The following is a 114927-nucleotide window of genomic DNA, read 5'->3' on the forward strand; positions in this document are numbered from 1 at the left end:
GGGGAAACGCCCGGACCCATTCCGAACCCGGAAGCTAAGCCCTACAGCGCCAATGGTACTGCACTCGACAGAATGTGGGAGAGTAGGACACCACCGCAACCAACCAACAAGAAGGGGGGCAACCACACTACTGTGGCTGCCCCCCCAACACGCGCACACACACGCAGACGGACAGCGCACAAGCGAACAAACAACGCGCGCGCATACAAACTCAAACACGCCGAACAGCAAAGAAGCAGGACAGACAAAGAAACACAACCCTGCGGACGGGTACTAAACACACGGGGCGAACAAGCCCAAACACACGCGAGCACACGGGCACACGGACAGCGCACAAGCAAACAAACGTGGAGCAAACAACGCACGCGAACAACACACTGTACGGCTGGGCAGCAGTAAACACGCGCAACAACACGAGCAGCGGACAAGCGAAGAATATATGTACGCGGCACAATGAAATAAAACCCTGTGGATAACTTGTCACCCACCAAACCCACGCAATAATATACTTAATATCATCTTTCAGGGATACAATGCTGTGATTGACTTTAATCGCAGACCTTTAATAAACGACGATAAATGCGAATATGCAGAATAGAGGAACACGCCATGGCAGAAAAATTCCAACGACGTTCACGCGATGATGAGCGTGGCGGGTTCCAACGTAAACAATGGCGTGATCGAGAAAATCATTCCTCTCATAATCATGCCGACCATGAGGATCGTAGGTCTTTTAGTCGTGATGATCGTGGGGGGCGTGATTCATTCGCTCGTGGAGATCGTCGTTCTTTTAACCGCGATGATCGAGGTGATCGTCGTTCTTTTAACCGTGATGACCGTGGGGATCGTAGGTCTTTTAGTCGTGATGATCGAGGTGATCGCAGGTCTTTTAACCGTGATGATCGTGGGGGGCGTGATTCATTCGCTCGTGGAGATCGTCGTTCTTTTAACCGTGATGACCGTGGGGATCGCAGAAATTTTGCTTCTACCCGCACAGAGTCACGTAAACCACGGCAACACGATTCACGTCAACAAGGGCCTCAGACAAAAACATGGTCCAGTACAGACCGCTATGAATCACCAGCAGCTCAAGAGCCAGTTATCCCTGCCGGTGTGTCAGCAGATGAACTTGACCATGAGGCATTGCGTGCCCTTGAAACACTTTCCGGTCCTAACCGAGATATAGTGGCACGTTTCCTTGTCATGGCAGGACAGCTCATTGACATTGATCCTGAACTGGCCCACACATATGCAACTGCTGCAGCTGCGCGTGCAGGTCGAGTTGATGTCGTCAGAGAAGCAACTGCCCTCACAGCCTATGCTTCTGGACGATACGAAGAAGCATTACGTGAGGTACGTGCTGTTCGCCGGATGAGAGGTGATAACTCATTACGCGCCATCGAAGTCGACAGTGAGCGCGCACTTGGACGGCCCGAAAAAGCTGTTGAAATCATTGAAGCAACAGATCCGCGTACGCTCGACATGAATGAGCAAGTCGAACTCGTCCTTGTCTCCTCAGGTGCCCGTGCCGATCTTGGTCAATCAGAAGTCGGACTGCTCCTCGTTGACGATGCTTTAACAGCTTTACCTGCTGATGCTGATTCTTTCCTCGTTGCACGTCTGATGTCAGTGAAAGCTGATCGCCTCCGAGAACTAGGGCGAAATGACGAAGCTGACGAAATTGAAGCTGCAATTCCTGATGATGAGAATCCAGATATCATTGATATTGGCCTCATTGCTGATGCGGATGTCGATGACAAACGCAGTACCCTACGTGGCAGTGACACTCCACTATCTGAACTCTTTGACGCAGCTCTTATTGACCTTGATGGGACAGCTTACAGTGGGAAAACAGCAATTCCATACGCTGCTGAAGGTGTGATAGCAGCACGTGCTGTAGGTATGGAAACTGCTTTCGTAACAAATAATGCGGCACGTACACCTGAAGAAGTAGCCAAACACCTGACAGAACTAGGCCACGAAGCTACAACAGACATGGTCATGACATCCTCAATGGATGTTGTTGCTCTTATGTCTGAACACCTTAATGAAGGTGCACGAGTACTTGTTATCGGCTCAGAAGGCCTACGTCAACCCGTGACTCAAGCAGGGTACATCATCGTTGAGAGCGCTGATGAAGAACCAGAAGCAGTCATTCAGGGACTCGATAAAGAAGTCACGTGGGAACGACTCAACGAAGCTGCTTTTGCCATTCAAAAAGGGGCAGCATACTTTGCAACAAACCTTGATAGCTCACTTCCCGTTGAACGCGGTGAAGCCCTAGGCAATGGCGCGCTCGTACGAGCAGTACAACAAGCCACACGAAAGCGTCCCATTGCTGCGGGTAAACCACAACCTGGTATTTATCGGCGAGGCGCTCAACTAGTAGAAAGTAGCAACCCGATCGCAGTTGGTGACCGATTAGAGACTGACATCATGGGTGCAGTCGCTGCAGGAATCCCATCACTCCATGTTCTCACAGGCGTTCATGACGCTCGCGCCGTCATTACAGCGCCTAAAGGTCAAAGGCCTTCTTTCTTGGCTATCGATATGCGCGGCCTCAACGAAACACATCCCATACCAAAACATCACACTGATGGTACATGGACCTGCGGCTACTCACAGATAGCTCGTGCTGACCGCTACGGCAAACTCAGCCTCGATGGGATTGCTCTTGAAGGCCCCGAATACACCGTTACACTTGACTCATACCGAGCACTGGCTGCTGCAGCATGGGAATACGCCAGTGAAGGGCGTGAAGTAACATGCCCGCTTATACACGTGGTACCGAATGATGACCCCAACGGTATTGTCAAAGCTCCTGAACCAGCAGAGGAACCCCTGCAGCCAGAAGGAGAAAGCGACGAAAAATCCACGGGTAAAAACCAGCAAACTACGGAAAAAACACCGACTTTCCTGCCAGGAGAAGAAGAACTAGCAGAACTTCTCGGACCAATTGACAACGCAGAACTTGATGAAATCCTGCGCTTAGATGATGAGGATATGACGGAGTAAACACAATGACAGGGCCACTTCCCGCTCATCCCGAACATCAGGTGAACACTATGGCACAAACAGCGTTACCTGATGTGGAGGACGCGCTGGTCGATTTTGAAGACAAAGCAATCGAAGAACAGTTGCATCTCCTTGAAGAAATCGAGAAGAAACTACGGGTAGCCCTGACAGGGCACGGAGAATAATGTGAAACTCAGAAGGATCGACTCTGAACTTGTCAGGAGAGGCCTCGCACATTCACGGACAAGCGCTCAAGAACTCATACTTGCAGGGCGAGTCCTCGTGGACGGCGAGGAAATACATAAACCTGCACGACAAGTCGATCCTGCTCAAGCGATCGTCATACGCGAATCAGATCAGATCGAATACGCATCACGAGGGGCACATAAACTCGCAGGAGCTCTTGACGCCCTCGGTGAAAAAGGCCCACGTATTGCAGGACGACGCTGTTTAGATGCAGGCGCATCAACAGGTGGCTTCACAGATGTCCTCTTACGTAGGGGGGCCTCCAGCGTTGTTGCCGTTGACGTAGGCTACGGTCAGCTCATATGGCGTCTGCGTACGGATCCGCGCGTAGAAGTACACGACCGCACAAATGTACGCACCTTGCGCGCAGGTGACATTACACCACCACCTTCGCTTATCGTAAGCGACCTTTCTTTTATTTCCCTTACACTCGTGCTCCCCGCACTTGTTGACGTAGCCTCCGATGATGCCGAATTCTTACTCATGGTCAAACCCCAGTTTGAAATTGGGAAAGAACGATTAGGACACGGCGGGGTCGTACGTAACCCTGAACATCACGTCGAAACCGTATGCTCAGTTGCCCAGTGTGCCTTTGACCATGGATTAGGGATCAGCGCTGTTGAAGCATCCCCTCTGCCAGGGCCAGCAGGAAATGTCGAATACTTCATATACATGCATTGTCAGCAAGAAGGCGTAATTACTCGTGAGACACTTAAAACATATGTGAAGCAAGCCGTCCAACGAGGACCGATGGGAAATGCGCGTCCATTATGAGTATTCACCGTGTTCTTTTGATCTACCATGCTGTTCGAGCATGTATCGCCGCTGAGGAAACCGAGAAGCAACTACGACAACGCGGATATGACGTGAGGCGGATTTCCTCAGCTGACAAAATGGCATTGAAACACGCAGCTACACAACCCATATCGGATATTGAGTTCCCGCACTCAAGTGATGCGCACCTATCACAAAAACATAAGCTGTCAGTTACTCCAATACAAGCATCAGGACGTGCCCTTGCCTCTCAAACCACTGATAGCCCTGCACAATTCGACCTTGTTTTAGCTCTTGGTGGGGATGGAACGATACTGTCAGCAGCCGCCTGTGCGCGATACTGGGATATTCCACTTTTAGGACTCAACATGGGGCACATGGGATTCCTCGCAGAAGAATCTCAAGAAAATGTTGCAGACCTCGTTGACCGAATATCTGACGGACACTTCTTAATTGATACACGTATGACTTTAGAAGTAAACGTCTACACTCCAGATGGTCACATCCACCACGATTGGGCCTTAAATGAAGCCGTTCTGACACATACAGACGACACACATCCGGTAGATATGGTCCTAGCAGTAGACGGGCAAGACGTATCAACTTACGGCGCAGACGGCATGATATTAGCAACCCCTACAGGCTCAACCGCCTACTCATTTTCTGCAGGCGGTCCAGTCGTATGGCCAGATACAGAAGCAATCATCATGGCTCCTCTGGCCGCGCACGGGCTTTTTACCCGCCCACTGGTCGTAGGTCCCTCATCACGTATAGAAGTCAGCGTCCTCGAAAGCGCACGAACTGATGCTGTAGTGTGGTGCGATGGCTTACGAGCAATTGCCGCTCCCATAGGAAGCACAATGGCAGTGAGCGTGGGAACACGATCCGTTCACCTCATACGATTGGATGACACTCCCTTTTCTACCCGCCTTGTTCACAAATTCCGCTTACCAGTTCGCGGATGGAGGCACAACGACAACCGAGGAAACAGCCAGTGATTTCAACAATCGACATCCAATCTTTAGGGGTCATTGATGAGGCTCATCTTGAATTTGGTCAAGGACTAACTGTACTGACCGGTGAAACTGGTGCCGGTAAAACGATGATCCTTACCTCGCTGCAACTCCTCTTAGGTACGCGGGCAGACCCCGCTTGGGTACGCGCAGGCGCAGAAAAAGCACAAGTAGATGGATTCTTTGACATTAGCGATGACCTCATACCGCTCATAGAAGAACACGGAGGAACAACTGAGGACCATGAACTGATTGTGTCACGTGCTCTGGCAACGCACGGACGATCACGAGCCTACCTTGGAGGCCGCGCAGTCCCAGCAAGTATCCTCTCTGATGTCATCGGACGATTAGTTACCATTCATGGGCAAGCAGACCAACTCCAATTACGGTCAGCATCAACGCAACGACACACCCTTGACTCATGCGGATCAGCTGAACATCAAAAACTTCTACACGAATACCAACAAGCATGGTCGGCGGCCGTAGCAGCAAAACAACAACTCGACACCGTCAGAGAAAAAACTGACGACATGGGTGCGCGTCAAACCTACTTGAAAGAAGTGACCACCCGTATCGCTGAACTTGATCCCTATGAAGGCGAAGACGAAGATCTGAAACTCGAAGCGGAACGCCTCGCACATATCGAAGACTTACGCACTCACATAACACGTGCGCACACAATGCTGTCAGGGACAACGGATACCCTCGGTATAATTGACATACTGCGTGATGCTGCTAAAGAAATACAACAAGCAGAACGACTAGATACCTCGCTAAGCCCGTATCGTTCACAACTTGAACCCCTCGCTTTAGAACTTGAAGCAGCAGGTGAAGGCTTAGAACGATACCTCACACAGCTTGAAGCGCATCCGCAACGCCTTGCCGAAATACATGAAAGACGTGCAGCGTTGCGTTCCCTGATGAAAGGGAGAGCCAGTGACGTTACAGAGCTACTGCGCTGGCAAGAACAGGCAGTGGCTGAGCTCAAAGCCTTAAATTCTTTGGAAAACGATCCTGAAGTATGCGCCGAAAATTTAGCGAGAGCACAGCAAAAAGTTATTGAATGCGGAAGCCGTTTACGTCGTTCTCGTCATACGCTTGCCCAAGAACTCTCACAGCGCATTACAAATGAACTACACGGCCTTGCCATGCCTGAGGCAGTTTTTTCTATCACCCTCGAAGAAACAAAACCTCAGCCTCACGGTACGGAAGATGTGCGTATGCTCTTGCAGCCTCATCCCTCTGCGCCAGCGCGCCCTCTAGGACAAGGCGCGTCAGGAGGCGAACTATCGCGCGTGATGCTTGCCATTGAAGTAGTCATTGGAACACGTGAAGCTGCACGTACCTACATTTTTGACGAAGTTGACGCAGGTATTGGTGGTCATACAGCAATTGAAGTAGGTGCCCGTTTAGCACGTTTAGCTCAAGGCAGACAAGTAGTTGTTGTTACTCACCTTGCGCAGGTTGCAGCTTATGCCGACACTCATTTGCTAGTAGAGAAAACCGCAGGAACAACGACTGTGCGTTCGCTGAGTGGTCAGGAACGAGTAAGCGAACTGGTACGGATGATGGGTGGAGATCCTCACTCAGAGACGGCACGCCGACATGCTTCAGAAATCTTGCGGCATACCGTGCCAGAATAAGGCAAATGAGTGCTACAGATCGGACTGGACGAAACGAACAGTTACTGGCTGGTCGTGTTCGTGTTGACGAAAAAACTCGCGCATTAGCCGCGCGACTGGAGCCTGGCGATATTGCCGTGATCGACCATCCTGACCTTGATCGTTCAACTGCTGATGCCTTACTGGCTGCTCGTCCTCAAGCAGTTTTGAATGCTGCACCATGCGTCACAGGGCGGCACCAAGTTCTTGGTGCACGCATCCTCACACAAGCTGGCATCATCGTCATTGATGATCTGGGACCTGATGTGATGACGTTGCGTGAAGGTGATGAAATCACAGTTGACCATAACGGACACGTGCAATGTGACGGCCTCACAATTGCAACAGGAACACTGCGAACACACACGTCTTTTAATGACGACATGGATCAGACTGATCGCGTCAATACACAGCTGCTGTCTTTTGTTGCTTCTGTCGAAAACTACCTTGCGCAAGATGGTGACATACTATTTCGTGGGCACGGAATCCCACAGTCGCAAATCGATATTCATGGCAAACCAGTGCTATTAATATCCGACTCGCAAGAAACGCCCGCAGAACTCAAAGCCCTAAAGAAATGGATCCGTGACACTGACCCCGTGGTTGTAGTCGTTGATGCTGGGGCAAAACATGCCAGACGTGCGCATCTCAAGCCGCGTATTGTGATAGGCGATATGGATACTGTTCCTGAAAAGATCTTACGTTCAGGAGCTCAACTTCTTGTACGGCAAGGCCATGATGGAATTGCTCCTGGTCGTGAACGATTAGCACGAATGGGTGTTGCGCATGATGTCATCGAATTTGGCGGATCTGCGCAAGACGCAGCCGTACTATTTCTTTCATACGCAAAACCCACGGTTATTGTCACTGTCGGACAGCATCACAGCGTTGAAGACCTGATTGACCGCGGGCGAGGAGCTATGGCTCCGACATTCTTTACACGCTTGGTTGCGCAAGACCTTATTGTGTCTTCTCGAGCTGTAGCTGCTATGCACCGCCCACGACTGCGCGCTACCAGCATAGTTTTATTGGCTTGCGTCGTTGTATGCACTATGGGTGCTGCTTTAATGACTACTCCGTGGGGGCAAGACATGGCTGCTGTACTTGGTCATTACTTCTCTCATCTTTTCGGATGGTCTTCACCGTCATCTCTGACACCTACTAATTAGAAAGAATCCTGATAAATGGTGAATTTTCGTTACCATGTGGTGTCCCTAATTGCGGTTTTTGCTGCCTTAGCAATTGGGGTAGTTCTGGGCGCAGGGCCGCTGCAAACACGTGTGGCTTCTGTGGCTTCCTCACGTAATGACTCTGCAGCTAACAGCGCGGAAACAGCGCGATTAAAAACTGCTGCTGAAGCTGAAGCAGTAGGTGTGAAATCTATCGCCGCTCAAATCCTCACCGGTAAGTTATCAGATGTAGCGGTTGTGACGGTGGCTCTGCCTGGTGCTTCGTCCGATGATGTCGCGCTGGTTCGTACTCACCTCGAAACTGCCGGAGCTAAAATTGCAGGAGCAGTATCGCTCAGTGACAACTGGGACGCGGATCGGATGGCCACGTACCGGCAAACCCTTGCAACTCCAATTCAATCGCATCTGACATCTTCGCTCGGAACGAATGTGACATCCGATGGAGTCATCGGTGCTGCGATCGTTGAAGTTCTGACATCAAGTGGAGCAGAACGCGATTTAGTGCAAGAAATTCTGACAGATGCAAATACTCCGATTATGTCGATTGACCAACAGTTGGAAACTCCCGCGCAGGCCCTGTTGCTTATAGGCCCCCGTTCGAGCGGAGGAACCGGTTCTGGTGAGGCGCAGGCGGCTGTGTCTGACCGTGCAGTATCAGCGTGGGTAGGTATCGCACAAGCAGTGGCAAAAGCACCCCAGTCAGGTGTTCTACTGGGTGATGCTTCATCTGATTCAGCTATGTTGGCGCAAGTCCGGACATTAGGAGCAGGAATTTCTACAGTCGATTCTGTAGGAACAGCGACCGCGGCTCTATCCGCAGTCCTTGCACTACCTCAAGCAAAAAATGAGTCAGTGGCTTACGGTTCTGCTTTGGGAGCACAACAGGGAATGCCTAAAATTTCCTGAGCCTATGACAAAGTAAACAGGGGGAGGAGGCCTTGCCTGCTTCCTCTGATTCTTTTAGGCGATGAGTGCTGAACGTGAAAGAAACAGTTTTGGCCTTGAAGTGAAAAGAAAGTATGACTGCAACACTTTGTATGGTTTAGTGTCAGGTGACGATAATTTTGATATCTCAAGTGACGATAGTGTCATATTGCTTTGGGCAGAAAGGAAACATCGTCATGAGTGAAAATGCGCTGAAAGATGTTCATGAGAAACGACAGGTTATTGCACGCTCGCATCATTGGGATGGTCGAATAATAAGTGTTGTTGAAGATCATGTGCTTTTGAAAGCAGGAAGCAAGCCAGTCAAACGTGAATATGTCACACATCCTGGTGCTGTCGCTGTTGTGGCTTTGCGTGGTGAAGCAGGCAAAGAAGAAATCCTGATGATTCGCCAGTATCGGCATCCTGTAAAAGCGTTCCTATGGGAAATTCCTGCAGGATTATTGGACTGTGCGGGTGAAACGCCTGTTGAGGCAGCGCAACGTGAATTAGCGGAAGAAACAGATTTAGCAGCGGATCAGTGGAATGTCTTAGTCGAATACTTTAATTCTCCTGGGTGTTCTACAGAATCTGTTCGTATTTTTCTTGCGCAAAATCTTCACACGATACAAACAGGCTATGTGCGCACGGAAGAAGAAGCTGAAGCTGAACTGCGTTGGGTTTTACTTGATGACGCTCTGAGGCAATGCCTTGAAGGAAATATACATAATCCCTCTGCAATAACAGGCATCATGGCAGCTTATGCGGCTCGTTCACGGTGCTGGGCAGATTTACGTGAAGCCAATGCGCAGTGGATGCGATAAATGCTCTTGCGAATTATGCCACCTCACCGAATTTCACAACGCCATTTTGTCGAAAAGGCCGTAGAATTTTGAAAGGTAGTGGATGAAATAGGACGGAGGGCCTAATGGCTGAGCATACTGATGCTTGTACTCGCGAGCAGGTTCTTGACCTTGTCGTTGAAAAAGGCCCCGTCACTGCCTCAGTGATAGCCCGAGTTTTAGGGCTGACCACTGCTGCAGTGCGTCGTCACATTACTATTTTGCTAGATGGTGATGAAATTGCTGAACACGACCCGCGTCATCAAAGTAAACGCGGGAGAGGACGCCCAGCACGTCACTATGTAGCAACTGAGCGTGCACACGAACGCCTGACAGATGCCTACAGTGAAATCGCAGTCAAAGCACTTGGATATTTAGGACAAGTTGGCGGCGAAGAAGCAGTGGAATCCTTTGCTGCTGCGCGTTCACGCGAAATTGAACGACGCTATGCGCCTATCGTTCGAGACGCAGGTAATGACCCACGAGTCCGCGCGCAAGCGCTCGCGGATGCCCTTACACAAGATGGTTACGCGGCGACTGTGCGTGACATTGGCGGCGGCGGTTTCGCCATCCAATTATGCCAAGGGCACTGTCCAATTCAGCAAGTAGCTGGAGATTATCCACAGCTCTGCGATGCAGAAACACAAGCATTTTCACGATTGCTTTCTGTACACGTGCAGCGACTTGCCACACTTGCCGGTGGCGAACACGTGTGTACAACGCATATTCCGGTAAATACTCCGTTGATGCGTTCAAGCGCGAGGACTGTTTTACGTAAGTAAAGCATTCAGGTGCTTAATCCCTGTTATTTTCACGGTTAAAACGAACAAAGAAGGAACACGTATGACGCAGGCAGCGCCACAGACACAAAAAGTCGTGGATCAGCCTATGACTGACGAAGAAATCATCGGATCAATCGGCGCTTACGAATACGGATGGCGCGATAACGATGACTATTCGCAGGGGGCAAAATACGGTATTAACGCGGATGTTGTTCGCGAAATCTCAGACCGTAAAGGCGAAAGCGAATGGATGCGCGAACGCCGCCTGAAGGCTCTTGAAATTTTTGAACGTAAACCCATGCCAACATGGGGACCAGATTTATCTTCCATTAACTTTGATGATTTCAAGTACTACGTCACGCCAACAGATCGCACCGTCGCAAGCTGGGAAGATCTGCCTGACGATATACGTAAAACCTATGATCGCCTCGGAATCCCAGAGGCTGAAAAGAACCGCCTCGTCGCAGGTGTTGCTGCACAATATGAATCCGAAGTTGTGTACCACCAAATTCAAGAAGACCTTGAAAAACAAGGTGTGATCTTCCTAGACACCGATACGGGTCTACGTGAATACCCTGAAATTTTTGAGGAATACTTCGGGCGCTGTATACCCGCAGGTGATAACAAGTTTGCTGCACTTAATACCGCTGCATGGTCGGGTGGCTCATTTGTTTACGTACCACCGGGTGTGCATGTTGATATCCCATTACAAGCATACTTCCGTATCAACACTGAAGCCCTCGGTCAATTTGAACGCACACTGATCATTGCGGACGAAGGCTCTTACGTACACTACGTTGAAGGATGCACCGCACCAATCTATGACGAAAATTCATTGCACTCCGGTGTGATTGAAATTTTCGTGAAAAAAGATGCCCGCGTGCGCTATACAACAATTCAGAACTGGTCAACAAATGTTCTCAACCTCGTGACACAACGAGCCATGGTTGAAGAAGGCGGCACTATGGAATGGGTAGACGGCAACATGGGAGCCGCTATCACCATGAAATATCCAGCTTGCTTCCTGATGGGTGAACACGCACGAGGAGAAACCCTCTCCATTGGTTTCGCAGGACCCGGGCAACACCAAGACACCGGAGCAAAGATGGTGCACATGGCACCGCACACTTCCTCGTCAATCACCTCAAAGTCTGTTTCACGAGGCGGTGGCCGCACTTCCTACCGTGGTCTTGTGCAAGTAAACGCGCGTGCACGCCACTCCAAATCAAATGTGTTATGCGACGCATTACTGGTTGACAAAGTATCGCGCACAGACACATACCCCTACGTTGACGTGCGCACAGACGACGTAGAAATGGGACATGAAGCCACCGTTTCTAAAGTCTCAGAAGATCAATTGTTCTACCTGATGAGCCGTGGCTTAGAAGAATCTGAAGCTATGGCAATGATTGTGCGTGGCTTCGTTGAACCCATTGCGAAAGAACTACCAATGGAATACGCACTTGAACTGAACCGTCTCATCGAATTGCAGATGGAAGGATCCGTCGGCTGATATGACTACAACAAATATCACTGAACGCCCACATTCTCATGGGCTTACCCCTTCTACTATTAACCGTGCTGATCGTTTTGCCACCTTTGATTTGGCTCAAATGCCTATGCCAGCAGGACGAGAAGAGGACTGGCGTTTCACCCCGATGCGTCGCATTGAGAGAATCCTTGATCCTTCGCTCTACAGTGAACAAGATGCCCCTGTGACGGTGAATGCTCCTGAAGGAGTACAGGTAGAAACAGTTGAACGCACAGATAAACGTCTGGGAAGTGTTCTTGCACCAACAGACCGCGCCGCTGCTGTGGCATGGGATCGTTTCAGCACATCAACTGTGATTACTATTCCCAAAGGCATTACTTTGGACACCCCAATCATAGTGACTGTGGATGAACTGGCTGATATCCGTGCGCAACATATTTTTATTGACGCCTGCGAACAATCCCAAGCCACCGTTATTCTTACCCATAGCGGAGGGAATACATCCGCACTTGCGCAAACTGTTGAAATCACAGCAGGAGACGCTTCACAACTGACCGTTGTCAGTGTTCAAGAATGGGATGAGGAAGTCACCCATGCTTCCAGCCATCGTTTAGCGATCGGTCGTGATTCCCGTGTTAAACACATCGTCGTTACTCTGGGCGGCGATCTGGTCCGTGTAAATGCGGAAACAGATTTCCGAGGCCCCGGAGCTGAACTGACAATGCTGGGCCTGTACTTCGTTGATGCAGGACAACATTTAGAACATCGTATTTTTGTGGATCATTCACAACCGAATTGCTACTCGCGAGTGACCTACAAAGGCGCATTGCAAGGGCGCGACGCACATTCAGTATGGATTGGTGACTGCCTCATACGTGAAGCCGCTGATGGGACAGACACATACGAGCTGAACCGCAACCTAGTTTTATCTGAGGGAGCGAAAGCAGACTCTGTGCCAAACCTCGAAATTGAAAACGGTGAAATCGCCGGCGCAGGCCACGCATCAGCGACAGGACGTTTTGACGATGAACAGCTTTTCTATCTGATGAGTCGAGGTATTCCAGAAAAAGAAGCCCGTCGCCTGGTTGTCAGAGGCTTCTTTGCTGAACTTATCGACCAAATCGGTGTGCCTTCCGTACAGGAACATCTGATGACCGCTATTGAGAAAGAACTCGCGCGATCTGCGCAGTAAATCCTGATCCCACTTCATAGACGACGAGCGGAAACCACAATAATTGGTGGTACAAACGCTGAGGAGGAAAAATGTCCACTCTGACAATTAAAGATCTTCACGTCACCGTTGAAACCAGTGACGGCCCGAAAGAAATCCTTAAAGGTGTAAACCTTACTATTCGTTCCGGTGAAATCCACGCCATTATGGGACCGAATGGATCAGGAAAATCCACTCTTGCTTATGCGCTTGCAGGACACCCCGCCTACGAAATCACTTCAGGTGAAGCATGGCTTGACGATCAACTGATTACCGAAATGGGAGTTGACGAACGCGCTCGCGCAGGCCTTTTCTTGGCTATGCAATACCCGGTAGAAGTTGCAGGGGTATCCGTATCAAATTTCCTGCGCTCAGCAAAAACCGCCATTGACGGTGAAGCACCTGCGATCCGTCACTGGATGAAAGATGTCAAGAGCGCAATGGATAATCTGCGTATGGATCCTGCCTTCGCTGAACGTGATGTGAACGTAGGATTCTCAGGCGGTGAAAAGAAGCGTTTAGAAATCCTCCAAATGGAATTGCTGAAACCATCTTTTGCTGTCCTTGATGAAACAGATTCAGGTTTGGATGTCGACGCACTGCGTATCGTATCTGAAGGAGTAAACCGAGTACATGACACAACCCAATGCGGTGTCATGCTGATTACTCACTACACGCGCATCCTGCGTTATATTCGTCCAAGCCACGTGCATGTTTTCGTTAATGGTCGAGTTGCAGCTCAGGGCGGTCCTGAGCTTGCTGACGCCCTCGAAGAAAACGGTTACGACGAATACCTGACACGCTGAGGGTAAAAATTCATGACAGAGGCACTTTCTGCGAGTCCTTTTAACGCTGACGAAATAGAAAAGATTCGTCGAGACTTCCCAATCCTGAAACGTACAGGCAGGGGAGGACGACCAATCGCTTATCTTGATTCTTCAGCGACCTCGCAGAAACCTGCCTGTGTTATAGACGCGGAAGCACAGTTTTATCGTCACTCAAATGCTGCTGTACACCGTGGTACCCACCTACTAGGTGATGAATCCACACAGATTTATGAAGACGGCCGGCACGCACTAGCACATTTCATAGGTGGAGCAAGCGATGAAATCGTGTGGACAAAAAACGCGACAGAAGCTATCAACCTGCTTGCCTTATCAATGGGACATGCCTCAATGGGGCGCGGAGGAGCCCAAGCCGCACCTTTACGAATAGGCGCAGGTGACCGTATTGTTGTCACACGAGCTGAACATCACGCGAACCTTATTCCATGGCAAGAACTGTGTGCCCGTACGGGTGCAGAACTTGCATGGCTCGACCTTACCCCAGATGGACAAATTGACCTCAATACTTTATCCGTCATCACTGAGCGCACTCGTCTGGTCGCTTTCACACATGTATCAAATGTGACAGGAGCGATTTCGCCTATTGACGCTATCATTGCTGCTGCACGTCGTGTGGGCGCCCTTATTATTTTAGATACATGCCAATCAAGTGCCCACATGCCTGTGAATATTGCTGCACTCGATATTGATTGTGCTGTTTTTTCTTCACATAAAATGCTCGGCCCTACAGGGGTAGGTGCTTTATGGGCCAGACGTGAACTGCTTGAAATGATGCCGCCTGTTTTTACAGGAGGCTCCATGATCGCAGGGGTCACGATGACAGAGGCAGAATACATGCCAGCGCCGGAACGTTTTGAAGCAGGCTCGCAACCGGTCGCACAAATTGCTGGATGGACAGCCGCATTAGAATACCTCTCGGGGTGGGGAATGAGCCGCCTTGAAGCACATGAAAAAGTACTCACACAACGTTTACTTGAAGGAATCTCACAGATACCGAATGTGCGTATCCTTGGCCCCTCATCTGCACATGAACGCATAGGTGTTGTGAGTTTTGCGGTGGAAGGTGTGCATCCGCATGATGTGGGGCAAGTCATGGATGCAGAAGATGTTGCTGTGCGAGTAGGACACCATTGCGCTATTCCATTACATACTTTCTTTGGAGTGCGATCCTCAAATCGTGCATCTCTTGGAATCATGACAAATAATGAGGACGTAGATCGTTGCGTAGAGGCGCTCGCTTCGGTGGGTCGTTATTTTGGAGGTGCCCGATGAGTAGTCTTGACCAGTTGTACCAGCAGGTCATTTTGGATCATTCCAAAGAACGACACGGCAGTGGACCTGTAGGTAGTTACGCGGTGCAGTCACATCAGGTAAATCCTACCTGCGGTGATGAAGTCACGTTAGGTGTGACTTTAGATGCTGACCAGCGGATAGGGAGTATTTCGTGGGATGGGGAAGGCTGTTCCATTTCGCAAGCCTCATTGTCGATGCTTTATGACCTTGTACGTGGAAAAAATGCGGATGAAGTAGCTGCTTTATATGCAGCAATGGAAACAATGATGCATTCACGTGGGCGAGGAGTATCAGAAGATATTCTTGACATCTTAGAAGATGCTGCTGCTTTGGAAGGGACATCGCAATTTCCTAACCGCGTAAAATGCGCGCTTTTAGGTTGGTACGCTTTACGTGATGCACTGACTAAACTTGGCACAGATATTGCAGGAGAAAATAAATGAATAATCCAATGGCCCAATCTGAACCAGTGGAGCAGCGCTTTGCTCCTGTGGAATCAGCAGCGACATCCGACGCACAGGTACGTAACATTGAAGGCACAGACATTATTGAAAATGGCAGTGTCAATGGTGAAGATATCCTTGAAGCATTACGTGATGTGATTGACCCTGAACTGGGAATTAACATCGTAGACTTGGGTTTAGTTTACGGGGTTATCGTATCGCCTGAGGACGCAATTACATTGGACATGACCTTGACATCTGCTGCCTGCCCTTTGACGGATGTGATTGAAAGACAAGCACAAATGGTTCTGGCTATTTTCAGTGCAGATGTATCAATTAACTGGGTATGGATGCCAGCATGGGGACCGGATCGTATTACTCCTGATGGGCGCGATCAACTGCGTGCGATTGGCTTTAATGTCTAATTGCTGCTGAAGCCTGACGGCATTTCAGTAGGAGGTAAGGAAGAAAGAATATCTTTTACTTCTTCACCTCAAACACACGCTCATATTGCGCGGATAAAACAACGCTGAAAGTAAAAAGTAAGAGCGGATTATGGACTGCCGCTACTGATGATGAAGTTTTATCCGAGGTCTACCCATAATTGCCGCATCATACCAACTCAAGTATTACACGCAGCATAAAACATGGGGTCATACCCAAAAATATTCACCCCGCTTATTGCATAGGCGCAAAGAGAAACGGGGTGAATACAACAGTCACTCTGTGAAAAGTTCATAAACTATGAACCAGAAGTTGACCTTTTTGCTGTGAAACGGCCAAGCATATCGTCGCGGAAATCCGTGTAACAGTCCTCATCAATTGACTGACGAATCGCATCAACCAGACGCAGAGTAAACCATTCATTGTGAATGGTTGCCAGCGTGTAACACAACAGCTCTTTCGCCTTGAATAAATGGTGAATATACGCACGAGTGTAATGCGTACATGTATAGCAGCCGCAACCATCAACAAGGGGAGAAAAATCGCGTCGGAAACGTGAGTTCGTGATGTTAAAACGACCATGAGGAGCATAAATAGCGGCATTACGAGCCACACGCGAAGGATTCACACAGTCAAAAGTGTCCGCTCCGGCCTCGACCCCACGGAAAAAATCATCAGGCTCAGAGATACCTAACAGATGACGTGGACGATCCTCAGGAAGCTCTGAGCAAACCCATGTCAAGATTTTCCCGAGGTTTTCTTTTTCTAACGCACCACCTAAACCAAAACCATCAAAACGTTGGCCCTCTACCTCCATATCAGCGAGTGTTCGAGCAGCATGGCGACGTAAATCCTCATATTGAGCGCCCTGAACAACACCCCATAACTGCTGATACGGATAAGAAGCACGTTCCTCGGTCAGTCGTTTATGTTCAGCTAAACAACGACGCGCCCACCTGTGAGTACGTTCCAACGACTCCACCTGATATGAGTACGGGTGCAGCAGTGAGGTCAACTCATCAAAAGCAAACATGATGTCTGAACCCAGATGATGTTGAATACGCATAGACACTTCAGGAGTGAAACGATGTTTCGCGCCATCAATATGACTGCGGAAAGTTACAGAATCATCGTCAACAACCGCGCGGGAAGCCTTCACTGCTTGACGATGAATACGTGGATCACCTGTATCAGAAGCGCCAGAAAACTCCTGCGAAAGGACCTTCTTAAAACCTGACCCCAAGGAAAGAACTTGGAAACCACCTGAATCAGTGTATGTCGGGCCAGCCCAATTCATAAAAGAACCAAGGCCGCCCGCCTCGTCAACAAGTTCTGCGCCCGGCTGTAAATACAAGTGATACGCATTCGCTAGGACAGCTTGAGCACCACATGAGCGAATCATTTCAGGAACAAGAGCTTTGACTGTTGCCTTTGTCCCCACCGGAATAAAAGCAGGAGTACGAATAATCCCATGTGCAGTATGGAGTGTCCCTGTTCGTCCGAGCTCGTTTCCCGTGGTTAAACGGGTACGAATATCAAAACCGCGGTCACGAATTGACTCAGGGAAAGAAGATGCAGTGTGCTCCTGAGGAGGCGCAGCAGAAAGCCAATTTTCAATCATGCGGCAAGTACTTCCTGCCCGTAAAGCCCTTCAACACGTCGAATAAAAGCAATGACGCGGTATGTGATCGGCAGAAGAACAACTTCTACAGCTACTTTATACACGTAGCCCGTGATGATGTAGTTCAGGAACTCGTAGCCGGGGATAACTCCGATAAAGGCAATCGTGCAGAAAAGCACAGTGTCTGCTGCCTCACCGACCATTGTAGAACCGATAAGACGCGCCCATAAACGATGCGCACCCCAGCGTTGACGGATCATAACAAGGACAAAAGCGTTAATCAGCTGACCGGCAAGATAGCCAATGACAGAAGCAGCCACAATACGTGGAACAAAGCCGAGAACAGCTTCAAAAGATTCCTGCGCTTCATAGCCCGGACCGATAGGGGAAATCTGGACAAGATAGAAAGAAAGCGAAGCAAGTATAGAAGCCGCAAAGCCCATGATAATGACTCTGCGTGCTCGACCAAAGCCGTAAACCTCAGCTAAGACATCGCCCAAAATATATGTCAAAGGAAAAAGTAATGCGCCACCATCAAAGACAAGGTGAACAGGCCCTGCATCCAATGCGGTTACTTTTGTTGCAGCGATATTAGATATCAGCAAAAAAGCAACAAACATGACAGCAACAATGTCATATACGCGGGGAATACGAAGTGACGGTGAAACAGAAGAATCAGGAAAAGACACAATAAACCTCTATGCGTAGACAAAATGCATATTTAATTCTGCCTGTTGTACGGAAAAAATGCTGATTCTGACACGTGATGAAGGCGTGGCGATATCCACAAAGAAACGGAATAGTAGGAATAACACCAACAGGGAGAGTATTTACTTCCGCACAGAGTGAGCAGAGTAAAATACACGAGTGATTAACGTTCAAGATTTTTCTTTACGCATTGGGCCACGAGAATTAGTGTCACATTTGACTTTTCGTTTAGATAAAGGAATGCGCATTGGTTTAGTTGGTCGAAACGGCGCAGGAAAAACAACGACAATGCGTTTACTTGCAGGTGAACGCGATCATGCTGCTGCTGAATACGATGGACACATCACAAGCAACGGCACAATTGGCTACCTACCTCAAGACACGAGCGTAGGCGACCAAAGCCAACTGGCACGTGAACGTATCACATCAGTGCGCGGTCTTGACAGCATCATTCGACGTATCCGTAAAGCTGAGCATGACATGTCCACCCTCGAAGGGCCTCGTCAAATAAAAGCAATGGAAAAATACGTGCAACTCGATCAAAGTTTTACCCGCGCAGGCGGGTGGGCAGCAAATGCGCAAGCAGCACAAATTGCTCATGCATTAGGTCTACCGGATCGCGTCCTTGACCAGACTCTTGAAACCTTATCAGGCGGGCAGCGGCGACGAGTTGAATTGGCTCGGGTTCTTTTTTCTGAGGCAGATATCCTCCTACTAGATGAACCAACCAATCATTTAGATCATGACTCAATTATGTGGCTACGTAACTGGATGAAAACTTTTCCCGGAGGCATCATGATGATTTCGCATGATGTTAGTCTTTTAGAAGAAACCGTGAATCAGGTTTTTCATTTAGATGCTCAGCGAGCCCAGGTTGATATTTACCATTTGGGCTGGAACGCCTATGTAAAACAACGTGAAGAAGATGAACGCCGTCGCCGTAAAGAACGTGCGCAAGCTGTGAAGAAAGCAGAACAGTTACGTGCGCAAGGTGAAAAAATGCGTGCCAAAGCAACAAAAGCAGTGGCCGCTCAGCAAATGCTTCGCCGCGCAGATGAATTACTTGCTGCAGTTGGGAATGAGCAACATAAAGAAAAAGTTGCACGCCTGCGTTTTCCGCAACCTTTGCCATGCGGCAGGGTGCCTTTAAGTGCGCAGTCACTGTCAAAAACCTACGGCTCTTTAGAAGTATTCATGGGAGTCGATTTGGCGATTGATAAGGGAGCGAAAGTTGTTGTTTTAGGTCTCAATGGTGCAGGTAAAACAACGCTGCTACGTATTCTGGCGGGAATTGAAAAATCTGATACCGGTGAGGTCATCCAAGGGCATGGGCTACGTATCGGATATTACGCTCAAGAACACGACACATTAGATCTGGACGCTACTGTTGAAGAAAATATGTCACGTAGCGCGCCGCAGTTTGATGATACGCATGTGCGTAATGTATTGGGTCAGTTCCTTTTCAGCGGCGACGATGTACATAAGATGACGAATGTGTTGTCTGGCGGTGAAAAGACTCGTCTGGCATTAGCGACACTTGTTGTGTCAGGTGCGAATGTTTTACTGCTTGATGAGCCAACAAATAATCTTGATCCTGCTTCACGTGAAGAAGTGCTCCATGCGTTACGTACGTATGAGGGAGCGGTTATCCTGGTGACGCATGATCCTGGGGCTGTTATTGCTTTACAACCTGAACGAGTGTTAATTCTTCCTGATGCGGATGAAGATTTATGGGATGAATCCTATCTTGATTTGGTGACTTTAACGTGAGTGATTGAACGGTACTGTACGGGGGATTGGAGGGGTATCGAGGCCCTAAACAATGCCTGCGGGAGTGGGTGCATATCAGGGTCGAGATCTAGCTCCCTTTCACACCCTATTATGTAATGCGTGTGGAGGGGCCTACACCTTGCTAGGCACACGGGTAGTACGGATGAAACACTATGCAAAGCATGTGGGGCACCTTGCGTTGAACGAGTACATTCTTATTGATAATGCGCTCAAGTTATGAAAGAACTTTTGAGAAAAATTCCTGTGCGCGAGGGTGTTGCGGATAATCAATCACATCTGAAGGGTTACCCATTTCAATGATGCGTCCTTCATCCATAAAAACAACAGTGTCGGCGACTTCTCGCGCAAAAGCAACCTCATGGGTGACCACCACCATCGTCATTCCTGAAGCCGCGAGATCTTTCATCACTGACAGGACTTCACCTACCAATTCAGGATCAAGCGCCGAGGTTGGCTCATCAAAGAGCATGATATCTGGCTGCATAGCCATCGCGCGAGCAATAGCGACACGCTGCTGTTGGCCGCCAGAGAGCTCAGAAGGAAAATGATGTGCTCGATCAGCAAGATCAACACGCTTTAGCAAATCAAAAGCTTGTTTTTGTGCCTGAACTTTTGACATTTTTCCCACATGAATGGGAGCTTCCATGATATTTTCAAGGGCTGTTTTATGAGGGAATAAATTGAAACGTTGGAACACCATGCCGATACGTGAGCGCTGCTCAGCGATTTTCTTATCTGGCAGATCATGCAAAATTATGTTCCCGTTTTTTTCTTCTTCCCAGTAGCTCAGAAGTTCCCCTTCAATCTCAATACGCCCTGCAGAAATACTTTCAAGCTGATTGAGACACCGCAAAAGTGTGGATTTTCCAGAGCCTGAAGGGCCAAGAATAACGCATACTTCACCGGAAGTAATATCTAAATCTATGCCGCGTAAGACATGGAGATCATCAAAAAATTTGTGGACACCGTTGATGTGAATCATAGGGGTGAAGGTGCTCATGGTGTTACCTCAATGAATGTTGTTTCCGTGTGGACATCAGCAGAAGGGCCACCGATTTTATGTGCGACACGTCGTTCAAAACCTTTTGAGAAATGTCGTTCAATATGGCTTTGCCCCCACATGAGCAGCGTAGTGATGAGCAAATACCATAGGGCAGCTGCGATAAGGAGGGGAACCGGTAGGAATAAAGACTGGCCTTTTGTTCGAGCAACGAAAGTAAGTTCGAGAGTAAAAGGAATAGCAGCAACGAGGGAAGTGGTTTTCAGCATTGAGATGGTTTCGTTACCGATTGGCGGAACGATAACACGCATTGCTTGTGGCAATATGATCCGACGAAAAACCATGCTGCGAGGCATACCTAAAGCTGTTGCTGCTTCCCATTGTCCTTTATCAACTGAAAGAAGACCTGCACGCATGATCTCTGCGAGGTATGCGCCTTCATTGAGCCCCAGGCCAAGGCAAGCCATCCAAATAGGGGTAATAACTGCGGAAGTATCTAAAGTGGTTACTGGTTCTAGGAAAGGAAGCCCAATGGTGATTTGAGGATATAAAACGGGGAGGAGTGACCAGAAAATTAGCTGTGTATAAATAGGTGTTCCACGGAAGAACCAGATATAAAAAGTGGCGACCCAACGCAAAACAGGGTTAATGGACTGACGCATAATTGCCATGGTGATGGCGAGTATGGTGCCTAAAAGCATGGCAACGATCGTGAGGAAAATTGTGTAGGCCACCCCCCACATGATTGACTCTGAGAAAAGCCACTGCCAGACAACATCCCATCGATAATTTGGGTTAGTGATAAGTCCATAGGCAATAACAAGAGCGATAAGTGCGACGATGACCGCTGAAACCCAACGCCCGGGGTGTGGGGCAGGGCGGGGATCAAGTAATGTGATGTTGTCTTTCACCTGTGCCATAAATTCCTCACCAAGAGCTGTGCAGGGCACCCTCAGCGGATGCCCTGCGAGTGATTATTTATTGCTGAACCGGATCCACTTCAGCGTTTGATAAAGCAGCATTCTGAGCGCCGTAGGCGGCAAGAATCTTTGTTAGGTACCCTTTGTCCATAAGGTACTGCATGGCCTTTTGGACAGCTTGCGTCAGCGCCTCATCGTTTTGTGCAACAGCGATTCCTTGGGGGAGAGCTTCGATGACATCACCGACTTGTTCGAGCGCTCCCTGAGAGAGCTCGATGCTGTAACCCACAACTGTTGAGTCTGCGAAAGTGGCGTCATATTGACCGCCAACTACTTTTGTAGCGACATCTGTTTGCAAGTCCAGCGGCATGACCTTGATTTCTTTTTTGCCCTCAGTGACACATTTTTTAGAAAGTTCCTGTGCATATTCATGCTGGAATGTTCCGTTTTGTACACCGATTGTTGAACCGCATACATTCGTAGGATCGAATTTCTTTGGGTTTCCTTTTGCCACAGCGAAGGCAGAGCCTACATTAACGTAAGAAATCATATGAGCCTGCTGGATACGTTCGTCAGTGATAGTGAATGAGGAGGCAGCAACATCGAATTTGGTTCCAAGGGCCGGTAAAATCGTTGGAAATTCAGCGTGTGTTGTTACTCCATCGGAAAGTCCCATGACGCGAGCCAATGCCTTCACGATATCAATATCGTAGCCAACGGGGGTTTGTCCGTCCTCTGCGCGAAACTCGCCGGGCGCATAGTCTGTGGAAGCACCGTTGCGCAGGATATTACGTTCTTTAATCGCTTGAGGAACGAGGGCTGCGATCTCATCAACGGTTGGAATTGTTGAGACATCAAAGGATGCGATCGCAGTTTTAGTATTGCCAGAAGCTGCGGCAGAATCTGACTGCTGTGCAGTTGGAGTTGATTGTGGATCAGAGCATCCAACGAGGGCAAAAGCAGCGGCCGCAATGACGGAAACTGTAGTTAACTTGCGCATGGGATTCACCTCTCACTAATGAACGATGTATATATTATGCAGTTGTATGCATAATTATGCATAAAGGTGTCTCACCATGTGACACTTACCGCCCGCGTAAAGCCCTCCGATTAGGACGTACCTTCGTAGGATCCACACCTTTTGGAATGGGAGCAGTCGTACGTGTTAATGCTGCAAGACGCTGATGAACAGCAGGAACTTCCGTTTTAGTCAGAATATTTTTTAACTTACGCAGAGCCGATTCCAGATCCGCGAGTTTTACTTGCCCATCTTCATGCCCCACTTGAATAAGGTGAATAGGGACATTCTTAACAACACGCTGAGCCTTCTGACGTTCAGTACTTAAAAGTGCGTGCACGCGGGAAGAAGGGCCCTCAGAAATGAAAACAACACCAGGACGACCAACAAGACGCCACACGAGATCTTGATCGCGTGTGATAGCAATTGGCTGTTCTGAAATAATCCACCCGCGACGAATCTGTGAAATAGCAGCGTAAACAGCACCCACAGTCCCATCCACCTGAGCATACATTGCCTTACGAACCAGCCAAGCTAACAATGAAGTAGAAACTAAAAGCGAAGTTGTAATACCCAGCAGTACCCACAAAATGTAAGAGCCATGTGAAAGAGTGGCAATAAGAACGCCTAAAGCAATGATGACAGCAGCAGAACCGCCCATTGCCCATCCGATCCAGGGATATGTGCGTGCAGTGATTGTGTATGCATCGCGTAGGTTATGGAACCAGCGGCGCTTTTTCGGTGTAGGTTGTTTATCGCTCATAATGCACCATTCTATCGATCGTCAGCCTCTATGATGACTGCGGGAAGTACTGTCCACAGGATAGCTGTCATGACTTGCTGAATGCACCTTATATTCACATGATGAGGCCATGAAAATTGGTTCATACGATGTTGGGGCAATTGTGGCGATTAGCCGATCAGGGCCACTGTGGGCAACAAATACCGCAAAAGGCGAGGAAGCGCTGATATGTATGCGCAGCCAAAAAGACTCCCACAATTTACATGAACGGTGGAAACGCTGGCAAAAAGTACAAAATACTCATGTTGTCCGACTTATCGACATTATCCAATGCGATGATGGGCGCGTAGCACTCGTCCAAGAACGACTACGCGGGACACGTCTTGATGTCCTCATGAAAACAGGAGCGCTACGCGAGTCGCTGCAAAGACAGGCATATATTCACGATATATGTGAAGCAGTAAATGCCCTACATCACATGGGTATTGCGCATACTGATCTCAGCCCATCAAATGTGATATGCGTTCCAAACAGGGGAGCAGTCCTCATTGATCTTATAGATGAAGTGCCAGCAAAAGGCGGAACACCTCAATGGTCAGCCGAATGTGCAGGGGGACAAAACGGAGACCAAGAAGCTGTGGAACGAATTGCATACGCATTAGGCCTGCATCGTGATGGTGAAGCGCATTGCGCCTTGCTTTCAAGGGAAAATAGCAAGGAACACCTGAACACTATGAATTCACAGGCACCACGTGCACTCGCTCATCAAAGCGACTTCTCGGATAATTCGCCTTTAACCTTGCGGGCAAAAACACCGCAATTTATCACTAGTGATGAAAAAGAGCGAAGAAAAATAGGAAAAGCAGGCAATGATGCCGCAGATGATGAAGCAATAGCGCGGGTATATCCTCCAGGAAAAGAAATTGATGTACCTCATGAATCAGAAAAAGGAGCATCGTCACGCCCTGTGCGTCACTTTGATTATGTTTTAGATCTGACACGAAACGAAAAAGACATCCTCGACAATATGCGCGCCATCGCATTACGTACCACAACTGTATTTCCGCGTGAAAGACATGTACCGAAAGGGCTGGTACGTTATCGCAAAATGGCAAGGCGGAAAAAGCCTCATGTATCCCATCGTCCGCATATGCTCTTTTCTGGAGTCATCCTTTTGCTTGTTTTGATTGCAGCTATATGGATACACCTGCCACGCGAAGGAAATTTTACGCACGAAACACAAGCGATATCACCCGATATGCGCAATCACAGTGGAAGTACAGAAAATACGAAGCTCCACACATTCCCACCTTTGACACCCGGTAAAAGCCCTAATGAATCTGCGCAAGCACAGGGCGAAGAAAGGAAGAAAGCCCGCTCTATCCACATGAAGAATAATACTCAGGCATCACGCGAAAAAACACGGGGCGGCACTACTTCTCACAGTAATGATGAAAGTCAGGATCTTAAGAGGAAAAACACTGTGGCTCAACCTGATATATGTGATCCCACAGCTGTGAGCGAACAAGTGAATGCTATTTTATCCGTGCGCGATCAGGCCATGAGCCAGTTAAATCCTCAGCTTCTTTCCTCACTTTTAACAGGAGAAGCATGGGAATCAGATAAGAAAATTATTGAGGCATTGCAGCGCTCGCATACGCTCCTTGGAGGCTTCCATACGCAAGGGAGTGCGGTGAGGATTACGCAATGCGCAAGCCAGGAGGTAACACTTCGGCTCCGAGTAAAACAAGACTCCTATCAGCGTTGCGATGATTCTGCATGTTCACAGGTGGCGGCCGAAGAAAAAGAAATGCTTTGGCTGATGACGGGTGAATCTATGCAACTGACTCAAGTCAGAGACATATGAGCGTGAGCTATGGTTTACGTGAGCACGATACATGCATCAATGGTCCGCATATTTTGTGGAAATACCGCTGATTCTTTTGTGGAGCGCTTCTTTTAGGGATCTGAGCCCTTACTTCAATGCTTAGGTGAGGCCGTTATTTTGTGAGAGAAATGAAGGGAGGTACGCAATTGCGTACCTCCCTTCAGCAGAAGTAATACGAAACTTCAGCTAAGTGTTTTGGAGCTCATGAAAGTGAAATCAGAGTCCAAGTTCGGCTTCGAAAGCTCCTTCTTCTAGGCGTTTCTTCACATCCATAAGGAAACGAGAAGCGTCAGCACCATCAACGAGGCGATGATCATATGACAAAGAGACGTACACCATTGAGCGGATCGCAATTGAATCGGCACCGAGAGCGTCTTTGACGACAACTGGGCGCTTAACGATTGTGCCTACACCCATAATCGCGGTTTCCGGCATGTTTAACACAGGAGTATCAAAGAGTGCTCCGCCTGAACCGGTATTCGTGATGGTGAAAGTGGAACCGGAAAGCTCGTCAGCACTTGCTGTGGCGTTGCGTGTACGGGCAGCAAGATCATTAATTGAGCGAGCAATATCAGCCAGTGACTTTTCACCTGCGTTCTTGATGACAGGAACCAGCAAGCCGCGTTCAGTGTCACATGCGATACCCACATGCTCGTGATCGAAGTATGTGACTTCTTTGTCGCGAATAGTTGCGTTGATCTTTGGATGGTACAGCAAAGATTCTGTCGCAGCTTTCACGAAGAAAGGTAAGAATGTGAGCTTGGTGTTTTCTCGTGCAAGGAAGTCATTCTTCGCACGTGCGCGTAAGTGTGCAATCTTTGTTACGTCAACTTCGATGACGGTGGTGAGCTGAGCTGCAGTCTGCAAAGACTCAACCATCCGGCGTGAAATAGTTTGACGTAGGCGCGACATTTTTTCAGTGGTCCCACGCAAAGGTGAAGGTGTGCGTGTTTCGGTGAACGCAGGTGCCGCTGCTACGGGAGCAGAAGTAGCAGTCACCTGAGAAGCAGATGTTGCCGAAGCTGCGACCGCAGCTTCGATGTCTTCGCGGCGAATGCGTCCACCAACGCCGGTACCTGTCACTGTGCTTAAATCAATTCCTGCTTCGCGGGCAAGTTTACGCACGATAGGTGTGACATAGCCGCCACTCATTGATGCTGGTACTGCCGGTGCTGGTGCTGCCGGTGCTGAAGCCGGAGCTAGGGGAGCACCAAAGCCCTGTGGTAGTGCCGTGTCTAAAAGTGTGGGAGCAGGTGCTGGTGCTGCCGGTGCCACAGGAGCAGACGGCATGGGTGTTGGAGCTGGTGCTGCAACTGGTGCGGGGGTAGCAGCCTGAACAGGCACTGGGGTTTGAGCAGTCGGTTCGGCCTCAGAAATAACAGCAACGACTGTTCCTACCTCAACGGTCTCATCTTCTTCAACGAGGATCTGCGCGAGCCATCCTGAAATAGGTGCAGGTACCTCAGAATCTACTTTGTCAGTAGAAACTTCAAGTAGAGGCTCATCAGCTTCGACACGATCGCCCACAGCTTTCAGCCAGGTGGTGACAGTGCCCTCTGAAACAGACTCGCCTAATGCAGGCATCGTGACCTCAACACCTGAGCTTGGAGTCGCTGCAGGAGACGGTGCTGGAATTGCAGATGCAGGAGCTGGCGCTGGTGCTGTAACTGGAGCCGGAGCTTGAACCGCTGGAGTAGGAACGGCGGCTTCAGAAGCATCGCCGATACGAGCAATAACAGTTCCCACTTCCACGGTGTCATCTTCATGCGCAAGGATCTCTAGAAGAACACCTGCAGCAGGAGAGGGAACTTCGGAATCTACCTTATCGGTTGAAACTTCAACGAGCGGTTCGTCAAGGGCAACAGTGTCGCCTACATTTTTTAGCCAAGTGGTGACGGTGCCTTCGGTCACCGACTCGCCCAGTGCGGGCATAGTCACATCAGTTGACATGGTGGTCCTCCTTTGTCGGTTACCGATTCTAGTTGTGTGCGTGTAAAGGCTTGCCAGCAAGCGCTAAGGCAGCTTCACCAATGGATTCATTTTCTGTTGGATGAGCATGTATGAGGGCTGCAAGATCGGCAGGGTATGCTTCCCAGTTCACGATAAGTTCACCTTCACCAACCTGTTCACCAATGCGAGCACCGATAGCGTGGAAACCAACGATTGGTCCATCCTCAACGGAAACTAACTTGATAAAACCTGAGGTTCCTAAAATATTTGACTTACCGTTACCTGCAAGATTGTATTCCACAGATTTAACAGCGTCACCGTATTTTTCACGAGCTTGCTTTTCTGTGAGTCCAACCGAAGCGATCTCTGGTTCACAGAAAGTGACACGCGGAATTCCGGATTCCACGATGGGAACAGGAGTGAGGCCGGCGATCTTTTCAGCCACGAAAATACCTTGCAGGAAACCGCGGTGTGCAAGCTGTAAGCCGGGAACAATATCGCCTACAGCAAAAATGTTCCCTACACCTGTGTGTAAATTATCGTCAACGAGGACGAAACCACGATCTAGGCGGATACCTTGTTCAGCATAGCCAAGACCGTCAGTGACAGGTCCACGTCCAACGGCGACAAGTAAAACATCAGCATCGAAAGTTTTTCCATCTTCCGTGCTCACATGCACACCGAAATCATCTTGCGTGGCGCCTGAAAAACGAGTGTTTGTATGGAAAGCAATTCCACGTTTACGGAATACGCGTTCAAGGTGCTTTGAGACTGCTTCATCTTCATTATTTGCAAGATGAGGCAGTGCTTCAATGATGGTGACTTCAGCCCCGAAGGAACGCCATACGGAAGCAAATTCAAGACCAATAACACCGCCACCCAGGACGACTGCGCGCTGAGGCACCCACTCCATTTGGAGGGCTTGATCCGAAGTGATGATACGACCGTTGATGTCAAGGCCAGGAATAGAGCGTGAGTATGAACCCGTTGCCAAAATAATATGGCGTCCGGTGATGCGGCGACCATCTACCTCAACAGTGTCAGGAGAGACTAAACGACCCCAACCTTGGATGATCTCCACATTGCGTGAAGACAGTAGGCCCTGGAGTCCTTTGAAAAGCTTCGTAATAACTGAGTCGCGATACTTTGCAACGGCAGACATATCAATGCCGTGGAAAGTTGACTGAACGCCAAAGGCAGCGGAGTCTTTCACCGCATCTGCCGTTTCAGCAGCATGTAAATAGGCCTTCGTAGGTATGCAACCGCGGTGTAGACATGTACCGCCTACCTTATCGCCTTCAATAAGGGCTACTTTGAGACCTAATTGAGAGGCGCGTAAAGCTGCTGCATAGCCGCCAGAACCGGCCCCGAGGATGACAACGTCGTATCCGGGCTCGCTCACGTGATCCACTCCTAGATGTCGATTTTTATATGGCTTGAAATACCATCAGGGCCTATTGTCCCACTCTGTAGCTCATATGTCCCACTAGCGAGCGCAATACTGTGGTGGGGATAACCACAAAGTGTGTCGTGGCAGGTGGAAAGGAAATGCTTTTTGCGTCGCTTTGTGTTTTCGCTGTAAGGAACGTTTATGAAAACCTCTGTGTTTTATTGTCATATTCCTGGGTGACGACAGCGGAATATACGCTGCTTTGTTGCGAACTTGCGAAAGGCGGAGATGTGAAAAATTTTCTTGCGTAGGAAAAGAGTCTCTCGCGTAGGATATATCGGGAGATATTGTGAAAGAAAGGTCAAGATGACACAGCCTTCGCCTCTGGAAGAACAAATACATGATAGCCGTCCTCCCGCTTTAGGTATGGGGCGTCTTGTAATGGTGTTGTATTGGTTGTGTGGATTGTGGATTTTCATTGAATCTGTTGCCTTACTTTTCGTGCGGCCAAATGATGCATTTGTTGGGCCGCTATTGGGATCTGTTTTGGCTGGGTTTTTGCAGATAACTGCAGCGGTTGCGATTACCCATAATGGGCGGCGCATGCGCATGATCGGTTGGGTAACAACTTTGATCTGTTTGACTGCCCCAATCATCGTTGGAATTGTTAGCTGGGGGATGCCTGCTTTTTCTGTCATGCGTTCGGCATGGGGACGTTTCGGCGTTGATTATTGGTACCTGCCAATTGTTGTGAATGGGATCGGCATTGTGTGGCTGTGGTTTTCTAATCCGCGACGTATTGTTGAATTGGCAGAGCGTATTGAACGTGTTCCGCTTAGCCATTATGGGAGCGAATGATCCTGCAAAAAAGAGGAATAGCCTCGCGCGCACAAAGTGATCTTTTCAATCGGTGAGCGGAGCCTGTAAAAATCACCCGTGTTTTTAGCTAATTCCCATGAAAGCAACTGCCACTTCACATAATTTTTTACACTGTGACTATCGCGAATATCTATTCCTTGCCATACGCGCTGGCAATGTGTTCCATCTTTTAGGTGAAAAGTAGCTGTCAAAGAATACGAATGAAAACCTGTTTTCTGTGCCTGAGTAGCCCATCCTTGTAGAACTGTATCTACATGACGATGTCTTTTTGGAGGAACGTGTGGAACCATTAGAGCTGCATTGTGCGAATCTGTTAGGTGAGTAGTGTTTTCTGCGCTCTGATTACTCCATGTAATCTGCCCCTTAGGATAAGTAAAAGCTTGCTCATTTTGCGCTTGCTGCGCGTATTTTGAGGGAGGCGAATCTGAGTGATTCAGGAAATCAGAACATCTCAGTGAAATATTTTTATGCTCTAGCGTTTCCTTGAAGAAAAACTCAAAGAAAGAATCAAAACTTTGTCCACTGATGAGGTGGTGGAATAAATGACAAGCAGGTATGCGTGTGCTACTTGTGAGTGTGGGCCATGAAATCATGAAAGTATGACAAGCACGCACATCCAGATTTGCTAGTTTTTGAATGATTTCGCTGGCTTTTTCCTGCCAAGAAGTGGGTAAAAGCGGCAGTAATGCTGTAAGGGGAAGATCTGTACCTTCCGTTCCTCTGAAATTTTCTTCACTAGCTTTTTGATTATGAGCAGCAAGACGAGCATTGATAATACTCGTGCCAATACCTGCATAACAGGGTACATGCGTGTAATTAGTGAGAATCTGACCGATCTGCGCAGCCCATTCTTCTGTATATGCGGATTTAGAAGTACCCGAATCAAGCAGTGCGTATGCCCATCCAACATCTATCCAACGCGCCTGTGGGACAAAAGCTTGTAAACAGTTCATGAGCGTGGAAAAAGTGACTCCAGGCCGCTCGGGATTATCTGATAAGAAAATAGTGTGAGGACATAAATATTGCGCTACAACAATTGGCATATTCATCCGCAAACCTGATCGTTGCGCAATACGATTAACCGTCACAATCAGCCCATCCTTCACAGTGGCAGCAGGGGAGTCTGGAGGAACATCCACACTCACACACTGTGAATTCCAATTGGGAATGTAAACCGCTAGATACTGCATAAAAACTCTCCTTATCGAACATATGTTCTTATAGTAAGAAGGGTCTATATCATCTGCGGTACAGGTGTGCGTATGTCATGATTACAAGAAAAAGATAAGGAGCATTTACATGGATCTCTCTGTGCGCCCACAAGCTATTCATCCAGATATTGCGATTCCTTGCCCTACTTCCTTTAAGCTCACCTCGCCTACCCTCATTGAAGGCGAGTTTTTACCTACGGAGCATACGGCTGACGGTGGAAATATATCCCCTCAGTTACGCTGGGAAAATCCGCCCGTAGGAACTGAAAGTTTCCTCCTGACCTGCTTTGATCCAGACGCTCCGACTCCTTCGGGCTGGTGGCATTGGTGTGTTGTCGATATTGATGCATCTGTGTATGAACTTGTATCCGGTGCAGGAACATCTGACCTTGAACTTGAAGGAGCTGCTTTTCATCTTCGTGCTGACCATGGGGAAGCATCATATTTTGGTGCGGCTCCACCCAAAGGGGACCGGGAGCATCGTTACGTTTTCACCCTTTATGCTCTAGATGTTCCCACGCTTCACGTAGATGATGAAGCAAGTATTGCCATGGCTATTTTCCTTGCAAATGAGCATGTATTAGGGCGAGCGTCTATAACTGTGTTTTATCAGCAAAAATAGTGAGGGCTTCCCTTGTTTTTAAGAGGGTATGACGCATGTCTATTAGTAGGCTTGATATGAGAGAACTGTCGAGGACATGAAACAATGAGTGAGTGCTTCATCTGATTTTTCTTACTCCAGAAATTCCAGGAAACTCTGGCGCGGCTATTCGTCTATGTGCATGTACAGGTGCGATGCTTCACCTTGTTGAGCCTTTAGGATTTGACATGGATGACGCTAAATTACGTCGAGCAGGTCTGGATTATCATGATCTCGCCCATGTGCAAGTGCACCCTGATTTGGACTCAGCTTTTGCAGAAGTGCCTGGTCGAATATGGGCTTTAACTGGACACGTTGACACGATGTACTCTGATGCGCAATTTGCAGATGGTGACGGTTTGCTCTTTGGGAGGGAATCAACAGGTCTGCCATCGGACGCTCTTGCTCATCCACGTATTCACGATGCTTTGCGTATCCATATGCTTCCTGGTTTACGTTCGTTGAATTTAGCTAATTCTGCCTCCATTGTTTTATATGAAGCCTGGCGTCAGCTCGGCTTCCCTGGTGGGGTGTAGGTACGGTTTATGGTTTAGGTGACTGGCATTTGCATGTCATAGCTGCTCCTGTTTGTGCATCTTTTGTGCCGCCTGTTTAGGTTTCTTTATGCTGAAAAATACAGCGGGATCGGATGAAGCTTTGCTTATTTTGTGATCCTGTTGCTGTGTGTTACGGCTTGAGTCACGTATTCGCTAGTGATAGGTGATGACCCATAAAAATAAAAGTGATATGCGTCATAATTTATGGATATTTTCTTTTACGCTCACAAATTGAACGCAGATGTTAGGGGCGCGTGTTTCACTGTTATTAGCTCGAAAAGGAAGGAAGAAAGCTATGCCAGTGAATCCCGAGCTTACGATCAAAGATCTTTCTGCACAAAGTCGTGCACTGTGGGCCAAAACTGCTCGTGATGATGACAGTAGCGCATGGCTGAACCTTCCCCAACATTTAATGGATACAGCCGATGTTGCAGGAATTTTATGGGATGAATGGCTTCCTGCCTCTACTCGCCACACCATCAGTCAACTGTGTTGTTTAACTGAGGAACAAACTCGAAAATTACTGCGCTGGATGGCAGGAACACATGATATAGGAAAAGCAACTAAGTTTTTTCAAGGACAGCTTGAACAGCGCGGAAAACCTGAACAACACATATTCGCTGAACGGGTGCGTGCAGCAGGGTTATCTTTAGATAAATATGACAAGCATCAGAAAGTCCTTCATTCGGTCGCAAGCTATCTGATTCTTGGTGATTGGCTGTTTGAACGTTATGGAGCACCTAGAGGCACGATTGACTCTTTGGTTTATCCTGCTCAAGCTCATCATGGCACCACATCAGATATCGACTCCAACATAATCTCCTTACTTTCACGTGATGTGCGGGAAGGTGAGCATGAACATGAATGGATTGAAATATGGGATGAGCTGTGTGAATTCATGACCGAGTACACACAAGCGCATGATGTGCTCCAATGCATTTTTGATGAAAAATGTAAACTCCGTGTAGAGGCACAAATGCAAATGACGGGTCTAATTATTTGTGCTGACTGGATGGCTTCAAATGCTGATATTTTCCCGCTCATTGGTGGGGCTGAACCATGTTCGCAGTCTGTGCGAGTGAGGGAAGGATATCAAGCTCTTGCACTTACTCGACCATGGGAAGCGCAAGCCCCGCAACTTGAGGAATTGGATACGTACCTGAGAAAGGCATTTTCGTGGCCAAATACTGCGCAGGCACGTCCCGTCCAAAGGGCAACTGCTTCAGTGTGCGAACAGATGCAAGCACCAGGTCTTCTTATTGTTGAAGCACCCACTGGTGAAGGAAAAACAGAAGCTGCTCTTGTTGCGGCTGAAATATGTGCTGCGCGTTGGAATCTGGGCGGTATTTTTCTTGGAGCGCCCACCATGTCCACGTCAAATATGCTGTTCGCGCGAATTAAGCGATGGGCGCAAAGGCGTACAAGTGTAAGTGATCAGGTACTGTCTATGTTTTTAGCTCATTCGAAAGCTGCTCTTAATAATGAATACGAAGAATTACCGCGTCTCTATATTTCTGATGATGAAAGTGTAGAGGAGAGAATCGGTGAAAATATTGTCGCTTCCCAATGGCTTAGTGGGAGAAAGAAAGGGATACTTGCTAATTTTGTTGTAGGAACGGTCGATCAACTACTTTTCATGGCGCTTCGGGCTAAACATGTCATGCTTAGGCACCTTGGTTTCGCAGGTAAGGTCGTTATCATCGATGAAGTACATGCCTATGACGCATATATGTCACAATATTTAGAGCGTGCGCTCACATGGCTGGCTCGTTACCGTGTTCCTGTTATTCTCTTGTCGGCTACCTTACCAATAGGTGTGAAACGTAGACTAGTGACCGCCTATGCGACGGGGTGCGGGAATAAAAGCTTAATCCCATTATCACTTTCCAAAGCCTATCCACTGATTACCGCTTTTTCTTCTCAAGAGTTCATGGAAAAAACGGTGGAAGTTCCGGAAAAGGAAGTGAAAGATCGTTCAGCGAAAATTAAGGTGTCATTCATAGCTGATGAGATTGCTGAACTGATTCAGCAGGTTCTCAAAGTAACTGCTGAAGACGGAGGGTGTGTCCTTGTTCTGTGTAATACTGTGACGCGGGCGCAGGAAACATACATGGCTTTCAGAGATGCTTTGGTAGCGGATAGTAGGCGACATGAAGACGAAGTATGTTTACTTCATGCGAGATTTGCTGCAATAGACCGACTTGAAGCAGAAGAAAAACTTATGACAGAGCTTGGAGCCAAAGCTCATAGGAGCCCCAGACAAGAATCACATGATCTTCCCATAAACGGGGCGGACAGCGGGGAAGTGCGTCCTCGTAGTCGCATCCTTATTGCTACGCAGGTTGCTGAACAATCTCTTGACATTGATGTTGATTTACTTGTGACAGATTTTGCTCCTATTGATTTGTTTTTGCAGCGTGTTGGTCGTTTGCATCGGCATAAGCGGAATGCTGAGGATCGGCCTGCTCAGCTGCAGGTGCCGCAAGTCTGGATACGTGCTCTTAAAGAACCGAAGATAAAAGATCTCAGTGCAAAACATCCAAAGTCTGATTTCTTTGATCGAGCCAGCCTCTATTTGTATGACGAATATACGATGATGCGAAGTTACCATGTACTACTCAAACATTTATCACGTACTGGGGGCATACTTTCTCGTCCTGATGACATACCTGAATTAGTGCATGCAACATATGGTTCTGAATTCCCATGTCCATGCGGAGAAGGATGGTCAGAGCAATGGGCTGAACTTAAAACAGAATCCGAGAAGCAACAGGAGCGCTCAAGGATGCGTGCTAAAACCTTTGCTATACCAGATAAATGCAACAAGTTGCCAGAGGTTTTTGGTTACGATGTGGGGGAGATAGCTCGGAACTCACAAAGCGAAGAACGTGGTTATGCGCAAGTGCGTGACACTGATCCAAGTATTGAAGCTGTACTTATAGTGAAACGTTTAAGTGGATATCAGCCCCTACCGTGGTTATGTGAAGGGGAAAACGAAGCGCTTTCAGCGGTGTATTTACCAGACTGTGAACTACCGCGGCACCTGTCCTATATTTTAGCGACATCCACTGTCAGGCTTCCACGCAGATTTTGTATAGGTGGGACGAAAGGAAGCCCTTTTGATCGGGCACTTGCGGAACTAGAAAAGCATACGCCCCTAGGATGGCAGCACGATCCTTTACTACGTGGCATGGTTGCACTTGAATTAGAAGAAATTGAGGTCTTGAAGGAAGGGGAATCAGTGAAATACTTGCAATGTGAACTGCTTGGCAGGACCTTACGTTATTCACGTGAAGTCGGCCTATATGACGCGACCTCGGAGAATGAGTAAAATAAGGAGGCCTCGATTATCGGGGATGAGCCAGCGTTATTATTGTTTAGAGATCTGGCTTCAGAGTGGTCCCTGAGAACGGGGAGAATCTTGTTATTTTCAGTTGGAATACACATTAAAATAATGCGTTATTATTCTTTGAAAATAATCTACTTGTTGTGTAGACTGAAGGTAGTCAAGCTGATCGCTGCTTCAATCATCGCAGGGGCCTATATCAACTGCGGTCTTTGAGAACTGAATACAATATTTGTTTTTTACTTCTACTTGTTAAGTAAAATTTTTTGAATGATCCCAAAGGAGGGATGAAAAATGATGGAACAGCCCTACTCTTTTTCGCTTATCACAGAGCCTTGGATACAAGTGACCGACGATAAGGAAAAAATTCACCTTGCCTCTTTACGTAATATTTTTGATGGAACTATGCGTATTCGCTGTATCAGCGGAGATAACTCTTTACAAGACTATGCGATTTTCAGGCTACTTCTTGTGATCTTTTGGTGCGCACATCGTCAAAACCCTGACCTACTTAAACTAGGTGATAGTGAGGAGTGGTGGGAAGATCAGTGGGAAAAAATCAAAGGTGAAAGAAAAGACGAAATAGTACTGAATTACTTAGAGCAATGGGCTGATCGTTTTGACCTGTTTCATCCTCTGACCCCATTTATGCAAGTTGCAAACTTGGCTACTACTAAAAAAGATCACAAAGAAATAAAAGAACTTGTACCCGAATATGTCGGAAAACAATTCGCCCTTCGTCAAGGCGTGGCCCTTGAAGCGCTTACCCCAGCTGAAGCGGCGCGCTGGCTCATATGTGCACAGAGCTACGACCCTTCAGGAATTAAGAGTGGTGCTGTAGGTGATCCCAGAGTAAAAGGCGGGAAGGGGTATCCCATTGGTCAAGGATGGACAGGGCTAACGGGAGGGATCCTCATACATGGCGAAAATATGAATGAAAGTTTGCTGCTGAACACTGTGCCGGGAATTATTTTTGACGATGAAGATCTCCCAGTGTGGGAACGTACCCCAGATACAGAAAAAGAACGTGCCGTCTCCATTCCTAAAGGGCCATGCGATCTTTTGACATGGCAAGCCCGTCGTATTCGATTATTTACTGATGAAGGGGGGAAAGAAGTTACTGGAGTGCTTCTATGTAATGGTGATCGTATTCCTGAATCTGGTGCCAATACCTTTCATGATCCAATGACCCCATATCGCTACTCAGCTAATAAATCCACAGCGACCCAAGAAGTTTTTTATCCACGTCCGCACGATGAGGACCTTACGTTATGGCGCAGCTTGGACCCATTGCTCATACGTGAAGGTAAAGATATTGGCATAGAAACAGCTCAAAGCTATGGAAAGAAAAAAGGAAAACCTCCCCGAGCAGCTAAAACTATGGCGGCACTTGCGGATAAACAAAAAAGAGGAGGAGTCCTCTCAGGGAAAAGTATCGACATCCAGCTTATCAGTGCCATATACGGTACACAGGCAGCTTCCCTTGCAAATATTGTCGATCTGCGCCTCAGTTTCCCAGTGGATGCTTTTGCTGAAGAAGAACCACGACTTTTACGTGCCATCGTTCGTGCTGCATACCTGACGCGGACAACTTCTGTTTACTTGGGACAATATGCCGGACAGCTCATACAAGCAGCAGGGGGAGAATATGCTTACCAAAATAATGTTGCTGCTGCCTTCCTTGACTCTATGACACCACCTTTCATGGATTGGATGCGCAACCTAACTGAAGGGTATGAGTCAGTAAATAAATGGAGTCAAAACCTTGAAAATGAAGTGCTTATTCGTAGTGCTGAACTCATCCGACAATCAGGTACTCGTGCATTGATTGGGCGTGATATCAATGAAAATGAGGGAAAAACACGCTTTATAAGTGCAGGTAGCGCTCAATCAACGCTCAAAAATCGACTACGTAAACTTTTACCGCATCATGACAATACTCAGGAGGAAACCCATGGTAACTGAACCTGTCAGCGCAGACACAGGTAAACCCCCCGAAACTACTCGCCAATATCCCACGCTCGCTTTCGTTGTGAGAAAAAGTGTTGAGCGTCTGCAAAGCGATTACTTAAGCGAAAACGAAGCCCGCTGCCCACGAGCTAAAGCGATACTTGCTGAACTGCGACATGGGATATCAACTAAAAGTGGACGATATCTCTTTGCGTGGCAAAGTGCTTTTGAACAGCTATTCGCCGATCGTTTTGACCAAATATTCGGTGAAGAAAAGACCATCAAAGAAAAGAGTTTTCACGATATCACTGCCTCAGAAAAAGCTGCCTATGAAGCGTTAAGTCTATTTGCATGTCATATGCAGTCACGGAAAAAACCTATGCACGCTCAAAACCAAACCATTGCACGTGCAGCAGGCATACTTATGGCTCGACGCGAGTCCGCCTCTTTGAAAGTCAGATTTAATCAAATCCTCAGCAGCCGTACAGATGAAATACGACTGACACACTTACATGGACTTATCTCGCTCCTGCGATCTGAAGAAATCCCCTGTGACTACGGTCAACTTGCAGCAGATCTTGCCGCACTTAGGGACCCGCGAAAAAAAGAGCGAATACTTCTGACATGGGCACGTGACTTCAGCTACGGGCTCAATAGCCATTTACACGATTCACAAGAAACATCTACAACAGAAAACTAGAATTGAAAGGAACAATCATGTCACTAACATTAGATATTCACGCACTTCAAACCCTCCCACCCAGCAATATCAACCGTGATGATACAGGAGCGCCAAAAACAGCTCTCTACGGAGGAGTAATTCGCCATCGTGTGTCATCTCAAGCCTGGAAAAAAGCTATACGTGACGATTTTCGTCATCACTTCAATGCTGAAGACCTTGGGGTACGCTCCAAACGAGTTGTTGATCTACTTGCGCGACACGTCATTGAAATAGCTCCTGACTTTGATCCACAACGTGCTGCTGAACTCGCAAAAGAGCTTTTCACTGCTGCTGGCATCAAGATTAAAGATTCCAAAAAAGCTTCAAAAACAGAAACGCAAACGGACATTGAGCACGGTGAAAGTGAATACTTACTTTTCTTGAGCAATCGTCAGTTGAATGAAGCAGCACGATACATTATTGAACATCCGGATAAAAAACCCTCAAAGAAGGAAGTCGCACAGCTCTTGGATCAATACCATAGCATTGACATTGCCATGTTTGGACGTATGTTAGCTGACGCTGTGGACTTTAATGTTGATGCTTCGGTGCAAGTTGCACATGCTATTGGAGTAAGTGAAACAACGCTTGACTTCGATTACTTCACCGCTGTTGACGATGAAGTACAACGAAACGAAAATGAAGTTGGAGCAGGAATGATCGGAACGGTCCAAATGGCCTCATCCACTCTGTACCGTTTCGCCACAATTGATCTACTCTCATTGCATGAAAACCTCGCGCAAGAACCAAAAACTACGGCACATGCCGCTGTGAGTTTCGTTGAAAGTTTCGTGAAATCACTACCAACTGGAAAACTGAACAGTTTTGCCAACAACACCTTGCCAGATCTTGTCTACATCACCTTACGTGACGATCGTGCGGTGTCACTTGTCCATGCCTTTGAAGAAGCCATTCCCCAAGAACAACAAGATGGAACACGAGGTGTGCGTAAAGCCGCTGCACTTGAACTTGCCAAGGCTGCGCGAGCAATTGAAAGTACTTACGGGATGCCAACTAAAGTGAGTTTCATAGTTGCTCTCGATGATCTTGGGAAAGAATACGAAGGAGCGCAGGCAGTCACCTTCCCAGAACTTCTTGAAACACTGCCAGGAATTCTTACAGCAGAATTGGAAGAACAGTGAGTGAAACACAATCTTCTCTGCTCCTCTTATTTAGAGGCCCCATGCAATCATGGGGAGACGAGTCTCGTTTTGCTACACGTACTTCTCACGCTTACCCTACAAAATCTGGAGTAGTAGGACTACTTGCAGCGGCCCTTGGGCGCAGACGTGAAGATAATATTGACGATCTTTCTCTGTTGCACTTTGGAGTTCGTGTCGATCAACCAGGGAGCCTTATGAAAGACTTCCAAACTGCGACACCAGCAGGAGCGAAAGACCCTCTGCCACTTATCAGCCGGTATTACATTGCGAATGCTGTATTCCTTGTTGCTATCGGTGGGGAGCGTGCTCTGCTTGAAACATTAGAAAAAGCCTTAAAATCGCCACGATTCCCACTCTATCTTGGTCGACGAGCTTGTCCAGCCAATGTTGATCTTGTGATTGGCATAGTCGATCAGGATATTGATACGGCTTTAAGAGAACACGCCGAATGGTATGCGAATACACGACATAAACGCTTACTATCACGCATAGTAGATCTACCGATTTTTCGTGATCCTCTAGCGGACGAAAATACAGCACCTCGGCATCGGCGTCGTGATCTTGCTGTTAGTTTCAATCCGGAACACCGTAAATATTTATGGCGTGAAATTGTAACAGCGAAACCAGTCCGCATGGAAAATCCTGATGGAAATGACGTACTTGATTTCTTTTCAACAGTGGTGACATCATGACAACTTTTACTCAAGTCCTGATAAATCCAGGAAAATATGAAGGACGTAAACTTTTACTTAACCCACAAGCAATGCATGCTAGGGTTCTGCGCTTCTTTCCGCCCGATATGGAAAGTAAAAAAGGAGAACGCGTTCTATGGAGGATTGACTCACAGGAACACAGACATATCCTCTATATCGTTGCTCCTGAAACCCCTGATACCGGTGGTTTTGTTGAACAAGCAGGATGGGAAACCCGGCCCGCACAAAGTGCCGACTATCAACCTTTGTTAGACAAATTGCGTGTAGGGCAGGAATGGCGCTTCCGTTTACGTGCTAATCCAGCGCATCGCGTAGCTTCTGCTGTGCAAGGGCAGAGGGGGAAAGTTCTTCCACATGTAACTGTTACCCAACAAATAGCATGGCTCTGCGCACAAGGAAAAAAGCATGGGTTTCTCATTCCTAACTTTGGGACAAATGATGAAATCCAAGATCTTCAACAGGTGAAGGAAGGCATACCTACGGTAGCGGTGACAGAACGCGGAGATCGAATTTTTGACCATTACAATAAAAATCGACTTGGGAAAGAACAAATTACGCTTCGTCAAGCTCAGTTTGACGGTGCCCTTCGTATTGAAAATGTCGATCTTTTTCGTCACGCACTTGTTAGTGGAATTGGACGAGGTAAAGCCTATGGATGTGGTCTTTTAACCTTGGCTCCTGTATTTTCTAGCGATAAAAATAGGGAGTAGCGTAAGAATGCTGAATGGGATTGGGCCACCTGAACGTCAAGAACTTGCGCGTGTGAGTGATCGTTTTTCATTCCTTTACGCGGAATGCTGCACGGTACACAGGGAAAACAATGCCATCACCTTTCAAGATAGTGAAGGAATAGTGCATGTGCCAGCTGCAAAATTAGCAGCACTCATGCTCGGCCCCGGCACACGTATTACTCATGCAGCAATGCGTGTGCTTGGTGACTGCGGTGTCACGATAGTGTGGTGCGGAGAGAAAGGGATTCGTTACTATGCTCATGGACGTTCCTTATCCCAATCATCGCGCATGGCGGAAATCCAAGCTCATCTTGTAAGCAATCAACGAACACGGCTAGCAGTGGCACGATCTATGTATCGTCTACGTTTTGCTGGTGAAGATGTGAGCACATTGACTATGCATCAGCTTCGTGGGCGCGAAGGCGCGCGCATGAAACGAATCTACAAGGAGAACTCGGAACGTACGGGTGTTCCTTGGGAAGGCCGAGTCTATGACGTCGATAATTACGCAGGAAGCGATCCAATTAATCAAGCGCTGACTTCAACGCATGCATGTCTTTATGGTGTAGTGCATGCAGTTATAGTGAGCCTGGGTTGTGTTCCTAGTCTTGGATTTGTACACAACGGTAAAGATCGAGCTTTTGTTTACGATATTGCAGACCTTTACAAAGCAGATATATCCATACCTTTAGCATTCGACGCAGTTGCGTACGGAGAAAGCGACGTTGAAGGAAACAGTCGCAGATTGTTTCGTGACAAGGCGCATAAATTCAAACTACTCCACCGCATAGTTAAAGATATTGCTGTTCTTTTTGACACTGAAATAGATACAGAGTTTACGCTCGCAGACCTTACATTATGGTCCGAATATGGATACACCAGTGCGGGTCGAAATTATGCGGAAGAAGTAGTGCTCACATGATTACTTTAGTGGTGACAGCGTGTCCAGCTGGATTGCGTGGAGATTTAACGAAATGGCTTCTAGAAATTAGTCCAGGAGTATTCGTAGGAAATGTAAGCGCACGTGTACGTGATTCCTTATGGGAAAGAACCGTAGGACTTTGTAAAGACGGTAGGGCGTTAATGATATTCAATGCGCCGAATGAGCAAGGCTATGACTACCGTGTGCACCTGCATTCATGGGAACCAGTTGATATGGATGGATTGACTTTGATGAAGCGTCCAAATGCGCGTGAAGATTATCAGCGTGCACGTACTGGTTGGAGCAAAGCTAGGGCATATAGGCGAGCTATACGCCGTTGAAATACTGGTGAATCTAAAAATTTAGAATAAGGTGCGAAGGTAACTTTGCAATTAGCGCAGAGAAATGAAAGTCGCACGAAAATAGTATTTTTTGTTGAATAAAAGATGATAAAATAAGGACTTCTTAAGAGTGTTCCCCGCGTAAGCGGGGATGAGCCGAGGTATCCCACTAACAGCAAGAGCCCTATCGAGTGTTCCCCGCGTAAGCGGGGATGAGCCCTATTTTAAGACGCTTGTGTGTGTGGGAACGGCGTGTTCCCCGCGTAAGCGGGGATGAGCCGTCCCCGGCAAGGGGCATTTCTTTGCTGAGCCTGTGTTCCCCGCGTAAGCGGGGATGAGCCCATCAACGCGTGTTCAAAATTTTATGGTTTCTCGTGTTCCCCGCGTAAGCGGGGATGAGCCCTATCATCGTCTCCTTCAGGTGGTGTGGGTGAGGTGTTCCCCGCGTAAGCGGGGATGAGCCCAGCGCGGCCACATCATCAAAACCGAGCACGGCGTGTTCCCCGCGTAAGCGGGGATGAGCCGGTTTCTGCGCTTGTGCGCGTGCGGTGAGCCGTGTGTTCCCCGCGTAAGCGGGGATGAGCCTACTCATCTGGCTTCACTGGCTACCCAAAGCACGTGTTCCCCGCGTAAGCGGGGATGAGCCGACGCTTGTGTGTGGGAACGGCCAGTCTGTTGCGTGTTCCCCGCGTAAGCGGGGATGAGCCGGCGACACGGTAAGCGTTACCGGCACACTCAAAGTGTTCCCCGCGTAAGCGGGGATGAGCCCCTCGATGTTCATGATGACCTTGTGCTCGCGATGTGTTCCCCGCGTAAGCGGGGATGAGCCCTAACACGACGAGGAACCGCAAGGCGAGGCTTGGTGTTCCCCGCGTAAGCGGGGATGAGCCTTCCGGGCTTGGTGATGGCGCGGGCCGCGTCTTGTGTTCCCCGCGTAAGCGGGGATGAGCCTTTCCGCAAGATCGTACCCTTGCGTGTTGTGGGGTGTTCCCCGCGTAAGCGGGGATGAGCCGGACGTTCAAAAAGACATTACCGGGTGGAACATGTGTTCCCCGCGTAAGCGGGGATGAGCCTTCAACGTGACTTTCTGGCTCCTGCCAAAGCCGGTGTTCCCCGCGTAAGCGGGGATGAGCCGCGCTGGCATCCTCAAACATGCTGCCCCCCTCGGTGTTCCCCGCGTAAGCGGGGATGAGCCTACGGCTTTTTCTCGACGCTTGTCAATCAGCTTGTGTTCCCCGCGTAAGCGGGGATGAGCCTACTGCACATACACGCTCACCATGCACAGGCCAGTGTTCCCCGCGTAAGCGGGGATGAGCCCACTACGCGCTGTTCCTGTTCGCTAAAGGCGCGGTGTTCCCCGCGTAAGCGGGGATGAGCCTCATCAACCACTACAACACGCACCAAGTGCGCTGTGTTCCCCGCGTAAGCGGGGATGAGCCTCTCGTCGAACCCGTGGGTACAAAACTTCATCAGTGTTCCCCGCGTAAGCGGGGATGAGCCCAGGTAGAAAATTACAGCGCTTTTGGGTCTACGGTGTTCCCCGCGTAAGCGGGGATGAGCCTTGTTTTTGAAGCCTTTTGAGCTCAAGGTTTTGGTGTTCCCCGCGTAAGCGGGGATGAGCCTGAGCGCCTCCATGCGAGCAAGGCTCGTCGTGGGTGTTCCCCGCGTAAGCGGGGATGAGCCAATATCCAAAAGATTCACAGATGCGCACCTACCGTGTTCCCCGCGTAAGCGGGGATGAGCCTGGAATGTGAACTTGCTAACGTGATACAGTGCAGTGTTCCCCGCGTAAGCGGGGATGAGCCGCGCGGCCCTGCGATCCTCACCGTTACCGTATTGTGTTCCCCGCGTAAGCGGGGATGAGCCCGCGCGTCACTCGCCTGCTCATACTCTCCTAGAGTGTTCCCCGCGTAAGCGGGGATGAGCCTGACCGGGCCGATCTTCCCGAAAACATTAGCGAGTGTTCCCCGCGTAAGCGGGGATGAGCCGCTGAACGACACAAAAAAAGGGGGGGGGTGTTCCCCGCGTAAGCGGGGATGAGCCCTGCCTACCGAGGTAGCAACCGAAATCGTCAAAGTGTTCCCCGCGTAAGCGGGGATGAGCCTGTTATGACCGTATAGAAAAAGCCGGGATTAATGTGTTCCCCGCGTAAGCGGGGATGAGCCGGGTCTAAAAAAGCTTTGCGGTGTCATAGATGAGTGTTCCCCGCGTAAGCGGGGATGAGCCCGTGTTATGCGCGATAGTGACACTCGGGTTCGCGTGTTCCCCGCGTAAGCGGGGATGAGCCTTCCTTGGCTGATGACCTCAGTTGCGACCTTGAGTGTTCCCCGCGTAAGCGGGGATGAGCCGTGGGGCAAGGACTTTCTCGCCGCCACCTTTTTGTGTTCCCCGCGTAAGCGGGGATGAGCCGAGCACGGATGAGGCGGCTGGCGATGAGTGAAAGTGTTCCCCGCGTAAGCGGGGATGAGCCTACTCCGTTCAGGGGAAGATAGCCTACGCCCTAGTGTTCCCCGCGTAAGCGGGGATGAGCCCGTTGGACATGCTATCGCAAACCTTGACGAAGAGTGTTCCCCGCGTAAGCGGGGATGAGCCCTCACAGGAAACACCCGTCGAAAAAAGAAGAAAGTGTTCCCCGCGTAAGCGGGGATGAGCCGAAAACGTTTTGGCTAGGGGTTTTTGAGCGCGCGTGTTCCCCGCGTAAGCGGGGATGAGCCCCGTTATAAGGCGCTTTCGCAGGCCGCGTTTCGGTGTTCCCCGCGTAAGCGGGGATGAGCCTGATGCAACACAATCCGCGCAACACCATAAGGCGTGTTCCCCGCGTAAGCGGGGATGAGCCTTTCCGTCCAGCAGTTTCGCGTGTCATTCCCGTGTGTTCCCCGCGTAAGCGGGGATGAGCCCGGTCCGCGTCCTTTTCTCGGTCGGCCTCTAGTGTGTTCCCCGCGTAAGCGGGGATGAGCCGCGATGGCATCGGCTGAACGTCGCTTAACGCGCGTGTTCCCCGCGTAAGCGGGGATGAGCCTGCTCTCGCTCTTAACGGTTTCGTGAAACCAATGTGTTCCCCGCGTAAGCGGGGATGAGCCCATGGAACACGCCCGGCCTGTACCTCAAATGCCGTGTTCCCCGCGTAAGCGGGGATGAGCCTCGCTAGAAAAACCGGCATATCACAGAGTCGTAGTGTTCCCCGCGTAAGCGGGGATGAGCCCAGCTCTCCCGTGAAACCGGAATTGAGTACGTCGTGTTCCCCGCGTAAGCGGGGATGAGCCTACTCCACCCCGTCGTACGTTGACGAAGTATGGGTGTTCCCCGCGTAAGCGGGGATGAGCCGAGCTACCGCAGTACTCATGTTTTGCACTTCTTGTGTTCCCCGCGTAAGCGGGGATGAGCCTAGGTCGTCACAACCCAACGACCTCGGGTAAACGTGTTCCCCGCGTAAGCGGGGATGAGCCCATCTACCGATGCTGCAACCACCTTTCGACCGAGTGTTCCCCGCGTAAGCGGGGATGAGCCGTGCGGCGCGCAGGGCAGTGACCTCGTTGGTGAGTGTTCCCCGCGTAAGCGGGGATGAGCCTACGTGTCGTTGCGCGATATCCGCTGATATGTGGTGTTCCCCGCGTAAGCGGGGATGAGCCGATTAGCCATATGGCTACAGTAAGCGGTGTTTTGTGTTCCCCGCGTAAGCGGGGATGAGCCGGGGATTCTGATAGTATGGGTCATAAGAAAAATGTGTTCCCCGCGTAAGCGGGGATGAGCCGTTTCATTGATCGACGCGTGTGCTACCTGTGCGGTGTTCCCCGCGTAAGCGGGGATGAGCCGCTGCCGGTCGTATGCGAACGCTACCACAGTCGGTGTTCCCCGCGTAAGCGGGGATGAGCCTGTTTTTCCCATTCATGCCATAGGTCTATATCAGTGTTCCCCGCGTAAGCGGGGATGAGCCTGAGCGCTTCCATGCGAGCAAGGCTCGTCGTGGGTGTTCCCCGCGTAAGCGGGGATGAGCCTTCCTTTAATGAAATTCAGGCCGGTTTCGACAAGTGTTCCCCGCGTAAGCGGGGATGAGCCGCAGCCAAACGCCACCGCATGAAACACGCCCTCGTGTTCCCCGCGTAAGCGGGGATGAGCCTGGCTTTATCCCACGCGACCCGCGCACGCAGTTGTGTTCCCCGCGTAAGCGGGGATGAGCCGTGGCTGCTGAAGATTTGGGGCTAATATGCGTGGTGTTCCCCGCGTAAGCGGGGATGAGCCGTCGCTGAAAAGCAACTACGACAAGGCGGTTGAGTGTTCCCCGCGTAAGCGGGGATGAGCCGAATCCGGTCACCTTATCCCAGATAGCTTTAAGGTGTTCCCCGCGTAAGCGGGGATGAGCCTTCGTACGCTCTTTCGCGGCTTCCCACATACCCGTGTTCCCCGCGTAAGCGGGGATGAGCCCTCGCACGGGCGATCACAAGGCAGCGCACAGGAGTGTTCCCCGCGTAAGCGGGGATGAGCCCCACTGGTACACATCGATCAGTGTTTTCCCACCGTGTTCCCCGCGTAAGCGGGGATGAGCCTGCGTCACACATACGCGCGATAAATTCAGGACTGTGTTCCCCGCGTAAGCGGGGATGAGCCTACAAGACCCTCAGTGAGGGGAATACCTGCTGGGTGTTCCCCGCGTAAGCGGGGATGAGCCGAGTCACACCGATAGCGTCGATCACGTTTTGCGGTGTTCCCCGCGTAAGCGGGGATGAGCCCTCGTACACGTCGAATGGGGGCACGACCCAAGCGCGGCCTGCGCATACAAGCCGTCCTGACCTCGTACACGTCGAATGGGGGCACGACGGTTGTGTGTTCCCCGCGTAAGCGGGGATGAGCCGAAACGCGCGCCTGTTGCTTCCACGCGCAAACGGTGTTCCCCGCGTAAGCGGGGATGAGCCGGACGTGGCCGTTTTTGTCGGTGATGGTACGAAGTGTTCCCCGCGTAAGCGGGGATGAGCCTTTGGGGCACGCAGCGCGACGGCACCACTGTGCGTGTTCCCCGTGTAAGCGGGGATGAGCCGAATTGGGAATCGTCCAAGCTCAGATAAAAAGCGTGTTCCCCGCGTAAGCGGGGATGAGCCCAAAGCCGTGGGCGAGACGGCTTTCCAGTATCTGTGTTCCCCGCGTAAGTGGGGATGAGCCTCTCTGCGTGAGCAGAACACGCCGCGCCAGCAAACCCCGCACACAGGCCCTACCAGTGAGGACACCAGCAGTAAGACAAGTCGCACTCCTGCTACGCCGCAAAGCGCGGATAAGCTAGACAGGATCAAGAGCCTGTACGCTACCTTGGAAATAGCCCTCACGCCAGGCACGGGCGAGGATGCGCCGAACATTGCGCAGCCGCCAATCAGCCTCCTACCCGGCCAAGGCCCCAGACGCGGACCCACACTATAAAGACACAGGCAGAAAGGAAAAGCACGCATGGGACAAGAATCTTGTTCAAAAGAAACGCCGCGTATTTTTTTTGCAGATACTATTCCACTGGCTGTGCCACAGCGCCTAGAGGACTTACGCGGACCTGAAAACGGGTGGCTTGATCTGCCGATCACCGTGTTTTGGGCACCTAACCGTCACTTTCCAATTAACAGTGATTCACAGCGCATAGAAGCATACAAAAATATTCTTGAACGCGGCACAAGACAAGACATATGCGCCTTCATCAATGCCGCACACCTACGTCGCCTCTGGCCTGAACTACACCCCAGCCCCAGAGTAAAACGCCTCTGGGAAACACGCTTCCCCGAACTCACACACCATGAATAACACCCACGCACAACGCGAACTCGCGCGACTCTTACTCACTTACCTCTCGCAATACTCATTTGCTCTAGCAGGCTCACTAGCCGCAAGGGAACATGGACTCATCCACCGGCCAACCCAAGACATTGACCTATTTGCCGCAGCACACACCAACACAAACACGTTTACAAGCGCCATAGCCGAACTTGACACGCACATGAAAGCACACGGCTGGCACACACATATACAGTGTTCCCCGCGTAAGCGGGGATGAGCCCGATTTTTACCCCACGCAGGCCGCCCCGCTTGTGTGTTCCCCGCGTAAGCGGGGATGAGCCGAACACGAACTGGATTTCCTCGAAAGATTTGAAAGACGCGGGGAGAGAGTGAAATGGATACCAAGAGATACGAAAACGTTTCTTTCAACAAATGATTTTGTTTGGTTAACGAATAATAACGAAGTATCCGGATTAAAATGCACATCGTCGAAAGCTTCCACGATACGCGATAACATTTCATCCGCTGTTGCGAAGGCTCTGAAAAACGGAGTAACTAAGGATGTTTTCGTTATCGACATAGGACGCTTTAGTGCTAGTCCAAAGTTGATCTCACAGTTAAGCCGATACAACCAAGCTCGCAAGGAACGCCCCGAATTTCTTATACGTCGTCTGTTTGTTCTTTCGGAAAATGGAAGGGTCTTTACAGAAATTCACTTGAAATAAGATTAAAGCGGGGCCACGTTCCGGGCGTTCAGACAGGACTAAAGTCCATCGGGCTGTTATTTCAAGCCTTGCCCAGGGAGTACCTCGCAAGACACAGCATAGCAGATAGTTGGTGTTCCCCGCGTAAGCGGGGATGAGTCCGCTTGAGCACATCCTCTACGGCGGGAATCCGAAATACGGTGGCGGACACATGTACGGTCACGGGTGGAAGGTTAAGGGGACGAGGCCGCGTAGCGAGTTTTCACAGTCGTGGACGCAACGTGACATCACCAACGCTATACGGGAAGTCCTTGAAAACCACTGGGATAGGGAATCGCTTGGTCCTTTTTCGGCTACTATTAAAGGCGAAGTAGTAACAGTGGCTATTCATCGAAATAAAGCAGGTGCGTTGGAGATCAAAACCGTGCATCAAGGGCTACCGTAGGAGGTGAACGCAGTGTTGGATGAGATGATGGAGGTCCGCAAGCTCTATGACGATCTGCATGTGTATGCGGCTCAGACTCGTGATCCCTACGGGCAGGTTGCTATAGGGGATCAATATTACGAGATGGATCCGGGCACCGCATTCATTTTCATTTTGAGTCCGCTCATCAACGGTGATGTGATTCTGCCTGATGAGCTCATGGCCCGGTTGCGCGCTGAAATGCCAGAAGACCCGTATTGGGCTCCCGAATTTCGTGACTTGGAAAAAGCTCAGAAGAAGCTACGTCAAAAGGCCGGTGTTTCCCGTGTAAGCGGGGATGAGTCTACTACCCGTTCTATAAAAAGGCGGCGTGCCGGGCGACTCTCGGGCAAAATGGAAGGTGCCCTACAGGTGTTCCCCGCTAGCGGGTCTTGTATTCCCTGATACCCCCAGCACGCGCATGAGAATTCTCCCCGTGTGCACTACTGCTTGTCAAGAGCCTGCTTCCCGCGTAAGTAGAGATGAGTCTTTGGTATGAGCTGTGTCCTTTCCATGCGGAAGGGGGGAGTGAAAAACCCGGCACCATGCGGCACTGGGCACGTTGATAAAAAATTGGGTATAAGAAAACCCCAAGAGCAGCTCACGTGCGCTTGAGGTTCTTATGGGTAGTTCAGGTGGGGTTATAAGGTGGCGTGTTTGTCTTCGGCTTTCAGCTCGTCTTGAAGTGCTTGCGCATCAAGATAGGCTTCGTACGTGTAGGTTTCCGTACCGTTATTTTCAATGCAGAGTAATCGGTATTCTTCTAAAAGCTCATCAGGAATAAGCATGCTGTCAGCATCTTCAATATCACGATGCCCTTGCGGGTTTTTTAGGGAATAAGGACGCAACTTGACATAAAGAGGCAAAAATGTGTCTTTTCTGTCGGGGTCGTAATGAATGATTTCTAAAATCTTAGAAAATTCCTCATCTGTCAAAACCATTTCTACCCTCCTTAATAAGGCAATCCCATATGTGCTGTACTAACTGCTGTGGTCGTATCAGCGTTTTTGTTTTTCTTCGGAGGGTTTACTTTCACTGTGATCATTTTTCCGTTGACCTGAGCAGAATAGGTCCCTACAAGCTGCCCATCTCATTTAGCCTCTAACACCTCACGTATTGCACTGGCAATATCATGCGGGGTCCACTCTTGAGGAAACTCAGTACGAGAGTATTCCCCGCGTAGATAAGGATGAATTTGGCACGTAACGGTGACCAGTTCATTGAAATCGAGTTGGCATAGTAAAGCGGAGCGCTTAGCCCGGGCGTTCTAGTTGGATTTTCATCCAACGGGTTGTTATTTCAAGCCGGGCCCAGGGTGGCAACCCCGCAATCAAGATAATAACACATATAAAATGCATTCATCGAAATTTTCGATAATATGCTTTTATAGGCGAGGGAAGCCAGCCAGCCCACCATTAAGGGAGAAATCCTGGGGCAGGCCTCGGGTCCCTCGCCTAACCCCTTTCAAGCAACAATATTGACCACCCGCACCCAACAGGTTGCGGGTTTCTTTTTACCACAGCAGGACCAACCTGGTCCCGATCATCACCAGGAGTGAGTATTCCCCGCGTAGATAAGGATGAATTCTAGCGAAGCTCCTCGGAGCATCGGATTTCAATAATGGGCAACACCTTTCGATGCTAGTCCCATACTTTCTGACGCGACCGGCCGGAGTGGGCCACAAAGCAATTTGAAAAAGTGCCCCTAGACGGTAATCAGCTTCCAGCAAGAATACGCTAACGATCCCGCAATTGCCGGGCCCTACACCCCAAAACTGCCTCAGAACAATAAAAACAGCACCCCGGACACCTCCCAGCGTTGCCAAAATTTCTTGTGTCCAAATTGGTCAAGAAACATCCAGACATATCCCTTGCAATCTTCACACCTGGGTCATTGAGCAGCAGGTGCGAAACGTGCTCTATCCCTTGACGCACTTACCGAATGTAGATATAGTGAAACTGTCGCTCTATAGAACATTTGTTTTGTAATACGAGCATATGCAGTCCGAACCTACTGCGTGCTTTCCCGTCACCGACGATGGTCAAACAGAAAAGGAAACATTATGAAAACCTCACCATCGAAGATCTTTACTGCGACATTGACAGCGGTTTCACTAGTATTTGTTTCTGCTGGAATCGCAAACGCGCAAGAACTCGCCACCATTCAGGGTGCAACTATTAGTTCATCCAACAAAGAAACAAATACCCCTCACATCACTCCAGAACAATTCACACAGGGCCTGAATGATCTTGTTCAGGAAGGAAAGCTAAAGATCCTGTCTTCGCATGAAACACCCACAGTATTCGAAAAAGAATACGGAGTCGTTGATCCAGACAGCGGGACAGTCGTCATGAGTTTCGTAACCGAAATACCGCGGTACGAGGAACGCATTTGGGGCGCTATGTGGGGTTGGGAACCTGCCATCACTTTTAATCAAACTGATCAAACAGCAATTGCCACTGGGGGAGCGGCAGCTATTGCCGCGATGGCAACTGCTGCAGCAGCTGCGTTAGCCGAAACAGTTGTTGGTAGCGTAATTTCCGCTGGACTGATCGCTTTTGTCGGCGGAGCCGCAACCGTCTACATTAGTCAGTACGGGAAATGCCCTGCTTCTCGCCCCACGCTGTGGGTTGGAACAATAAGCCACCGAGCTGCATGCAGGTAAACATGATGAAACAAAAAACAAAAGGCACATTACTTTACATATTACTCTACGGACTTTTTGCCTTCGTTACATCAACAACTCTGTATTACACAGCTGCTTCATTCTTTCCGAGGTATACACAAAGTGCCAGCATCGTTTGGTTGATTGTACTCTGTGTTTTTCCATTCATATTCACTTTCGCTCGTCAAAAGAAGAGCGCAACCACCGAACAGGAAATGGAGTAAGAATCTAAGTTTTCGCATGACGATGAGAGCTCATTCAGAAGATAACCCGCATCGATACCCTGAGCTGAACCAATAGATTTTCCGATGCCGCATTCTTCTTCCTTCTCCTGCGGTATCTCGCCTAGCATAAAAGGAACGGAGAGTTTAGGTACCCTCGTTCTGTCGGGGGCATTAGTCATGTCCAGTTTCTTTTCAAACCGAAACTGCCGGATGAGATCGGGGCCAGCTTGTTTAGGGGCTCAGTGATACTGGACTACTTCCCGTTACCCAAATTGTAGCTAATGGGAACTGCTGAGATTAGACCAATATTCGGCAAACCTGTCAAGAAATATGCGAATGTTTTGCGCCTGTCACTCAATGACTCAGAGGTGAAGAATTGCAAAGGACATGCCTGGACCAAAGGTGGTCACGATGGATACAAGAGCCGGGGTGGGTGCATGAGCAAGCCAAGTGGGTGCACTGCGAGGCCCGGTGGGTGCACTGCTGGATGCGGGCGGGTGCAAAACTGAGCCGGGTGGGTGCATCTTCATGTGTGGGTGGGTGCATGCGTTGGTGCTGGCTACCGGCGAAGACAATAAAGCCCCAGGCCACGGGTACCTGGGGCAAGGGAGGCGGCTGATCTAGATCGTCGTGCCGTCGTTGAATGTGATGGTGATTGTGCCGTCGGGGTGGATGGTGGCGTGGTCGACGAGGGCTCGCCAGGCTTCGGGGGTGTAGCTGATAGCGGGGTGTTCACTGCGGTACTGGTGGAATGTGGTGATGGCCGCGCGCTTTGCCTCGAGCTCGTGTAGTTGTTTTTCGATAGCCTCGACGGTGTCGAGCTGGTGCTGGTAGTCAGCTTCGAGCCGTGCATGGTCAGCCTCGAAGGCGTCAGGGTTGAAGTCGGTGTTGGCTGCAGAGCGGATGGGGGCATTGATTTCGTCCACCACCGCGTCGCGTGCGCTAATCGCCTGGGCGAGCTTGGCCTCGAGCTCGTGAGGGTCACCGAGCTGGTCGAGGACTGCTTCGAGTACTTCCGGGCTGGGTGGTGGTGCGAGCTGGCGGGTGGCCTGCTCGAACGCTGCGATCAGCTCGTTCTCGGTTACGTGCTTGGTCGCGCATGGCTGGCCGATTGCGGGATCGTATTTGCGGTTGCACCGCCAGATGCGCCGCTCGTAGCGGCTGCCAGCGTGCCAGGTTTTCGGCCCGTACCATCCCCCACAACACCCACACTCAATTTTCGATGCGAACGGGTGGCTAAAGGAGCGTGACCTGCCAGAGCGCCTGGCCAGCTCACTCTGGACTTGGTCCCAGACTGCCGGGGCAATGATGGCCTCATGGTTACCGGTCACGTAGTACTGCGGGATCTCTCCTTCGTTGCGTTTGGTGGTTTTCGTCAGGAAGTCCACGGTGAAGGTTTTCTGCAGCAGAGCGTCGCCCTTGTATTTTTCATTGCGCAGGATCGAGTTGATGGTGGACACGTTCCAGGTCTTCTTCCCCAAGGGCGTGGGGATACCATCTTCGGTCAGGTGTGCGGCGATGGTTTTGGGTGAGTGCCCTGCCAGGTATTCCCGGTAGATGCGTCGCACGATCCTGGCTTGGTCTTCATCAACAGCTAGGCCCCCGTCGTCGCCTTTCTTGTAGCCCAGCAGGGAGGCGTAGGGCACCATGACTTTGCCTTCCGCAAAACGCCTGCGGTGTCCCCAGGTGACGTTCTCGGAGATGGAGCGGGATTCTTCCTGGGCCAGGCTACTCATGATGGTGATGAGTAGTTCGCCTTTGGAGTCCAGGGTCCAGATGTTTTCTTTCTCGAAGTAGACCTCCACGCCGGCTTCTTTGAGAGCCCGCACGCTGGTGAGCGAATCGACGGTGTTACGGGCAAACCGGGACACGCTCTTGGTCACGATCAGATCGATACGGCCGGCCAAAGCGTCAGTGATCATGGTTTGGAAACCTTGCCGGTGCTTCGTTGAGGTTCCCGAAATCCCCTCATCGGCATACATACCAACGAACTCCCAATCGGCCCGGCCTTGGATGTAGTTGGTGTAGTAGTCGATTTGTGCCTGGTAGGAGGATTGTTGTTCTTCCAGGTCCGTGGACACGCGCGCGTAAGCCGCGACCTTACGCCGGGAGCGCACCGTCGTAGGAGTGAGCGTCTTGGCGGGCCGTGCCGGGATGGTGGTGACGGTGGCCATGGGGTTACTCCTTTCCTGCCATCACGGGCTCAGCGGTGTGTGCGCCTCGTTTCGTCACGGTGACTTTTCCGCTGGGGTAGACGGTGACCTGCTCGAGACGCTCGATGACTTGCTGGTCATCCCACTCACCTAATCCCAGGTGGGCGGTGATAGCGCTCTTGAGCTGGGCCTCCCTGATCTGAGGTGCCCGGCAGGGGTTGCCTTGCCCCCTCGTGGCGGTTTCGCACCACCAGTACTTGTAGGAGACGTGCTTGCGGGTTTTGGTGCGCCGGTGGAAACGCCGCCCACATTGGCTGCACACCACCCTGTGGGTGAGCGCGCACGTCCCGCCACTAGGGGTCAGCGCCCTACCGCCGGAGCCGCGTCTGCGGGCGAGCTCGTCTTGGACCCGACTCCAGGTGGCCTCGTCGATGATGGGAGGGTTTGCTCCTTCCACCCAGTACTTGGGTAGTGCCCCGTCGTTGACGACGAGCTTTCCTCCAGGACCGTCGGTGTAGGTGGCTTGCAGCATTTCGTTGCCCACGTAGCGGGGGTTTTCCAGCCAGGTGCGGATCACCGAGCCGAGGAAGTTTCCTCCTTCTCGTGCGCGCAGCCCCTCAGCGTTGAGGCGGTCGGCAATAGCCTCGGGGCTCACCCCAGCCAGGTACTCGTCAAAGACGCGGCGCACAACCTGGGCCTCATCGTCGTTGATGTGCAGGCTCCCGCCCACCCAGGTGTATCCGTAGATGCGGTGGGAGTTGGTGACACCGGTCTTGTACCGGTTGCGGATCGCCCACTTCACGTTCTGTGACAGGGAGCGGGATTCTTCCTGGGCGAAGGAGGCCAGCAGGGTGAGCATGAGCTCACCTTCCGCGGTGGAGGTGTCAATGTTTTCTCTCTCGAACCGCACCGCCATCCCGAGCGTGGCGAGCTCGCGTACGCATGAGAGCAGGTCGACGGTGTTGCGTGCCAGGCGGGAGATGGACTTGACCAGCAGGATCTGGAAGTCGCCGGCTCTGGCGTGGTCCATCATGTCAGCGAACCCGGGCCTGTTGCTGGTGGTGCCGGAGATGCCTTGGTCGGTGTAGATCCCGGCGAACTGCCAGGCAGGGTTAGCGCAGATGAGCTTGGAGTAGGCAGCGACTTGTACGGCAAGGGATCCTGCTTGGGTCTCTGACATGGTTGAGACCCGGCAGTAGGCGGCCACGCGGATGCGGCTGGTGGGTGTGCGTCGTGGTGTGATGGTCTTAAAGTCTGGGCTCATCTGCTGCTCCTTTCTGCCCGCGTGGGTCTCGCCGGTGGTGTTCTGGTGTGTGACATGAACGCTCTACACGCCGGGTTTATCAAGTCCTGGCGCGGGTAAACCCCACCCTGGTCTCATCCCAGGAGGCGGCGAGCTGGCGGTGAATGGCGCGTACCTGACTGGCGGTGAGTAGCCCTCGGGCGGCAAGGGCATCAAGGAAGTCCAGGTCTGCTGCCGTCTGGGTTTCTGCCTGCCAGCACACTGCGGTGGCCTGGCTGGTCATGGGCGTCCGCCCCGGGTTCCGAAACGGGTGCGGATGTAGCAGGCGTGCGTGCAGTACTTGCGGTGCTTGTTGCCATACGCCTCAAAGGCGGCACCGCAGCCGGCGCAGGTGTGGGTGGTGATGGCGCGCCGCTCAAGCATCATCGGGTGGGCATGCCACCAGGACATGCGGCAGGCCCGGCTACAGAACCTCTGCCCACGCCGGGGCTGGTCGATGGCTTTCCCGCAGTGCTCGCACACCCCACCCGTGGGTGTGCGTCTGGGGTGTGGGGTGATGTTGTTGCGCCGGCACCACGACTTGATCGTCTCGCGCCCCACCCCGGTTATTGCTGCGATCTGCCCGAAGCTGGCTCCACCTTCCCGAAGCGTGATGATCTTTCGCTGCACGTGTGACTCCATGGTCCTCTCACCGTCCTTTCACCCATGCGTCCTTGGCCGGCACGTAAACCGGACACGACGTCTTGCCTCTAGGGGCAGCGGGTGCTGCCACGCTCTAGGCGGCGGCAAGCTGGTGGTGATAACCCCTGGATGCGACAAAAGCGCCCCCACCCACCGGTGTTGGTGGGCAGGGGCGCAATGCCAGAAAGGGACTGGTGGTCAGGAGAGCTTGCGGTTGACGATGGCCTGCACAGCGTCGTAGAGGTGGCCGAGCCGGTTACGCCGCTCAGCCCCGTTGCCGTACTCGCCACGAATCACCGCGTCAGCCAGGGCCTCCAGGTTCGGGCCTGGAGCCGGCGCAGACGGAGCAGCACCGGAGAGCTTGGCGTTGACTCTGGCCTGGACCGCGTCATAGAGGTGTCCCAGGCGGGCCTTTCGGTCCGCGCCGTTGCCGTAGTCACCGCGGATCACCGCATCCGCTAGTGCCTCAATGTCAGGTGCTGGTGTCGGGTTGGCGGGCGCTGAAGGTGCGGGCTGGGAGGCGCGGCCGGCAAGGATCTCGTTGACCCTGGCCTGGACTGCCGAATACTGGCTACCCAGGCGGGCTTTGCGCTCCTCACCGTTGCCGTACTCGCCGCGGATCACCGCCTGAGCGAGGGCCTCAATGTCCCCGCCGACGCTGGGTGCGGGAGCAGCCGGGCGACCGCCACCAGTGATGTAGGGGCCAAGCACGCTCGCTGGCGGGTAGTAGCGGCCAGGACAAGCGGTGGATGAGGCGTCCTTGTGACCGATGATCTTCAGTGGCCCGTAGGTGGCCTGCAGGTTTCGGATCAGCTCACCAATGGTCGCCTTATCGGCATCAGAGCAGCGCGGGTTGCACTCGATACCGATCGAGCACTGGTTGACCGGCCAGTTGCCGGCATGCCAGGCGGTGTGAGCCAGGTCCACCATCTGCACCACGCGGCCGGCTTCAACCACGAAGTGCGCGGACGCGCCACGGCCGGGGTTTTGGAAGGTGGCGATCACACCGGACAGTTGCGGGTTCTTCGCCGGGTCATCCCAGTGGTGGATGACGATGGTGGTGATGCGCTTACCGCCCCGACCACGCGTGTAGTTCGACGGGTGTGCTGGAGTGAACGACTGCTGGTAGCTCATGGTGTCTCCTTCGGATGGTTGTCGGGTACAAGAAAGCCGCCGGCAGAACTGCGCGGCGGCTGGATGGACTTGGGGGTGTCACTGTCCCCGGGTGGGATCGGCGGCGAATCACCAACCTGGTCACTGGCTCGTGGCCCGTCGTAGGCGTGCCGGCCCCGGGCCGGGTGCTGGGTGATGGTGGCAAGGGCGTCGCGGAGCTTGTCTGGGACGGGAAGCCCGATACGGGCAGCGTTTTCCACGATGGAGAGGCCCTCATTGGCCAGGTAGAAGAAGATCGTGGCTGTCCTAAGGACTCCGCCTTCACCCAGGACGTGAACGTCGAGGATGTTGGCCAGGCCCACCAGGGCGAAGATCATGACCTTGCGGGCGATCCCCTTAAACCCCACCGCGCTGGAGAGCTCCCCGGTGGCGTAGGCGGCGATGACGCCGGTTGCGTAGTCGATGGCCACCAGGGTGACCAGGGCAAGCAGGAAGCCGTCAGTGCCTCCGAGAAACCAGCCCACAATGCCTCCAATCGTGGTGAAAAGTGTGTGTGAAACAGTCCAGGCAGTGCGCATGGGCCTCTCCTTTCTGGGTGGTGTTAGAGCAGGCCGTCTGGGCCGGTGAGGACATCGAGGACTTCCCAGGCCACATCCACCGAGCCTGTGCTGGCCTGCGGCAACGGCAGGTTCACCGGTGTCGGGTCTGCCGGTGGTATGGGTGTGGTGTCGTGGTCGGGTTCGAGTAGCACCGAATGCCCCTCACCGACAAGCACACCCGAGCTCACATCGGCAGACACAGTGCCTTCTTCAACCGCTGAGGCCTCAGTGATGGGTTCACTCATCACCGCTCACCTCCTGCTCGGTGGTGGTGGCTAGGTGTGCTTCCAGGGCGTCACACAGGTGGTCATAGGCAGCAGCCTCATCACCAGCAAACGGCTGAGTGAGCGCGGTCAGTGCCTCATACAGGGTGCGTGCCATGGTGGTGTACGACGGGCCGGACAGCTCCGCCCGCTCGGCGAGCAGCACACCACGTGCCTGGATGAAGGCGGCCGCCTGCTCGGGGGTGTTAAAGCGAATATGGCCGTCGCCGTCGACCTGCGGTGTGCCAGTCGTATCGCACAGGGCGTGCTCGCGGGCGAGCTCCAACTCGCTCTCGGCCAGGGACTGGGCGGCCACGGTGGCCATGGCCAGGACCTTGGAGCGGGCCCTGGATGCGGCACCGGCAAGCGGCAGCGACGCGAGTAGTTCGCAGATGGCGGGCAGGTACTGGTTGGTGATGATGATCGACATACAGGTGCCTCCATGTGGTTGGACGGATGGTTAGGTGAGGTTGGTGGACATGGTTTGCCAGCCGGTGTTCGAGTAGTACTCCCAGGTCACCCGCCCGCCACCGGCGTCGCGGATGGTTTTGATCCAGCCCTGGTTGAGCAGGCTGATCAGGGCGTTGACCCGTCCCATGAGGTCTTTGACCCGGTCGAATAGGCGGGTCATGTTGTAGTAGGACCCGTTGGTGACCACCATGACGTCGTAGGTGTGGAAGACGATCTTGGCCAGGTTGTTGGAGCTCGCCCACCCCGGGAAGGTGCCCAGTCCGTTCAGCGTGACGTCTTTGAGGGCGATGGAGCGGTTGCCGGCGGTGTAGAACGCCCACCCGTGTGTGCGCAGGGCGGTGCCCAGGTGGATGCCGGACTGGCCCCAAAACTTCCCCTTGGGGTCCAAAGTGAGCATCGTGGTGAACATCGACGCTGTCGAGGACTGCTTGTATGCCCAGTCCACGAAGTCACCCTGCCAGTCCAGCGCGTTGGTGATCCCGCGGATGTCTGGGGAGTCCTTCTTGTACTGCTCGCCGATCCAGCCGATCTTGCGGGTGCCGTACCAAAACGCCATGCCCTGGCTGGTGATCTGGCCCTCCAGCGTGGATCCGTCGTACCAGGAGATTGAGTACGGGGTGATCCGGATCGTGTTGTTCCAGCCTGCCAGACCCACTTGGATCGCGTTGGAGGCGAGCTTGTCCGCCGTGATCGACCCGGCCCCGATCCGCGCAGCGCTCAGGGTGCCGGTGGTGATCTTCCCGGCATCCAGAGAGCCGATTTTCGCGCTCGTGATCGCAGCATCGGCAATCATGGCGGTTCGGATGAACCCGTTAGCGATCGTGAGCTTGTCCGAGGTGATCGACCCTGCCCCGATCCGCGCAGCAGCAAGGGTGCCGGTGGTGATCTTCCCGGCATCCAGGTTCGCGACCTTCGCGCTCGTGATCGCCGCGTCCTTGATCATCGCGGTGGTGATGAACCCGGCCGCAATACTGAGCTTGTCACTCGTAATGGAGGAAGCAGCGATACGCGCGGCACTGATATAGCCACTGGTGATCTTGGCAGCATCCAGGTTCGCGATTTTCGCACTCGTGATTGCCGCGTCCTTGATCATCGCGGTGGTGATGAACCCGGCCGCGATCACCAGCTTGTCGGAGCTGATGGAGGCTGCCTTGATGCGGGCAGCGTCCAGGTAGCCGGTGGTGATTTTCGCAGCGTCCAGGCTGGCAATCTTCGCACTCGTGATAGCCGCGTCCTTGATCATCGCAGTGGTGATGAACCCGGCCGCGATGACCAGCTTGTCGGAGCTGATGGATGCGGCCTTGATACGGGCGGCATCCAGGTAGCCGGTGGTGATCTTGGCGGCGTCCACCGCGCCGATCTTGGCGTTGCTGATGGCGGCGTCCGCGATCATGGATGTCTTGATCACGGCCGTATCAATGAGGGCTTGCCCGGTGATGTGCAGGCGCTTGCCGGCGATCAGCTCGACTTCTGGGGAGGCGTTGATCGCGGCAATCACCCCACCGGCACCAACCTTGCCTCCCACCTCTCCTTCGAGGGACTGGTAGGCGGCATCGAAGTCAGTGTCCATCTGGTTGATGCGATCGGTGAGCTCCTTGTCCTTGTCACCGAAGTCAGTCCTGGCCTTGGCGATAGCGTCGTCAACCCGGGCCGACAAATCGTGGACTGCCTGCCCGTTTGCGGCGTCCCCGGCCTGAAAGTCAGCACGCACCTGGCCGATCGCAGCGTTGATGTCCTCTTCCAAGGCCTGGGCTTGCTGTACTGCCTGGTCGAAACCTGCCTGCATGTCAGAGCGCACCGACGCCACCTCGGCATCGAACTCAGCGTTCATCTGGGTGATCCGCCCACCCAGGTCAGTATTGATCTGGGCGATCTCGGCGCGGGTTTTCTCCAGCTCTGCGTTGATCGCGGCGGCGGTGATGTCTCCTGCGACCTGCACCCAGCCAGGCTCACCGGTAGTGGTGGTTTGGTACACCCAGACCGCCACCGTCCCATCGCCCACGTCCTGAAACCAGGTATCCCCCAGGCGGGCACCCGCAGGCTCATCTGCCTGGTAGTAGACAGTGTTAGACCCGTTAGCTGAGATCAAGGCGATGGCAGTGTCTTCCGCCCGGGCGGCCGCATGCGCGGTCAGCGCCTTGATCTGGCCGGTCAGCGACCGGGCCGCCACCACACTGGGGTTGGTAGCCAAGGTCAGTGACTCATACACCCCCGCAAGCGGGTTGAAGGTGTAGCCGGTGATACGGGCACTGGCCTGCAGACCATAAGAGTCGGCATGCACCGTCACCCGATCCCCAATCAGCACTTGCTCCAGGCCCACCTGGTCGGGAGCCATCTCGGCCTCAATGACCAAGGCGGGCTGGTCGACATGCTCGACGTCAAACAGAGCCCGGGCTGCCTCCCGCAGCGCGGCGAGTGCCTCATCCATGGGTAGCTCGCCCTCACCGGGGTTGGCGGGATCCTTGGCGGCCTTGATCTGGTCGAAGGAGACCACGCGGATATACGGGTGCGGGTAGTCAGTGATGCGTGGTGAGTCGATGAAGACTTCCGGCAAGGTCAGCCCGTCAAACCCGACCGGCAGAATGCGGGTGGCAAGGCTGGTGGTGTCGATCGTGACGGTGAGAGCCGTGAGGTTTTTGCCTTCCCACACGCTCGCCCCGCGGTCTCTTCCGCGCGCGCTCACCCAGGTGATGCGGGTGTTGTCGCGGATGATCTCCCCACCCCACCGTGAGAGCAGTCCGACCTCGTCATCGATGAGGGCTTCCAGGCCGGTTTTACGCACCCACCGGGCCGTCGTGCGATACCCGATACTCGTAGTCGCCCCGGCGGTGAACGGGTGTGGGGCGAACAGGGATGCCAGCAGGTAGGCCAGGGCCTCGCTGGCGGTGCGGTTCACGGCCGCCTTATCCACGATCACGTTCGACCCGAGGTCGCTGGTGATGTGGGTGCAGGTGGCGGTCATCAGCTGATCACTGGTGGCTTCCAGGGTGGTGATGCGAAACCCCTGACGGGCCATACCAGGAACCGGGGCTGCGACAATGTCGCCCTCGGCCACCATGCCCAGCTCTCTCAGCGGCCACGACAAACGCAAGGTGAAGGCCCCGTTGATCTCTTCACTCACCTGCGCGCTGGCCAGGTGGGGGTCGAGCACCATGCGGCCGCTGGTGGTGAAGGTGGTGTCCTGCTGCAGGCTGGGGTCGTGCAGGGTGATCATGGGTGCCTCCAACGAGGTAGGAGCCGGCCAGACACACCAGCAGGGACACTGACGGTCGTGGTGCCAGCAGGCAGGACAGGAAAATCAGTAGCCGTCAGCGCGTCGAGGGCGATCTGCCCGGAGACGGTGCAGGTGCGCGCCTCGCAGTCGATCACCAGCTCTCCTGAGCCCGGCAGGCGCACCATGTACGGCGTAGCCCCGATGCGGAAGGTGGGTTGCCCCGAGCCGGTGAGGGTGATGGTGGGGCGGGCTGGGATGAGGCTCGGGTTGCTCACCTGCACGCTGCCGCCGGCTGGCAGGATGATGGGGACCAGCCCGGACTCCAGGTAGGTGAAAGGCCGGCAGGCAACCTCGAGGGTGGCCTGAAAGCGGGAGCCAAACCGGGTCACTTCACTGACTGCGCTGGTGGCGGTGAGGAAGAAGCGGCCAGGCAGGTGGCTCAGCCGCAACTCCAACCCCGGCGTGGCACACACCCCGGCCAGGCGGTCGATCACCTCAAGTGTGGGGGCAAGCAGGCCGATCGTGAGGCTGCGAAGGCTCCAGCCGGTAGAGCGCATCAACCTGCCCTCCCCGCCAATGATCTCCACCTCGTCCACCACCCTGGCTGTCGGGGTGAGCACCGGTGGGTTGGTGATGCGGCACCCGGTGGCCAGTGAGTTGAAGGTGCCGAGAGTAAACGAACGCACCATGTCCTCCTTTATGCAGGCAACAGTGTCGAGGCGCGTGCGCGGCCTGCGATCGCCCGATCCATCAGGGGTGCCAGGCGCCCCACCAACGTGCCGTCGGACAGGCGCACCTGAATATCAAGCCGGTCAATGACCGCCCGAGCAGCCTGGGTGGCAACGGCAGCCACATCCACACCACCCATAGAGCCAGCACCGGTAAGCCCACCGACAGACGCTGATGCGGAGGTTCCATTGGGTGTTACGGCGACAGGGATGGTCACCCCGCTGGCCAGGCCAGCCAGGGTGTCGGTGACGTCTCCTGCCATAGCCTGGGCAGCATCCACCGCACGCGCCCCGGTAGCAGTAATCCCTCCAGCCAAGCCCCGGGTGAGCATGTCACCCACCCAGGCCATCTGCCGTGAGGGTGAGTGGATACCGAAGTAGTCGGTGATCCCATCCCAAATCGAGGCACACCAGGAAGCGACCTTGTTCCACAACCAACCAGCCAGGGACTGGATCCCGTTCCACAGGCCGCGCACCAGGTTCATTCCCACGTCCGCGAGCTGCCCGTAGCCGGAGGCCAGGCCGCCCACGATGGCAGAAATAATCTGCGGCAACGCGCCCACGATCGTGCCGATAATCTGCGGCAGCGCCGTAATCAGGGAGGTCAGCAGGCGGATACCAGCTTGGACCAGCTGTGGCAGTGCTGCCAGCAGCGCGCTGATGACGGCGGCGATGATGGTTGGCATCGCGGCCACCAGGGTCTGAATGATCTGCGGCAGGGCCCCGATCAGGGCTGTGAGCAGCCGGATGCCGGCATCGATGAGCTGCGGGATCGCAGTCAAGATCCCGGTCACGATGCTGGTGATGATCTGCGGCAAGGCCGCCACGATGTCCTCAATGATCGTCGGCAACGCCGTCACAATCGAAGTGAGCAGTTGGATACCTGCATCGATGATCATGGGGATCGCAGCAATGATGAAGTCCACCAGCGCCTGAATGATCGCCGGTAGTGCCTCAATGAGCACCGGCAGGGCCTGGATCAACCCCTGAGCCAAGCCCATGATCAGCTGCAGGGCTGCGGCAAGGATCATCGGCAGGTTGTCTGCCAGCACCTGCACCATCGCGGCAAGCACCTCGGCCATGCCGACCAGCAGGCTGGGAAGTCCCTGCCCGATACCGTCGATCAGGGCGGTGAGAATCTGTACCCCGACCTCAAGCAGGCCAGGAAGCAGGTTCAAGATCCCGCCGATCACAGTGGTGACAATCGTCGAGGCCAAGGTGGCGATACTCGGCCCCATGGTCGACAGCGACTGGACGATAGTGTCCAAGGTTTTCAGTAGCTCCACCCCGATCTTGGGGACCTCGGTGACGAGGAACTGGGTGGCTTGCTCCACCACCGCGCCCAGGGCCTGGAGTAGACCAGCCACGCCGCCTGTCTCGAAACCAGTCGTAAGCGCATCGACCCAGGAGTTCACCGCCGGCAGCGCGGTGGAAGCCAACATGGATGACAGGCCCCCAGCCAGCGCACCCTTGAGGCCCGCGACCCCGTCCTGCAGGGTCGAAACCTGCCCGGAGAAGGTCTTCGACTGGGCTTCCATCGCCCCATAAAACTGGCCACCCTCCGCCGTCGCACTAGCGAAGGCGTCAGCGACCATGTCGGCGCTGATCGCGCCCTTTTCCATCTCCTCTTTAAGCTCACCGACACTCTTCCCGGTCTTCTTGCTGATCTCCTGCAGGGGGTTGAACCCGGCGTTGATCATCTGCAACAGATCCTGGCCGGAGAGCTTCCCAGCTGAGGAGACCTGTGCGAAGGCAAGGGTCAAAGATTCGAGCTTTTGGGCATCCCCCTGGGAGATATCACCCAGCTGCCCCAGGCGCAGCTTCGCCTCATCCGCACTCATGCCAAAGGCCATGAGCGTTTGGGTGTTTTTGGCTAGATCCTCCATCCCAAACGGAGTCTTCGCCGCCGTGGTTTTCAGGTCGTTGACCAGCTGCTGGGCCTTGGCCTGATCGCCCAGCATCGTGGTAAAGCTCGTGGTGTACTGCTCCATCGAGGCGTTGTAGGCAACACCATCCTTCATCGCCTGGGCAAACCCACGCCCAATACCCGCGATCGCCCCGACAATAGCTTTGACCCCGCCGATGATCGCCTCAGCAGCAAGGTTGGCTTTCAAGACATCACCGAAGATACGGGTCTTACCGGAGGTGTCATCGAGCTCGCCGCCCAGTTCGTCGACTTCGCGGGAGAGCTTGTCCGCCCCACTGGCCGCGTCCTTGAGCTCACCCTCCGAGCTGCCTGCAGCGGTGGTGAGCTCGTCGATCTTGGCGGTGTTCTCACCGAGTTCGCGCTCCATGTCGTTGAGCGTGGCGGTAGCGTTGTTGAGCTGGATCCGCCAATTCTGAGTGCGCGAATCCGACTGGCCAAACGAAGCAGACGCGTTATCCAGTGCGGCCTTGAGTGCCTGGATTTTGGAGCGTTGGGCCTCGATCTCTTTGCCGAGCACCTGGTTGCGGGCAGTCAGGGCGTCAGCGTCGGTGGCGTTCTTGCCGAACTGGGAGGCCACCACCTTCATCTCTGAGCCAAGCACCCGCATCTCACGGTTGATGTCCGCGATCGCCTTCTTGAACTCCCGCTCGCCCTCCAGGCCAATCTTCAAACCAAACGAAGCATCAGACATGCACGCGGCCTTTCCGGGGGGGTAAACGAAGCCCCGCCAGCCACAATGGCTAGCGGGGCGGGTCGTGTACGGTTATGGGCGATTATGCGAAAGGATCTTGGGTTGGATCGTGGTGGACTTCCAGTTCGACCATGTCGCACACGGTGCGTGAGGTGTCGTCTCCGTCGAGATGGGCGATGAGGGCGGCCGTCATGTCCATTCCTGCTGCTACTCCCGAGGAGGTCCACCGGTCACGGTCAGCGACCCATCGGGCCTGGCGCACCCATTGAACATTCGTACCAAAGCTGGCAGCCCAATCAAACGCACGCTTATTTGAGGTAGCCCGATACCCTTCGAGCAGCCCAGCTGCTGCCAACAGAGCAGAGCCTGTACACACTGATATCACCAACGGGGTGTTCAGTCCCCACTGGCGCAACCTGCCCACAAACTCCTCATCGTGGATGTGCCGCCTGGTCCCCATTCCTCCGGGTACCAGCAGAATGTCGACGTCTTCACCCATCGGGTGCTCTGCGAGGACTGTCGTTCCAATTGCCCCGGTGACAGGGCCTGGCTGGGGGGCGTGGAAGGACACCGTGTAATGCTTGGGCAGGTTACCGAACAGCTCAACCGGGCCGAAGACATCCAGAGGCTCGAATTCATCAAAAAGCAAGACGCCGAGCTTGCGGGGTGGCGGACTCAACATTGTGGACCTCTTTCTATCGTTTGAAGTTCTTTAACGATAAGCCCGCGTGCTGTGAGAATCCTATTGATGCTTCACACCCTGGGACGATGGCAGCGGCTACAGCCCGGCAGGGATGACCTCATCAATCGTCACCTGCGAACCGTTGCGGCTGGGTTGTTCGTGTTGCCAGTGGCATTCGACCAAATCCAGGAGCACGCCGAGTGGGAGCAGGGCGGTCTGCCAGCGGTCCAGGTGCAGGTAGCGGTGGGCCAGATAGGTCAGTCTCGTGAGGGTTTCGGCCCATCCGCTACCTGTGGGTGTGCTGCTCAGGCTTTTGGGGAGGAAACCTCACGGCGCATGCCCGCCTCCAAGGCTGCGGTGATCGCGTCCTTGTAGTCGGCGAGCTCCCCGGGCACGGTGAGCAGCTCAATGGCCTCCGGGGTGATCTCGTCGTGCGGGTCGTGCGGGTGGGTGAGGTTGTGGATCAACACGGACTGGTTGGCCAGCAGGGCGATCAGCCAGCAGATTTCACCGATCTGCTCACCCAGATCATTGGAGGATTCCAGCTTGTCGCCAAGCTGCTCGAGCCCACCGTAGCGGGAGGCAATCTCCCTAGTAGCACGGGTGGTGAGCACCAGCTCCAGGTCCCTCCCGCCCAGGCGGATGAACGCGGAGTGTCCCGGGCCTTCAGGCAGCACGGAGTGGGTGGTTTTCTTCTTGGTGGCCATGCGTGTCCTCCTTAGTTGCCAGTGCCCGTGGTCGTGGTGGTGTAGGCCGGCTCGTACACGGTCTTGAACCAGCCGTCGGTGATGGTCTTGGCGGCTTCGCCTTCGGTGGTTTCGGCCTTCCACGGGTGCTTGCCCAAGGGGTCGGGCTTGGTGCGGCGCAGGATCGTGCCCTCAATCTCCGGGGTGGAAAACTCGATACTGTCGCCCTTGGTGGTCAGCGACGCGGTGGGAACGGCGAAGCGGACCTTGTAGAGCCAGAAGTACCGGTAGGTGCCGTTGGCTTTGCGGGCGCGGAACCCGATCGCGACCGGCGCCCCACCGTCTTCGGATGTGGAGACCAGCACCTTGTTCTTATCGATGACCGCACCGACCAGGTCGGCGGACACCTCGGCGCTGATGTCATCGACCCCCAGGGTCAGGGTGCCGGACTTGAATTCTTTGACGACCTCAGCAGGGCCGTCATCGGCATACAAGATCGCTTCAGCGACCTCGATAGAGACCTCCGCGCTGATCGCCTTAGCCAGCTGCTTCGGCGTTCCGTAGGTTTCCTCCCCGCTGGTGGGGTCCTCCGTGATGGTCGCGTAGTACAGGGAATCGAGTCCGATGGTTGCCATAATTGGGGCTTCCTTTCAGGTGTAGCTGTGGTGGGTTTGGGTATCGATGGCGTAGTGGTGGTAACCGGTCTCGTCCTCGAACCCGATATAGGAACGAGCCGTGACCGTGACACCAGCATCGAGCAGTGCGGCGGTGAGTTGGTCGCGAAGCGGAAGGTAGTTGCCCCGCGCATACACGCTCATGCGTGCTTCTTCGACCTGGGCCCCTGGGGTGTTATCCCCGTACAGGGCCAGGGTGTCCACCAGTGGGGTGAGCACCACGAACGCTTCCGGCAGCGGGGTTTCGGTAAACAGGCCCACCCTCACCGGAAGGCCGAGCTCCTCGCAGACGGTGGTGAGGTGTTCAAGCAGTGGGGTGCTCATGTGCGGCCTTTCGCCAGGCGCTCGGCCAGCACCCGTTTCATGGCCTCCAAGGCTGGGGCGCGGGTGGTGCGGCGGGTGCGGGTAAGAAACGGGCGGGCTGCCTGGCGGGTGGAGCCGTATTCGAGGATGGTCGCGATCTTCGCGTTCACACCCCCGTCTTGGCGGGGCTCATCGAAGCCGACTTTCACGTTGTGGTTTCCCGACCGATCCGTATTCACCGGGGTTAGGCCCAGGGCTGCGGCAAGCTGGCCGGTTGCGTACCTACCGGTGATGGATGAGTCGAGGTTGGCGCGCATGACCGGCTCAACCACATTGCCGGCGGCTTTCAGGGCTGCTTCGGCGTGCTCATCGAGGTGGGCTCCTGCCGCCGTGAGCTCATCGAGCACATCATTGGGGAGTTTCACGGTTGCCTTCGCCATCACCCGCCTCCCTTCTCAGCGCCGCCTTCTGGGGTGTGTTGGTGTGCTTCGATCACGGTGTAGCGGCCGACCTGCTCGATGCTGTCGATCACCCAGCGCCCATCCGGGGCGGCGATCACCATGGACTCATCCACCCGGATTGCGGGGTGGGTGCGGATGCGGAAGATCGCGGTGGCTTTCGTGTAGGCCGCACGGTTCACCCACGCTGCGCTGGCGTGGCGGTGTTCAACCTCGGCTCGCACTGTGGCCAGGACCTGCTCGGCCACGATGTCGAACCCGGCACTATCCCTCGTGTGGCTGAGGGCAATGACGTCGATGAACTGGCGCATCTGACCCAAACCCATGAGGATCACACCTTCCATTCCCGGTCCATGACGAGCAGCCGGTGGATCGCTTCCCAGGCGGCGCGGGCGGCGTCGGTTTTGTCTGCCCAAAACCCTCCGGTTGCACCATCGCGTGCCTCATACAGGTGGGTTGCCAGCATGACCACACCCTGGGTGGTGGCCGGGCTCATCGCGTGGGTGGCGTAGTAGCCGTCTGGCAGGTGTTGGAAGGAAGCAGCGTAGGAGGTGGCGGCGTCCACCAAGTGTGCGATCAGCTCATCATCCGTATCGAAGTCGATGAGCAGATTGGTCTTCACCAGGGCGGTGAGGTCTCCTGTGGACATCCGCCACCTCCTTAATCGCTTGTAGGGGTTTAGGCGCTGGCCTTCTGGGCCAGGACCTGCACGGCCTCAGGGACGATGAGCTTGCCGTCCAGGCGCTGGGAGGCCAGGAACCCAACTTGCCCCGTGGTGGCGAAGAGCTCGTTGAGGCGCTTGAAGGAGCGGCCCACGCGGTCTGCGATCCAGTAGTAGGACAGGTCACCGAAGGCCACAGTGCGGGCCCCGGCCTTGATCTCAGGCACAAACGTGGAGGTGTGCACGGGGCGGCCCAGGATCGTGTCCGGATCCCCTGCGGTCAGGGCCGGCTGCCACAGGTACTGGCCGGTGGTGTCCTTGAGCTTGCGCACTGTCTTGACGGTGGCGTCGTTCATCAGCCACACCGCGTTCTTGCGGTACGGGGCACGCAGCGCATAGTGCAGATCGATCAGCTCATCCGCCGTAATGTCGGTTGCCTTCGCGGTGGTCACCGTGGACTGTGCGCCGGAGGTGGGATGGAAGACACCGGTGGGCTTACCTGAGCCGTCGCCGTTGATGAAGGCTTCCTCTTCGGCAGCGCCCATGCGGCGAGCAAACTCGGAGGCGAGGTAGGCCTCGATGTCGAAGGCGGAGTCGTTGAGGAGTTCTTCGGAGACCTTGAGGAAGGTGCCGAGCTTGAACGCGGAGAGGGTGACCTGGTTGAAGGTGTCGTCGGACTCGGTGTAGGGCTTGCCCTCATCCAGCCAGGCGGCGGACCCGTGGGTGGCGACCACTGGGATCTTGCGGTCCCCGCTGGTGGTGGTGATGACCTTGGCCAGGGTGCGCATGATGTTCTGGTCGGCCAGGGTGTCGACCAGGGTGCGTTCGAACTCGTCAGGCACAAGGTAGCCGCCCTCCGTGTCCGTGCCGACGGACAGGGCGTTTCGCACCTCTGCCGGGCTGTGGTTCAGGCGCATCGCGTCCCAAAACGCCCGCTTGTAGGTGGCAGAAGCGCGACCCGCCGGTTCGTCCTCGTCGGTGTGGAAGACGGCGGTGTTCATGCCGGGACGGGCGGTCAGCGGTGGGCGGGTTGCGCGGGCAAGCTGGGCGTCGAGGGTGGCGGCGCGCTCGTTGCGGGCGATCTCTCGGGTGAGGTCCTCGATCTCTGCCTCCATGCGGGCATAGGTCTGGTCGTCCTCGGCGGTGAGGCATCCGGTTTCAGCATCGCGGCGCTCATCGAGGAAAGCCTTAGCGGCCTCCCAGGCCTTGGCGCGGCGGGCGTAGAGGTCAGTGGTGGTCATGGTCATGATCAGTGTTCCTTTCACGATCTAGTGGGGTTGGTTGGCCAGGGCGGCGTACAGGTCAGCAATCCGCCGACCCAGACGAACAGGCGGCGGGGTGGGTTGGTGGTGGTTGATCTTGTTCACCAACGCGGCAGTGGTTGCTGCGGCGCTAAAGGTGAACCCCGCACCAACAGGTACGGGGCGAGAATCAACAGCAGCGTCAGCATCCGGCTCTGGGTCTGGCGCGGGCGGCGTGAACACCTGTGTGGGTTCGCTGGGTTGGTAGAGGCCGTCAGCAAACCCGAGATTGATGGCGGCTTTCGCGTCCATCCAGGTTTCCTCATCCATCAGCCGGGCAAGTTTGGCCCGCTGCATGCCGGTGCGTAGCTCGTAGGCGTTGATGATGGATTCCTTGACCGCGCTCAGCATCTCCACCGCGCGAGACAGTTCAGTGGCGTCTCCGGTGGCCAGGGTGGCGGGATTGTGGATCATCATCATCCCCACCGGGGAGATCAGCACCTCGGTGCCAGCCATCGCAATCACCGATGCTGCCGATGCTGCTAGGGCGTCGATGATCACGGTGACCGGATACGGGTAGTCCATGAGCATCGTGTAGATCTCGGCCGCGGCCACGCAATCCCCACCCGGGCTATTGATCCACACCTGGATCGGGCCGGAACCGGCCTCCAACTCGCTCCTAAAGATGCCGGGGGTGACGTCGTCGTCGAACCAGGAGTCTGCTGCGATGACGCCGCCGATACGCAAAACCCGGTGGGCATCATGCTCACCGGGCGGATCGGCTGGGGGCTGCTCCCAGTTCCAAAAACGGTTAACCGTCATGCCCTGCCTCCTCTCTGGCGGGTGTTCTGGGTTGGGTCATTGGGGTCCTCCTCAGTCGTGGGTGTGGGTTGGGCGGTGGCATACGCCCCGGCCAGGGACAGGGGCAGCATGTTGCCGTTGACCAGGTACAAGTCCCCGCCGTCCTCCGGGGTGATGCGGTCGAGGTTTTCGAGCTCGCGGATGTCGTTGGCGCTCATCCACCCGTTCTGGCGTGCTACCGCGTAGCTCTGCATGCGGCTCGCGTAGTCACCGCGCAGCAAGCCCTCGAGGTTGAACTTCACGAACACGCCAGCATCGCGGGGGTCGAGCAGGGTTTTGGTCAGGGCTTGTTCCCAGCGGATCACCCACGGATCGAGGGTGTATTTGACGAACTCGAGGGACTGCTGCTCGATGTTCGAGAAGCTGGATTTGTCCAGATCGCCGATCATGTGGGGTGGGATGCGGAAGATCCGGGCGATCTCACCCATCTGGAACTTGCGGGTCTGCAAGAACTGCGCCTGCTCAGGGGAAACCGAGATGGGCGTGTACTTCATGCCCTCCTCTAACACGGCGATCTTGTTGCCGTTCCTGGCTCCACCGAAGGTGGCTGTCCAGGATTCACGCACGCGGGAGGGGTCTTTGATCGTGCCGGGGTGTTCGAGCACCCCTCCGGGGGCGGCACCGTTGGCGAAGAAGGATGCTCCGTAGTCTTCGCAGGCTTGGGCCATGCCGATCGCGTTTTTCGCCATCGCGATCGGGCTGTATCCCACCAGGCCGTCAAACCCCAGCCCCGGAATGTGCAGCACCTCAGAGGGGGGAAGTACGACGCGCTCGTACTCGGCCCTCGGTGGCTCCTCGCTCGTGCGCTGGTACTCGTAGTAAAGCCGGCCCGCACTATCGCGGCCCACGGTCATGCGGTTAGGCATCAGCGGGTAGAGGGCGATGACTTCGCCGCGGCCGTTTCGGATCACCTGCGCGTAGGCGTTACCCCAGAGCAGCAGGTGGGTCATGAGGGTTTCCCGGAACACGAATGAGGTCATTTCCGGGTTCGGCTCGTCATGCAACAGGCGGTAGAGCGGATGGGTGATGGCTTTCTCTTTCCCGCCATCCGTGCGGGTGTTGTAGACGTGCAACGGTAGGCCTGCGATCGCCTCAGCCAGAATCCGCACACACGAGTACACGGCTGTCATCTGCATGGCGGTGCGCTCGTTCACCGCCCGGCCCGAGCTTGTGGGGCCGAACAGGAACGAGTAGCCAGACGAGAGCTGCGTGTTGGTAGCACTGCGTGGTTTGAGCCAGGCAAGTAGTCCCATTGTTTCCTCCTGACTGGGTTAGAGCACGAGTAGTCCGCGCTCGTCGTACACCGAGTGCGCGGGCGCAGCGTTGCCGTTCCTGATGGCTCGGTCTAGGGCCATGATGAGGGCGACGACGCCGTCGATCTTCTCGGTGGACTTTTGCTTGTCGGGCTTGATGTTGCCGGCAGGATCGGTGCGGATGTGGATGTTGTCGACCATCCACGCGAGCACCTTGTTCCCGCCATGCTGGATCCGTCCCTCGAGGGCGAGCTTCATCAGCTCCTTGCTCGGCGGGCTCATGTCTTTGAAGCCCTGCCCGAAAGGCACCACTGTGAAGCCCAGAGCATCGAGGTTCTGGCTCATTTGCACCGCACCCCACCGGTCGTAGGCGATCTCCCTGATGTCGTAGCGGCTGCCGAGTTCCTCGATGAACGCTTCGATCGCGGCGTAGTGGACGACGTTGCCTTCGGTGGTGTGCAGCAGGCCTTCGCGTTCCCACTGGTCGTAGGGCACGTGGTCACGGTTCACCCGAAGCTCGATGTTGTCCTCGGGGATCCAGAAATGCGGCACCACCACATACGACTCATCCTCGTCCCGGGGTGGGAAGACAAGGACGAGGGCGGTGATGTCGGTCGTACTGGCCAGGTCCAGGCCGGCGTAACACACCCTGCCCTCAAGCGAGGCCAGGTCGATCGGAGCGTTGCCTTTGTCCCACAGGTGCATGGGCATCCACCGGATGGATTGCTTGACCCACTGGTTGAGGCGCAGCTGCCGGAAGCTGTTTTCTTCGGCGGGGTTGATCCTTGCCGAGTGGGCGGCCGCCCGAACCTTATCGATGGGGACGGTGATGTCCAGGCTTGGGTTGGCTTTACGCCACACCGACTCATCCAACCAGTCATCCTCAGGATCGGCCCCGTAGATCACCGGGTAGAAGGTAGGATCGTTCTTTTTGCCGTCCAGGATGTCGCGGGCTTTCTGGTGCTGCTCGAAGCACACCGAGGCGGTGTTGGTCCCTGCCGTGGTGATCAGGAAGTACAGCGGCTGGGTGCGGGCATCGCCGGAGCCTTTGGTCATCACGTCGAACAGGGCCCGGTTGGGTTGGGTGTGCAGCTCATCGAAGACGACCCCGGAGATGTTGAAGCCGTGCTTGGAGTAGGCCTCAGCAGAGAGCACCTGGTAGAAGCTGTTGGTTGGGGTGTAGACGATGCGCTTTTGGGAGGCGAGGATCTTCACCCGTCTGGCCAGCGGCGGGCACAAACGCACCATGTCGGCAGCGACCTCGAAGACGATTGAGGCTTGCTGGCGGTCTGCCGCACACCCATACACCTCGGCGCGCTCCTCACCGTCCGCGCAGGTCAGTAGTAGTGCGATTGCGGCGGCGAGCTCGCTTTTGCCTTGCTTTTTGGGGATTTCGACGTAGGCGGTGGTGAACTGCCGGTAGCCGTCAGGCTTGATGGTGCCGAACAGGTCGCGCACGATTCTCTCCTGCCAGCCCAGCAGCTCAAAGGGTTTGCCGGCCCAGCGGCCCTTGGTGTGTTTGAGGGCCTGGATGAAGGCGACCGCGTAGTCGGCTTTGCGCTTGTCGTAGTGGGAGCCCTCATCCATGAACCGGGTCGGCACATAAGCGTCCGTGCTGGTGCTGGCCATGGTGGTTCTCCCTTCCGGGGTATAGGTAAGCGCCCTGGAGCGTGGGCTCGCGGGGCGCAGCGTGGTTGCTGTTAGGCGTTGTGGTTAGCCAGGGGCTCAGCCAGGGCTACCTGGAGGGCTTGGACCATGGTCTGGGCGTTGTTCAAGGCGATGACCAGCTCGGTGGTCTGCATCGGGGTTAGCGACCCAAAGCTGGTGGTCTGGATCGTCCACTGCCCATCCGTGTAGTACAGGGTGGGAATGTAGGAGGTCGGGTCGGTGGGGATGACCTCGATCGGCCGGTGGGTATCGGCGGTGTTGATCCAGTGGACCGTGTAGCCCAGCGCGGCTGCGTGGCGGATCAGTTCGGCGGTGTTGGCCTTGGCGGTGGTGTTCAGGGTGTTCATGACCAGGCTCCTTCATCGTTCGCGGTGGCTGTTTGGTCATGTACATACAGCCATACCCACCCGCACATATCCAGCCGGTTTTGCCTGATATTCCGCGGTTTTTGGAGAGATCCTCATCTCTCGATGGCCTCGCCTCGTTTTACCTCGTGTACGAGGCGTGGCCCCACCGTGGTGGGGCCGTGGAGCCGGGGCTGGTTAGCGGGCGGTGGGGCGGAAGGCGTAGCAGCCCTGGCTCTCGTGGGCGCGAATCCAGGCCTTGGCCTCCCAGTCGTTGGGCAGGCGGATGCCGGTGGCGTGCTTGCCCTCGGAGGTGAACTCGATGATCTCGACCTCGCCGCCCTCCCAGGCGATCTCGGTTTGTCCGGCGCTGCCTGCCTGCTGGCCGGCGATGAACGCGGCAGTTAGGGCGTCTTTGAGGCTCCAGACGCTGACCTCAACGAAGTCCAGGCTGTCGGATCCTTGGGTTTCCAGAGTGTCGACCCCGACCAGCTGGGCGGTGGCGATCTGGGTGAGCAGGGCGGTCAGGTCGGTCTCGCTGATCGCGGTCTTGGAGCTCTTGCGGGCGGTGGTTGTGCGTGCCATTGTCGTTGTCCTTCCGGGTGTGGCTGCTGGTGTTTTTGTCATGTACATACAGCCATAGACGCGGCACACTATCCAGCCGGTTTTGCCTGAAATACCGGGGTTTTCTAGAGATCATCATCTCTATGACGAGCCCCTTGCTTTCACCCGTGTACGAGGTGCGGCCCCACTCAGGGGGCCGGTGTTCTCGCGTGCTGGTGCGGTGTTTAGCGGGCCAGCATCATGCTCATCGCCCAGGCCCCGGCCTCAGCCTGGCTGGTGAAATTCTCGTGGTCCTCGGCCGAGCTGATCGCCAGGTGGATCGGCGCGTCCTCGCCGCGCTCGGCGGTGGTGTAGCAGTAGAGGAAAGCCTGGTAGCCCATGGCCTCGCGCTCGAAGTTCCAGGCCCAGCGGGTGGCGATGATCCACTCACCGACCGGCATCATGTTGCCCTGGAAGCGGGTGGCCTTCTTCAGGGCCTTCTCGGTGGCCGGGCGGGTCATCTCGGCAAGCATCTCGGTGGTCATTTCGGGGTTTCCTTCCTGGTGTGGCTGGTGTTTTCTTGTATGTACATACAGCCATACCCGCCCCTGCTTATCCAGTTGTTTTGCCTGGTATTCCGGGGAAAAGTAGAGATGTTGATCTCTAGGCGGGTGTGCCGGGAAGGGTCGTGGGCCACGGGTCTGTGGTGTCCCACGTCAAGGCCAGCACCGAGGCCACGTGCGGGTTGGTGATCTGCCTTAGCCACAGGTGCGCGGGGTCAGGGTCAAGCGCGGCCAGTGCGAGGGCGAACCCGTTGACTGTGATGGGCGAATTGATTGAGCCGGTGTAGATCTGGGCGACCTTGCGTGACTGGGGGTAAAACCCTTCCGGGAGCAACCAGGCGGGCTCATGGTCTGTCACGATGGGCTCACCGGGAGGCTGTCCCACGGTGGCGGTGCCGTAGTTGCCGGCAAAGGCAGCATCAACCTGTGATCCACGGCGGCGGATCTGAATGAACCCCACCGCCAGGTCGAACACGTGCCGCCACCCGGTATCCCCGGCCATCACCTGCCAGCCGGCGCCCGTTTTCACCCACACCCACGCGCCCACCCCGCCGGAGGCATCCGTGGAGGAAAACACCGCACCGATCGAAGCGGCCTCAACCTGTGGGCGGGCGGGTCCGGTGGACTGGGGTTGGTCTGGGCGGCCTGGGCCAATAATGATCCCCGCCCCATCACGGCCTGGGGCTCCTGGAGCGCCGTCAGCCCCAGTCAGCCCGCGCTTACCGGGAGGGCCGGCTGGTCCAGCGGGGCCAGTGGGCAGGCTGGTGACGGTCAGCTCGCCGGCGCGATCAGCCAGTGCGATCGCTGCGTGGTCGCGTGCGGTGACTTGGTCGAATGCAATCGTGTCGCTCGTGGTGTTCATCGGGTAACGTCTGCCTCCCAGATCGTGCGGCCCCGCACCAGGGTGAGCGTGCGGCCTTGAGTGCGTGCCTGCAGATCCCACGCTCCTTCGCGGACCTTCCCGCCCTCGACCGCGCTGAGTGCTGCCGGGATGCGCACCACAATCACGCCGTGATCAGCGCCGGTGGAGTCAACCTCTAAAGCGACCGGGTCGGAGGCCGCGTCAGCGCGCCACGTGGCTTGGAAACCCGTGAACATGCTCAGGGAGGCCGGGGCCTGCTCTTTGGTGAAGGTCAGCGTGTAGGCGGCATCATCGCCGGCATACACCTCCCAGACGGGCAGCTGCGGTGGAAACGCCATCGAGGCCACCTCCTGTCTTAACGCTTGTGGGTTGTGATCTGGTGGCGGTCCACTCCGGGGATCAGCCCCAGACAACTGCCGTTGTCCCAGGTGACGTGGATCGTGCCGAGGGAGTCGACCATCATGACGTCGCTGGGGTCTTGGGGGCTGGTGGGGTGCGCCAGGCCCCGTTGCCCGAAAGGTGCCTGGTGAGTACCCGGCGGGTGGTCTTGTGTTCATCGCCGGTAAGGCCCAGCCGGTTCAGGAAGGTGCGCATGGCGTAGCGGTCGTTGTCGCTTTGCGGGGCGCGCCCGCGCACCCGCCGCGCGGTCTTGGCCATGGCAACCAGCGCGGTAATGAAGTCCTGGCAGGCGGATGCGACCTCGGCGTCCGGGAGGGTGGTGAACCAGGCGAAGCGTGCCACCAAGCCCGCATCCTCATGGCTCACGTACTCCACGCCGGCAGGTGATGGTAGGTCTAGGGCTCTGGCGGTCAGTGGCCCGTAGGCGCGCATGAGGGCTGTGAGGTTGTCCCGGCTCTGTGTGCCGAGCCCGGTGGCTGGCACCATGATCGCCAGCCCCACCTCCTTATCAGGATCGGTGATCGTGATGCCGCGGCTGGCGAGCACCTGACGGAGCTGCTCGGTGAGCTCGGGGCCTTGAAGGTGAGCGTCGCGAGTAAGCAGCCAGTGGCCGATCTGGTAGGCCATGCTCGGAGCCTTCAAATAACGAGCCTGCTCCCCGGTGGCCTGGGCGATGAGCTTTGCGACCTCGGCGCGGCGGATGCTGGCGGGCAGGGTGAGCGTGTAATCCATGGTGTCCTCCAATGCGTGGGTTTGCCGTGTCTATACACGCTCACCTTTGCCCTACATATCAAGCAAAAACCCGCCCCGAAAGCACAGAGAGATGATGATCTCTAGGATGCGTGCTCAACCTGTTTGACCAGCTCCAGGAAACTGCCACGCTCACACCACACCCCAGCGGCATCCCCGGTGTGCTCCACGTAGCGGCGAAGGATCACCGAGGCGTACTTGGGGTCGAGCTCCATGCAGTACGCAACCCGGTCGGTCTGCTCGGCAGCAATCAAAGTGGAGCCAGATCCTGCGAACGGGTCGAGCACGAGGGCGTTTGCCTGGGTGGAGTTGCCCATCGGGTAGGCCATCAGATCCACCGGCTTGCTCGTCGGATGATTTTTGGAGCGTTTGGGCTTGGCGAACTGCCAGATGGTGGTCTGCTTGCGATCCGCATACCAGGCGTGCTTGCCACCCGTCTTCCACCCGAACAAGCAGGGCTCGTGCTGCCACTGGTACGGGGAGCGTCCCAGGACCAGGGAGTCCTTGACCCAGATGCAGCAGCCCGAGAGCTTAAAGCCCGCATCAATGAACGCGCGGCGAAACGCCAGCCCCTCGGTGTCCGCGTGAAACACGTAGGCCGATGCGCCTGGTGCCAGCACCCCTGCGGCTGCGGTGAAAGAGTCGAGCAGGAACTGGTAGAAGGCGTCGGCGTCCATCTTGTCGTTCTTAATCGACAGACCAGACGCGGAGCGGAAGTCGACGTTGTAGGGCGGGTCTGTGAGCAGCAGGTTCGCGCTCTTGCCCTCCATGAGGGCTTCGAGGTTCGCACTCTGGGTGGCGTCGGCGCACATGAGCCGGTGCCGACCCACCTGCCAGATATCGCCCTCCTCTACGAAGGTGGCCTGCTGGAGTGCGGCCTCCAGATCAAACCCATCGTCGTGCGCCTGGCCCTCATCGAGGCTGCCGATCATGGCCTGAATCTCTGCCTCATCAAAGCCGGTGAGTTCGGCGTCGAAATCGGCCGCGTCCAGGTCAGCGATGAGCAGGGCGAGCTTGGACTCATCCCAGTCGCCGCTGATCTTGTTCAGCGCAATGTTGAGGGCTTTCTCGCGGGTCTCGTCGAGCTCGACCACCACGCAATCCACTTCGGTGTAGCCCAGGTCTGCGAGGACTTTCAGGCGCTGGTGGCCGCCCACGACTCGTCCGGTGGTCTTGTTCCAGATCACCGGCTCCACATACCCAAACTCGGCAAGCGACCGCTTGAGTTTGTCGTACTCGGCGTCTCCGGGATGGAGGTCTTTGCGGGGGTTGTAGTCGGCGGGAGTGAGCTCAGAAAGGGTAAGCCGGCGCATATCCACGGGTCTTGACCTCCTCCTTGAGCTTGTAGCCATAGGAGTACGGGGAGTTCCACCACGAGGAGGTGGTGAAGTGTCCGTAGGTGGAGTGCTCAGCAAAGACGGGGCGGCGAAGCCGAAGCAGCTCGATGATCGCTTCAGGGCGCAGGTCAAACACCGCCCGCACCGCATCCGCGATCACCTCATCAGGCACCCGGCCGCTGCCGCGCGTATCCACCGTGACCGCCACTGGGTCAGCCTTGCCGATCGCGTAGCTGATCCCCACGACGGCCTCGTCGGCCAGACGAGCATCGATAATGGCCAGAGCGATCAGGCGCGCCATGTAGTCCCCGGAGCGGTCCACCTTGGTCGCGTCCTTCCCACTAAACGCCCCACCACCATGGGGTGCCAGGCCCCCGTAGGTGTCAACTGCGAGCTTACGGCCAGTCAACCCCGTGTCTGCAGCCGGCCCGCCCAGGGTGAAAGGCCCGGCCGGGTTGACCAACACGAGAGTGTCCTCATCGATGTGCAGGTCGTGGCTGGCCAGGGCTGGGGCGATGACCTGGGTGCGCACCGTGCGACGCAGCTCCTCCAGGCTGGTGTCCTTCATGTGTTGGATGGACACCACCACCGCGGCAACACCCGCGGCCTGCCCGTCCTCGTAGCGCAGCGAAACCTGTGCCTTGCCGTCACAGCCGATACCCCGGATGGTGCCCTCAGCCCGGGCCTTGTCCAGGCGGTGGCAAATATCGTGGGCCACAACCAAAGGCAGGGGCAGGCGCTCGGGGGTCTCACGCGTGGCGTAGCCGTAGACGGTTCCCTGATCACCCGCACCCAAGCCCACATAGGCGGACTCCTCACCATCGCGTGCCTCCAGGGAGGTGTTCACGCCTGCGGCGATATCCGGGGACTGGGAATGTGTATGTACATTCACCCGCCACCCAAACGGTGCGTAGCCTGCGCGGATCAGGGCGCGGCGCACACTCTCACGTACACGCACGCGCGCACTCGAGGTGATTTCACCGGCAACGATGATGCGGCCCTTGGTGGCCATGACCTCTACCGCGCAGCGCGCGCTGGGGTCCTCGAAGAGCAGGTCGTCGAGGATGGTGTCGGCGATCAGGTCGCACAGCTTGTCCGGGTGGCCGATACACGTCGACTCACAGGTACGGATATCCATGGGGTGGGTACTCCTTCACGTTGAGGGGGTGGGCATGAACAAAGCCCCACCACCCAGGTACGGGTGTGGGGCGAAACAAAGGGGGCTTGCGGTGGTGGGTTAGGTGCGGGACTGCAGCAGGCGTTCCATCAGGTCATCACCCGGGGATGTGCCTGCGTATTCGCGGGTGGAGGTGGCGCGCACGATCTCGTAGATCTCGTACCAGTACACATTCGCCTGCTTGCTAAAGCTCTGGCTCATCGCCACGAACGGGGAGGCAATCGCAGCCCCCGTGGTGGGATGCTTACCCAGCAGGCCGAACTTGGTGATCGCTTCCTCGCACTGGATGTAGCGAGCAAACGCCTGCGCATACGCCTCAATCAATCTGGGGCTCACGAAGGAGGCGACCCCTCGGGCATCCAGCCACGCCCACGTCTCCCGGTAGAGCTCCCCAGCCAGCAGCGGCTGCCCGTCACGCTGGACGGCGGACAGGTAGGCCGACGGCTCCGGCATGCTCTCACCCTCAAGCACCGCACCATCACCCACGTCACCGCCGTCCAGGCCGAACGGGTCAAGGTCTGTGGGTTCCAGGAGGCGGGAGGCGGGCTTACCAGCCTCGAGCTTGTCTTTCAACGGATCTGGTTTCGCGCCTGCTCGCACACGCCGTCCCCCACGCTGAGTGCCGTCTTTAGCCATGATTCGGCCTCCCCTTCAGTCCATTCGTGCTGAGTGTTCCCTGTGTTATCAGCTGATCAAGGTCCAACCGTCGTAAACTAATAGGATGCGTACAACGCAAGCCTTGTTGTCTGTGGCACGACACGTCGCGATCAGTCTCGCGATGCTCCTTCTGGTGGCCATCGTGGTCATGAATGCAATCGGCATTCGCGTCGGACGTTTCGAAGGCGCACCAGTGATGATTTTTGGTCAGGTGGTAAACGCTGGGTGGGCGGTCGTTGCTGCAACAGTCGTGGCGATGATGCTGTGTGTGACTCAGCTGTGGAATTCGCTGAAATCGTGGAAAGTGGTAAGTACTCGACATCTTCTCGGGTTCGCGCTTCTGTCTAGCGTTGCTACACTTATTTATCTTTTTGCAGCACTGGGGATGTCCATCAATATGTCTGAGTTTCGTCGCGTCCCTTCGAGCGATGCAACGCACCCATGTTTTGTGATCTACCAAATAACATCGGGCATTACGCCTTCCGGTGCTGGACGTTTCTATGTCGCAAACAGCTCGTGGGGATTGCCGCAGCCCACTCAATACGTGTGGTCAGACGATAAAGGCGCTGACGGCATACCGGACGGCAGTTGGGAGGTGCGCTGGGAGTCTGGCATCGGAACTCTAATCGCCTATGAAGAGATAGGAATCGATCCCGACGACAAACTCCCAGCACGTTTCTCATGTTCCCGTTAGGACATCTTCTGCATCTTCTGAGCGAAGACTGCGGCAAGCCTGTCTGACTCATCCTTGTTCGGGAGCCGATCGGCATTCCCTGCCACAGTCAGCGGGCCGCCTACGAGTGGGAGATCGATGCCGAGGGCACCCGAGATCAGATCCCAGAATGCCTTCTGGACATTCCCGACCGAACCTCCGAATCGCACCTGATAGAACTCGAACACGCGAGCGCTCGGTGGCATCGACCGCAAATCCCGTAGGCTGTCGGAGAGCCGAGCGGAGGTAGCCCAGTATCGATGGATGAGCAGATAGGCATCTGCGTCTGCGTAGAGGTCTTCAGCAGAGAATCCTCGATCGTCTTTGAAGATTCCCAAGTGACGGGACAACCATTCTTCCATAGTGTCTGTTGTCCCGGACCTGAGGTATGCTCCCCAAATCTGCACCAGATCAAGGGCCCACCCCCCAAGATCACCCCAGCCATATTCGTCGAGTGCAGCATCTGTGCCGTGCGCAAGATAGCCGAGGCTACTGGCTGCGAAGTGAGCCAAGTCTTCGGAGCTCAATGCTTGCCGAATGTCGATTTTCATTTCTGAGCAGATTCGTTCCACCTGTGCGCGGTGAAGCTTGGATTCAGGAGTCGGGTCAACTTCTGGAGTGTATGTTTGCCACATCAAGCCTTTTTCATAGCCTGCTGACCAGTATTCCGGCTTCCTTAGCCAGCCCAGCACATAACTGCCGGCTTCACTCTTGGCGGGCTGGCTGTAGACAACCGAAACGTAATCAGCAGCGTATTCGTCTTCAACTGTTCGCACCCAATTCGAAAAGGCATCGCCAGGATCGCTGTTTCCTGGCGAGCTGGGAACGCGAACGGTGCTGCAAGCGGGAATTTGTCCCGAGGAGGCCACGCGGTCAAGATCCCACTTGCCTCGGTAGCCTCTGATCTCGTGGAATTGATCGAACACCCAGTTATCAGGGATCGAAAAACCCAGGTTTCCCGAGAATCCGGTAGACATATCGGAGACAAATGATGCGACGGCGTAGCCTTCGCGACTAATTCGGGTACAGATGTTACGAGAAGCGTAGATTCCGACCCGGTATCCACCACCCAGACTCTGTGTAATCGCCTTGAAATAAGGAAGAATCGCACTTGTCACCTCAGGATCAGTGGCATCATAATCCACAGCAAAGTAGATGATCGTCGGTGGGATGCCCAGGCGCTCTGCGACTGCTTGTGCTTGTTTCGCGTGACGGTGGCCGTTGTCCACGCTGAAATCGGACAGTTTTGTTGAGTATTCCTGGAAAATCGGGAAGTACTGCAATCCGTGATGCACGATACGTTCGAGTTCACCCGGACGAATGGCTTTGAAATAGTCCTTCGGTTCGAGTTCATCCTGGCCAGGTTCGCTGAGGTAGCGTCCCACAATCCGATATCCATCGGCCTTGAGGAATCCGGCCAACTCGTCGGTGATCTCGAAGCGAGTGTCACACGCTACGCACGCCCGGTTGGGGTCTCCCTTGGATGTCAATAGACTCATCCACGTTGTCGGGTCAATTGCACCAGTTTCTGGCAAGACATACTGCTTCTGGAACTCGCGGACTTGTGCCGCCAATGAATCATTCCAACTACTAGTGACGGAACTGGATTGCCCATTGCATACGAGGGCCGCACTCGCCAACCACACCCAGGCCCCGCTGCCGGAGTTGATTGTACGCAGGCGGCTGCGTGTGCCATCTCCGAAATTGCCGGTTGCCTGCGCAGGGATGAAACCTTCGAGAGCTTGGAGCACCTGAATGAGCCCCGTGTTCATCTCGCGACCGTACAGGCCATCAGTCGGAAGAATCCCTGTGTATGCTTTGAAGTCTCGGTTAATGGTCTGCTGGATCGAACGGATCGAAGCCTTACCACCGTACATGAAAAGCAGCCTGAATTGCTTCATCGACAGCAGAGCCATCATGAGTTCTAGGTCAATTGTGGCTGTCGAATCGCTCAGCCCGATGTCACTCTTGAGTACGCGAATAGAGTTCGCAACGTTTTCTGTAAATTCCGTGGTAATCTCGCCATATTCTGCAGAGTAGCCCTTGCACCACAATGCGCCTTGGATGATGGCATGCACGTTGGATTTACTTGAGGATTGAGAAATGCCGTTCGGCCAACGATTCTGAAAACGTGACTGAGTGCCAGGCCCAAAGTTATTTGCAGTGGCGCTGATCCCGAGTTCGATTTGCAATGCGCGAATCAACCCATAAATCGTATTCCAACCAGTTGCGCCATCCTCGGTCACTGATCCGAATCCAGCACGGTCTCGGTATGTGTTGTTGAGCCATTGCTGTGTCTTGAGGACCATCTGATCCATGTTTTACAACCTCCTAGTGGATGTTCGGTGTACAAAAGCCATCCAGTCGCCCATTGAAATGCGTGATGGTCTGGATGGACGTCTAAATCGGGTGCTATCACGCGCTACTGCTTCCAGATCGAGATCTGCCTGTAGGGCGTTTGAGACGCCGTGGATCAATTGGGGGTTTGATTCGCGCTTTTTGTGCGCGGCACCCCAGGCCCGCTCCCTCATGGGCCTCGGGCTAGAGATTTCACGCCCCCTAGGGGGCCTGTGTGCCCCGCTGTGGGGCGAACTCACGGTTTTCGCTTCGAAGTGGCACCGCAGGATCCGAGGCGACAGTGGGGCTTACAGCGCGAATTTCCGTAACCAGGGTGACGCCGGGGTGCAGACCTGCTCAGTAGGTGTAGACCCTCTGGCTACGCCGCCACCGATCCCCATCCAGTGCGGACTGGCGGGAGTGGCAGGGCTTGCACAACGCCCGCAGGTTCGAGAAGTCATGGCTGCCACCGTGACCAAGGGGCACGACGTGGTGAACCTCCACCGCTGGCGTGGTGCGTCCTGCGTCCAAGCAGTCCTCGCACAGTGGGTGGGCGTCCAGGTAGCGAGCACGAACCTTGCGCCACGTCTTGTCGTAGCGGCGGTTGATCGCCGGGTCACGCTGCTAGCGCCGGTAGCGCTCGTCCTCAGCTTTGGCGTGCTGGGGGCAGAACCGCTCGTGAGTGAGCTCAGGACAACCCGGGTGACGGCACGGTGTCTTCGGCTTGAACGGCACAGCCATCCTCCTTGCGGTTGTAGTATTCGTGCATCGGTGACGGCCGATCAGTGCGTGGCGAGGGACGAATGACGATTCGTCCTCACTACTGTCGCCTGCCTACCTTTGGAGGACCGTCATGACCGATACCCGACGTGAAGCCCGCGCTCGCCGCCGCGCTCAACACCATGGCTTGAGGCTCACCAAGTCACGCACCCGCACATCCACTGATCCCCGCTTTGGTTCCTACTGGCTGGTCGAAGCCCAGACGCGCGGTCTCGTCGCCGGCGGCGAGTGGGGTTGGGACCTGGAATCCATCACTGGCTTCCTCGACGCCTTCGAGGTTGAGGCGTAAAACGCCACGGGCAAGGCCCCTGCACAAGCCACTGTGTGGTGCGGGGGCCTTGCCCAACTATTGACTGATTACAGGATGCCAGAGGGAAAACGGGAAAACCATGGCATGTTTCGGATACCCGCTAACGCTTGGGTGCGTCGCCTACCCGTAGAGTGCCGTCGCTAGCCGGTGGACCGCCTTCGTCCTTCGCCGAAACGCTGTCTCGCGCTCAACGTAGAAGTGATCGGCTACTGCCCGTGCCCGGTCCTCCTGACTGACATCGTCGGCTGCGAAGAAGAACGTGTCCAACACGAACCGGTCATCCTCGCTGAGCACTCCCCAGGCGGGTAGGAACCAGTCCATGTACTCCCGGGCCTGGGCGTAGCGCTCCCGGTAGGCATCCACCCGATCCAAGGTCGAGGCGATCCGCTCCTCGCCAGCATGCGGGTTGGGCGCGTGCGGCATCCCGTCCAGGCGCTGCGAACCCACGGCGGTGAGCCGATCGTAGGTGTCTTTGATGGCTTGGTCGGTGGTCTCAAGGATGTTGACCATGGTCTGGTAGTCCTCGAGTGCTGCCAGGGTGGCCTTGTAGGTGTCCAGGTATTTGCTCATCACGTGCATGGTTAGTTCCTTTCCGGGTTCAGGGTCGCCGCGACTGCGTCGATCAGGCGGGATTGGGTGGTGTCTTTGGCCGCAAGGGCGGCGAGGACTTGTTCGTCGATGGTGTTCTTGGCGGCCAGGTGGGTGATGCTGACCGGTTGGGTCTGGCCTTGCCGGTGAAGGCGGGCGTTGGTCTGCTGGTAGAGCTCCAGCGACCAGGTCAGGCTGAACCAGACGAGGAGGTGGCCGCCGGACTGTAGGTTCAGGCCGTGCCCCGCGCTGGCGGGGTGGATCAGTGCCAGTGGGATCTCGCCGGCGTTCCAGGATTGGAAGTCCTCGGCGGTCTGGAGTGGCCGGGCGTGTGGGAAGCGGGCTTGGATGCGGGTGGCGTCGTGTTTGTGCCAGTAGGCCACCAGCAACGGTTGCCCGTTGGCCGCTTCGATGAGGTCTTCGAGGGCGTCGAGCTTTCGACCATGAACCTCGATGCTCTCGCCGTTCTCGTCGTAGACCGACCCAGTGGCCAGTTGCAGGAGCTTGCCGGACAGGGCGGCAGCGTTGGCCGCATCCACGACCTGACCGTCCAGGTCGATGACCATGTCGCGCACGAGCTGGTCGTAGACCTTGCGCTCAGCACCGCTTAGCTCAACCTCGTCGGTGGTGATGGTGAGGTCGGGCAGGTCCAGGTAATCCGTGGTGCGCATCGAGAGGGTGATGTCGCTGATTGCCTCGTAGATCTCGGCCTCGGCACCGGGGCGGGGCTTGTAGGAGAACACCTGCATGACGTTTCGGCGGTCTGGGGTGAACCAGCGCTCCCTATAGCGGGTGATGTAGCGGCCAAGACGCTCACCACCATCCAGTAGCTTGAACTGGGCCCACAAGTCCTCCAGACCGTTCGCGGCTGGGGTACCGGTCAGGCCCACAATTCGGTGGATGTGTGGGCGGACCGCTGTGAGGGCTTTGAAGCGGGCTGCCTTGTGGTTCTTGAAGGAGCTCAACTCGTCGATGACGACCATGTCGAACGGCCAGGCTGTTCCGACCTGCTTGACCAGCCAAGGAATGTTTTCCCGGTTGATGACGGTCACCATCGCCCCCACGGCCAAGGCGTCGAGGCGCTGCTGTCTTGTGCCGACAGCCACCGCAACGCTGAGCCCATCCAGGTGATCCCACTTATGCACTTCGGCTGGCCAGGTATCCCTCGCCACCCGAAGCGGCGCAACAACCAGGACCCGGCGGGCTTGGAAGGTGTCGAGTAGGAGCTGCCAGATGGCGGTCAACATGATGATTGTCTTGCCCAGCCCCATGCCGAGGAGGATTGCGGCCTGGGGATGCTCCTCAATAAACCGCGTGGCCTGGTGCTGGTAGTTATGCGGCTGATAGCGCACGGCGCACCTCCTGGATACCCTCTGCCCCATCCACGACCAGGGCTGTGAAACCCTGTGCCCGAAGCTGGTTCATGCGGCAGACCTGGAGTGGCCTGGGCCGCTTGCCGGGGGCTTTGACTTCAACGAACACGACCCGTCCAGCCCGCAGGCACAGCCGGTCTGGGACCCCATCCACCCCGGGGCTGACGAGCTTCCAGCAGATCCCACCATCGGCTTCGATGGCTCTTTTCAGTGTGTTTTCAACGGTTTTCTCATCCATGGCAACCTCCATTTCGAGGGCCATGTGCAGAGGGGTGCAGGTGCAGACACTACCTTTTACATATAGATTCAACATGCATTTTTCCCACATGCGGTAAATAGGTAAATGGTCTGCACCCCTCTGCACACTCGCCCTGCACTTACTCCTCGAACTCGTCTTTCAGGCGCAGCCCATAGACCTTGATCGCGACCCGGGTCTTCTTACGACCGAACCCGGCCATCTCGCAGGCGGCGTTGAAATCCACCATGGGGCGCGCCCACCCTGCCGTGGACAGGGCCCAGACCCGGTATGCCTGGTAGAGCTCACCGGCCTTGGCCACGGCCCCGTCTTCGACAACACACTGGTCTGCCAGGAAGTGAGAGAACCAGTCGTTGTCTTCCCGGTAGGCCTCGGAGGCTTCCACCACCCGCGCGGGCGCACTGAGGTGGTAGTTCTCGGCGTGGATGAGGCGCGCTCCTTCCATCACCCAACTCAGAATCGCGCCGCCAGCATGCTCGAAGAGATAGTCGGCGTAGTTCTTCACATCCGCATCCCCAGTGATGGTGGCAGTAAACGGGATGACGATGAGCCGCCTCCAGATGCCCGCATCCATTGCTCCCACCCTGGGCAGGTGATTCGTGTACAAGACGAGTGAATGGGAAGGGGTGAAGGAGAAGGGGTCTTTGAACTTCTTCTCTGCGGCGATTTTGTCGGTGGAGGCCAGCTGTTTGACGTTCGAGGTCGACAGGCGCACGCCTTCCTCGGTCTCTGCTGCGATGAGGAGGCGCTTGCCGCGGGCCTCAGCCAGTTCGGGTTTTACGTTGCGCCGCACCCCAACAGTGAGCGTGTCGGCACTGATCGACCCTGAATAGGTGCCAAGCACCCGGGCTATCGTGTTCCAGAACGTGGATTTGCCGTTTCTTCCGTCCCCGTAGGCGATGATGAGGGCCTCCAACATGACTTTGCCGATCGCTGCCAGACCACACACCCGCTGCACGTAGGCGATCAGGTCTGTGTCACCTTGGAAGGTGACCTCGAGGGCTTGCTGCCACACGTCCCTACCTTCGTTGTTTGGGCTGGTGGCGGTCTGCAGCGTGATGAGGTCTGCCGGGCGGTTATCTCGCTTCGAGGTCAGGCCCTCGGTGAGCTGGTAAGTGCCCGAAGGCGTGCACAGCAAGTACGGGTCAGCATCCAAGTCGGAGGCGCGAACTTCGAGAAGGGGTTGGGCTTCTTTGAGGGTGGCTGCGATATTGCGTGACTGTCGCCGCCCGAGCACAAACTTGTAGTACTCGCTAGCATCGGCGAGCTGCTGGTACGCGACCTTCTGGGCAGCCGACAACGCAGCAACGCCTTTTGCTTTCGAAGGTGCGGCAGCGATAACGTCTGCCGCTCCGGTGTCAGCCATCAGGGTCTGAGCCTGGTCGAGCATGTTTTGTGCTTCGTCGAGCTGGCGGGCGGTGAGCTCTTGAGCGACAGCCTGGGCGAGCAGGTCGTTTTCCACCCAGACCCCACCCTCATAGACCAGCCAGTGCGTGGAAAGCGAGTAACGGATCCTGTCGGCGTACTCGGTTGCTAACGCTTCGGCTTGCCCCACATCGGTGTAGTCATCGGGCTTAAGCGAGGTCAACGCCTGGTAGACGGCGGGCTTGACGTACGAGGGGTCTTTCGCAATCCGGGCAGCGAAACGCAAAGCCGACCTCCAGATTGCCTCCAACTCTGCCCCGGGCAGGGGCGGATCACATAAGGCTGTTTTGCAATCAAACAAGACGCGGGCCTGTTCGGTATCCCCGTAACGGATGAGCACCCTTCCGGCGAAGCGTGACAGGGTGGCGTTGCGGCTACCTTCCCCAATGGCCAAGGTGGAAGCGTCGAACGCAGCGAACGCATCCTGCTCGGCTTGGCGGGTCATCCATTCATCGACCAGCATGGAACCGGTGAAGACTTCCACCTGCGGGGCGGGGCGCCCGTAGAGGAAGCGGGCCGCATCCAAGGCCCCGGCGTCGAAGAAGTTGAACCTGTCGGCCAGGGACTTCTTCAACCCTGCATAAGTACCAGGATCGGTCAGCGGTGTGATCGGAAAGTAGACGTGGAAGCGGGGCCTGGGAGGAGTCCCATGCTTGGAGGTGTTGTGGTTGCGGGACGTGGCGGTCATGAGCTCCACGCCTGTGAGCATGTCTGCCAGGTGCTGTGGGGTGACCCAATCTTCGGGGTTCTCGGTGTGGTCGTTATCGATGTCCATCACCAGACAGTCCGAGGAGATGAACCCGTGGGTGGAGCGCTGATTGCCCTGGTATTCGGCAGCAACATGGTCGAGCCGGGCTGCCGACTCCAGGCCGGTCGCGTCGGTGATGGTGGCCTTGTTCGGGTAGTGGGTATTCGAGGCGAGCCCGCTGGTGGTGGCGGTAAACAGGGTGAAGGTGGTCATGGCTGGATCTCCCGGAAGTCAGAATCAAGGAACCGGATAGGGATGTCGAGGTGGCGGGCCCAGCAGACCTCGGTGCGCATGCCAGGGCTGATGCGCGGGGCGTACACCCACACCTCCTCGCACTTGGACAGCACGATGCGGTTCATGAACATGGCGAGTTCCCGCTCGGCGGGCTTGGTGTCATCCATGAACTGTGGGAAGAGCAGGTGTGGCGCGATGGGGATGCGACGGCGGGCCACTGCGGCTGCGCACATGCGTCGGGCCAAGCGAATATTCGCCTCGGTGTCACCGGAAAACGGTGAGCAAATGTAGGCCAAGGGCCGGTATCCGAACTGGGCGCGCTGCTCCCGTTTAAGGACCTCATAGACGGTCGGGTCCGCACACCCCGAAGCGTTTAGGCGCGGGATGGTCGAGTCGGTGGGGTTCACTCGGCCACCCCGCGCTCAATCAGGGGCAGCAGACCCCGCTCATGTTTGAGGGTCTCGTAGATGAACAAGCGGCCCTTCTGGGTCCAGTACAGGTGGGTGCTGGTCTTGCCAGTCTCCTCGTCGTAGACGAAGGTCTTGGACTGGGCATAGCCCGCCTCGGCGTGGGCGGCGTAGAGGAACCAGCGGCCAGACTGCTTGAACTGCACATGCAATTCGGCCAGCAGCTTGTTGAGTTTGCGGGCGGAAAGCCCATAGTCCTTAGCGATCTCGGTGGTTGTCAGCAGCGAATCCGACTGCAGCACCATGTCGTAATAGGACACCTTCGGGCGAGTTTCCAGAAGCAGTTGGGCCTGTTGGTAGTTTTCGGCAGCGAGCTTCTCGTTGCGCTCCTGCTCGGCGATGAGTGCTTCAAGCGCCGAGAGGAGCGCGCGGGGGTTGGTGCGGATGTCGTCGATGGCGTACAGGCCGTGCTTACGGATCGAAGGCAAGACTTCGTCCATGACCCAGGACTCATACCCTTGGGCAGCTGGCAGGTGCGAGGAGAAGATCAAACGGTAGAGGTCACCCTCGCTGATGAAGCGGACATCTTGCAGGCCACCTGGTGTTTCAAGGGGGTGGTGAATCGCCACCCCCTTGCAGTGCTGCTTGATGGCGTTGACTGGATCCTTGTATCCGAGTGCGATTGCCGCGTCTTTAGCGCAGAACAAGATGCGTTCGCCAAGGGTGATGGTTCGCAGGTTGCCGAAGTCCGGGTGGGTGTACAGGGTCAGATTGGTGCTCATGGCGTATGTGCCTTTCTGAGCGGCCTGGGGTGGCAGCCTGTTGCTGCCCGATGCTGGACCCCGGAGAGCCCCGGTCCCGCTGCTTGCAACAGAAGTGGGAGTCTCTGTTCCGCTCGCCCATACGTCCTTGGGACAGGGCGAAACCGGACAGGGGTGGCGGAGAAGATTCAGTCCTTCATGTAGAAGCCGCACTCGTAGCCGTCAGCATCGAGTGGTAGACCGTCTGCCCAGGTGGGTGACTGGGTCATGAGAGCCACGACCTCCTCCACAGAGGATCCGCCTGCGGATTCGTCGACGACTATCTCGTCGTGAATATGCATGACGATCTGGTGGCCGGCCGCATCGACTTGGTGCATAGCGTGAGTGAGGAGATCACGGGCTGTGGCTTGGACGAGGTTCTCAGTGAGCTTGCCGCCGTAGGTTTCGATCGGGCCCCACTTGCGGGTGGTGCCATCGACTCCGTCAAAGAGGATGCTGGTCATGCCGAAGCGGTTCTCACCAAGCCTCGGCCGCGGGTAGCACAGCTCCCGGCCTGACGGCAGAGTGATGAACAGGCATCCAGAGTGGTAGGACAGTCGTATGCGCCCGACTTGGGTGGGTGTTCGAGTTTCGGTGGTGGTGATGGCAGCGGTTTCGATGTCTCGCCAGAACTGCACGACCATCGGATTGGCATCCCGCCACGCATCCACCAGCGGCTTCAACTCTGCCTCATCGAGGCCCATGCCCAGTGCCCCCATGGCTTTGAGGGCTCCGACTGAGCCACCGTAGCCGCAGGCGAGGACCGCGATCTTCCCTTTCTGGCGCAGCTCGCTGTTGGCTCCGTGTTTTTCAACCGGGACCCCGAACATGCGGGACGCTGTTTGGCAGTACAGGTCTTTGCCGTCTCGGAAGGCTTGCAGGGTGCCGGTCTCGCCGACAAGCCACGCCAGCACGCGGGCTTCTATCGCGGAGAAGTCGGCGACGATGAACCGGTGGCCGTTACTGGGGAGGAAGGCGGTGCGGATCATCTGGCTAAGGGCGTCTGGTAGCGGGTCGTAGAGAAGACCCAAAGCCTCGCTATTGCCGTCCTTGAGCAAACTCCGGGCGGCGGCGAGGTCGGGCATGTGGTTGCGCGGCAGGTTCTGTACTTGGATGAGGCGTCCTGCGAAGCGGCCGGTGCGGCCAGCCCCCATATATTGGATCAGGCCGCGTGCCCGCCCATCCTGACCTGCAACCTGGAGCATGGCTTGATACTTTTTCACTGAGGACTTGGACAGGTCCTGGCGTAATCGCAGCACCTCAGCGACATCACCGTTCGCAGTCTCAAGCGCAGTCTCCACCTCGGCTTTCGTCAGTGACTCCAGTTCACAGCCGTGAGCTGTGAGCCAGTCTTTGAGCTGGATCGGGCTGTTGGGGTTCTCCAAGCCGGTCAGCTCCCGGGCACGCGCTAGGCAGGTGTCACGGTGGCGGGTGTCCACCTCGACAGTGTTAGCAGCCAGAGTCGTGTCGATGCGGACCCCGGCATCGTTAATGCGCTGGTCCAACCAGTACGTCTCCCACTCCCAATCCGGCATCGGGTTGCGGGCAAGCCGGCTGGCGAGCTGGACCTCAACGTCCACATCGCGGCGGTTGTAGGAGATGTACTGCTCCCAGCCGATCGGATCATCCTCAGGCAGGACACGGGTGCCGTTCTTGCTGGGGATTGAGAAACAACGGATAAGCCTTTGCCCGGCGGGATCCTTCTCCAGTGGGAGACGCAGGGCTTTGGCGGCACCGTCCAAGCTCATGGGCAGGCCCAGGGACGCTGCCCACACCATAGTGCAGCGCCACCCGAGCGAATCCAAGAACCCCTCAGTGAGCAGGTCTGGGTGGTGGCGGCATAGATAGGCCGACAGGCAGATGCGCTCGAAGGCCGCGTTGAACGCCGACTTGATGATGGCCGGGTCGGTGAGTGCCTGGAGGATGTCGGATGGGATGGGCTCACCGCGTGTTAGGTCGATGACTTCGGCGGGGGCGCCGTCGATGCTGTAGCCGAACAGGAGGATGCGGAAGTCTGGGTCTTCGGCATACCGGTATACGCCCGAGTTGGCGAGGTTGGTGGGGCTGTAGGTTTCCAGGTCAATAGCGAGACGTTCCATGCCCTTCTCCTTTCACCCTCGGGGTGGGGCAGGCCAGCACCTGCCTCTGGCGCGCCCCACCCTGAGGGATTGTGCTTGGCTACTTGCCTGATTTGAGGGCTTCGAGACGCCTCATTGCTTCGCGTTCGGCTTGCAGGAGTTCGTCGAGGCGTTTGCGCGTCGCCTTGGTCGAGAAGGCGGTGCGGATGAGCTCTGAGGCCAGTTCCGACACGGTCAAGGCGACGGAGAACATGACGATCGCTAGACCGGAGCCAAAGAGAAACGGGAGGAGATAGTTCCACATGGTGGTGTTGTCCTTTCTGTGAATGGTTAGTTCAGGAAGTCGTCCCCAGCACTAAATGCGGCGAAGTCGTCTGCGGCACTGGTGCGGCCGCCACCGAGTGGTTCGCCGTCGCGGAGCTTTTGCACGTTGCCCAGCCCGCAGGCGATCCCGCGGTTGCCGTTGGTGTTGAACGCGTAGAAGCTCAGGGAGACTCGTGCGTAGCAGCCGGAATACACCTCCGCCGGGGACAGAACAGGGTTGAGGTCCTGGTCGACGACCTCGGGTGGCAGGGTGGAGTTGGCGTTGACGAAGAAGCAGCCCTTGTAGGCCTCGTCGTCACGCTCGGTGTCCCCGTCACGCAGAGGCAACTTCAAGGCGGCCTTGCCCGGTCGCTTGCCACCGAACTTGGCGGTTCCTGCTTCGATGGCGGCGTCGATGGCCCGCTCGATCTTGGTGATCGTTTCCCGATCACTCTTGGGAATGATGAGCGAAACGCTGTACTTGGGTTTTGACCCTTGGATCGACTGCGGCTCGAAAAGATGGGCGTAGGACAGGCGCACCTCATTGGTGACAACGCGGGTCGGATTGGTGTTCATGATGGTTGACCTCCTTGGTCAGTCGTTGTGTTGGTGTTGGAGAAATCTGTGGCAGCATTCGTTCGAGCAAGTGCTGGCCTCTTGTCGGATTCGGGCGCGAGCGTGGGTTTGCCCTCGGGTTTGACCACCAGGTCTGCGAGGACCTCGGTGAAGGTCTTCTTTCCCATAAGGCGCTCCATGGCAGTAATCCCGATCAGGCGCTTGTCCCAGATATCGCTGTAGCCCGCAGCCTTGGCAGCCTCGGCAACCGCGGCTTCGTCGGTGTATTTGCGGATGGAGCGGCCGGCGACCACCTTGAACCCAGGGATCTCAGTGCCGGCTTGGGCCCTGGCCAGCGCCCATGCTTCAACGTCCGATGCCCAGGCTTTGAGCTCAGGAATCTTCGCGAGCACCTCCGCAACCTCAGGCACCGTGAGTTCGGCTGGTGGGGTGAACTCGTGCTTTGCCAGCGCGAGATTCGACTCGGCTCTGGCCCTGCAGGTGGGTGCAATGCGGCAGAACTGACACCACGAACCAGCGGCGTACTCGCCCTCGCCTCGGGCAGCTAGCTCGGCGATGGGCTTGACCGTGTTCTCGCCCCACGCGATCAGGTCCTGGGTGCTGATCGTCCAGGTCTCGACGTTGGCCCGGCGCGGCTGGAAGATGCTCAGCGCAACTTCCTCGATGTCGTAGAGGGCGTCGAAGGCAGCCAAAGCTCCGAGCCCGTAGAGCATGAGCTGGGGGTTCTCCACCGGGGAAACCTCGACACCCATCCCGTACTTGAGGTCGATGACCTGGAGGGTGGGCTCGGCGACGATGACACAGTCCCCGGTGCCAAACCCGTCCGGTGCTAGGTGGGAGTAGTCCAGGCGTTGCTCCACGTACGCCTGTGGGTCAGGGCAATGCTCACGGGCGGCAGCAAGATGCTCGGCCACAAACCGCACGTAATCGTCGGTGTGCGCTTCCATCTCTTCATCGATCCACTCCGAGGCAGACCGCTTGGCTCGCCGCTTGAGGAACCGCAGCAGCTTGTACTCGGCCAAAGCATGCGCAGCCGTACCCTGCAACGCGGCATCCGATGGACTATCTGCCACACCGTCCACCGCTAGCGCGGAGGGTGGACAGTTCAGCCAGCGGTGCGCACTTGAGGCGGATAGGAGTGCGTGTTGGTCAGGCATGAGCAATCTCCTCAGCCTCAGCCATGATCTGGCCGTACTTGGCCGGGTCGACCTCAGACAGTGCGTTTGCACCCGCGTCCAAGATCAATTGACGTACCTTGGCCGTGAACCCCTGCTGGGAGAGCTCCGCCAAGAAGCCGCGTACATCTTCCAGCGTGTACTCACGCACCGGAACAGCAGTCTGGGCTGTCTCTTCGATTGCACTTTGTGCTTCGAGTTCAGCTTGAAATGCGGGTTCTTCGAGGCGGGCTGCAGCCACGGGTCGGACACCTGCCAACGCGTAGTCATCCTCAATGCCATCCCAGCCGTCGGCTTCTAGCGCCTGAACGATCTGTGACAGTGCTTCCATGACACGGTTGATGCCCATGATCAGTGCGTTACGATGCTGCGGGTTCATGCCGCATCACCACCGTTGTCGTGGGTGAGCTTGCTGCCCGCCGGGTGACGCTCGATGGACGCGTTGAGAGCTGCCTCGTCAACCGCAGGCTTTGCTGAACGTCGGCTCAATGTGACGTCATGAACCCGCCGCCCAGGCACAATCACGGTCAGCTCATTCATCGGCCCGAACAACCAGCGCATGATGCGCTCCCTGATGTTCACTCGTGCGAGGTTGACGTCGGCTGCCGGGTTCGGCGCCTCGGCGATACCAACTCGAACATGACGACCAGTCATTGTGGATGTCCTTTCCGTTGAAGTTGTTGGTCGCCTATACGTCTTCCTCGAGCTCCTGAACCGGACAGCCGCCTGGAAATCGGTCCCGGATCTTCTTGATGGCGCGATTGATCGCGGTGCCGATAGTGTTGGAATACCGGTCAATCTCCGCCTTACTCGCATCGGGATGCTCCGCCCTAGCAATGTCGACGTAGCTCAGCTGCTCACCCAAGCTCAACCACACCCACTCCCGATGCCGGGGCGAGACCACGGAGAGCACGACCTCAACCTGCTCGCGTGCCTGGTCGATCTGCTCGCCCCTCATCAGGAGGGTCTCGGGTGATGCGTTATCGGCCGGGTCGAGCTGCTGGGCAAGCCTGCGCCGCGCACTTGGCCTGAATGTTGACGGGTCATCCAAGTCGTGTTCGCGGCCACCATCCTTAGTGGCGTGCTTGCGTGCGTTCTCCCGCTCCCTAAACATCGCATACTGCTCGGCTAGGTAGGCGAGCTTCCACTCAGGCAGATACTCCTCGTCGAAGATCATCCGACGAAACTGCGCATCAGTTGGCAGATCGTAGAGCTGAACCCATGCATGGCCGCGTTTTGATGGCAGGTAGATCTGCCAATGTTTGTGCCCTAGTGAGTCGGTCTTGCAACGGCTGGTATACGAGCGGTTTTTTGGTTGAGATTTAGGGGTTCCCACGGTGAGTGCCTTCCGCTAGGTGCGGAGGACCCACAGGAGGCGCTGCTACTCGTCTGTTGTCGGTGAACTGGTCTGCTTGGGCATGGCTGTGGGCGGACACCCGTGGTGGGTGCCCGCCCCAGCGGCTCCTGCAGATCGTTCCGACTTGGGACGAATAGAAACCTGAGCTCAGTTATTGGCTACGGATCGGCACGATCACGGTCGATCCGGCGGATGCGCCTCACGTTTGGCGAGGTGTATCCGCTGAACGCGGCCAGTTCGTGCACATCCTGGTCGAGTCCTGAGCGAGGCCACGCCACCTGCCCCGCACGACACACGCGAGATACGCAATCGCCAACTTCCCGTTGAAAATGCACAGCGGTGATAGACTTTTATCCATCTCTCGTGAGCTATTGCCCACAGTAGAAAATGGCACCTCGGCCAATTGGATGCTTTGGGACAGCCTGGGACAGATGGGACAAAACCTGGCGGAGGTGATGGCGAAGTTGCTCTTCAACGATGTGATGAAGGCCGTCTACCCACACCTGCGCGGCACCCGGAACACCGCAGACTTCATGCGCGACATGATCGAGCGCCTCTGCGCCGTCCCAGAGGAACACTGGTTCACGCCCCGAGGTAGGACACCGGATCAGGATTACAAAGATGAATCCCTACGGAAGTTCTACAACCGTGGGATTACGAAAAAGCTCGCGCGAGCAATGCTCGCCAATCCAACCCGTGACAACTTTGTTGACTCGCTCAACTACGTCAATGACATCGAGACTCAGTCAGCCGAGGAGATCAAGGCGGCACTGGCTCGCAGCATCCAGCCGTTCACTGACGAAGATGTTGATGACAGCAACGTCGGCGACGTGTTGTTCGACTTGATCCAGCAGGCTTTGGATTTCGTTGTCAATCCGGAATTGGAGAATGACCGCAAGCTTCAGCGAGCGACCACGGTGTCGGATGCCATCAAAGGTAGGCTGGGCTCTCGCTTGTTGGAGGAGTGCAAGTACACGTGTTCGCGCACCGGCTGCGGCAAGCACCTCCAACCCGTCACTGATGACGGCGCGACTGCTCCGCTCTATGCGATTGGCCGGATTGAAGGCGAAGCACGCACATACGACAACCTCGTCGCGCTGTGCCCTGACTGCTTCCACGCCTACACGCTCAACCACAAGAAAGCCGACGCAACAGACCTGCTACGAAACAAGAAGGCACAGGTCGATGCAGCCCAGGCGCGCAAAACGCTGACCACGGTCGATATTGAACGCGGCATCAGCAAGGTCATCGAAAAGCTCGGCAACGCCAACCCCAAAGATTTCGAACCACTGAATTTCGATCCAGTCGCTGTCAAGGACAAGATCGACCAGTCAGTCGACGTGTTCGTATTTGACGAAGTATTCATGCACGTCACGCGATACTTCAGGTTCATCGAGAAAGCGCTGCAGGAGCAGGCTCGGCTTAAGACATTCGATGATGGGCTGCTAAGAGCCGAGATCAGAGCCTCATACATGAAACTCGCTGCCAAGGATTTCCCCAAACAGCGGATCCATGAAGCCCTGACCAGCCGGCTCAGTCAAATCACAAAGCAGGATGCCCGCTACTGCGCCTACGTCACCTCCTACTTCGTCCAGTCCTGCGAGGTGTTCGATGTTGCTTCCTAACAAGTTGTTCGCGTATCAGGACACGGTGCTACCGCTGCTCCCAATGATCCTCAGACTCCTGGACGCCCCGAAGACCCCGAACGAACTCGCCGTCGACCTTGCCCCAGTCACGACGGATCCGACCCGGCTAATTGATGCGCTTGACTGCCTCTACGCCCTCGGCAAGGTCACGCTCAGTGAGGAAGGAGCACTGGAGCGATGCTGAAGCAGATCAGTTGTGCCCTGTTTAAAGAAGGTGACACACCACGCCCGCCCATCCAGTTCCATCAGGGACTCAACACGATCCTCGGCGCTGTCCGAGGCGAGGCCGGGTCAATTGGCAAGTCCACGATGATGCTCATCATCGACTTTGTATTTGGTGGCAACGCCTACGTCGACAGTGATGCCGTCCGAGAGCTGCCTGAGCACGCCATTAACTTCACCTTCGAATTCGATGGCGCCTCTTACCACTTCGAGCGACGGCCCCATAAACCCAAAACCGTAGTCAACATCGATTCCGATGGAAACGTGCTGAAAACACTTGAGCTCAAAGAGTTCACACACTGGCTGGCCGGCCAGTACGGCATGCAGCTACCGGGTGCATCGTTCCGGCAAGTGCTTAGCAGATTCTTCCGGATTTACGGCAAGAACAACCACAACGAACTCAAGCCACTCCAGACCCGTGGCGGTGAGGAATCCCAGAAGGATGCCATCACGATCCTGATGGCCTTGTTTCAGTACTACAGCTCTATCGAGGACTTCAAGCACCAGCTCCAGAGCACTGAGGACATGATTGCAGCTTTCAAAGCTGCCAGGCGCTACGAGTTCATCCCCTCGGCAGTAGATGGGTTGACCAAGTACAAGCAGAACGTTGTTGAGATTGCCTCTCTGGAGCAGGAACGTGCCCAACTGGCTGAATCTGATGAAGCGACAGTCGACCCGAGCGAGGTCGAACACGCCAACGCCCGCAACGAACTCAGCAGACAACTCGCTGATGCTCGGCGCCTCATCAAGGACAAGCGCGACGAGCTACACCTGCTCGACTTGAACCTTCGCCACGGCGCATACCCCACCGAGGCCGACCTCAAGAGTCTGCAAGAGTTCTTCCCCGAATCGAACCTAGCCAAGCTTGTCGAGGTCGAGAAGTTCCACACCAAGATCCAGACAATCCTCGCAGAAGAACTCACTCAAGCCCGGGAGCGTGTTCAAAGCGAGGTGGCCGAGCTTCAAGACACTCACGACAGCATCCTCTCCCAGATGGATGCGATCCCCACATCCAAGGCATTTACGCCAGAGTTCCTCGACGCATACACCGCTCTGGATCGGTGAATCACCAAGCTCAAGGAGCAGAACGAAGCGTTCGACGAAAACCACAAGCTCCAGACGGCCAAGAAGGAAGCCAACACCCGTTACCGAAACCAACTCGAAAACGTGCTGACACAAATCGAGATCGCCATCAACATGCAGATGGACGCCATTAACGACGAGGTCACCGGCGGGGAGTACATCGCGCCGAGGCTGACGATCAACGCCTTCAACTCATACATCTTTGAAACCCCGAAGGACAAAGGCACAGGCACAAACCATCGCAGCATGATCATCTACGACCTCGCCGTCCTACAAAACACCTGCCTCCCTGCGCTGGCACACGACTCGATCATGTTCGACTCCATGCCTCGACCTGATCTGAGCAACCTCATCCGTGTCTACCACAATCAAGTTGAGAAGCAGATCTTCATCGCCGTCGACAAGACCAGCGAATGCACCCAAGAAGCACAGCAGATTCTCCAGCAAACGACCGTGCTCAAGCTCGATAACAACGAACAAGCGCTCTTCGGTGAAAAGTGGAGCCGGAAGGACCGCCCATGAAGATCCAATACAACAAACTCTGGAAGATCCTCATAGACAAGAACATGAACAAAGTTCAACTCCGAGAAGCGGCAGGCATCAGCAGCAACTCCCTAGCCAAACTCGGCAAGAACGAACCCGTACACATGGACGTACTCATGAAGATCGCGTCTGTACTCGGTTGTAGAGTGGAGGACCTTTTCGAAACGGCGAAAGATTAAACGCCGACCTGAATGAATCCTCAGATAACCGTATTCTAGTTAAGGAGATTTCGGATGTATTCCCCGCAACTACTGCATAAACATACTATGTACCAGGCAGCCCGCAACGAGTTGATCTTGAATCCAGAGTATCTGCTCAATCTAGAGAAGTATATCGCTGGTCTGACATTGAACCTAGTTACGCAGCACTACTTAGAGATAAAAGGAGACTACGATGAAGCATCCCTACTAGAACCATTCTGGCGGAACTACCCACCAGACCATCGGGGGAGGGGCTTTATCGGTGACCAAATCCCGTGGATCGAGGTGGGAGAACATGCCATCGGGCATCGGTTGAATCGTCTGTTTGGATCATTACAGGACGTGACTGAAATCCGCGAAGTTGGCCTTCCCACAGGTGCAGACAACCGATTTCTAATTCGGGCTAACGAAATTAGCACACTTACAAATGGTCTGACTGATGCTGCGTTTGTCTTTCTAGATATCAAGTCAGTAGGCCCTAGAGATGAAGCAGAGCATGCTGTCTTATCGCCTTTCCAGGTTTCAGGTGATGGCGTGTGGGATTCTATCGACGCTGGTTTGGAAAATACGCCAGTGATGGCAACCGGCAAACGGTCAAGCCACCCCTTCCATCCAGCAGCTTCTCCGATTTACATTCTATCTGACGGAACAGTAGCTCCGACCATACACATCTTCGTCAAACCCAAGTATGGAATGAACTCATTACAAGGGATTCCTGCCTTCGGTCAAGAGCTAGAGTACATCCGCATAATTACGGTTCCTAATGGCCTTCTCCTCTGCGAGAATCCCAACTTACTGAGACGTTACCCGACTCTATTGTTTCCAGGAAAAGACGATAAGACGAAGCCAGCCCTGAAGGTTCGCTGTCGTGTCGACTTCTCGATCCTGAGCAAAATTGACTCTTGGAGAGTTCAGAAGATCAGTATCTGATGTTTAGCTGCGGAGGCACGTTCAGTAACCTTTCCTGCGACAATTTAACATATTTCGGATCTTTTTCGATACCAATAAAATTGCGATTGAGGGTTGTGGCAGCGATGGCTGTTGAGCCGCTTCCCATGAAACAATCTAAAACTACATCCCCTTCATCAGTCAGCATCTTTATAAGTCTGGCGGGCAGTTCTACGGGGAACATTGCTTCATGCACGTCATTTCGCCTAACTGAAGGAAATGACCAGATACCACGCGACCCCCACTCGGTCCATTCTTCTGGAGTCATGCGCTTCCGATCGACCGTTGTAATTCCGGGCTTCCAGAAAACGTAAATATATTCGAACTCATCCACCGAACGATACGAATTTGTAGTCCAGTGCGAGTTCGCCCATGCAGCATCTTTAACCCAGATACGACGGTCGTAAGTGTAAAGTCCCGCATCAAGAGCGAACTGCTCGATAAGACCTCCAACGATCTTCACACGCGTCTGCGTAGCGTATTTGCCACCACGTATGTTGTTACCTTCTAACCTCCTCTGAACTGTCTGTTCCGAACAACCAAGAATCTTTGCCAACTGACGCCGGTTATACTCAGGGTGAAGCTCCATAGCTGCAAGCACCTGTTCCCGCGTAACAGAACTTCTACGCATCGTGAGGTTCTCTGCTTGGAATCGTGGCATAGTTTCATCCCGGAACACCAAGATGTCGCCGATGTTCACCGCAAGAAAAGACCCAGGTTTCAGAATATCGAAGTGAGCTTCAATTACTGTCCTAAGCATCTCCTGCCATGCTTCAAATGTCTGACCGTCCTCATATTGTTTTCCAACATGATAGGGGGGCGACCAAACGCTAAGCGCAACGGAATTAGGCTCAATATCCCTTATCAATTCTTCTGCGAGCCCCTGATGAAATTTATTGGCTTCCAGGTAGTTCAAAGAGTCTCCTCAACATACTTGATAACCGACTCCACCGGGACGCCCAGTGTGCGACAGATCCTGTCGATAACTTCGAGAGAAACGTATTCGTCACGGCCCATTTTGCTGAGTGTGGACTTGGAAATACCGCACTGTTCCGCGAAGCCAGTCTTCGACATCTCCAGGTCGATCAGTACTTTCCAAAGAGGCTTGAACGTGAACATGGACTTCCTACGCAGTTCCCAATAGAAGTGTATTGTGAAAGCATACCTTTGGTTTGCTATCTCAATCTCTCAACATAGGTTCCCATAGTGCCGCCGCAACATCAAGTCGGCGTTTTTCTGGTTATAGACACTTGATCTAGCGGACAGGTTGGCCCATGGGAGGGTAGTGCCTGTTGAGGTAGGCAAGGATAGTCAGTCCCAAGCATCTTCGTGGTGTCGCAGGTCATTTGATCGATACTGGGTCCACGATCGTGTCGGTGCGGATTGTGGGCTGGGGTTTGGTGCGCAACTGGTGGACCGGTGGACCAAACTGGAGCGCCAGCGGCGTGAAGCTGAAGCCAATGATGGGCCTACACCGGTGAAGTTGGCTTTGGAGAACGAGTTCTTGAGAACAGCCAGCGCCTTCTTTGCTTCCCAAGGATCAACTTTCGAGTGGCTCGAATCGACGTGGGGCGAGAAGGTAAGGTACCCGGTGGATCTAATGGCCAGGACCCTTCAGGTGACGTGGGCTGGTTTCTGCACCTTGAGGATGCGCAAGCATGCCAGCTGTCTCAGTGAATCTCGTAATACAGCCGCACTATTACCTCAATCGTCTGCGAGCGAGCGGCCGTTACCAGTCGGTTGAAAGCCTTCGTACGGAGGGCCACGCACGAAGCACCCCATCCAGAAGTAAGGGAGCTTGAGACTATTTGCATCAACCCTGTGGTTTCCCAACGCCTAACCGTTGAACAGGTAGTACGTAATCGACTAACACCCTCTAACGGTTGCGTCACATGAATTGTGCTCACACGACGTCTGTCTTGGGCTCTCGCAGGTGGCGGTGCTTCGCAGCCTCTTGGCTTACGCGGCGGACTCACCTGGATTCCCACTTTCCCCAGTACCACCATGGAATCTGGTCGTTAGTGATGAGGAGAGGCTGTATCCAAATCGGAGCGGTCACAGATCCCACGGTTGGCATCGGTGGCATGCTCGCGAATCTTTGAGAAGCCCTTCATCCTTTCCGAACGAATGCCCGGCATCAATCCGCAAGCCCAACTGTGCTTGTACGGGCAAGAGTGCAACGACGAGTCCTGCACCGTCTGCAAATCCAACTTACTCATGAGGGCAGGACCCTTTGAATATTTCACTTGGCGAAACCCTTAATGATGCCCAGTTCGTTTACCAAATCTTTCGACTGCTTCCATTCCGTCTTGCCTTATAGAGACGACCGGAAGAAGTTCCAGGCGGCTGTGATGGTTCGGCGGTGTATTCCATTTCGACGCAAGCGACCCAAGGTTGACGAAGAAAATACCTTTCATCGGTGAGTCGCCGAAGAGATCGACAACGTCGTCAGGCAGGTACGCTTCGCCGGTTGGCAGTCTACGAGCGAGGGGGACCGAGAGGTTCGCCGTCAACTGCGACTGATACTGGTCGTCAAGTTCAAGATCAAGTCCACTGACGTTTTCGACAAGGCTCACGAATACATCCGTGAGTACTACTAATCAACGAAGGTGAACCTTTTGACGCTCGCTCGATACTTTTTGACGCAAGCCCCATACCTTTTGACGCGGGGCTGAACCTTTTGACCCTTCCGGCTTCAACTGGCCGAACCGCCCACTGAGAGGAGACTCCGAAGGCCTGATCAGTCACCGCCAGAGGTACCTCCACATCTGCGCGCACCCGGCCTCAACACCGCAAAAACCACCCCAAAACAACAAAAACGCCACCCCAGACACTTCCCGGCGTGGCCGGAAATCCTTGTATCCAAAGTGACGTTCTAGTGGAGCGGATGACGGGAATCGAACCCGCACCATCTGCTTGGAAGGCAGAGGCTCTACCATTGAGCTACATCCGCAGCATCAGCCGTAACTGACGAAAAATAATGATAGCGTGCCAGCACTCTAAAAGCGAATTTATGTCCAGAACCGGTGTGTCGAACCTTCTTTTTTGATTATTCATATGCTGTTCTTTGTGATTTGTAAGGTGAAATAGCCTTTATGCTGCGTGTCATATCCGTAAACTGAAGTACTCCTTGCAGTGCGGTCATATCCGTAAGCTATTCCTGTGTGGTGTTCTGGCTTATTTGTTGCCCGCCTTGCGCATCGTGCTCAGGGTCAGGCAAAGGCGAGTGTGCGTATGTGTTGTCACCTGGCTCCTTGTGCATTATGTCAGGGGTGTGTTGAAGTAGATACTGACTGCTTGCTTTAAAGGGTTATGGCTCATGTAGAGCTATTTATTTGCTTGGTGAAAATACTTCCCTTGTGTTGGAGGTGGCGAGGGATAAGTTTCCCCACAGGTGACCGCCTGTGTGCCTGGGCGTTGCGGCGTGCGTCAGATTAGCGAAGTCACGGGGCCGGGTGACCACCCGTGTGCGGGAGTCTCTGGTTTCCCCGCGAAAACCCTGTCGTGCCAAGACGACCGCCTGTGTGCGGGAGTCTCTGTCTGAGCTGGTGGGGGATGAGTGTGCAAGCATTGTTGGGAGGGCTAACGCTGTATGTCAGGTTCGTGGTGGTGTGGCTTAAATGCGGTTTAAGTGTGGTTTAGGTGCAGTCATTATTGGGGAAGGAGTAAAGAGGTGAAAAATCTGGTACTTGTATGTGGAATAAGAATCAATGTGGATGTTTGTGTGTAGGTGAAAATGGGTGTGGGTGCTGCTTGACGTATAGCAAATGAACAGATTATTCTAAATGAGAATCATTATTATTTTCTTCTAGAAAGACAGCCATGACCACCACGATTCTGTCGCGCACCAAGCGAAATCTCTTGCGTTCGCTCACGAGCATATGCGCACTGTCTGCTGTTATCATCGCCTCGCAACCATTTATGGCCTTTGCTGATACTCCCGAAGAAAAGGAAATTATTTCCTCAGGAAAAGTGAGTATCTTTGATGTGGCAAGCGGGGTAGAAGACGAATCAACCCCATACTTCACTGTGGGAATCAAAGCTAACGAAAAAACATACGAGCCGGAAAAAGTTGCTCTGAAACTTCCACAAAGCACCTTCAGTACCGCACACAATAATGCCCCACAGGGAGTACCTGCAGGGTATGCCACCGCCTCACAAAATACGAATGAAAGCCCCGCTTTTTACTGGGATACAACTCGTAGTACCTACTACACTGCAGCCTCTGTGAAGGTTGGTTTCACAGGGCCAGCAGGTGGCCGTATTTTCGCCTACGGATACAACGAAAACTCTGAACCCGTATCACTCGCTGAAGATTCAGATGAAGGATACGAAATTGACCACACCGGGACCTGGCTGGAACAAACAAGCCAGCAAAACCGTCACACCACATGGGTTTTCACGAAGCCAGGCACCTATACGCTGAATGTGCGAGCACTCGGTAAAAAAAATAATGGAGGAAGCTTCTCACGCAAAGCCGAACACACCTACACGGTGATCGTCGGTGAAACCTCCTCGGCCGCGGCATCTGAAGATCCTTCCTCATCCCCAACAGGCGTAGAAAACACGTCAAATCCCGAAGCCGCAGAGCAGCCCCCATCGCACTCTGCAGAGGACGCCACACCCACACCTACGCAACCGACAAATGAGTCATCTGACGCAACATCCTCGCCCAGTGAGCCGACAAGCGAAGCAGGCACAGTCAATGAAACAGAATCAAACTCGAACGAAACAGAAATAACCTCACAACCTTCAACAACAAATACTGAAGATGATGAGGCTGACGAAACAGCTGAATTTACCGGTGACATCCCCAGTATCATGCCACCGAAACCACATGTGAAAGACCCCGTAAGCGGTAAAGAAATGCTGCTGCGCACACACGTAGATGCTGCACATGTGTACTGGGATAAAACAAACCAAGAACTCGCAGTCGGCGTTATTGACGGAAGCACATTGCGTCCCCACAACCTTGTTGCGGTGCGCGTAGGACCTGACTCTGACCCGCAAACCGGACGCGAAGTATCTCGTATTAAACTACCGAAATCAAATATCCTTTCCTTCCTAGGAAAACCTGGTGACGTGCTCTGGAATGCTCCCGGACAGCACTACCAAGGCTCCCGCCCAGTATGGGCAGGTGTAGGCGCAGGACGTATGCCTGATACGGTTAACCCCTACACATTGAAGCTGCACCTGAAATCAGTACAAGGCCCAGGATGGATGTCACTGTGGCGCTACGGTGGGGGATCATTCGCTCAAGAAGACCTTAACTCCGCAAACCCAGAAAAACACTCAATGTCACTGATTGCCGGAGCCCACGGACATTACAACTGGACTTTTTCTGCCCCCGGACGTTACACGACCACATGGTTTGTCACCGCGAAAACAAAAGAAGGCGCATCCATTACCTCCGATGAATATTCAGTGGAATGGCTTGTAGGCACTGACACTGATGTGCAACTACCCGAAGGCACAACACCAGGTGACAAAATCAAAGTACGGACTGAAGAATTTACAGACCACGATAACCTCTTTGAATCCGATGAAACAACTGACGATGTAGAAGCCGAAAATGCGAACCTGCCTGAGCAAGGACAATATGTGTGTGCAGCCCCAGGCCATTACGATCTGACAGCCTACAATGAGCAAAACGGCAGAGTGAATGTGCAACTGGCTGATGACTCAGGAACGAAACGAGTCATGCGTAACAGCAACACGGTGGTAGTCCCCGTACCTGATTCGGCCTCTCACCTAGTCACATCAGAACGTATGAGCGCAGTACTCACAGCCCTCGGCCCTGAAGGAACAAAAGTCTGGACACTGCCGGAAATTCAAAAAGAAAACCTGCCGTGGCTGGGGATGAACACCGAAAGAATGGATTACTCAAAGATCGATACCCTTGGTGTTCTCACAGAAATTGAAGACTACACCGGACCAGGCCGGATGATTCTATGGCAATCCAACATCTTGGATGGTTCAAAGAAACTCCTCGATTCACATAATGACAAAGCACGTATTTTCTTTACAGGGCCTGAGCATATGCACACGGCGACCAGCTTTAATGTTCCGGGCTTTTATAGGGCCAGCTATTCCTTCCTTGCTCACTATCGTAAAGACAGCGGCTGGTTTGCTCGATCCTACGCTGCTCACGCCCTGTACTATGCGGTAGGTAATGAAGCTATCCAACAAGCCTGCGGAGAAGACTTCTTACGTACTTTAGAAGAACACGCTCCCGAAGCTCACAGCAGCGACTCCTCACATAATGATGACGCTCATACATCTGAAGGTTCCGATGATGCTGCCGGTCATACTCTTGAGGATTCCAACGAAGCCTCGCAACCGAATACTGGCACTGAGGATCTGAATGCCTCTGGTGATAACTCGGGCTTTGAAGTCACTCTTGACCATGGGCACGTTGACATGTTTGACCTTACTGCTGATAGTGCAGGACACCTGAACCTCATGCTGAAAGAGGACATCACAGCGGTAGGCACACTACGAGAACCAGAAAAAGTCCTCCTAAAAGTCAAAAACAGTGCTCAGATGGCCCAAGAATCTGAGCCAGCGTATTGGCCTCAAGCATTAGCAGGAGTAAAGAAAGCGTGGATCTTGCCGCAAACACAAAACCCGAAGCTGCTGTGGCCAGGATGGGACACGCAAGGCATTAAAGCCGCAGGGTACACGAAAACCACATTCGACGTGTCCTACAAGGCGCCCAAAAATGGTCGAATCTACATGTGGATTCAAGACCCCTTGGGCGGACCGGAGTCACGTTTAGTGTCCGGTGGCTATGAGATGAACCCTGCAGGTTCACAGATCCTCCAGAATTACCCTGGACACACTCACGTGAACTGGGCATTTACTGCCCCAGGGCGTTACACACTCACCGTGACAGCTCACGCAACGCGCCCAACAATGACAAGCGGTTTCCGCAGCGTTGGCAACGAAGAAACAGTAACGACAATGACACGCACCTACACCATTGATGTCGGTGATGTGAATGCCGGAAACAGTGAGAAAGATACGGACACTTCGGAAGAAAACATCGCTGATACCACGTCCTTATCTCATACCGATACAGAAGACACGGCAGAGACAACACCGACGCCACAGGGAAATGAAAACACGGGAGCATCTGCACCTGCACCTGCACCTGAACGTGGCACGGAAGTTTGTATTCCCACCACAATTACACGCGAAGCAACCGCTGCCGAAGCTGCTACCTTACGTAGCGCTTCACAAGCTCCCGCTAATACAGCGCGCACCACACTGACATTCAATGTGGGACCAGGAGCACGTGGTAACGCAAATGACGGACATTTTGACCTTGGACCCGCCATTGAAAATAAAACAGTCTATGCGCGAATCAAGGATGACCGCCAACAACCCGCACGATGGATCGACCCAGCTCAACTGGTGTTCGCTGTAGGGACTCCTGCCCAACTGAAAGCTCCAGCTGCACTGTCATTTATCGCCACAGAAGGATCAGATGTGTGGATGATTCCTTCCACACAAATCCAAGGAGTCCCATGGCTGGGAATGAACAGCCAACGTGAAGAAATCGTGAACGGAACCCAAGGCGGAGTGACTTTCACCCTTGAATCTGTCAATGGCCCCGGAAAATTTGCAGTATTTAATGCAGGAGCGCTTGGATCAGGTGTCGGCACGCACGTTTTTGACGCCCCCGGATCTATGTACACCCTGCCGGCAAATACTCATGCACACCAGAACTGGGTTTTCACTCAACCAGGAACCTACAAGGTGACGCTATTGATGAAAATAAAGCCTCTAGGCGAAGCGCTCAACGGTAGCGGAACCCATAATGGATCAACTCTTGCATTGACAGGTGAAAAAGGTCCCAATGGTCTACCTATGGTGAGTGAAACAGTAGGACGTACACCCAGTGGTGAAGCATGTTCGCTGGCTACCACCGGCGCACAGGTACGCGACATCGTGTTATGCACGGGCCTGCTCCTCATCCTTGGTAGTGCATCGATGATGATACGTCGTCGTCAGATTCGATCATAAGCCGTCAGATTGACACGAAAGAAAATGAGTACAGAACGAATACTCAACTCAACAGGCATACGGTTCGGGTGGGTGTTAAGCGCCTGCCTGAGCGTATGCCTGCTGGCATCTTGTAGTTCACATATGCCGACCTCTGCTGAAACCCGTAGGCTGAACGTAGTAACGACCACTGGCATACTTGCTGATTTTGCTCGACAAGTCGGCGGTGAACATGTGAAAGTGAGCCAACTGATTCCTCAAGGCGCTGACCCCCACAGCTGGGAGCCTTCACTACGAGGTATTCGTGATGTTGCCTATGCTGATATTGCCGTCACGAACTACCTCATGCTAGAGCAGCATTCGCTGATTAAAACTTTGGATGCCAATCTGCCTGCTGATGCGCTTTCTGTGTCTTTAGCTGAGGAAGCCGCGAAACAAGGAGCGACAATTCTTCCTCTCGTGGAAGACCGTGCGCTGGACACTGTGTGGCTTGGGATGAGGGTCGCCGGTAAAGGCACGCAACATGGTGCTACTCGTTCCTCAGAAATCGACCTGAGTGTCACAGCCGTTGAAGGCCCAGGAGATGCCGCTGGATACCTGACAACAACTTTTGGAGTACCTGAAGTAGGTTTTGCTTCATCTGACGGATTTGATAAATCAACAGGGTATGCGAAAGACACCACGACACTACCGGCCGATGCCCACCAGCATATGAGCTGGGCTTTTACACAACCTGGCGTGTACACCATTCATGTGACGGCAGCACTACGCACAGCACAAGGACAACCACCCATCCACATTGGTACAGCGAAACTTGTGTGCGCTGTCGGGGTGGATGCGGCTCAGGTCGCCCGCACAATGGGACGTCAAGTCCTGACTTCGGGGCACGCTGACCTGACTGTTGACCTTGACGCTCACACAATCGACCTGATGGTGGACCGTACAAAGGACGGGGCAAATCCACTGAACGTTCCTGAAATTCCAGGGGCCTCGCAGGTCGCGGGCTTGGCTGCTGTGTCCTTAGATGACGTGGTCGTTGACGTTCCTACGCGCACACTGACACAAATTCCTGGACAGTCAGGCTTTCGTTTCTTAGGTTCGCCTGGGCAAGATATTTACCTCCTGCCGCAGGCGGTTCTTGGTAAACACGTACACGGGGAAATTGATCCTCACCTGTGGCATGATGCTCATAATGCGGCTGCCTATGTGCGTGTCTTACGTGATCGTTTCATTGAGCGTGACCCTGAACATTCTGATGACTACAGGCAAAATGCTGAAGAATATTTGCGTGAGCTAAAGGAAATCGACGCGTATGTGACCTCAATGATTTCATCTATCCCGCAAGAACAACGTCAGTTAGTGACAACACATGATGCTTACGGGTATTTAGCGAATGCTTACGGTATGAATGTGGCAGGATTTGTTGCGCCCAATCCGGCGGTCGAACCTTCTATCAGTGACCGTAAGAAGCTGGTGACCGCAATTAAGAACTTGAAAATTCCGGCAGTCTTTTTGGAGCCGCAACTGGCACGTAGGCGTTCCACTTTACAAACCGTTGCCGCTGAAAATGGTATTGAAGTATGCCCTTTATACGGTGATACCCTTGACGCAACCGCCCCCACATATATCGAGATGATGCGTTTTAATGCCCGCTCACTTGCTCAATGTTTAGGCGGGAGCACAAACCAGCCATGAGCACCTCACAGTAGTGATGCGCTAGCCACAGGATAATTACGTGTGCGGTTATCAGATTTATTCTTCATAGGAAAAAGAAAAGGTGAGGGTAAAGGTCAATGCTGTTTCCTTGATGCACGGCAAGTCCGCAGCAAGCACAATACGCATCTTCCCGCACCGTATAAAAAGAAAGACAACGTATGAAAACAACCAATGAGTGCCATCTGCAGGGCGGATCTGTATTTTTTCATGGTGCCGAAACACAACAATCTTTCATCTGGCGTATTGCATTTTTTCTGAGCGCGTTTTTCCTAGGGCTCACGCCTATGCTACTTGCCCCTACCGCATGGGCTGAGGACGACCTTGCTCAAAGTGTTGACTCCACTGAAAGCGTGTCTGCACACAATGCGGTGGTGGAATCAGGGCACGTGGATATTGGTCCAAAGATTGTTGAGGGGGAGTGGAAAATTCTTGCACGCGATGATTCCGGTGCAACACCGCTATGGCGCGACCTTAACCATTTTGTCTTGAAAGTTAATGATCGTGGGCTCCTTGACGCGCCTACACAGGCTCCCTATGAATTCCTTGGCGGCAAAGAAGGACAAAAATGGTGGATTATTCCTCAAACTCAAAATCCAGATGTTGTGTGGTTAGGATGGAATACGCAAGATCCTGAAGCAACACAACGCATGAGTCGGGGAGCCACCATGAGTATTGGTCATATTCACGGGCCTGGACAAGCGTGGCTATTCCTGCAAGATGGAACATTCGGTGAACCTCGTGTGCTGGTTGATGCTACTGTTACCAGCCCGCAAGACGTGTGGATTGATGTGAATACTCATGTGCACGCAAATTGGGTGTTCACTCAGCCCGGTGTTTACATTGCGCCGATACGCATATGTGCTGACATGCAAGATGGGGCCCATATGTGCGCACAATCGGCCCTACGTTTCGCTGTTGGTGACTCGACAGATCCTGAGGAAGCCCTCAAAGCACCTGTTCCTGAGGACTTCACACAGGCAGAAAACATGTCCACTCCTCAAAGCAGTTCCGCAGATACGCCCTCATCTGCATCTGTCACACCAGGCAAAGCCGGGACGAAAACAGGTACGGCTTCAGGGGCCTCTGAAACGCGCATATCTACGATGACATACATTCTGATTGCAAGCGCAGTGCTCATCCTCATCCTTGTGATTGTTCTTATCGTGCTGCGCTCGCGTGCAACACGCCGAGACATTATGCGAGTACAGGAAGAACGCCGCTTACACATGCAAAACCATGAGGTATAACGTGAGTGTTTTTCATAAGAAACACCCATCTACCCCTGAAAAACCGCACAGCTAAAGGTAAAAGCATGAAATTTCGTCAAATAAAGACTTCAGGGACACGCGCGCCTCAAGTATCCCATGCGCAGGCAGCCTACGAAATCAACGAAAAAAGCGAAACAATGAACGAATCAGCACGCCGCGCCCCTGAGCTGCGGATAGATGATTCTCACGAGCTGACTGAATCTGCGCCTGTCCTTGACGTTCGCGGTTTAAGTGTGGATTTAGGGGGTCGTCGGATCCTCACCGATATTGACCTGCAAGTGAATTTTGGTGAATTCGTTGCTTTAATCGGTCCTAATGGTGCAGGGAAAACCACGCTTATTCGTTCAATTTTGGGTCTTTTACCTGCGCGTAGTGGTGACATCCTTAGTCAGGGAAAGAAATTACATGCACGCCACATTGGATACGTGCCTCAACGTCATGAATTTGCATGGGATTTTCCTTTGACTGTGCGTGAGGTTGTTGTATCAGGTCTGACGGGAGCATTAGGGTATGGTCGCCGTCCTCGTCTTGAACATCAACGTGCCGTGGAAGAAGCAATGGAAAGAGCAGATATTGCTCACTTAAGTAAACGAATCATCGGGGAATTATCCGGCGGACAACGGCAACGTGTTCTTGTTGCCCGCGCCCTTGCTCTGCAACCATCGTTATTGCTTCTTGACGAACCATTCACAGGTTTAGACATGCCAACTCAGGAACGTTTAACTGATCTTTTCCGTTCACTTGCACGTGAAGGACATGGGGTGCTGATGAGTACGCATGATCTTGTGGCGGCTTTAGCTGACTGTGATCGGTTATATATGGTGAATCGTCGTGTGGTTGCCAGCGGGAGACGAGAAGACCTGATGGACGCGCAGTTGTGGATTCAGACATTTCGTATCCGTGAAAATAATCCATTGCTGAGGGCTTTGGGAGTGATCTGATGCTTTCTTTTACAGATTTTTTGATGGACCTACTGAATCCGTCTTTAGCTTTCTTACCTCGCGCTTTACTTGTAGCGACGATGAGTGCCATTGTGTGCGCGGTGGTGGGGACTCATGTGGTCTTACGTGGGATGGCATTTATTGGCGATGCTGTGGCCCATTCTGTTTTCCCGGGTTTAGCTATTGCATTCGTGATGTCGGGTTCTTTGGTGCTGGGTGGTTCTGTTGCGGGTGTGTGTACTGCGATTCTTGTGGCTTTGCTTTCACATAATCGGCGGCTCAAAGAAGATTCAGTGATCGGTGTGCTTTTCGTGGGAGCTTTTGCGCTGGGGGTAGTGATTATTTCGTGGGCGCCAGGCTATGCGGGTTCTTTGCAAGATTTTCTTTTTGGTTCGATCACCGGTGTGCCGGCTGAAGATATTCCCGTGATTGTGGTCGCTTCGGTTCTTGTGCTTGCGCTTGTAGCTTTTTTCCATAAGGAATTTATTGCGGTGTCACTTGATCGTGAGACGGCCAGGGCGCAAGGTTTACCCTTACTTTTCCTTGATATTGTTTTGTATATCGCGGTGTCTTTAGCGGTGGTGATGTCGGTTCAGACGATTGGTAATGTTCTGGTTCTTGCTTTACTTGTGACTCCTGCGGCGATAGCGCGACTGCTGGTTGATCGTTTTGTCCATATGGTGTGGGTTGCGATCTGTATTGCAGTGACAGGGAGTTTTATCGGTATCTATGTGTCTTGGGCTGCAGATTTACCGACAGGTGCCTCAATTGTTTGCGTACTGACTGTGGTTTTTGTTATTGCCTGGTGTGTGGCACCTCGTCATGGATTTATTGTTCGATATTTTCGGAAGAATTCTCGGCGTGTCGAGGGGGCTCGAACAGATGTTCCATCTATTCTTTCTGTGGATGAGCACTCAGATATCCACAATGATGGTGCTGTGAGTGCGGATGCGATTGGTCGCGCATAACGTCATCTACACCGGCTCGGAGAGGGCACAGGTGTTCAAGACCAGAATAAGACGATGGCCGGCGAGGCCCAGAACAGAACGGAATACCCATGGGAGCTTCACGTAAAAGCGCATCGGTGTACACAGGAAATGACCGTAATAAGGCTCTTGAAGTTGCACTTGCGCAGATTGATAAACAGTTTGGTAAGGGTTCCGTGATGCGTCTGGGGGAGGAAACTCGCCCCCCTGTTCAAGTGATTCCTACAGGTTCATTGGCCCTCGATATTGCTTTAGGTGTAGGCGGCTTGCCGCGAGGCCGTGTCATTGAAATTTATGGTCCTGAATCATCCGGTAAAACAACTGTGGCATTACATGCTGTTGCGAGCGCTCAAAAAGCTGGTGGAAATGCTGCCTTTATTGATGCTGAACACGCACTTGACCCTGTGTATGCGCGTGCACTTGGTGTGGATACTGATGCTTTGTTAGTGTCACAGCCTGATACAGGTGAACAGGCTTTAGAAATCGCTGACATGCTGATTCGCTCAGGTGGAATTGACATTATTGTTATTGACTCTGTTGCAGCTTTGGTTCCAAAAGCGGAAATCGAAGGTGAAATGGGAGATTCTCATGTGGGCTTACAAGCACGATTGATGAGTCAAGCCCTCCGGAAGATTACCGGCGCTCTTTCGGCGACCGGCACGACAGCGATTTTCATTAATCAGCTGCGTGAAAAAATTGGTGTTTTCTTTGGTTCTCCTGAAACAACAACAGGCGGTAAGGCCCTGAAATTCTACGCATCAGTACGCATTGATGTGCGACGTATTGAATCGTTGAAAGACGGAAGCACACTTGTCGGAAACCGTACACGTGCGAAGATTGTGAAAAATAAAATGGCTCCGCCTTTTAAGCAAGCCGAATTTGACATTGTGTATGGGCAAGGAATTTCTCGTGAAGGTTCCATTATTGATATGGGCGTAGAAACAGGGGTTATCCATAAATCAGGTTCATGGTTCACTTATGAACAAGATCAGTTGGGCCAAGGAAAAGAAAATGTCCGAAAGTTCCTTGCTGATAATCCTGAACTTGCTGCAGAAATTGAAAATAAGATTTTAATTGCTGTTGGTATTGCACAAGATCCACATGCAGAACTTCAAACAGACGACGCGGTTACTGAGGCAGAGGACCCATCAGCAGAGGCAGGTTTCTGATACGTGCTCGGTGCTGAAAGGCCTGAGAAATGGTGCTGTACTCTGATCCAGAAGAATGTCATGATGCCCGTGAACCACAACGGCGAAAATATGTCTCTCCTGCAGAAAAAATAAGGAAACTGCAGGAAAAGAATGCTGCTTTGACCGGTGTTCACGCTGTAGAAGCGGCACGAGAAGTTGCTTTACGTCGTTTAGATTCACATGCGGCTTCTCGTGCTCAGCTTCGTGAAGCGATACTGTCGCGTGGTTTTTCGCAAGAAATCGCTGAAGAAGTCCTTGAACGGCTTGAAAGTGTAGGCTTAATTGATGACGCTGCGTACGCTCGCGCAGTTGTTTCCTCTGCTTTTACGCTCAACG

107 protein-coding genes, 1 tRNA gene, 1 rRNA gene, 1 pseudogene and 2 CRISPR repeat arrays (1 of these 112 only partly in view) are annotated in these 114927 nt (G+C 54.4%); of the genes and pseudogenes, 50 read left to right on the forward strand and 60 right to left on the reverse strand.

Annotated features, from left to right (window positions below):
- From rrf to LRP54_RS01505, 16 genes are all read left to right on the forward strand, one after another.
- Positions 1–99, forward strand: a 5S ribosomal RNA gene (gene rrf / locus LRP54_RS01430); the annotation flags it as partial.
- A 510-nt stretch (positions 100–609) separates the two neighbouring features.
- Positions 610–3015: an HAD-IIA family hydrolase gene (locus LRP54_RS01435; protein WP_231234691.1), complete on the forward strand. Its 2406-nt coding sequence runs from the start codon at positions 610–612 to the stop codon at positions 3013–3015.
- A gap of 5 nt (positions 3016–3020) precedes the next feature.
- On the forward strand, positions 3021–3200 hold the full coding sequence (locus tag LRP54_RS01440; RefSeq protein ID WP_231234692.1) for a hypothetical protein: 180 nt from the start codon (positions 3021–3023) through the stop codon (positions 3198–3200).
- A 1-nt stretch (position 3201) separates the two neighbouring features.
- On the forward strand, positions 3202–4035 hold the full coding sequence (locus LRP54_RS01445) for a TlyA family RNA methyltransferase (RefSeq protein WP_231234693.1): 834 nt from the start codon (positions 3202–3204) through the stop codon (positions 4033–4035).
- Positions 4032–5033, forward strand: coding sequence for an NAD kinase (locus LRP54_RS01450; RefSeq protein ID WP_231234694.1), 1002 nt, complete (start codon positions 4032–4034; stop codon positions 5031–5033). Before LRP54_RS01445 ends, LRP54_RS01450 begins: the two co-directional genes overlap by 4 nt.
- The gene (recN, locus tag LRP54_RS01455) at positions 5030–6691 is read left to right on the forward strand and encodes a DNA repair protein RecN (protein WP_231234695.1); all 1662 of its coding nucleotides are present in this window, start codon (positions 5030–5032) and stop codon (positions 6689–6691) included. The genes LRP54_RS01450 and recN overlap by 4 nt, the downstream gene beginning before the upstream one ends.
- A gap of 5 nt (positions 6692–6696) precedes the next feature.
- Positions 6697–7878 carry a putative cytokinetic ring protein SteA gene (steA, locus tag LRP54_RS01460; RefSeq protein ID WP_231234696.1) on the forward strand — a complete coding sequence of 394 codons (1182 nt, stop codon included), beginning with the start codon at positions 6697–6699 and terminating at the stop codon, positions 7876–7878.
- Between the two features lie 15 nt (positions 7879–7893).
- A complete protein-coding gene (locus LRP54_RS01465; RefSeq protein ID WP_231206132.1) occupies positions 7894–8805 on the forward strand; it encodes a copper transporter in 912 nt (303 codons plus the stop codon).
- A 215-nt stretch (positions 8806–9020) separates the two neighbouring features.
- The gene (locus tag LRP54_RS01470) at positions 9021–9647 is read left to right on the forward strand and encodes an NUDIX domain-containing protein (RefSeq protein WP_231234697.1); all 627 of its coding nucleotides are present in this window, start codon (positions 9021–9023) and stop codon (positions 9645–9647) included.
- Between the two features lie 104 nt (positions 9648–9751).
- A complete protein-coding gene (locus LRP54_RS01475; protein ID WP_231206136.1) occupies positions 9752–10447 on the forward strand; it encodes a helix-turn-helix transcriptional regulator in 696 nt (231 codons plus the stop codon).
- A gap of 61 nt (positions 10448–10508) precedes the next feature.
- On the forward strand, positions 10509–11960 hold the full coding sequence (sufB, locus tag LRP54_RS01480; protein WP_231206138.1) for a Fe-S cluster assembly protein SufB: 1452 nt from the start codon (positions 10509–10511) through the stop codon (positions 11958–11960).
- A 1-nt stretch (position 11961) separates the two neighbouring features.
- On the forward strand, positions 11962–13131 hold the full coding sequence (gene sufD, locus LRP54_RS01485) for a Fe-S cluster assembly protein SufD (RefSeq protein ID WP_231234698.1): 1170 nt from the start codon (positions 11962–11964) through the stop codon (positions 13129–13131).
- A 71-nt stretch (positions 13132–13202) separates the two neighbouring features.
- Entirely contained in the window at positions 13203–13955 is a 753-nt protein-coding gene (gene sufC / locus LRP54_RS01490) for a Fe-S cluster assembly ATPase SufC (protein ID WP_231206142.1), read from the forward strand.
- Between the two features lie 12 nt (positions 13956–13967).
- Entirely contained in the window at positions 13968–15266 is a 1299-nt protein-coding gene (locus LRP54_RS01495; protein ID WP_231234699.1) for a SufS family cysteine desulfurase, read from the forward strand.
- Positions 15263–15730 (forward strand): Fe-S cluster assembly sulfur transfer protein SufU, encoded by a 468-nt coding sequence (sufU, locus tag LRP54_RS01500; protein WP_231206146.1) that lies wholly within the window; start codon positions 15263–15265, stop codon positions 15728–15730. The genes LRP54_RS01495 and sufU overlap by 4 nt, the downstream gene beginning before the upstream one ends.
- Complete coding sequence (locus LRP54_RS01505; protein ID WP_231206148.1) at positions 15727–16155, forward strand: metal-sulfur cluster assembly factor; 429 nt, start codon at positions 15727–15729, stop codon at positions 16153–16155. Before sufU ends, LRP54_RS01505 begins: the two co-directional genes overlap by 4 nt.
- Before the next feature lie 317 nt (positions 16156–16472).
- Here the strand turns inward: LRP54_RS01505 and tgt are convergent, their stop codons facing one another.
- Positions 16473–17795, reverse strand: coding sequence for a tRNA guanosine(34) transglycosylase Tgt (gene tgt / locus LRP54_RS01510; protein WP_231234700.1), 1323 nt, complete (start codon positions 17793–17795; stop codon positions 16473–16475).
- A complete protein-coding gene (locus LRP54_RS01515; RefSeq protein ID WP_231234870.1) occupies positions 17792–18415 on the reverse strand; it encodes a queuosine precursor transporter in 624 nt (207 codons plus the stop codon). Before LRP54_RS01515 ends, tgt begins: the two co-directional genes overlap by 4 nt.
- Positions 18416–18662: 247 nt before the next feature.
- Between LRP54_RS01515 and LRP54_RS01520 the strand changes: the two genes are divergently transcribed.
- Complete coding sequence (locus tag LRP54_RS01520; protein WP_231234701.1) at positions 18663–20273, forward strand: ABC-F family ATP-binding cassette domain-containing protein; 1611 nt, start codon at positions 18663–18665, stop codon at positions 20271–20273.
- Between the two features lie 235 nt (positions 20274–20508).
- Here the strand turns inward: LRP54_RS01520 and LRP54_RS01525 are convergent, their stop codons facing one another.
- The 4 genes from LRP54_RS01525 to LRP54_RS01540 form a co-directional block, all read right to left on the reverse strand.
- On the reverse strand, positions 20509–21294 hold the full coding sequence (locus LRP54_RS01525) for an amino acid ABC transporter ATP-binding protein (protein WP_269212686.1): 786 nt from the start codon (positions 21292–21294) through the stop codon (positions 20509–20511).
- Positions 21291–22214, reverse strand: coding sequence for an amino acid ABC transporter permease (locus LRP54_RS01530; RefSeq protein WP_231206156.1), 924 nt, complete (start codon positions 22212–22214; stop codon positions 21291–21293). Before LRP54_RS01530 ends, LRP54_RS01525 begins: the two co-directional genes overlap by 4 nt.
- A gap of 58 nt (positions 22215–22272) precedes the next feature.
- Positions 22273–23214: an ABC transporter substrate-binding protein gene (locus LRP54_RS01535; RefSeq protein WP_231234702.1), complete on the reverse strand. Its 942-nt coding sequence runs from the start codon at positions 23212–23214 to the stop codon at positions 22273–22275.
- A gap of 85 nt (positions 23215–23299) precedes the next feature.
- On the reverse strand, positions 23300–23995 hold the full coding sequence (locus LRP54_RS01540) for a DUF4191 domain-containing protein (RefSeq protein ID WP_231234703.1): 696 nt from the start codon (positions 23993–23995) through the stop codon (positions 23300–23302).
- Between the two features lie 109 nt (positions 23996–24104).
- Here LRP54_RS01540 and LRP54_RS01545 point away from each other — a divergent pair, with 109 nt between their 5' ends.
- Positions 24105–25841, forward strand: a complete 1737-nt coding sequence (locus LRP54_RS01545) for a protein kinase domain-containing protein (RefSeq protein WP_231234704.1) — start codon at positions 24105–24107, stop codon at positions 25839–25841.
- Between the two features lie 237 nt (positions 25842–26078).
- Here LRP54_RS01545 and sucB read toward each other — a convergent pair whose 3' ends face one another.
- Positions 26079–27812, reverse strand: coding sequence for a 2-oxoglutarate dehydrogenase, E2 component, dihydrolipoamide succinyltransferase (gene sucB, locus LRP54_RS01550; protein WP_231234705.1), 1734 nt, complete (start codon positions 27810–27812; stop codon positions 26079–26081).
- Between the two features lie 28 nt (positions 27813–27840).
- On the reverse strand, positions 27841–29214 hold the full coding sequence (lpdA, locus tag LRP54_RS01555) for a dihydrolipoyl dehydrogenase (protein WP_231234706.1): 1374 nt from the start codon (positions 29212–29214) through the stop codon (positions 27841–27843).
- Between the two features lie 354 nt (positions 29215–29568).
- Here lpdA and LRP54_RS01560 point away from each other — a divergent pair, with 354 nt between their 5' ends.
- A complete protein-coding gene (locus tag LRP54_RS01560; protein ID WP_231234707.1) occupies positions 29569–30060 on the forward strand; it encodes a hypothetical protein in 492 nt (163 codons plus the stop codon).
- On the opposite strand, the gene LRP54_RS01565 is transcribed toward LRP54_RS01560, so the two are convergent.
- Positions 30045–31271, reverse strand: coding sequence for a Y-family DNA polymerase (locus LRP54_RS01565; RefSeq protein WP_231234708.1), 1227 nt, complete (start codon positions 31269–31271; stop codon positions 30045–30047). The two genes, LRP54_RS01560 and LRP54_RS01565, sit on opposite strands and share 16 nt — an antisense overlap.
- Before the next feature lie 109 nt (positions 31272–31380).
- Here LRP54_RS01565 and LRP54_RS01570 point away from each other — a divergent pair, with 109 nt between their 5' ends.
- The 13 genes from LRP54_RS01570 (at position 31381) to LRP54_RS01630 (ending at position 49696) form a co-directional block, all read left to right on the forward strand.
- Positions 31381–31914: a YbhB/YbcL family Raf kinase inhibitor-like protein gene (locus tag LRP54_RS01570; RefSeq protein ID WP_231234709.1), complete on the forward strand. Its 534-nt coding sequence runs from the start codon at positions 31381–31383 to the stop codon at positions 31912–31914.
- 92 nt (positions 31915–32006) lie between these two features.
- A complete protein-coding gene (locus LRP54_RS01575; RefSeq protein WP_231206174.1) occupies positions 32007–32468 on the forward strand; it encodes a tRNA (cytidine(34)-2'-O)-methyltransferase in 462 nt (153 codons plus the stop codon).
- Between the two features lie 316 nt (positions 32469–32784).
- Positions 32785–35820 carry a CRISPR-associated helicase Cas3' gene (gene cas3, locus LRP54_RS01580; protein WP_231234710.1) on the forward strand — a complete coding sequence of 1012 codons (3036 nt, stop codon included), beginning with the start codon at positions 32785–32787 and terminating at the stop codon, positions 35818–35820.
- A 309-nt stretch (positions 35821–36129) separates the two neighbouring features.
- Positions 36130–37800, forward strand: a complete 1671-nt coding sequence (casA, locus tag LRP54_RS01585; protein ID WP_231234711.1) for a type I-E CRISPR-associated protein Cse1/CasA — start codon at positions 36130–36132, stop codon at positions 37798–37800.
- Positions 37790–38485 (forward strand): type I-E CRISPR-associated protein Cse2/CasB, encoded by a 696-nt coding sequence (gene casB, locus LRP54_RS01590; RefSeq protein ID WP_231234712.1) that lies wholly within the window; start codon positions 37790–37792, stop codon positions 38483–38485. Before casA ends, casB begins: the two co-directional genes overlap by 11 nt.
- A 17-nt stretch (positions 38486–38502) precedes the next feature.
- Complete coding sequence (gene cas7e / locus LRP54_RS01595) at positions 38503–39648, forward strand: type I-E CRISPR-associated protein Cas7/Cse4/CasC (protein ID WP_231234713.1); 1146 nt, start codon at positions 38503–38505, stop codon at positions 39646–39648.
- A complete protein-coding gene (cas5e, locus tag LRP54_RS01600; protein ID WP_331274794.1) occupies positions 39645–40361 on the forward strand; it encodes a type I-E CRISPR-associated protein Cas5/CasD in 717 nt (238 codons plus the stop codon). The genes cas7e and cas5e overlap by 4 nt, the downstream gene beginning before the upstream one ends.
- Positions 40358–41092, forward strand: coding sequence for a type I-E CRISPR-associated protein Cas6/Cse3/CasE (gene cas6e, locus LRP54_RS01605; RefSeq protein ID WP_231234715.1), 735 nt, complete (start codon positions 40358–40360; stop codon positions 41090–41092). The genes cas5e and cas6e overlap by 4 nt, the downstream gene beginning before the upstream one ends.
- Before the next feature lie 7 nt (positions 41093–41099).
- On the forward strand, positions 41100–42035 hold the full coding sequence (cas1e, locus tag LRP54_RS01610; protein WP_231206188.1) for a type I-E CRISPR-associated endonuclease Cas1e: 936 nt from the start codon (positions 41100–41102) through the stop codon (positions 42033–42035).
- Complete coding sequence (gene cas2e, locus LRP54_RS01615) at positions 42032–42376, forward strand: type I-E CRISPR-associated endoribonuclease Cas2e (RefSeq protein WP_231234716.1); 345 nt, start codon at positions 42032–42034, stop codon at positions 42374–42376. The genes cas1e and cas2e overlap by 4 nt, the downstream gene beginning before the upstream one ends.
- A 130-nt stretch (positions 42377–42506) precedes the next feature.
- Positions 42507–47104: a CRISPR direct-repeat array (repeat unit 28 nt; unit sequence GTGTTCCCCGCGTAAGCGGGGATGAGCC).
- A gap of 93 nt (positions 47105–47197) precedes the next feature.
- A CRISPR array of direct repeats spans positions 47198–47531; the repeat unit is 28 nt; unit sequence GTGTTCCCCGCGTAAGCGGGGATGAGCC.
- A gap of 278 nt (positions 47532–47809) precedes the next feature.
- Positions 47810–48151, forward strand: a complete 342-nt coding sequence (locus LRP54_RS01620; protein ID WP_231234717.1) for a transcriptional regulator — start codon at positions 47810–47812, stop codon at positions 48149–48151.
- A gap of 831 nt (positions 48152–48982) precedes the next feature.
- Complete coding sequence (locus tag LRP54_RS01625; RefSeq protein ID WP_231234718.1) at positions 48983–49273, forward strand: hypothetical protein; 291 nt, start codon at positions 48983–48985, stop codon at positions 49271–49273.
- A 12-nt stretch (positions 49274–49285) separates the two neighbouring features.
- On the forward strand, positions 49286–49696 hold the full coding sequence (locus tag LRP54_RS01630) for a hypothetical protein (RefSeq protein WP_231204618.1): 411 nt from the start codon (positions 49286–49288) through the stop codon (positions 49694–49696).
- Between the two features lie 236 nt (positions 49697–49932).
- On the opposite strand, the gene LRP54_RS01635 is transcribed toward LRP54_RS01630, so the two are convergent.
- Positions 49933–50232 (reverse strand): hypothetical protein, encoded by a 300-nt coding sequence (locus tag LRP54_RS01635; RefSeq protein WP_231204620.1) that lies wholly within the window; start codon positions 50230–50232, stop codon positions 49933–49935.
- Between the two features lie 1121 nt (positions 50233–51353).
- Between LRP54_RS01635 and LRP54_RS01640 the strand changes: the two genes are divergently transcribed.
- On the forward strand, positions 51354–51956 hold the full coding sequence (locus LRP54_RS01640; RefSeq protein WP_231204622.1) for a hypothetical protein: 603 nt from the start codon (positions 51354–51356) through the stop codon (positions 51954–51956).
- 844 nt (positions 51957–52800) lie between these two features.
- Here the strand turns inward: LRP54_RS01640 and LRP54_RS01645 are convergent.
- Both LRP54_RS01645 and LRP54_RS01650 read right to left on the reverse strand, forming a co-directional pair.
- Positions 52801–54354, reverse strand: coding sequence for a recombinase family protein (locus LRP54_RS01645; RefSeq protein ID WP_231234719.1), 1554 nt, complete (start codon positions 54352–54354; stop codon positions 52801–52803).
- 4 nt (positions 54355–54358) lie between these two features.
- Positions 54359–55597 carry a recombinase family protein gene (locus LRP54_RS01650; RefSeq protein ID WP_231234720.1) on the reverse strand — a complete coding sequence of 413 codons (1239 nt, stop codon included), beginning with the start codon at positions 55595–55597 and terminating at the stop codon, positions 54359–54361.
- Between the two features lie 306 nt (positions 55598–55903).
- Here LRP54_RS01650 and LRP54_RS01655 point away from each other — a divergent pair, with 306 nt between their 5' ends.
- Positions 55904–56251, forward strand: coding sequence for a hypothetical protein (locus tag LRP54_RS01655; RefSeq protein ID WP_231234721.1), 348 nt, complete (start codon positions 55904–55906; stop codon positions 56249–56251).
- Between the two features lie 204 nt (positions 56252–56455).
- Here the strand turns inward: LRP54_RS01655 and LRP54_RS01660 are convergent, their stop codons facing one another.
- From LRP54_RS01660 to LRP54_RS01800, 29 genes are all read right to left on the reverse strand, one after another.
- Positions 56456–57391 (reverse strand): N-acetylmuramoyl-L-alanine amidase, encoded by a 936-nt coding sequence (locus LRP54_RS01660; protein ID WP_231234722.1) that lies wholly within the window; start codon positions 57389–57391, stop codon positions 56456–56458.
- Positions 57388–57948 (reverse strand): phage holin family protein, encoded by a 561-nt coding sequence (locus LRP54_RS01665; protein ID WP_231234723.1) that lies wholly within the window; start codon positions 57946–57948, stop codon positions 57388–57390. The genes LRP54_RS01660 and LRP54_RS01665 overlap by 4 nt, the downstream gene beginning before the upstream one ends.
- 23 nt (positions 57949–57971) lie before the next feature.
- Positions 57972–58214: a hypothetical protein gene (locus LRP54_RS01670; protein WP_172119270.1), complete on the reverse strand. Its 243-nt coding sequence runs from the start codon at positions 58212–58214 to the stop codon at positions 57972–57974.
- Positions 58207–58662 (reverse strand): hypothetical protein, encoded by a 456-nt coding sequence (locus LRP54_RS01675; RefSeq protein ID WP_231234724.1) that lies wholly within the window; start codon positions 58660–58662, stop codon positions 58207–58209. Before LRP54_RS01675 ends, LRP54_RS01670 begins: the two co-directional genes overlap by 8 nt.
- Positions 58663–58692: 30 nt before the next feature.
- On the reverse strand, positions 58693–61917 hold the full coding sequence (locus tag LRP54_RS01680; RefSeq protein ID WP_231234725.1) for a phage tail spike protein: 3225 nt from the start codon (positions 61915–61917) through the stop codon (positions 58693–58695).
- Positions 61914–62606, reverse strand: coding sequence for a hypothetical protein (locus LRP54_RS01685; protein WP_231234726.1), 693 nt, complete (start codon positions 62604–62606; stop codon positions 61914–61916). The genes LRP54_RS01680 and LRP54_RS01685 overlap by 4 nt, the downstream gene beginning before the upstream one ends.
- An 8-nt stretch (positions 62607–62614) precedes the next feature.
- Positions 62615–65263 (reverse strand): phage tail protein, encoded by a 2649-nt coding sequence (locus LRP54_RS01690; protein ID WP_231234727.1) that lies wholly within the window; start codon positions 65261–65263, stop codon positions 62615–62617.
- Between the two features lie 82 nt (positions 65264–65345).
- Positions 65346–65945, reverse strand: coding sequence for a DJ-1/PfpI family protein (locus tag LRP54_RS01695; protein ID WP_231234728.1), 600 nt, complete (start codon positions 65943–65945; stop codon positions 65346–65348).
- Between the two features lie 121 nt (positions 65946–66066).
- Entirely contained in the window at positions 66067–66228 is a 162-nt protein-coding gene (locus LRP54_RS01700; protein ID WP_231234729.1) for a hypothetical protein, read from the reverse strand.
- Positions 66229–66250: 22 nt separating this feature from the next.
- Positions 66251–66652, reverse strand: coding sequence for a hypothetical protein (locus tag LRP54_RS01705; protein ID WP_231234730.1), 402 nt, complete (start codon positions 66650–66652; stop codon positions 66251–66253).
- Between the two features lie 11 nt (positions 66653–66663).
- A complete protein-coding gene (locus tag LRP54_RS01710; RefSeq protein ID WP_231234731.1) occupies positions 66664–67266 on the reverse strand; it encodes a major tail protein in 603 nt (200 codons plus the stop codon).
- 15 nt (positions 67267–67281) lie between these two features.
- Positions 67282–67629 (reverse strand): hypothetical protein, encoded by a 348-nt coding sequence (locus LRP54_RS01715; RefSeq protein WP_231234732.1) that lies wholly within the window; start codon positions 67627–67629, stop codon positions 67282–67284.
- Positions 67626–68048, reverse strand: a complete 423-nt coding sequence (locus LRP54_RS01720) for an HK97 gp10 family phage protein (protein WP_231234733.1) — start codon at positions 68046–68048, stop codon at positions 67626–67628. The genes LRP54_RS01715 and LRP54_RS01720 overlap by 4 nt, the downstream gene beginning before the upstream one ends.
- Complete coding sequence (locus tag LRP54_RS01725) at positions 68048–68410, reverse strand: phage head completion protein (protein ID WP_231234734.1); 363 nt, start codon at positions 68408–68410, stop codon at positions 68048–68050. Before LRP54_RS01725 ends, LRP54_RS01720 begins: the two co-directional genes overlap by 1 nt.
- Complete coding sequence (locus LRP54_RS01730; protein ID WP_231234735.1) at positions 68398–68715, reverse strand: head-tail connector protein; 318 nt, start codon at positions 68713–68715, stop codon at positions 68398–68400. The genes LRP54_RS01725 and LRP54_RS01730 overlap by 13 nt, the downstream gene beginning before the upstream one ends.
- 29 nt (positions 68716–68744) lie before the next feature.
- Entirely contained in the window at positions 68745–69968 is a 1224-nt protein-coding gene (locus tag LRP54_RS01735) for a phage major capsid protein (protein WP_231234872.1), read from the reverse strand.
- Positions 69969–69995: 27 nt separating this feature from the next.
- Entirely contained in the window at positions 69996–70790 is a 795-nt protein-coding gene (locus tag LRP54_RS01740) for a head maturation protease, ClpP-related (RefSeq protein ID WP_231234736.1), read from the reverse strand.
- Positions 70787–72082, reverse strand: coding sequence for a phage portal protein (locus tag LRP54_RS01745; protein ID WP_231234737.1), 1296 nt, complete (start codon positions 72080–72082; stop codon positions 70787–70789). Before LRP54_RS01745 ends, LRP54_RS01740 begins: the two co-directional genes overlap by 4 nt.
- Before the next feature lie 18 nt (positions 72083–72100).
- Positions 72101–73711 (reverse strand): terminase large subunit, encoded by a 1611-nt coding sequence (locus LRP54_RS01750; RefSeq protein ID WP_231234738.1) that lies wholly within the window; start codon positions 73709–73711, stop codon positions 72101–72103.
- Between the two features lie 71 nt (positions 73712–73782).
- Complete coding sequence (locus LRP54_RS01755) at positions 73783–74097, reverse strand: hypothetical protein (protein ID WP_231234739.1); 315 nt, start codon at positions 74095–74097, stop codon at positions 73783–73785.
- 195 nt (positions 74098–74292) lie between these two features.
- A complete protein-coding gene (locus LRP54_RS01760) occupies positions 74293–74679 on the reverse strand; it encodes a DUF6900 domain-containing protein (protein ID WP_231234740.1) in 387 nt (128 codons plus the stop codon).
- Positions 74680–74882: 203 nt separating this feature from the next.
- Positions 74883–75182 (reverse strand): hypothetical protein, encoded by a 300-nt coding sequence (locus tag LRP54_RS01765; RefSeq protein WP_231234741.1) that lies wholly within the window; start codon positions 75180–75182, stop codon positions 74883–74885.
- A 118-nt stretch (positions 75183–75300) separates the two neighbouring features.
- Positions 75301–75735 carry a hypothetical protein gene (locus LRP54_RS01770; RefSeq protein WP_231234742.1) on the reverse strand — a complete coding sequence of 145 codons (435 nt, stop codon included), beginning with the start codon at positions 75733–75735 and terminating at the stop codon, positions 75301–75303.
- A 323-nt stretch (positions 75736–76058) separates the two neighbouring features.
- The gene (locus LRP54_RS01775) at positions 76059–76400 is read right to left on the reverse strand and encodes a hypothetical protein (protein WP_231234743.1); all 342 of its coding nucleotides are present in this window, start codon (positions 76398–76400) and stop codon (positions 76059–76061) included.
- A gap of 17 nt (positions 76401–76417) precedes the next feature.
- Positions 76418–76525, reverse strand: a complete 108-nt coding sequence (locus tag LRP54_RS01780; protein WP_331274795.1) for a DUF4314 domain-containing protein — start codon at positions 76523–76525, stop codon at positions 76418–76420.
- Entirely contained in the window at positions 76522–77193 is a 672-nt protein-coding gene (locus tag LRP54_RS01785; RefSeq protein ID WP_231234744.1) for a hypothetical protein, read from the reverse strand. The genes LRP54_RS01780 and LRP54_RS01785 overlap by 4 nt, the downstream gene beginning before the upstream one ends.
- A 101-nt stretch (positions 77194–77294) precedes the next feature.
- Entirely contained in the window at positions 77295–78524 is a 1230-nt protein-coding gene (locus LRP54_RS01790; protein ID WP_269212699.1) for a site-specific DNA-methyltransferase, read from the reverse strand.
- Positions 78502–79686: a methionine adenosyltransferase gene (gene metK / locus LRP54_RS01795; protein ID WP_231234746.1), complete on the reverse strand. Its 1185-nt coding sequence runs from the start codon at positions 79684–79686 to the stop codon at positions 78502–78504. The genes LRP54_RS01790 and metK overlap by 23 nt, the downstream gene beginning before the upstream one ends.
- A gap of 99 nt (positions 79687–79785) precedes the next feature.
- On the reverse strand, positions 79786–80361 hold the full coding sequence (locus LRP54_RS01800; RefSeq protein WP_231234747.1) for a P27 family phage terminase small subunit: 576 nt from the start codon (positions 80359–80361) through the stop codon (positions 79786–79788).
- An 85-nt stretch (positions 80362–80446) separates the two neighbouring features.
- Here LRP54_RS01800 and LRP54_RS01805 point away from each other — a divergent pair, with 85 nt between their 5' ends.
- Positions 80447–81076 (forward strand): hypothetical protein, encoded by a 630-nt coding sequence (locus tag LRP54_RS01805; protein WP_231234748.1) that lies wholly within the window; start codon positions 80447–80449, stop codon positions 81074–81076.
- Here the strand turns inward: LRP54_RS01805 and LRP54_RS01810 are convergent.
- Positions 81073–83412: a glycoside hydrolase domain-containing protein gene (locus tag LRP54_RS01810; RefSeq protein ID WP_231234749.1), complete on the reverse strand. Its 2340-nt coding sequence runs from the start codon at positions 83410–83412 to the stop codon at positions 81073–81075. The genes LRP54_RS01805 and LRP54_RS01810 overlap by 4 nt on opposite strands.
- Before the next feature lie 376 nt (positions 83413–83788).
- Positions 83789–84166 (reverse strand): annotated as a pseudogene (locus LRP54_RS01815) (HNH endonuclease).
- 118 nt (positions 84167–84284) lie between these two features.
- On the opposite strand from LRP54_RS01815, the gene LRP54_RS01820 reads away from it, so the two are divergent.
- The gene (locus tag LRP54_RS01820; RefSeq protein WP_231234750.1) at positions 84285–84500 is read left to right on the forward strand and encodes a hypothetical protein; all 216 of its coding nucleotides are present in this window, start codon (positions 84285–84287) and stop codon (positions 84498–84500) included.
- A 141-nt stretch (positions 84501–84641) separates the two neighbouring features.
- Here LRP54_RS01820 and LRP54_RS01825 read toward each other — a convergent pair whose 3' ends face one another.
- The 13 genes from LRP54_RS01825 to LRP54_RS01885 form a co-directional block, all read right to left on the reverse strand.
- Positions 84642–85100: a hypothetical protein gene (locus tag LRP54_RS01825; protein ID WP_231234751.1), complete on the reverse strand. Its 459-nt coding sequence runs from the start codon at positions 85098–85100 to the stop codon at positions 84642–84644.
- 2 nt (positions 85101–85102) lie between these two features.
- Positions 85103–86461 carry a DEAD/DEAH box helicase gene (locus tag LRP54_RS01830; RefSeq protein ID WP_231234752.1) on the reverse strand — a complete coding sequence of 453 codons (1359 nt, stop codon included), beginning with the start codon at positions 86459–86461 and terminating at the stop codon, positions 85103–85105.
- Positions 86442–86720: a VRR-NUC domain-containing protein gene (locus LRP54_RS01835; RefSeq protein ID WP_231234753.1), complete on the reverse strand. Its 279-nt coding sequence runs from the start codon at positions 86718–86720 to the stop codon at positions 86442–86444. Before LRP54_RS01835 ends, LRP54_RS01830 begins: the two co-directional genes overlap by 20 nt.
- A gap of 139 nt (positions 86721–86859) precedes the next feature.
- Positions 86860–89124, reverse strand: coding sequence for a phage/plasmid primase, P4 family (locus tag LRP54_RS01840; protein ID WP_231234754.1), 2265 nt, complete (start codon positions 89122–89124; stop codon positions 86860–86862).
- The gene (locus tag LRP54_RS01845; RefSeq protein ID WP_442984580.1) at positions 89121–89552 is read right to left on the reverse strand and encodes a DUF7768 domain-containing protein; all 432 of its coding nucleotides are present in this window, start codon (positions 89550–89552) and stop codon (positions 89121–89123) included. Before LRP54_RS01845 ends, LRP54_RS01840 begins: the two co-directional genes overlap by 4 nt.
- Complete coding sequence (locus tag LRP54_RS01850) at positions 89549–90334, reverse strand: phage antirepressor (protein ID WP_231234755.1); 786 nt, start codon at positions 90332–90334, stop codon at positions 89549–89551. Before LRP54_RS01850 ends, LRP54_RS01845 begins: the two co-directional genes overlap by 4 nt.
- Positions 90335–90501: 167 nt before the next feature.
- Positions 90502–92451: a DNA polymerase gene (locus tag LRP54_RS01855; protein WP_231234756.1), complete on the reverse strand. Its 1950-nt coding sequence runs from the start codon at positions 92449–92451 to the stop codon at positions 90502–90504.
- 79 nt (positions 92452–92530) lie between these two features.
- The gene (locus LRP54_RS01860) at positions 92531–92734 is read right to left on the reverse strand and encodes a hypothetical protein (RefSeq protein WP_231234757.1); all 204 of its coding nucleotides are present in this window, start codon (positions 92732–92734) and stop codon (positions 92531–92533) included.
- Between the two features lie 26 nt (positions 92735–92760).
- Complete coding sequence (locus LRP54_RS01865) at positions 92761–93309, reverse strand: DUF2815 family protein (protein WP_269212688.1); 549 nt, start codon at positions 93307–93309, stop codon at positions 92761–92763.
- Complete coding sequence (locus LRP54_RS01870) at positions 93306–94466, reverse strand: DUF2800 domain-containing protein (RefSeq protein WP_231234758.1); 1161 nt, start codon at positions 94464–94466, stop codon at positions 93306–93308. Before LRP54_RS01870 ends, LRP54_RS01865 begins: the two co-directional genes overlap by 4 nt.
- Entirely contained in the window at positions 94459–94863 is a 405-nt protein-coding gene (locus LRP54_RS01875; RefSeq protein ID WP_231234759.1) for a hypothetical protein, read from the reverse strand. Before LRP54_RS01875 ends, LRP54_RS01870 begins: the two co-directional genes overlap by 8 nt.
- A complete protein-coding gene (locus LRP54_RS01880) occupies positions 94860–95138 on the reverse strand; it encodes a hypothetical protein (RefSeq protein ID WP_231234760.1) in 279 nt (92 codons plus the stop codon). Before LRP54_RS01880 ends, LRP54_RS01875 begins: the two co-directional genes overlap by 4 nt.
- A 34-nt stretch (positions 95139–95172) precedes the next feature.
- Entirely contained in the window at positions 95173–95820 is a 648-nt protein-coding gene (locus LRP54_RS01885) for a hypothetical protein (protein WP_231234761.1), read from the reverse strand.
- 452 nt (positions 95821–96272) lie between these two features.
- Here LRP54_RS01885 and LRP54_RS01890 point away from each other — a divergent pair, with 452 nt between their 5' ends.
- From LRP54_RS01890 to LRP54_RS01910, 6 genes are all read left to right on the forward strand, one after another.
- A complete protein-coding gene (locus tag LRP54_RS01890; protein ID WP_231234762.1) occupies positions 96273–97466 on the forward strand; it encodes an ABC-three component system protein in 1194 nt (397 codons plus the stop codon).
- A gap of 43 nt (positions 97467–97509) precedes the next feature.
- Positions 97510–97671, forward strand: a complete 162-nt coding sequence (locus LRP54_RS08510) for an ABC-three component system middle component 7 (RefSeq protein ID WP_442984583.1) — start codon at positions 97510–97512, stop codon at positions 97669–97671.
- Positions 97665–98774: a hypothetical protein gene (locus LRP54_RS01895; protein WP_231234763.1), complete on the forward strand. Its 1110-nt coding sequence runs from the start codon at positions 97665–97667 to the stop codon at positions 98772–98774. The genes LRP54_RS08510 and LRP54_RS01895 overlap by 7 nt, the downstream gene beginning before the upstream one ends.
- Before the next feature lie 102 nt (positions 98775–98876).
- On the forward strand, positions 98877–99314 hold the full coding sequence (locus LRP54_RS01900) for a DUF2326 domain-containing protein (protein ID WP_231234764.1): 438 nt from the start codon (positions 98877–98879) through the stop codon (positions 99312–99314).
- A complete protein-coding gene (locus LRP54_RS01905) occupies positions 99311–99514 on the forward strand; it encodes a helix-turn-helix domain-containing protein (protein ID WP_269212689.1) in 204 nt (67 codons plus the stop codon). The genes LRP54_RS01900 and LRP54_RS01905 overlap by 4 nt, the downstream gene beginning before the upstream one ends.
- Before the next feature lie 87 nt (positions 99515–99601).
- Positions 99602–100465 (forward strand): BglI family type II restriction endonuclease, encoded by an 864-nt coding sequence (locus tag LRP54_RS01910; protein ID WP_231234765.1) that lies wholly within the window; start codon positions 99602–99604, stop codon positions 100463–100465.
- On the opposite strand, the gene LRP54_RS01915 is transcribed toward LRP54_RS01910, so the two are convergent.
- Both LRP54_RS01915 and LRP54_RS08460 read right to left on the reverse strand, forming a co-directional pair.
- The gene (locus LRP54_RS01915) at positions 100455–101399 is read right to left on the reverse strand and encodes a DNA-methyltransferase (RefSeq protein WP_231234766.1); all 945 of its coding nucleotides are present in this window, start codon (positions 101397–101399) and stop codon (positions 100455–100457) included. The two genes, LRP54_RS01910 and LRP54_RS01915, sit on opposite strands and share 11 nt — an antisense overlap.
- Positions 101396–101602: a helix-turn-helix domain-containing protein gene (locus LRP54_RS08460; protein WP_331274796.1), complete on the reverse strand. Its 207-nt coding sequence runs from the start codon at positions 101600–101602 to the stop codon at positions 101396–101398. The genes LRP54_RS01915 and LRP54_RS08460 overlap by 4 nt, the downstream gene beginning before the upstream one ends.
- Positions 101603–102382: 780 nt before the next feature.
- Between LRP54_RS08460 and LRP54_RS08380 the strand changes: the two genes are divergently transcribed.
- Positions 102383–102505, forward strand: coding sequence for a hypothetical protein (locus LRP54_RS08380; RefSeq protein ID WP_269212690.1), 123 nt, complete (start codon positions 102383–102385; stop codon positions 102503–102505).
- A 236-nt stretch (positions 102506–102741) separates the two neighbouring features.
- On the opposite strand, the gene LRP54_RS01925 is transcribed toward LRP54_RS08380, so the two are convergent.
- Together LRP54_RS01925 and LRP54_RS01930 are read right to left on the reverse strand one after the other, a co-directional pair.
- Positions 102742–103059 (reverse strand): hypothetical protein, encoded by a 318-nt coding sequence (locus tag LRP54_RS01925; protein ID WP_231234768.1) that lies wholly within the window; start codon positions 103057–103059, stop codon positions 102742–102744.
- Positions 103060–103362: 303 nt separating this feature from the next.
- Positions 103363–103436: transfer RNA gene (locus tag LRP54_RS01930), tRNA-Gly, on the reverse strand.
- A gap of 869 nt (positions 103437–104305) precedes the next feature.
- Between LRP54_RS01930 and LRP54_RS01935 the strand changes: the two genes are divergently transcribed.
- The 7 genes from LRP54_RS01935 to LRP54_RS01965 form a co-directional block, all read left to right on the forward strand.
- The gene (locus LRP54_RS01935) at positions 104306–108511 is read left to right on the forward strand and encodes a TIGR03773 family transporter-associated surface protein (RefSeq protein WP_231234769.1); all 4206 of its coding nucleotides are present in this window, start codon (positions 104306–104308) and stop codon (positions 108509–108511) included.
- A 123-nt stretch (positions 108512–108634) separates the two neighbouring features.
- Entirely contained in the window at positions 108635–110185 is a 1551-nt protein-coding gene (locus LRP54_RS01940) for an anchored repeat ABC transporter, substrate-binding protein (RefSeq protein WP_231234770.1), read from the forward strand.
- Between the two features lie 179 nt (positions 110186–110364).
- Positions 110365–111453, forward strand: a complete 1089-nt coding sequence (locus tag LRP54_RS01945; RefSeq protein ID WP_231234771.1) for a choice-of-anchor M domain-containing protein — start codon at positions 110365–110367, stop codon at positions 111451–111453.
- A 65-nt stretch (positions 111454–111518) separates the two neighbouring features.
- Positions 111519–112415 carry an anchored repeat-type ABC transporter ATP-binding subunit gene (locus LRP54_RS01950; RefSeq protein WP_231234772.1) on the forward strand — a complete coding sequence of 299 codons (897 nt, stop codon included), beginning with the start codon at positions 111519–111521 and terminating at the stop codon, positions 112413–112415.
- Positions 112415–113383: an anchored repeat-type ABC transporter permease subunit gene (locus LRP54_RS01955; protein ID WP_231204634.1), complete on the forward strand. Its 969-nt coding sequence runs from the start codon at positions 112415–112417 to the stop codon at positions 113381–113383. Before LRP54_RS01950 ends, LRP54_RS01955 begins: the two co-directional genes overlap by 1 nt.
- 89 nt (positions 113384–113472) lie before the next feature.
- A complete protein-coding gene (recA, locus tag LRP54_RS01960) occupies positions 113473–114570 on the forward strand; it encodes a recombinase RecA (protein ID WP_231234773.1) in 1098 nt (365 codons plus the stop codon).
- Between the two features lie 29 nt (positions 114571–114599).
- A protein-coding gene (locus LRP54_RS01965) for a regulatory protein RecX (protein WP_231234774.1) crosses the window boundary here: on the forward strand, positions 114600–114927 show its 5' portion. The gene runs 293 nt beyond the window's last position; 328 of the gene's 621 nt are visible here — the first part of the coding sequence; the start codon lies at positions 114600–114602; its stop codon lies off the right edge, out of view.

It is taken from the genome of Schaalia sp. lx-100 (assembly GCF_021083625.1).
Taxonomy (GTDB): Bacteria; Actinomycetota; Actinomycetes; order Actinomycetales; family Actinomycetaceae; genus Pauljensenia.

What these genes read in the sequence shown, in the direction of transcription:
- LRP54_RS01780 (WP_331274795.1), bottom strand. Translation starts at nt 76,525, where the DNA reads ATGATGGTCGACTCCCTCGGCACGATCCACGTCACCTGGGACAACGGC.
- LRP54_RS01755 (WP_231234739.1), bottom strand. Translation starts at nt 74,097, where the DNA reads ATGAACACCCTGAACACCACCGCCAAGGCCAACACCGCCGAACTGATC.
- LRP54_RS01865 (WP_269212688.1), bottom strand. Translation starts at nt 93,309, where the DNA reads ATGAACACCAATCCGACCCGCGTTGTCACCAATGAGGTGCGCCTGTCC.
- LRP54_RS01790 (WP_269212699.1), bottom strand. Translation starts at nt 78,524, where the DNA reads ATGCGCCGGCTTACCCTTTCTGAGCTCACTCCCGCCGACTACAACCCC.
- casA (WP_231234711.1), top strand. Translation starts at nt 36,130, where the DNA reads ATGATGGAACAGCCCTACTCTTTTTCGCTTATCACAGAGCCTTGGATA.
- LRP54_RS01835 (WP_231234753.1), bottom strand. Translation starts at nt 86,720, where the DNA reads ATGGATGAGAAAACCGTTGAAAACACACTGAAAAGAGCCATCGAAGCC.
- LRP54_RS01565 (WP_231234708.1), bottom strand. Translation starts at nt 31,271, where the DNA reads ATGCAGTATCTAGCGGTTTACATTCCCAATTGGAATTCACAGTGTGTG.
- LRP54_RS01870 (WP_231234758.1), bottom strand. Translation starts at nt 94,466, where the DNA reads ATGCCTGACCAACACGCACTCCTATCCGCCTCAAGTGCGCACCGCTGG.
- LRP54_RS01880 (WP_231234760.1), bottom strand. Translation starts at nt 95,138, where the DNA reads ATGACTGGTCGTCATGTTCGAGTTGGTATCGCCGAGGCGCCGAACCCG.
- LRP54_RS01825 (WP_231234751.1), bottom strand. Translation starts at nt 85,100, where the DNA reads ATGCACGTGATGAGCAAATACCTGGACACCTACAAGGCCACCCTGGCA.
- LRP54_RS01675 (WP_231234724.1), bottom strand. Translation starts at nt 58,662, where the DNA reads ATGTCGATCATCATCACCAACCAGTACCTGCCCGCCATCTGCGAACTA.
- LRP54_RS01525 (WP_269212686.1), bottom strand. Translation starts at nt 21,294, where the DNA reads ATGAGCACCTTCACCCCTATGATTCACATCAACGGTGTCCACAAATTT.
- LRP54_RS01635 (WP_231204620.1), bottom strand. Translation starts at nt 50,232, where the DNA reads ATGGTTTTGACAGATGAGGAATTTTCTAAGATTTTAGAAATCATTCAT.
- LRP54_RS01700 (WP_231234729.1), bottom strand. Translation starts at nt 66,228, where the DNA reads ATGGGCCGAAACCCTCACGAGACTGACCTATCTGGCCCACCGCTACCT.
- LRP54_RS01810 (WP_231234749.1), bottom strand. Translation starts at nt 83,412, where the DNA reads ATGGATCAGATGGTCCTCAAGACACAGCAATGGCTCAACAACACATAC.
- LRP54_RS01905 (WP_269212689.1), top strand. Translation starts at nt 99,311, where the DNA reads ATGAAGATCCAATACAACAAACTCTGGAAGATCCTCATAGACAAGAAC.
- LRP54_RS01955 (WP_231204634.1), top strand. Translation starts at nt 112,415, where the DNA reads ATGCTTTCTTTTACAGATTTTTTGATGGACCTACTGAATCCGTCTTTA.
- LRP54_RS01720 (WP_231234733.1), bottom strand. Translation starts at nt 68,048, where the DNA reads ATGGCGAAGGCAACCGTGAAACTCCCCAATGATGTGCTCGATGAGCTC.
- LRP54_RS01660 (WP_231234722.1), bottom strand. Translation starts at nt 57,391, where the DNA reads ATGAGCTACCAGCAGTCGTTCACTCCAGCACACCCGTCGAACTACACG.
- LRP54_RS01890 (WP_231234762.1), top strand. Translation starts at nt 96,273, where the DNA reads ATGGGACAAAACCTGGCGGAGGTGATGGCGAAGTTGCTCTTCAACGAT.
- LRP54_RS01515 (WP_231234870.1), bottom strand. Translation starts at nt 18,415, where the DNA reads ATGTTTGTTGCTTTTTTGCTGATATCTAATATCGCTGCAACAAAAGTA.
- tgt (WP_231234700.1), bottom strand. Translation starts at nt 17,795, where the DNA reads ATGATTGAAAATTGGCTTTCTGCTGCGCCTCCTCAGGAGCACACTGCA.
- LRP54_RS01695 (WP_231234728.1), bottom strand. Translation starts at nt 65,945, where the DNA reads ATGTTGAGTCCGCCACCCCGCAAGCTCGGCGTCTTGCTTTTTGATGAA.
- sucB (WP_231234705.1), bottom strand. Translation starts at nt 27,812, where the DNA reads ATGTCAACTGATGTGACTATGCCCGCACTGGGCGAGTCGGTGACCGAA.
- LRP54_RS01785 (WP_231234744.1), bottom strand. Translation starts at nt 77,193, where the DNA reads ATGGATTACACGCTCACCCTGCCCGCCAGCATCCGCCGCGCCGAGGTC.
- LRP54_RS01570 (WP_231234709.1), top strand. Translation starts at nt 31,381, where the DNA reads ATGGATCTCTCTGTGCGCCCACAAGCTATTCATCCAGATATTGCGATT.
- LRP54_RS01840 (WP_231234754.1), bottom strand. Translation starts at nt 89,124, where the DNA reads ATGACCACCTTCACCCTGTTTACCGCCACCACCAGCGGGCTCGCCTCG.
- LRP54_RS01685 (WP_231234726.1), bottom strand. Translation starts at nt 62,606, where the DNA reads ATGGTGCGTTCGTTTACTCTCGGCACCTTCAACTCACTGGCCACCGGG.
- cas3 (WP_231234710.1), top strand. Translation starts at nt 32,785, where the DNA reads ATGCCAGTGAATCCCGAGCTTACGATCAAAGATCTTTCTGCACAAAGT.
- LRP54_RS01745 (WP_231234737.1), bottom strand. Translation starts at nt 72,082, where the DNA reads ATGGGACTACTTGCCTGGCTCAAACCACGCAGTGCTACCAACACGCAG.
- LRP54_RS01850 (WP_231234755.1), bottom strand. Translation starts at nt 90,334, where the DNA reads ATGAGCACCAATCTGACCCTGTACACCCACCCGGACTTCGGCAACCTG.
- LRP54_RS01495 (WP_231234699.1), top strand. Translation starts at nt 13,968, where the DNA reads ATGACAGAGGCACTTTCTGCGAGTCCTTTTAACGCTGACGAAATAGAA.
- LRP54_RS01665 (WP_231234723.1), bottom strand. Translation starts at nt 57,948, where the DNA reads ATGCGCACTGCCTGGACTGTTTCACACACACTTTTCACCACGATTGGA.
- LRP54_RS01775 (WP_231234743.1), bottom strand. Translation starts at nt 76,400, where the DNA reads ATGGCGTTTCCACCGCAGCTGCCCGTCTGGGAGGTGTATGCCGGCGAT.
- LRP54_RS08510 (WP_442984583.1), top strand. Translation starts at nt 97,510, where the DNA reads ATGATCCTCAGACTCCTGGACGCCCCGAAGACCCCGAACGAACTCGCC.
- cas2e (WP_231234716.1), top strand. Translation starts at nt 42,032, where the DNA reads ATGATTACTTTAGTGGTGACAGCGTGTCCAGCTGGATTGCGTGGAGAT.
- LRP54_RS01765 (WP_231234741.1), bottom strand. Translation starts at nt 75,182, where the DNA reads ATGACCACCGAGATGCTTGCCGAGATGACCCGCCCGGCCACCGAGAAG.
- LRP54_RS01735 (WP_231234872.1), bottom strand. Translation starts at nt 69,968, where the DNA reads ATGACCACCACTGACCTCTACGCCCGCCGCGCCAAGGCCTGGGAGGCC.
- LRP54_RS01950 (WP_231234772.1), top strand. Translation starts at nt 111,519, where the DNA reads ATGAAATTTCGTCAAATAAAGACTTCAGGGACACGCGCGCCTCAAGTA.
- LRP54_RS01690 (WP_231234727.1), bottom strand. Translation starts at nt 65,263, where the DNA reads ATGTCTGATGCTTCGTTTGGTTTGAAGATTGGCCTGGAGGGCGAGCGG.
- LRP54_RS01750 (WP_231234738.1), bottom strand. Translation starts at nt 73,711, where the DNA reads ATGGCCAGCACCAGCACGGACGCTTATGTGCCGACCCGGTTCATGGAT.
- sufC (WP_231206142.1), top strand. Translation starts at nt 13,203, where the DNA reads ATGTCCACTCTGACAATTAAAGATCTTCACGTCACCGTTGAAACCAGT.
- LRP54_RS01875 (WP_231234759.1), bottom strand. Translation starts at nt 94,863, where the DNA reads ATGAACCCGCAGCATCGTAACGCACTGATCATGGGCATCAACCGTGTC.
- sufU (WP_231206146.1), top strand. Translation starts at nt 15,263, where the DNA reads ATGAGTAGTCTTGACCAGTTGTACCAGCAGGTCATTTTGGATCATTCC.
- cas1e (WP_231206188.1), top strand. Translation starts at nt 41,100, where the DNA reads ATGCTGAATGGGATTGGGCCACCTGAACGTCAAGAACTTGCGCGTGTG.
- LRP54_RS01705 (WP_231234730.1), bottom strand. Translation starts at nt 66,652, where the DNA reads ATGGCCACCAAGAAGAAAACCACCCACTCCGTGCTGCCTGAAGGCCCG.
- recA (WP_231234773.1), top strand. Translation starts at nt 113,473, where the DNA reads ATGGGAGCTTCACGTAAAAGCGCATCGGTGTACACAGGAAATGACCGT.
- LRP54_RS01805 (WP_231234748.1), top strand. Translation starts at nt 80,447, where the DNA reads ATGCGTACAACGCAAGCCTTGTTGTCTGTGGCACGACACGTCGCGATC.
- LRP54_RS01680 (WP_231234725.1), bottom strand. Translation starts at nt 61,917, where the DNA reads ATGATCACCCTGCACGACCCCAGCCTGCAGCAGGACACCACCTTCACC.
- LRP54_RS01860 (WP_231234757.1), bottom strand. Translation starts at nt 92,734, where the DNA reads ATGTGGAACTATCTCCTCCCGTTTCTCTTTGGCTCCGGTCTAGCGATC.
- LRP54_RS01440 (WP_231234692.1), top strand. Translation starts at nt 3,021, where the DNA reads ATGACAGGGCCACTTCCCGCTCATCCCGAACATCAGGTGAACACTATG.
- cas6e (WP_231234715.1), top strand. Translation starts at nt 40,358, where the DNA reads ATGACAACTTTTACTCAAGTCCTGATAAATCCAGGAAAATATGAAGGA.
- LRP54_RS01645 (WP_231234719.1), bottom strand. Translation starts at nt 54,354, where the DNA reads ATGGCCACCGTCACCACCATCCCGGCACGGCCCGCCAAGACGCTCACT.
- LRP54_RS01710 (WP_231234731.1), bottom strand. Translation starts at nt 67,266, where the DNA reads ATGGCAACCATCGGACTCGATTCCCTGTACTACGCGACCATCACGGAG.
- LRP54_RS01895 (WP_231234763.1), top strand. Translation starts at nt 97,665, where the DNA reads ATGCTGAAGCAGATCAGTTGTGCCCTGTTTAAAGAAGGTGACACACCA.
- LRP54_RS01625 (WP_231234718.1), top strand. Translation starts at nt 48,983, where the DNA reads ATGAGTCCGCTTGAGCACATCCTCTACGGCGGGAATCCGAAATACGGT.
- sufB (WP_231206138.1), top strand. Translation starts at nt 10,509, where the DNA reads ATGACGCAGGCAGCGCCACAGACACAAAAAGTCGTGGATCAGCCTATG.
- cas7e (WP_231234713.1), top strand. Translation starts at nt 38,503, where the DNA reads ATGTCACTAACATTAGATATTCACGCACTTCAAACCCTCCCACCCAGC.
- LRP54_RS01935 (WP_231234769.1), top strand. Translation starts at nt 104,306, where the DNA reads ATGACCACCACGATTCTGTCGCGCACCAAGCGAAATCTCTTGCGTTCG.
- sufD (WP_231234698.1), top strand. Translation starts at nt 11,962, where the DNA reads ATGACTACAACAAATATCACTGAACGCCCACATTCTCATGGGCTTACC.
- LRP54_RS01540 (WP_231234703.1), bottom strand. Translation starts at nt 23,995, where the DNA reads ATGAGCGATAAACAACCTACACCGAAAAAGCGCCGCTGGTTCCATAAC.
- LRP54_RS01730 (WP_231234735.1), bottom strand. Translation starts at nt 68,715, where the DNA reads ATGTCCACAGGAGACCTCACCGCCCTGGTGAAGACCAATCTGCTCATC.
- LRP54_RS01545 (WP_231234704.1), top strand. Translation starts at nt 24,105, where the DNA reads ATGAAAATTGGTTCATACGATGTTGGGGCAATTGTGGCGATTAGCCGA.
- LRP54_RS01760 (WP_231234740.1), bottom strand. Translation starts at nt 74,679, where the DNA reads ATGGCACGCACAACCACCGCCCGCAAGAGCTCCAAGACCGCGATCAGC.
- LRP54_RS01910 (WP_231234765.1), top strand. Translation starts at nt 99,602, where the DNA reads ATGTACCAGGCAGCCCGCAACGAGTTGATCTTGAATCCAGAGTATCTG.
- LRP54_RS01530 (WP_231206156.1), bottom strand. Translation starts at nt 22,214, where the DNA reads ATGGCACAGGTGAAAGACAACATCACATTACTTGATCCCCGCCCTGCC.
- LRP54_RS01535 (WP_231234702.1), bottom strand. Translation starts at nt 23,214, where the DNA reads ATGCGCAAGTTAACTACAGTTTCCGTCATTGCGGCCGCTGCTTTTGCC.
- LRP54_RS08460 (WP_331274796.1), bottom strand. Translation starts at nt 101,602, where the DNA reads ATGTTCACGTTCAAGCCTCTTTGGAAAGTACTGATCGACCTGGAGATG.
- LRP54_RS01740 (WP_231234736.1), bottom strand. Translation starts at nt 70,790, where the DNA reads ATGACGGTTAACCGTTTTTGGAACTGGGAGCAGCCCCCAGCCGATCCG.
- LRP54_RS01475 (WP_231206136.1), top strand. Translation starts at nt 9,752, where the DNA reads ATGGCTGAGCATACTGATGCTTGTACTCGCGAGCAGGTTCTTGACCTT.
- LRP54_RS01560 (WP_231234707.1), top strand. Translation starts at nt 29,569, where the DNA reads ATGACACAGCCTTCGCCTCTGGAAGAACAAATACATGATAGCCGTCCT.
- LRP54_RS01620 (WP_231234717.1), top strand. Translation starts at nt 47,810, where the DNA reads ATGGGACAAGAATCTTGTTCAAAAGAAACGCCGCGTATTTTTTTTGCA.
- LRP54_RS01715 (WP_231234732.1), bottom strand. Translation starts at nt 67,629, where the DNA reads ATGAGCACCCCACTGCTTGAACACCTCACCACCGTCTGCGAGGAGCTC.
- LRP54_RS01855 (WP_231234756.1), bottom strand. Translation starts at nt 92,451, where the DNA reads ATGGAACGTCTCGCTATTGACCTGGAAACCTACAGCCCCACCAACCTC.
- LRP54_RS01470 (WP_231234697.1), top strand. Translation starts at nt 9,021, where the DNA reads ATGAGTGAAAATGCGCTGAAAGATGTTCATGAGAAACGACAGGTTATT.
- LRP54_RS01505 (WP_231206148.1), top strand. Translation starts at nt 15,727, where the DNA reads ATGAATAATCCAATGGCCCAATCTGAACCAGTGGAGCAGCGCTTTGCT.
- metK (WP_231234746.1), bottom strand. Translation starts at nt 79,686, where the DNA reads ATGGATATCCGTACCTGTGAGTCGACGTGTATCGGCCACCCGGACAAG.
- LRP54_RS01800 (WP_231234747.1), bottom strand. Translation starts at nt 80,361, where the DNA reads ATGGCTAAAGACGGCACTCAGCGTGGGGGACGGCGTGTGCGAGCAGGC.
- LRP54_RS01725 (WP_231234734.1), bottom strand. Translation starts at nt 68,410, where the DNA reads ATGGAAGGTGTGATCCTCATGGGTTTGGGTCAGATGCGCCAGTTCATC.
- LRP54_RS01820 (WP_231234750.1), top strand. Translation starts at nt 84,285, where the DNA reads ATGACCGATACCCGACGTGAAGCCCGCGCTCGCCGCCGCGCTCAACAC.
- LRP54_RS01945 (WP_231234771.1), top strand. Translation starts at nt 110,365, where the DNA reads ATGAAAACAACCAATGAGTGCCATCTGCAGGGCGGATCTGTATTTTTT.
- LRP54_RS01650 (WP_231234720.1), bottom strand. Translation starts at nt 55,597, where the DNA reads ATGAGCCCAGACTTTAAGACCATCACACCACGACGCACACCCACCAGC.
- casB (WP_231234712.1), top strand. Translation starts at nt 37,790, where the DNA reads ATGGTAACTGAACCTGTCAGCGCAGACACAGGTAAACCCCCCGAAACT.
- LRP54_RS01640 (WP_231204622.1), top strand. Translation starts at nt 51,354, where the DNA reads ATGAAAACCTCACCATCGAAGATCTTTACTGCGACATTGACAGCGGTT.
- LRP54_RS01940 (WP_231234770.1), top strand. Translation starts at nt 108,635, where the DNA reads ATGCCGACCTCTGCTGAAACCCGTAGGCTGAACGTAGTAACGACCACT.
- LRP54_RS01435 (WP_231234691.1), top strand. Translation starts at nt 610, where the DNA reads ATGGCAGAAAAATTCCAACGACGTTCACGCGATGATGAGCGTGGCGGG.
- LRP54_RS01670 (WP_172119270.1), bottom strand. Translation starts at nt 58,214, where the DNA reads ATGAGTGAACCCATCACTGAGGCCTCAGCGGTTGAAGAAGGCACTGTG.
- LRP54_RS01465 (WP_231206132.1), top strand. Translation starts at nt 7,894, where the DNA reads ATGGTGAATTTTCGTTACCATGTGGTGTCCCTAATTGCGGTTTTTGCT.
- LRP54_RS01450 (WP_231234694.1), top strand. Translation starts at nt 4,032, where the DNA reads ATGAGTATTCACCGTGTTCTTTTGATCTACCATGCTGTTCGAGCATGT.
- steA (WP_231234696.1), top strand. Translation starts at nt 6,697, where the DNA reads ATGAGTGCTACAGATCGGACTGGACGAAACGAACAGTTACTGGCTGGT.